Consider the following 112,628-nt stretch of genomic DNA (forward strand, 5'->3'; position numbering starts at 1 on the left):
ATGATGCATCCACGATGTCGGGTGACAGAGGCCAAAACCTTCCTGCTCCATGTTCAGAATGCTGTGCTGGAATGGTCACTCGGAAAGCCTGCGTTTTCCTGACCGGCACCATCCTCACACCGTACTCATTACGTCAGTCCGTCCTACTCTCAGGCCTGCTCCGCCAATGCCACGGCATCCGCGCCCGCCGGAAAGCGCAACTGGCCCGATGTGTCATGCACCGCTCGCCAGACCGCCTCGGCGACATCGCTTTCCTTTGTCGTTAGCGGCGGGTTGGCAAAACCTGCGAAAATGGGGGCGGCGTAGTCCGCATAGGCTTCGGGAATCAGGTCCATGACCGGGATATCGGTATTGGCGGCGAATTGTGTCGTCGGCGCATAGCCGGGTTCCACCAGTTTCGCGCTGATGCCGAAGGCGCCGAGTTCATGGGCGAGCGAGCCGGTAAATCCCTCGATCGCCTGCTTGCTGGCGGTATAGGCGGCGGCGAGCGGCATCGGCGAAAGCGTCACGCTGGAGGTGACGTTGACGATCATGCCGGTTCCGCGCGCCCGCATGCCGGGGATAACCGCCTGCGTCATCGCCATCACGCCGAAGGTGTTGGTTTCGAACACCTTGCGGATATGGGCCATCGGCGTTGCCTCGAAGGCGCCGACAACGCCGATGCCGGCATTGTTGACGAGGACGTCGATCGGACCGGCCGCTTCGATGGCAGCAGCGATGCTGTCAGCATCGGTGACATCGAGCGCCAGCACGCAGATGCGCTGTGACGCGGGAAAAAGCGCCGGGCGCGGGCGGCGCATCGTGGCGATGACGTTCCAGCCCTCGGCGTGGAAGTGGCGGGTGGTCTCAAGCCCGAAACCGGATGAACTACCGGTAATCAGAATGGTTTTCATGTCGATCTCCTGTGTTGACGGGATCGATATAACCTGCGTTAATCGGATTATCTTCGATCATTAGTCCGGTTTTAATTTGAGATAGTCCATAATGGCGGATCCGCTTTCCGATGTTGTCCGGCTTCTGAGGCCCGGCGCGGTGTTTTCGAAAGGCATTAGTGGTGCCGGCCGCTGGGCCGTGCGCTATGCGGCCTTCGGCCAGCCGGGGTTTTGCGCGGTGCTTGAGGGACGCTGCCGCCTCGCTGTTGATGGCGAAGAGCCGGTGGTACTCGAGGAGGGGGATTTCGTGTTGCTGTCCACGACGCCCGCCTTCACCATGTCCGGCATGGAACCGGCGCATCCGGTCTTCATCGATCCGCACGCCAATCCGACGTCCGACCTGCCGGTCCGTTATGGACGGCAGGACGGGCCGGCCGATCTACGGCAGTTTGGCGGCTGGTTCAGCTTTGCCTCGCCCGATGCCGGCCTTCTCGTCTCACTTCTGCCGCGCATGATCCATATCCGCGGCGTTTCGCGGCTTGCGCAGCTCGTCCGCCTCGTGGGGGAGGAGGCGGCGCAGGAAAATGCCGGCCGAGACCTCATTCTCGAACGTTATGTCGAAATCCTGCTGATCGAGGCGCTCCGGGCCGTGCCCGCCGAAAGGACACTGCCCGGTCTGCTCAGGGGGCTTGCCGATCCGCGGATTGCGGCAGCGCTTCGGGCCATGCATGGCGCGGTGGACCAGGCCTGGACCGTGCCGGACCTTGCCCGCGTCGCCGGCATGTCGCGTTCGGCCTTCTTTGATCGCTTTGCCCGCACGCTCGGCACCCGGCCGATGGAATATCTCGCTGCCTGGCGCATGAGCCTCGCTAAGGATCTGCTCAGGGGCGGCGGCCACTCGCTGGATGAGGTCGCGGAGAAAGTCGGCTACAGCTCCGCAAGCACTTTCAGCACCGCCTTCAGTCGCCATGTCGGCGGTCCGCCCGGCCGTTTTCGGACCTCATCATGACATCACGCTCGCCTCGTAAATCGGCTGCTGCTAACATCGACCCATGTTAGATTTCGACACATGTGAAGCGGCGCGGCAGGCGCGTGATCCAGCGTATGACGGCAGGTTCTTTACTGCGGTCAGGACGACGATGATCTATTGCCGGCCGGTCTGTCCGGTGAAGCAGCCGCTGACGAAGAATGTCAGCTATTTCCCGACGGCGGCCGCATGCGAGCGGGCGGGCTATCGGCCATGCCTGCGCTGCCGGCCGGAAACCGCACCGTTTTCGCCGGCGTGGAACGGTACGCGCACCACGGTCGAGCGGGCGCTGAAGCTGATCGGGGAGGGGGCGCTGGATACCGGCACGGTGGAGGACCTTGCCGAACGCCTTGGCGTCGGCGCGCGGCATCTGTCGCGGCTTTTTGCCGTTCATGTCGGCGCCTCGCCATTGCAGACGGCGCAGACGCTGCGGATCGGCCGGGCGAAACGGCTTCTTGACGAGACGGCGCTGCCGGTCGCGGAGGTGGCGGCGCGCGCCGGCTTCGGCAGCGTCCGGCGCTTCAATGCCGCGTTTGGGCGGCTTTATGGACGGCCGCCCTCGGCGATCCGGAGACCGGCGCGATGAGCGGTTTGTTCTATACCTATATCGACAGCCCGGTGGGCGCTCTGCTGGTCGCGGGCGATGACAACCGGCTGCATTTCATTTCCTTCCCCACCGGCCACAAGGCCTTCGGGCCGAAGCCGGACTGGCGGCGCTACGACGCGCCGTTTGCGGAAGCACGGCGTCAGCTCGACGCCTATTTCGCTGGCGAGTTGAAGACATTCGACCTTGCCTATCACCTGTCGGGCAGCGGCTTCCAGAATCGCGTCTGGGAATTTCTGGCGACGATCCCCTATGGCGAGACCACGACCTATGGCGCGATCGCCAGGACGCTCGGCGATGCCAATGCCAGCCGGGCGGTGGGCACCGCCAATGGCAACAATCCGCTGCCGATCCTGCTGCCCTGCCACCGGGTGATCGGTGCCAATGGCGCACTCACCGGCTTTGGCGGCGGGCTGCCGACCAAGAAATTCCTGCTGAAGCTAGAAAACGCGTGGGAGGAGCCGCCGCAAGCGGACCTGTTTGCCGGGCGTCTTTAGAGGCTTTCAGGAAGCCGGGTCGCCTTCACCCAGGCCGAAGGGCTCTTGCCGGTAACCCTCTGGAACTCCCGATTGAAGTTCGACTTGGTGTTGAAGCCGCTTTCCAGCATGGCGGTGGTGACGCTGTCGCCGGAAGCGAGCCTATCGCAGGCATGGTCGATCCGAAACCGGTTGATGTGGCGCGAGATATTCTCGCCCGTCGCACGGTTGAGCGCTGCCGAAAGTTGCTTGGCCGGCATCCGCATCCGCCGGGCAAGGCGCGCGAGGGTTAGCGAAGGCTCGAGATAGAGCTTTTCCTCTGTCAGCAACCCGTCAAGCCGGTCGACGATCGCGCGGTCGCCTTCCTCCGGAACGGGCGCAGCGGCGGGTCGTGACGGGGCCTCCGTTTCAGTCTCTCCGAATGCGTTAGGCGAAATGCTGAGAAGACCAACCGAAAGCAGCGCGCAGGAGGTGAAGATGGAGATGATCAACTGCGCCCATCCGGGGTTATCCGAGAGAAAGGCGAGTGCGATCAGGCTGTCGCTCAACGCCGAAACAAGCAGGCTGACGGCAATGCCGGTCCAGAGCCACAGCGGCTGGCGTCCCGCTTCAAGCCGCGCCAGCGGCAGCGCATCGCCGCCCGATTTCAGCACGTAGAGGATCGCTCCGCCATAGGCGAGGAAGATGATCGGCAGGATGATATCGATGGTGGCGGGCGCGAACAGGATGCAGAAGACGGTGAAGGCCGGGACAAGCAGATGGAGGCTGTCGCGGGGCTTTACGGATCTGAGGAACGCGGTCTGGAATGTCAGCCAGGCCAGAACCGGTATCAGCGTGGCCGTCGCCGGCTGGACCGGCCGGAGCTCCGAAACGCCATAATATTGCAGGGCCGCGACGATCAGGCTCTGCACCGCGCAGGCCGAGAGGAACACGATCACCACCGGCGGTCGTTTCTCGACCGTCAGCACCCGCAGGATCAGAAAACCAAGCACCAGAGCGGTGACCATCGGGACCGGCAAAACCAGCATGTCGTCTCCTTCATCTGGCGGTCTGATAGTTCATAAACCGGTTCCGGGCGACCTGAAACCGGATTGAGGACGATGAAGGGCAGGAAAAGCGAAAGAAGAGGGCGTCTCAACCCGAACGGATTACGCCCATGAAACATATTCTTCTCGCCCTCATGCTCTCCACTGGTCTTGCTGGTCATACCTTCGCAACGGAAGACCTGCCCGGCTACGAGCGGCTGACACTAACGCCCGAGCATCGCGCCCGGCCGGTTTCCGCCGCGCTCTGGTATCCGGCCGGAACGCGTAGCTATGCCGGCCGCGTTGGTGATGGCCCGGTCTTTTACGGCACACGCGTGTGGATGGGGGCGAAGATCGCCGAGGGACAGTATCCGCTGTTCGTGTTCTCCCATGGCTCCGGCGGCAATATGGATAACAGCGCCTGGCTGTTCTCGGCTTTGGTCGAAAAGGGGGCGATGGTGCTTGCCGTTAATCATCCGGGCAGCACGTCTGGTGATTCCTCGCCGCGGGCCTCGCTTTATCTCGACCGGCGCGCAGGCGATATTTCCGCCGCGCTCGATACGCTGCTTTCCGATCCCGTGCTGGGCCCGCATGTGGACCGGTCGCGGATCACCGCGCTCGGCTTTTCGCTCGGCGGCGCGACAGCGCTCAGTCTCGGTGGCCTGACATTCGACGGTGACGCCTACGGCGACTACTGCCATGCCAACCCGGATGCGACCGATTGCGAATTTCTCGCCAAGGGCAATGTCGACCTCGATCATCTGCCCGAGGGCTTTTCCGCCGCTGCTCGCGATTCGCGAATCGACCATGTCATCGCTATCGATCCCGCCTTCACCTATGTGGCGACAGAGGCAAGCGTGGCGGCGGTGACCGTGCCGGTGTCATTCATCAATCTTGGTGATCGGGACCGGTTGAAGACCGGTGATGTTTCGGAACAGGGCAGCAACCTCGCCAACCGGCTGAAGGATTCCGACTATCAGGTAATCGCGCCATCTTACCACATCACCTTTCTGGGCCTGTGCAAACCGGAGGGCGCGGCGTTTCTCGCCGAAGAACAGGACGATCCGGTCTGCACCGATCCGGACGGTGTGGACCGCGCCGATACCCACGAAAGAATCATTGAGGCCGTCGCCGCCTCGGCCGGGCTGTAAGAGCTGCGGACTGCTGCCGGACTTGGACGACCAACGCCCGCATTCCTCAAAAAAATACCCCCGGAAGCGTTGCCGCTCCGGGGGTAGTGCAGGGCCCGAAGGACCCTGCGATCTGTTTGCGTGACTTAGAAGTCGCGCTGCAGACGGAACCAACCGGCCCAGTAGTCATCAGCGTAGTACTGATCAGGCGTGTCGGTGTACTGTACGTTCAGCTTGGCGCTCAGGCCTTCGACGATCGTGTAGTCGAACAGGGCACCAGCGGACCAGAAGTCTTCGTTGTCGGCACCCGGAACGTTAGCCGAGGTCCACTGAGCAGCAGGCGTGATCGAGAACTTGTCGGTCACGTTCAGCTTGTAGCCGGCAGCAAGAGCCCACTCGGCGTAGACGCCCGGGATAACGGTCGGGGTCGGCAGCGAGTAGTTGATGAAGTCGTCGTTGCCGTAGGTGTTGGCATAGGCGTTCCAACCGGTGGAGTAGTTCGCACCGAGGTCGAGGGAGCCCGGGCCAAGCGCCAGCGAGGTCATCAGGCGGAACGAAGCTTCTTCGTTGTAGGTGTCGTAACCGACATCAAGCTTGGCGCCAACGCCGCCAGCCTGGAAACCAACGCGACCGGAAACGCCGAGATGCGGAACATTGTCGCCCGAGTTGGAAAGGCCGATCATGGACGGCTCAAGAGCGTCGAGCGAGATACCGCCTACGAAACCTTCACCGACATAGACGTAACGGATCGAGTTGAAGCGGGTGTTGCCGGACAGGTCATCGATTTCGCCGATGAGACCTTCATCCCAGTAGTTGTAGAAGAAACCGGCCTGGAAGCCACCGAGTGCGAGGTAGGTCTCGTCGAGGTAGGTGTCGGTCGAGGCGTCGTTCGAATAGTATTCGCTGTTCAGAACGATCGCGCCGGTCAGAGCGCCGAGCTCGGTGTCGGTCTTGGACGTGATAGCGATCTGGCCGCGGGTCCATACGTTCCAGCTGTCCGGGCTGTTAGCACCGGTCTGGGCGTCGATCTGGAAACGGATGTAACCGCCGACGTTGAGGCAGGTCTCGGTGCCCGGGATGTAGAAGTAGCCGGCGCCGAAAGCGTCGCAGACTTCAACATAGTTGGCCTGTACGGGTTCGATCACGACGACCGGATCAGCTGCCTGGGCAGCGGAGGCAGCGGCGAAAGCTGCTGCAGAGCCCAGGAAAAGGCTTTTGATGGTCATAGTTAAGTCCTCAATTTAATCGAGCGTGGAAAGGAGGCGCTAGCCCCGATTTAGTGAAGTCCGGTGAATTGCCCCCCGGCTTCTGACAACCATTAACAACGTCTTGTGCGTCCGTCTCAATAAACCATAGGTGGAACTATAAATCATTTGATTGAATAAAGGGGGGTGGTGCAAATTCGCAACAAAAACAGAGACCGCCCGCTAATGGCGAATCATGCCGGTCACGCGTTGCGCGTCGTCTCGTTTTTCGCGCCCTGACGAAGAATGTCTTTCAAATCATACGATTAAAAGAGAGTTGCTCCGAAGGCGCGCAGTGCTTCGCAGAGATGTATCGGGTATTCACCCGGTTCTTACGCCCTCTGAATGGCGGAGAAAATGAACAAAATCTTAATGCGCCGCAGCGCGCGCCTTCGGACGCTGAAAACAACCCATCTGAATGACAGCATGTTTGTTATCCCGACGCCGGTTGGTCGGGTTCGTTTTGAGAAAAGTCTTTTTATAACAGTGATATAAGGGGCGCTTGTTGAGGAGTTTTCGCTGCGATAGCGATCACGCCGAATGGTTTTACACCCGCCTCTGGAGGAAATACGGCATTGATTCGACCGCCAACTCCGCCACACGAAAAAAAGACGCGCTCATCGAAATGAGCGCGTCATATGCAACCTGCGATTTAACGAAGCATTAACGGATGCCGGAATCAGGTCTCCGGATCGCCGCGCCGCATCATTTCGGGGATGGGCATGGAGAGAATATTGTAGCCATTATCGACGAAATGAATCTCGCCGGTCACGCCAGAGGCGAGATCGGACAAGAGATAAAGCGCCGAACCGCCGACATCCTCGATCGTGGTCGAGCGGCGCAGTGGCGCGTTGCGCTGCTGCCATGCGTAGACGAGGCGCGCGTCGCCGACGCCGGAGCCGGCCAGTGTGCGCACCGGGCCGGCCGAAATCGCGTTGACGCGGATGCCCTGCGGCCCGAAGTCGCCGGCAAGATAGCGCATCGAAGCTTCGAGGCCGGCCTTGGCCACGCCCATTACGTTATAGTTCGGCACAACGGCGGTGGAGCCGCCATAGGTCAGCGTCAGCAGCGATCCGCCATCCGGCATCAGCGCGGCGGCGCGCTTGGCAACTTCGGTGAAAGAGAAGCAGGAGATCACCATGGTGCGGACGAAGTTTTCCCGCGAGGTGTTGGCGTACTGGCCCTTCAACTCGCTCTTGTCGGAAAAGCCGATCGCGTGAACGAGGAAATCGAGCTTGCCCCAGCGTTCCTTGATCGCGGCAAACACCGAATCGACGCTGGCGATGTCTTCGACGTCGCAGGGGATCACGAAGTCGGAGCCGACCTCTGCCGCCAGCGGATGAACCCGCCGGCCGAGCGCCTCGCCCTGATAGGTGAAGGCAAGCTCCGCGCCCTCGGCGTGAACCGCCTTGGCGATGCCCCAGGCAATCGAATGATTGTTGGCAACGCCCATAATCAGGCCGCGTTTGCCTTTCATAAGTCCGGTCATTTGCGCATTATCCATTGTAGCGCTGGAAGACCAGCGTAGCGTTCGTGCCGCCAAAGCCGAACGAGTTTGAAAGAACGGTGTCGATCTTGGCATTGTCGATGCGCTCGCGCACGATCGGAACGCCTTCGAACTCGGGATCGAGTTCTTCGATATGGGCGCTCTCGCCAATGAAGCCTTCCTGCATCATCAGCAGGCTGTAGATCGCCTCCTGCGCGCCGGCCGCGCCGAGCGAATGACCCGTCAGTGATTTCGTCGACTGGATGTGCGGAAGCTTGTCGCCGAAGACTTGCCTGATCGCGCCGATTTCGCGGGTATCGCCGACCGGGGTCGAGGTGCCGTGGGTGTTGATGTAGTCGACCTCGCCGTTAACGGTTTCGATCGCCATCTTCATGCAGCGCACCGCGCCTTCGCCGGAAGGGGCGACCATGTCGTAGCCGTCGGAGGTCGCGCCGTAGCCGACCACTTCGCCGTAGATCTTGGCGCCGCGCGCCTTGGCATGTTCCAGTTCCTCCAGAACCACGACGCCGGCGCCGCCGGCGATGACGAAACCGTCGCGGTTGGCGTCATAGGCGCGCGATGCCCGCGTCGGATCGCTTTCGTTGAAGTCGCTCGACATCGCGCCCATGGCGTCGAACAGGTTGGACATCGTCCAGTCGAGGTCCTCGTGGCCGCCGGCGAACATCATGTCCTGCTTGCCCCACTGGATCATCTCGACTGCATTGCCGATGCAGTGCGCCGAGGTCGAGCAGGCCGAGGAGATCGAGTAGTTGACGCCGTGGATCTTGAACCATGTGGCGAGCGTCGCCGAGGCCGTCGACGACATTGCCTTCGGCACGGCGAAGGGGCCGATCCGCTTGGGCGAGCCGTTCTTGCGGGTAATGTCGGCCGCATCAATCAGGGTGCGGGTCGAGGGACCGCCCGAGCCCATGATGATGCCGACGCGCGGCTTCTCGCTGTAATCGCTCTCTTCCAGGCCGGCATCGGCGATCGCCTGCTTCATGGCGATGTGGTTCCACGCGCCGCCCTGCGAGAGAAACCGCATGGCGCGGCGGTCGACCTTGTCGCTGGTATCGATATCGGGGCTGCCCCAGACCCGGCACTTGAAGCCGTGCTCCGCAAAGTCCGGCGAAAAGGTGATGCCCGATTTGGCCTCACGCAGCGAGGCGGTGACTTCGGCCGCATCGTTTCCGATCGAGGATACGATTCCCAACCCTGTGACGACAACACGTCTCATATCTGTTGACCTCTTTATTTATCTTGCAAGCGAAGCGTCACTCGGCCTTGTCCTTGGACAGGCCGACGCGCAGATCGCTCGCCTGGTAGATCGTTTCGCCATCGGCCTTCAGCCAGCCATCGGCCGTGCCCAGAACCAGGCGGCCGCGCATGACGCGCTTGAAGTCGATGCCGTATTCGAGAAGTTTCACGGACGGACGCACCATGCCCTTGAACTTCACCTCGCCGGTGGAAAGCGCCATGCCGCGGCCTTCCTCGCCCAGCCAGCCGAGGAAGAAGCCGGTCAACTGCCACATGCCGTCAAGGCCCAGGCAGCCCGGCATGATCGGGTTGCCCTTGAAGTGACAGGCAAAGTACCAATCGTCGGGGGCCACATCATATTCGGCGCGAATGAAGCCCTTGTCGTGGGCGCCGCCGGTCTCCGAAATCTCGGTGATCCTGTGGACCATCAACATCGGCGGAAGCGGCAATTGCGCATTGCCCGGGCCGAAAAGCTCGCCCTCGGCGCACTTGATGATGTCCTCGTAGTCGAACTGCGATTGTCTCGTGCTCATTAAAACTCTGCTTCCCTTCGTTCAGCGAGGGGTTTTCGTGTCTGCTTCAAGATAAGGGCGTAACCGCTTTCCAGCAATGCGCGGCGGCGCACCTTCACCAAAATCTGCAAACCCTTCATCGTTTCACTCCACCCGTGGCCATACAGGAAGCCGCCGCCTGCGACCAGAGTGAAACGCCATTCGGGCCCGTATTTGCAGTTTAATTTCAAGTGCTGCAAGCCCTGGCCCTATTGAAAGCGATTCTCAATCCCGTTATATCGGGCTATATTTGTGTTGTGACAGTTCAGGCGCCCGTAGGAATTATGGCAGCGAGACATCGTATCTCCGAAGAAAGGCTCCGCGAAAGCGGTCTGCGTCCCACGCGTCAGCGTGTCGCGCTGGCCGAACTGCTGTTTGCCAAGGGCGATCGTCATCTGACCGTGGAGGAACTGCATGACGAGGCGATCGAGGCTGGCGTGCCGGTTTCGCTGGCGACCGTCTATAACACGCTGCATCAGTTCACCAACGCCGGCATGATCCGGGTGCTCGCGGTCGAGGGCGCCAAGACCTATTTCGACACCAATACGTCGGATCATCACCATTTCTTTATCGAAGGCGAAAACCAGGTCGTGGACATGCCCGCAAGCAGCATTTCGCTCACCGGCATGCCGACTCCGCCCGAGGGTATGGAAATCGCCCATATCGATGTCGTGGTCCGTCTGCGGCCCAAACGCCGCTGATACGCTTACGGCCCACCCGCCGAGCGCAGCAGCAGCAAAAGCCCCGCCCATTCCCTGAGTGCCGTCGAGAGCATCATCGCGTTGATCATCGGCTTGTCGAAGCTGAAACCGAGCCGGATATTGCCGTCTGTGCGATAATCAGCCGGCCACGGCATGACCTTCATGCGCTCTCGGCCAAACAGCGCCATCGAACGCGGCATGTGATAGGCCGATGTGATGACGATGCAGCTTGCGTTCTTCAAACCTTGGCTTTCCATCAAGGCTGCCGTCAGGCTGGCGTTTTCCGCGGTATTGCGCGCGATCGGCTCGTAGATCAGCCGTTCCGTCGCAATGCCGTGATCGGCGAAGAACCGGGCGGCGGGCGCTGCCTCGCCATGGATATTGCCCGACAGCGAGTTATCGCCGCCGGTCACCAGAATTTTCATCTCCGGATAGATCCGCGCGAGCCGGAGCGCCTCGATATAGCGGTCGGCGGCGCTGGTGAAGACATAGGTGCCGCGCCGGGCCGAAATACCGGTGCTGATGCCGCCGCCGAGCACGATCGCAAGCGCCGGCGGCGCCTCAAGCTGCGGTCGGGGGTAGCGGTTTTCCAGTTCCGCCATCAGCATGGCCCCGGTCGTCGTGAAACAGGCGATGCCGAGCGTGATCGCTGCAAGTGCTGCAAAGACCGCCGCCGCCGCGCTCCAGGAAAAGGCAAGGCACACGAGCGCGGCCAGCGTCGTCAGAAAGGCGAAGGCGAGCGGCTGGAAGATCATCCAGAACAGTTTTGAAACGACAAACATCCCGCCGCGCTTCCGGTGCCGGGCCCTTACGCTGGGGCCTTCTTCGTCTCGCTCTTGCGGAAGACGTAATCGGTTTCCTGCCGAAGCGTCTCGCCGGGGCGCAGGACGGCGTTTGGAAAGCCCGGATGATTGACGGCATCGGGCCAAACCTGGGTTTCCAGACAGAAGCCGGCGAACGGGCCGTAGGGAAAGCCGCTCAGCCCCTCGGGCGTCTCGTCCAGCTTGAAGGCGGTATAGAACTGCACGCCGGGTTCAGTCGTCAGCACGTCCATGGTGACGCCGGAAGATGGCGCGCGCACGCTGATCACCGGCCGCTTTTCCATGCGCTCCGACGACAGGCAGAAATTGTGGTCGAACAGCGCCTGCCGTCCGTTCGGATATTCCCGTTTCATCGGCTGGGGCTTGCGGAAATCGAACGGCGTGCCCGCCACCGGCGCCATTTCGCCGGTCGGGATCTGGCGCTCGTCGGTCGGCAGGTAGTGCTCGGCGGCGATCATGATCTGGTGTTCCAGCGTATCCGTGCCGTTGCCGAGATTGAAATAGCTGTGATTGCAGATATTGGCGATCGTCGGCTTGTCGGTGGTGGTCTCGTAGACCACCGAGAAAACGCCGCGCGGCTTGAGCTGAAAATGGGCGCGGATCGTGCAATTGCCGGGAAAGCCGCCCCGGCCGTCGCGGTCGACGATCTTCAGCGTCACCCGGTCCTCGCCGATCTCCTCGAATTCCCAGAGGCTGACCCCGGTGCCATCGCTGCCGCCATGAAGATTGGTGATGCCGTTCTCGTTGCGGTCCACCTGATATTCCGTGCCGTCGATGGTGAAGCGGCCATCGGCGATCCGGTTGGAGGAGCGGCCGGGCGTTGCGCCGAAATAGGGCGAATAGTCGAGATAATGCTCGAACGTGTCGAAGCCCAGCACCAGCGCGTGCGGGTGACCTTCAAGGCGCAGGTCCTGTACCACCGCGCCCCAGTTCAGGATATTGGCGGTCAGGCCGCCGCCGGAGATCGTGACCCGTTCTACCGCCTGTCCGTCTCGGGTTTTTCCGAAGTCCTGGGGCGTGTTCATTGCTTTTCTCCGCGAAATGTCATTGCGGCGCGATACTGCGCCGGAAAGGGGAGGGCTTCAAGCGCCCTCCCGATCAATCCCGATTTCTTCCAGATGATAGGGCGTGGTCTGGTAGACTTCGTTGATCCAGTTGCCGAACAGCAGATGGGCATGTGAGCGCCAGCGGTTCTGCGGCGTGCGCTGCGGATCATCGCTGGGGAAGTAGTTATGTGGCAGGTCCACCGGCACATTGGCCTCAACATCGCGCCGGTACTCGTCGCCGAGCGAGTTCGAATCATATTCGATATGATTGAACATGTAGAGCCGATTGGCGAAGTCCTCCTGCGCGAGGCATGGCCCGACCTCGTCGGAATCGATGAGGATTTCCATCCCCGGGGCTGACGCGAGCTCCTCGCGCCGCACCTCCGTCCAGCGCGAGACCGGCACCTGGAAATCGTCGGAAAAGCCGTTGAGATAGACCGAGGCCGGCTTCAGGTTCTGGTGGCGATAGATGCCGAAGGCCTTCTTGTCGAGAAGATGTTTGGCGACGCCGTGGAAGTGATAGGCCGCCGCCATCGCGCCCCAGCAGATGTTCATCGTCGAGTGGCAATGGGTGGTGGTCCAGTCGAGGATTTCCTTCAGCTCGTCCCAGTAGGTGACCTCCTCGAAGGCGAGCGTCTCGACCGGCGCGCCGGTGATGATGAAGCCGTCGAACTTGCGGTCGGCGACCTCGTCCCAGGTATTGTAGAACGACAGCAGATGCTCGATCGGCGTGTTCTTGGCCTTGTGGCCGCCGACGCGAATGAGAGAAAGTTCGATCTGCAACGGCGAAGCGCCGAGCAGGCGGGCGAACTGCAGCTCGGTCTTGATCTTGTTCGGCATGAGATTGAGCAGCCCGAAGTGCAGCGGGCGGATATCCTGCCGCTCCGCAACCGTTTCCGTCTTGACCCGCACGCCTTCCGCAATCAGCGTTTCATAGGCGGGCAGTGTGTCTGGAATCTTGATAGGCATGTTCACATCCATACAAACAGAAAACCGGCCGCGTACAAATCGCAGGCCGGGGGCTTCCGCTCGCTCGGCCCTTTAGCGACTTGTTTAACGTGGCTGCAAGCCGGCCGGCCAAATCACCACGAGGAAGCAGTCAATAACGCCGCGCGGGGCGGGCGTCAACATTCCCGGCTTATGAGGCGGCCCGCCGCCATGTTGCCGTGGCAATGCCCATGGCCATCAGCGCGCCGCCGCCGAGGCGGGGCAGAAGGGCGGTGACGGCGGGGGAGGCGAGCTTTTGCCGGAGCCTGTCGGCGGCAAGCGCATAGGCGAGCGCGTTGAGGGCGGCAAGCGTGACGAAGGTCGCGATCAGGATGGCGAATTGCGGGACAAGCGGCGCCTGCGGCCGCACGAATTGCGGCACGAACGCGATGAAGAACACGATCGATTTCGGGTTGAGCGCGGTCACCATCAGGGCATGGGTGAAGACATGCCGGGGCGGGAGGGCGGCATCCGACGCCGAGGGCACGGCATCGCCGACGCCCTTGCTGCGAAACAGCTTGAAGCCGAGATAGACGAGATAGGCCGCGCCGATCCATTTCAGCACCATGAAGAGTTGCGCCGAGGCCAGCACCAGCGCGCCGAGACCCGCAAGCGAGGCGGTCATGGCAATGAAATCGCCAAGCGCGACGCCGGCCACCGTCGCCAGCGCCACCCGCCGGCCCTGGCTCAGGGCGTAGCTCAGCACCAGCAGCACCGTCGGCCCGGGGATCAGCAACAGCGCGATCGAGGCGGCGGCGAAGGCGAGCCAGATATGAAGGTCCATGGTCTTTTGCCTCCTGTTGTCGCAAGCAAAGACAGAGCTTCCGGCGGTTTTCAAGCGTCGTCATGAAAAAATATCCGGACCATGCTTGACCTTCCAGCTACTGGAAGCCCCATCTACGCTTCAACACGCTGAATAAGGAGAATGACGATGACCGAGACTCTCAGGATCGAAGGCATGGGCTGCGGCGGTTGTGTTTCGACCGTGACGAAGGCGCTGTCCGCCGTGCCAGGCATTTCCGACGTCGCCGTCAGCCTCGACAAGCACGAGGCCAGGTTTGAAATCGCTGCGCCCGCAACGCGCGAGCAGGCGGTGAGGGCCGTCGAGGACTCGGGTTACGACGTGAAGGGGTGAGCCGGCGAACGGCTTGCCGGCTTTCGGGTGAGATTGCATCGATCCGGAAACGCCGCAACCAACAATCTCCCCCCTTGAGGCAGGGCTATCGCATAAGACTTTTCGCATAGCCCCCCAATCTTCTCGCCCCGGAGGGGAGAGATGTCGCGAAAGCGACAGTGAGGGGGGAGAATATCAACGCGAACGCCTCGCAACTTGACAGGCTGCTTCACCCTCACTGCCCCTTTCGGGGCATCTCTCCCGCAAGCGGGAGAGAGTATTGGGAGCAAGCGGCGCGTCAGCCGCCAGAAGGAAAATGACAATGGAACAGACGCTTGCGAAAAAGCCCACCCACCTCACCCTGCCGGTGACGGGCATGACCTGCGCGTCCTGTGTGCGCAGCGTCGAGCGGGTCGTGGGCCGGGTGGAGGGCGTTTCGGCGGTCTCCGTCAATCTCGCCACCGAGACGGCCGATGTCACGCTTGCCGACCCCAAGGCCGCCGGTGACGTGGTCGCGGCGATCGAAAAGGGCGGCTATGGCGTGGCGCTTGAGACCGTCGAACTCGGCATCGAAGGCATGCATTGCGCTTCCTGCGTCGGCAATGTCGAACGCGCGCTGATGGCCGTGCCCGGCGTCGTCTCTGCGCATGTTAATCTCGCCAGCGAGCGGGCCACCATCGAGGCGGCGGCGGATACTGCCGCGCTGATGGCCGCAGTCGAGGAGGCCGGCTACACGCCGCGCCGCATCACGGATTCCGCGGCGGAAACCGAGACCCATGCGGATATCAGGGCGAAGGAGCAGGCCGCGCTGAAGCGCGATGTCCTGACAGCAGCGATCTTTACCCTGCCGCTATTCGTGCTGGAAATGGGGTCGCACCTGTTTCCGCCGCTCGGCCACGCCCTGATGAACACGGTCGGCGTCTTCCTCCTGCATATCCTCTATTTCGTGCTCGCTACCATCGTCGTGTTCGGCCCCGGCCGGCGCTTTATCCGCCATGGCGCGGCCTCGTTCAGGCGGCTGTCGCCGGATATGAACGCGCTGGTGATGATCGGCTCGCTGGCAGCCTGGGGCTATTCCACGCTGGCGACCTTCGTGCCGCAGCTTTTCCCGCAAGGCGCGGCGCAGGTCTATTTCGAAAGCGCGGCCGTCATCGTCACCCTGATCCTGCTCGGCCGCTATCTGGAGGCCAAGGCCAAGGGCCGCACCTCGGCCGCGATCACCCATCTGATGGGCCTTCAGCCGAAGACGGCGCGGGTGGAGCGCGACGGCGAAGCCGTCGATATCCCTATTGCCGACGTCAAGCAGGGCGATATCATCGTGGTGCGCCCCGGAGAACGGATCGCGGTCGATGGCGCGGTTGTCTCCGGCGCGTCGCATGTCGATGAATCGATGATCTCCGGTGAACCCGTGCCGGTGAAGAAGGCCGAGGGCGATGCCGTCACCGGCGGCACCATCAACAAGACCGGAAGCTTTACCTTCCGCGCCACCGCGATCGGCGCCGATACCGTGCTGGCGCGCATCGTGAAGATGGTGGAAACGGCGCAAGGCGCGAAGCTCCCGGTTCAGGCCATGGTCGACAAGGTCACGGCATGGTTCGTGCCGGCGGTGCTGGCGGCGGCTGCGCTGACCTTCGTCATATGGCTGGTTTTCGGGCCCGCACCGGCGCTTTCCTTCGCGCTCGTCAACGCGGTGGCGGTGCTGATCATCGCCTGCCCCTGCGCCATGGGGCTCGCCACGCCGACCTCAATCATGGTTGGCACCGGCAGGGCGGCCGAAACCGGCGTGCTGTTCCGCAATGGCGAGGCGCTGCAGACGCTGCGCGACACAAAAATCGTCGCCTTCGACAAGACCGGAACGCTGACCGAGGGCGCTCCGCAGGTGACCGATATCTTCACCGTCGGCGGCTTCGAGGATGATGCGCTGCTGGCGCTCGCCGCCGCGGTCGAGGCGGGCTCGGAACACCCGCTCGCCGAAGCCGTCGCCGCCGGCGCGCGGGAGCGGAAACTGGCTGTGGAAAAGGCGGAGGGTTTCGAGGCCGTGCCGGGCTATGGCGTAAAAGCATCGGTCGGCGGCAGAACCGTCGCCGTCGGCGCGCGCCGGTTCATGGAAAAGCTTGCGGTTGATACAGCAGACCTCGATGACGAGGCCGAACGGCTGGCGGCAAAGGCGCGCTCGCTGCTGTTCGTCGCGGTCGATGGCCGTCCCGCTGGCGTCATCGGCGTTGCCGACCCGGTAAAGCCCTCGGCCAAGGCCGCGATCGCGGCGCTGCTCGCGGCCGGCGTGAAGACGGCCATGTTCACCGGCGACAATGAAAAGACCGGCCGGGCGATTGCCGCCGAGGTCGGGATTGACACCGTGGTTGCCGATGTCCTGCCGGATGGCAAGGTGGCAGCGCTTGATAAGCTGCGGACCGCACACGGCGCGATCGCCTTTGCCGGCGATGGCATCAATGACGCCCCGGCGCTCGCCGCCGCCGATACCGGCATAGCCATCGGCACGGGCACCGATATCGCCATCGAAACGGCCGATGTCGTGCTGATGTCCGGCGACCTCGCCGGCGTGGTCAACGCCATCGCGCTGTCGCGGGCGGTGATGCGCAATATCGCGGAAAACCTGTTCTGGGCCTTCGCCTACAATGTTGTCCTGATCCCGGTTGCGGCCGGCGCCCTCTATCCCGCAACCGGCATTCTGCTGTCGCCGATGCTGGCAGCGGCGGCGATGGGGCTGTCGAGCGTGTTTGTGTTGAGCAATGCGCTGCGGCTGAAGCGGTTCCGGAAGGTGGCCTAGCGGCGCGTTTCAGCGCGCGGCGATCATCGTCACACGGAGGGGCGCTTGCCGCTTGCTCCCAATATTCTCTCCCGCTGGCGGGAGAGATGCCCCGAAAGGGGCAGTGAGGGTGGCGCGGCATTTCAAATTGTGAGAGCGCCCGAGGGGGTATTCTCCCCCCTCACTGTCGCTGTCGCGACATCTCTCCCCTCCGGGGCGAGAAGGTTGGGGGGCTATGCGGAAAAGCCACACACGATATGCCTGTCATTGTGGGGGGCAAGACTGAGCGTCTCCCCTACTTCGCCGGCCTCAGATACGAAGTCGGGTTGCCGTAAAAGGGCGCGATGCGGGTGATGGCGTGGTCGAGGTTTTCGCGGGTCACGCGCATGGTGGCGCCATTGGCGTGGATCAGCGTCTTGGGGTCTTCCATCAGCCCGACATGGCCTTTCCAGAACACCAGATCGCCGCGTTTGAGGCCGCGCCGGGTCACCGGGTCGCCGTCCATCAGTTCCTGCATGTCGGAATCGCGCGGCACGGTGCGGCCGGCCATCATCATCGCGATCTGCACCAGCGCCGAGCAGTCGAGCCCGAAACCGGAGCGCCCGCCCCACAGATAGGGCGTTTCGAGAAAGCGCAGCGCCGTCTTCACCGGGTCGCGCTCGAACGGGCGGCCGATCGGAAAGCAATGGTCGGCGAAGACGGCGGTGCCGTCCGCTGACAGGAGATAACGGCTGCCGCGCAGCTCCGCCTCGTCCACGAAGGTCATCCGGCTGCCCATGGAAAGCGCGGAGACCGGGCCGATCTTCAGGTCCGGCTCGGGATAGAGGAAGGTTCGGGGTACGGAGATCACATGGGTCGCCGCCGGATGGGCGCCCTCGGCCACCATATCCTCCGGCAGATAGCCGACATAGCAGTCAAAACGGGACTGCACCCACAGCCAGCCCTTGGCGCGCTCGAATATGTCGACCGTCTCGCCGTAGAGAAGCTGGGTGTCGACCCCGGCCGCATGGTTCGGCTCGCGCCGCACCGAGGCGACCGGGACGATTACCTGCGCCGGGATCGGATCGGCAAACCGCGCCGCGCGGACGATGCCGGAAAGCCGGACATCGGCGAGATCATCCCTGAAAGCGTGAAGCCGGCGGTCAAGTTGCATGCATCAGCCCTTGCGGATGGTTTCGAAAATGGCGCGGATCGCCTGGGCCTCGCCGCCGGCGGGACCGAAATCGCGGTCGTTCTGCGCATAGGCATAGATGTCGAAATGAGCCCACGCCCTGGCGCGGCCGACGAATTGCTTGAGAAACAGCGCGGCGGTGATCGCGCCGGCGAGCCCGCCCGAGGGCGCGTTGGTGAGGTCGGCGATGCCGGTCTTCAGTTTGCCCTCGTATCCGGCAAAAAGCGGCATCCGCCACACCGGATCGCGCAGCCGTTCGCCTTCGGATGCAAGTGTTTCCGCAAAGGCGTCGGATGTGGCGAAGAACGGTGCGATATCGGGCCCAAGCGCGACGCGCGCAGCGCCCGTCAGCGTCGCCATGTCGATCAGCAGGTCGGGCAGTTCCTCGTCGGCATAGGTCAGCGCATCGGCGAGGATCAGACGGCCTTCGGCATCGGTATTGTCGATCTGCACCGTCAGGCCCTTCCGCGAGCGGTAGATGTCGCCGGGGCGGAAGGCGTTGCCGGCCACGGCATTTTCGACGCTCGGAATGATGACGCGAAGGTCCACATCGAGCCCGGCATCCATGATCATCAGCGCCAGCGCCATCACATTGGCCGCGCCGCCCATGTCCTTCTTCATGATCAACATGCCGGCGGCGGACTTGAGATCGAGGCCGCCGGTGTCGAAGCACACGCCCTTGCCGACGAGCGTGACCGCGCGCGCGCCCTTGCGGCCCCAGCGCATTTCCATCAGCCGCGGGGCCTTCTCGCCGGCGCGGCCGACGGCGTGGACTAGCGGAAAGCCGGCGGTAAGCAAATCGTCGCCGCGGATCGCGTTGAAGCTGGCGTCATAATGGCGGGCAAGCCCGGAAAACACCTCTTCCAGATGGTCGGGCTGCATGTCGTTGGCGGGCGTGTTGACGAGGTCGCGGGCAAGACAGATCGCCGCCCATGCGCGCTCGATTTCCACTGCGTCGACGCCGTCGGGGATCGCCAGCCGCACGACCTTCGCGGCGGGCTTCACATAGCGCTCGAAGCGGTAGGAACCGGCCGCGAAGCCCGTCAGCGCGAGCGTCGCATCGCCGGCATACTGCGCCAGACGCCAGTCTCCCGCCGGCAGCAGTTTCGTCAGACGGCCGAAGACGAAGGGGTTTGCGCCATTGCCGAGGCCGAACAGCGCCGCGCCGAGGCCGCCATCGCCGCCGGGAACCAGCAGGAACTCTCCCTCGTTTCCCGCAAAGCCGGCGGCGCTCGCAAAGGCGCGGACGCTTTCCGGCAATTTGTCCGTCTCGCCCTGGGCGAGCGCGTAGAGCGGCCGGGCGGGCGCATCGGCGGGACAGAAGGGGAGCGGGCGGGTGATATACTGGAAATGCGACATGTGGCTTTGCTCGGAACTGATTTTCCCGCGTACTTTCGCGCGAAAAAACTTTCTGTAAAGTAACCAAAGGCGGTGGACGGTGATTCCATACGCCGATCGAGGCGCTGAGAACAGACGGAGATTGCATGAAAACGAACAATCCTACCGGCCATGCATCGCGCGCGGCGATCGTGCTCGCCGCCGGCCTTGTTGCCCTGTCGGGTTGTGCCAGCGTGCGCGGCGGCGGCATCAACACTTCCGGCTACCGCATGGCGGAAGACTTCGCCGGGCTTTCGCTGTCGCAGCAGGCGCAGGTCAGCTATCGGCTTGAAAGCGCCTATCTTGCCCGTCCCGGCCGGCTGAACAGCGGCATCGAATATTCGGAATATCTGAAGGCGACCGGCGATTACAAAAAGGCCAATGAGGTGATGCGGCAGGTGGCCGCTCTCAACCCGGGTTCGGGTGAGGCGCAGCTTTTCTACGCCAGGTCCCAGGCCGCGCTCGGCTATTATCCGGACGCGCTCAGAACCGTCCGCCAGGCGGCCGCGCTCAGCCCTAATGACTGGCGGGTCTATAACGAGGAGGGCACGATCCTCGACCAGATGGGCCAGCCGATGGAAGCGCGGATGCGCTATCGCAAGGCGCTCAGCCTGTCGCCGAACAATCCCGACGTGCTGTCGGCGATGGCCACCTCCTATGTGCTGACCCACGACCTGCCGACGGCGGAAAGCTACCTGCGGGAAGCGGTTCAACAGCGCGATGCCGGATCGGATGTCCGGGTCAATCTCGGCCTCGTTCTGGCGCTGCAGGGCAAGCAGGAAGAGGCCCAGCGCGTGGTCACCGCTGGCGTTTCGGCCGACGAGGCGCAGCAGAACCTCGCGGCGCTGGCCGCAGCCACCGCGCCGGGAGGGGCATGGGAGCAGTATGCTGTCGGGATGTAGACGGCGCGGGCGGCCTCAATACGCCCGCATATCCCACAATTGCTTCAGCGATTGCCGGTAGTTCGGAAACTCGAACTCGTAGCCGAGCTTGCGCAGCTTGGCGTTGCTCACCCGCTTGTTCTCGCCCCAGAAAGACCGCGCCATCGGAGTCATCTCTGCCTCCTCGAACGGCACTTCCGGCGGCGGTTCGATGCCCATCAGCCGGGCCGCTTCGGTGATCACGTCCTGCGGCGGGGCCGGCTCGTCGTCGGTGACGTTGAAGATGCCGCCGATCTCGCGCTCGGCCAGAAAGGCCACCGCATAGGCGATATCCTCCACCCGGATGCGGTTGAAGACCTGCCCCTTCTTGATCACCCGTTGCGCCGTGCCATCCATCAGCTTGCGGAACGGGTTGCGGCCGGGGCCGTAAATGCCGGAAAGCCGGAGAATGGCGACCGGAAGCCCGTGTTTCGCCCCGGTCTCCAGCCATTGCTGCTCGGCGGCCAGGCGCTGTTTCGAGCGTTCCGAGGTTGGCCGGCATTCGGAGGTCTCGTCGACCCACGCGCCGTCATGATCGCCATAGACGCCGACGGTCGAGAGATAGCAGAGCCATTGCAGGTCCGGCAGTTCGTTGTGGGCGGTGCTGCTGGCGAGGTTCAGCAGGCTATCGCCCTCGGGGCCCGGCGGGATCGACTGCACCAGATGGGTGACGCAGGAAAGCTTGTGTCCGAGCGCGGGGTCGATGGTCTCGCCGTCGAAGACGAAAGCCTCCATGCCGCAATGGCCGAGGCTTGCGGCCTTCTCCGCGCTGCGCGTGGTGCCGGCGACCTGAGTTGCGGTGGGAGCAAGCGCTGTGGCGATCGCCTTGCCAGAATAGCCGGCGCCGAAAATCATCAGATGCATAGCGTCTCCTCCTCGCGTTGCCATTCGTGGCGGACGGATTCATCACTCTCATGTAAGCGCGTTCTTGCCAATGCGGCAAATTCGTTTCTGGGCAGAAGCCGCGCCAGCGCCCAGACAGCCATGGCGCGCACTGCGGCGCTGTCGTCGTCGATCAGGCGGCGGCAGAGCGGAATGAGCGTGGCGTCGCCGCTATTGCCGGCGGCGATCAGACAGTTTCGGACGAAGCGGTCGCGGCCGATCCGCTTGATCGGCGAGCCCGAGAAAAAGGCGCGGAAGGCGGCATCATCGAAACCGAGAAACTGGGACAGGCGTGGGGCCTTCAGGTCGTCGCGCGCGATCAGCTTCATCTCCGAGGATTGTTCGGCGAACTTGTTCCACGGGCAGGCCGCGAGACAGTCGTCGCAGCCATAGATGCGGTTGCCCATCGCTTCGCGGAACTCCAGCGGAATGACGCCGTGATGCTCAATGGTGAGGTAGGAAATGCAGCGCCGCGCATCGAGCCGGTAGGGTGCCGGAAAGGCATTCGTCGGGCAGACGTCGAGACATGCCCGGCACGAGCCGCAGTGGTCGCGCTCGGCCTCATCGGGAACAAGCTCTGCCGTGGTGAAGATCGAGCCCAGGAACAGCCATGAGCCGAATTGCCGGCTCACCAGATTGGTGTGCTTGCCCTGCCAGCCGATGCCGGCCTTTTCGGCAAGCGGCTTTTCCATCACCGGCGCGGTATCGACGAACACCTTGACGTCGGCCCCCGAGCGGGCGGCGAACCGGCCGGCAATCTGCTTCAGCTTTCCCTTGATCACATCATGATAGTCGCGATTGCGGGCATAAACCGAGATATTGGCGCGGTCCTTACGCTTCAGAAGCGGTCGCGGATCGTCCTCCGGCCCGTAATTCATCGCCAGCATGATGACGGAGCGGGCTTCGGGCCAAAGCTTCAGCGGCGAGGAGCGGCGCTCGAAGGTTTCCGCCATCCAAGCCATCTCGCCGTAATGCCCCTTGGCGATCCCCTCGGCGAGCGCTTTCGCTGCTTCGGGCATGTCTTCGGCGCGCGCGATCCGGCAGGCGGAAAAGCCCTGCGAGAGGGCTTCGTCGCGCAGGAAATGTTTTAGCTTTTCGGTACGCTCATCCATGCCACCGCCATTTTCTTGATCGCCCCACAGGGCGATGCTCTCCCAAAGGTGGCGTTTTGTGGCCTAAAAATCCAGATCGGCGTAGTGAGAAACCGGCACCACGCCGCGCACCCGGTCGGCAAGCAGCGCCCGGAAGGCGGGGCGGGATTTCAGCCGCTGGTACCATTCCTTGGCGGCGGGCGTTTCGTCCCAGTTGATCTCGCCGAGATAATCGAGCGCGGAAATCGCACCGCCGGCGGCGAGGTCGGCATAGCTCATCCGCTTGCCAGCCAGCCAGCCCCGGCTGCCGGCAAGCCAGGCGACGTATTTCATGTGCTGGCGGATATTGGCGCGCGCTGCCCTCAGCACGCGCGAATCAGGCGCGCCGCCGCCATATTCGCTGCTCATCTGCAGCTTGTAGACCCGCTCGCGGCACAGCGGATGGGTGACATCCTGTTCGAGCTTCAGCAGGAACCATTCGGTCAGCCGGCGGATTTCGGCGCGCTGGAAGGGCTCTTCCGCCAGAAGCCGGCGCTCGCGCTGGAGCACGCCATGGGTCTCGTCCATGAATTCGGCGATCACGAACGGGCCACAAAGCGCGCGCATATTGTCATCGACATAGACCGGCAGCGTTCCGGCCGGATTGGCCGTCAGGAAGGCCTTGCGTTTTTCCCACGGCCGCTCCTCGATCATGTCGACCTCGAACGCATATTCGCCGATCACGAGGCGAATGAAGCGCGAGGCGGCGGACATCGGGTGGTGATAGAGCGTAGACATCTGGCTTCCGTCGCGTAGGTCATGGATCGACGCCCGGCGCAAAGCCGCGAGACGACCCGATCACATGATTGTTTTGCCGCCCATCTAACCACTGAAGGATTAATGATGGGTGACCGTCAACCGACGGGGCTGATCACGCCGAGCCCGAGCAGGACTAGCAGGACGCCGCCGAGCGCGACCCGGTAATAGACGAACGGCATGTAGCTGCGGGTCGAGACCAGCCGCAGGAAGAAGACGATCACGGCATAGCCGACGAAGAAGGCGATCGCGGTGGCAAGCGCGGTCGCCCCCCAGCCGACCGGGTTGTCCTCGCCGATGCTCTTGAAGAGCTGGTAGAAACCGGAGCCGAAGACGGCCGGAACCGCGAGCAGAAACGAATAGCGCGCCGCCGCCTCGCGGGTGTAGCCGAGCAGGAGCCCGGCGCTGATCGTGCCGCCGGAGCGCGAGACGCCCGGTATCAGCGCCATCGCCTGGGCGAAGCCGTAGAGGATACCGTCGCGCCATGTCAGGTTTTCCAGCCGGATGCGCTTGGCGCCGATCCGGTCGGCAATGCCCATGATGATGCCGAAGATGATCAGCATCGCGGCGGTGATGTAAAGATTGCGCAGCGAGGTCTCGATCTCGTCCTTGAACAGAAGGCCGAGGATGACGATCGGCAGCGAGCCGATGATGATCAGCCAGCCCATACGAATATCGGCCTTGTCATAACCGCTGCCGAGCCGCAGATTATGGCCGAGCCAGGCCTTGGCGATCCGCATGATATCGGACCAGAAATAGACCAGCACGGCGAGTTCGGTGCCGATCTGGGTGATGGCGGTGAAGGCTGCGCCCGGATCGGCCCCTGAAGGCAGGAATGCGCCGGCGATACGCAGATGCGCGCTGGAGGAGATCGGAAGAAACTCCGTCAGTCCCTGCAAAAGGCCCAGAAAGGCGGCTTCAATCCAACCGATGGTCATTGAGTGTCATCCGATCTCGAATGAATGAAAGAAACAAGCGGTGCTGAAAACAAGCCCCGGCGTCTGGCGGCGGCCAGACGTGTACTACCGCAAGACAGCGGGCTTGGAAAGAACCGAGGCAGGCAGAGCAATGGCTCCTTATTGCGCTCGATGCCTGCCGTGCGTAGTCTGATGCCGGGACAACAGGGGAAAAATCATGTCGGAATCACCATCTTCGTTCGTCGGTCGCGATCACCGCAATGTCGGTTTCGTCGAGGCGTTTCAGCTGACCTTCAAGAATTATGCCCTTTTCAGCGGACGTTCCTCGCGCGGGGCGTTCTGGTTCTGGGTGCTTTGGACGATCATCATCAGCGGCGTTCTCGGCGGGATTGATTCGGCCCTGTTCGGCAAGGTCGGCTATCTGCAGGGGCTCTGGAACCTGGCGACCCTGATACCATCGATCGCGATCGCCGCGCGCAGGCTTCATGACGTCGGCCGCAGCGGGTGGTGGCAGTTGATCGGCTTCACCGTGATCGGTCTTTTCGTTCTGCTTTACTGGTACTGCAAGCCGGGCCAGGAACAGACAAACGATTTCGGCGCCGATGTCGAGGCAGGCCGGGCCTGAGGGCCACAAACGCCATCGTAATGCCCTGAAGCGGCCATAATTGATTTATCATTCGGTAACCCCGATGCCCGAGAATCCGCGCGAAAAGGAGAAGCCGGAATGACCAGATCACGCCCGTTTATGGCCGTACGCATCATTTGCGCCCTGTTTGCGATCGCACTCGCCTTCCTTGCCGGCGCGGGTTTCTCCACCGTCGCCAATGCCTATGACAGGGGAACCGTCGATCGCCAGTTCTCGCAATGGCTGGCGACCGACATGCGCCAGGCGGCACTGCGGTCCGGGGTGTCGGCTTCGGTCTATGACCGGGTGACGCAGGGGCTTTCGATCAACTGGTCGCTGCCGGATCTGGTGCCGCCCGGCACCAAGCCGCCGGCGCAGCGCAAACAGACCCAGCCGGAATTTTCCGAGCCCGGCCCCTATTTCAGCGAGAACAATCTCAACTATCTCGCCGTGAAAGGCCGCCAGCTCTACAACCAGTACAAGCCGGTGCTGGACCGGATCGAGGCGCGCTACGGCGTGCCGGGCCGGATCGTGCTCGCCATCTGGGGCCGCGAGATGGGCTATGGCGCGGCGGAGGAGAAATACGACATTCTCCAGGTGCTCGGCACCAAGGCGTTCATGAGCGGCTCGCGCCAGCAGATGTTCCAGCGTGAATTCATAGCCGCGTTGCAGATCATCCAGAGCGGGGCGGCGCCGCTCGACAAGCGCAAGGCCTCCTGGGCCGGCGCCTTCGGCCAGCCGCAGCTCATGCCCTCCAATTTCATGAACTATGCCGTCGATTTCGATGGCGACGGCGTTATCGATGTCTGGGATTCGGTGCCCGATTCGCTCGCCACCATCGCCAAGCATCTGGCCAGCGACGGCTGGGAGCGCGGCCGCGACTGGGGCTATGAGGCGGTGATCCCGGACAATGTCTCCTGCGCCCAGGAAGGCCCCGACAATGCGCGGGCGATTTCCCAATGGACCAAGCAGGGCATCACGCGGGTCAACGGCAAGGCCTTTCCCGCCGACGAGATGCGCAAGCCCGGCATGATGCTGGTGCCGCAGGGCCGCTACGGGCCGGAATTCATCGTCACGCCGAATTTCTACGTGCTCAAGGAATACAACAATTCCGACCTCTACGCCCTGTTCGTCGGCAACCTCGCCGATCGCATCCAGTACGGCATGGGCGCCTTCGCCCAGCCCTGGCAGCGCACCGGTACGCTTCTGCGCTCCGATGTTGCCGCCATGCAGCGCAAGCTCGAGGGCATGGGCTACGACGTCGGCGGCGCGGACGGCCTCGTCGGCTTCAAGACCCGCCGCTCGATCGGCGACTGGCAGGCGAGAAACCGCGTCAACCAGACCTGCTGGCCGACGCCGGCGTTGAAGAACGAGTTGCTGCGGTAAACTGCGTTTGACTTGAGGGCGTAATCTGCAGAAAACCCCGCCTCAATCCTGACCGCATAGCCCCATCAATCTTTCCCTCAAGGGGGAGATTGTTTTCTGCATGACGCGGTGAACCAAACCGGGGCTTAAGTGGTTGGAAGGCAACGAGGCAAACCGGCACAAAGCTGAAGGCGTCACGGATGACGGAACCTGTCCCGTGAAGCCCAGCCCCGTTCAGCCTGCGTTAACCCTCATTGATATCTTTTGTGGCAAAGCGTCTGCCGCAACACGCGCGCCTTAATACCACCTTAAAGTGGTCGGGTTAGAACCGGAGACGGAAACGAAAGGCGCCGATGGCTCCGTAATGGCAAGCAAGAAGAACAAGCGCGAAAGAACCGAACCCTCGCTTTTCGGCCTTGGCGGCGGGGCGCCGGCGAAGCCTGCGAAGAAGAAACGGAAGAAGTCTAAGAAGAGATCGCGCGCCGCATCCGGCGGCGGGCTGATGCGCGTCTTCCGGTTCGTGTTCTACTGGGGCATGGTCGCCGCCGTCTGGGGCGCGATCGCCGTTGTCGGCATCGTCATCTATTACGGCTCGAAACTGCCGCCCGTCGATGAATGGGCGGTGCCGGATCGCGCGCCCAACGTCAAGATCGTCGCCACCGACGGCTCGCTGATCGCCAATCGCGGCGCGACCGGGGGCGAGGCGCTGTCGCTCGACGAAATGTCGCCCTTTATCCCGATGGCCGTGGTCGCCATCGAGGATCGGCGCTTCTACTCTCATTTCGGCGTCGACCCGATTGGCATCGCCCGCGCCATGATCACCAATCTCCAGCATGGCGGCCTGGTTCAGGGCGGCTCGACGCTGACCCAGCAATTGGCCAAGAATGTGTTGCTCTCCCACGCCCAGACGCTGGAGCGCAAGGTGCAGGAAGCGCTGATGGCGCTCTGGCTGGAGCATGAATACACCAAGGATCAGATCCTGGCGATGTATCTGAACCGGGTCTATTTCGGGTCCGGCGCCTATGGCGTGGAGGCGGCCTCGCAGCGCTATTTCGATAAATCCGCCCGCGACGTGACGCTTGGCGAAGCAGCACTTCTGGCGGGCCTCTTGAAAGCGCCATCGCGGCTTTCGCCCGCCCGCGATCCGGAGGCGGCGGAAGAGCGCGCCCAGGTGGTGCTGGCCGCCATGCACGACCAGAACATGATCGACGACAGCGATATGGCGACCGCCATGTCGCGCGAACCGACGCGCGCGCCGAGCTACTGGACCGGGCCGGAAAACTACGTCGCCGACATGGTGATGCAGCGTCTCGAGCCGATGATCGGCGAGGTTACGACCGATATCGTGGTCGCCACCACCATCGACCCCGGTCTCGAGCGTACCGCCGGAGAAAGCCTGAAAAGCGCGCTCGATGAAAACGGCGAGAAGGACCGGGTGGAGCAGGGGGCGCTCGTTTCCGTCGATGCCACCGGCGCGATCCGGGCGCTGGTCGGCGGGCGCGATTATTCCAAGAGCCAGTTCAACCGCGCCGTCACCGCCAAGCGCCAGCCGGGTTCGGCCTTCAAGCCCTTCGTCTATGCCGCAGCGCTTGAGATCGGCGACCGACCGGGCTCGGTCAGAAACGATGCGCCGATCACCATCGATGACTGGACGCCGGAGAACTACGAGAAGACCTATTCTGGGCCGATGACGCTGACCAATGCGCTGGCGCATTCCGTCAACACCATCGCCGCCCAACTGGTGATGGAGGCAAGCCCCGGCTATGTGGTCGACGTCGCCCATAGGCTCGGCATCACTTCAGATATCACCGCCAATGCCTCGCTGGCGCTCGGCACGTCCGAGGTCTCGCTGCTGGAGCTGACCGGCGCCTATACCCCCTTCATGAATGGCGGCTTTAAGGCGACGCCCTATTTGATCGAAAGCGTGAAGACAGCAGACGGCCAGTCGCTCTATCAGGCCGTGCCGCCAGCGCCGCAACGGGTGCTTTCGCCCCAGACCGCGGCGAACATGAACGGCATGCTGATGCGAGTCGTGACCGAGGGCACCGGCAAGGCCGCGCAGATCCCCGGCTGGCAGGTCGCCGGCAAGACCGGCACCACGCAATCCTCCCGCGATGCGCTGTTCGTCGGCTTCACCGCCAATCTGACCACCGGCGTCTGGGTCGGCAATGACGACAATTCCCCGATGCGCCATGTCACCGGCGGCAAGCTGCCGGCCCGGATCTGGCAGGATTATATGGCAAAGGCGCACCAGGGACTGAAGCCACAGCCGCTTTATGGCGGCGGCAGGATTATCGAGCCGAGGGCCGCGCCCCCGGCAAACAACAATGATCCGAAGACCTTGGTCGAGCTTCTCGGCCAGCTCGGAGAGGAGAAGCAGCCTGCCGCCGAAACGCCCTCCGCGCCGAAGCGGCGGACGCTGATGCAGATTCTCGGCGGGGGGTGAGCGCGGCAGAGCGCCGCCGTTTTGCTCGCGCCGACGTTATTTTCGACCTGAATCGCGTTTCAGGTCTCCTGTGTTCCCGGTTTAAGGGTTATGTCGCCCGCATGCATTCCAACCGGGAGTTCTCATGCTGAAATTTCTATCCGTAACGTGCGGGCTGTTCCTGTCGCTCGCCTCCCTTGCCTGGTCCGCTGAGGCCGTCGGCTTCCGCGACATGGAACTGGACGGAGCCCGGCCGCTTCACGTCGCCCTTTGGTATCCGGCAGAGGGCGGCGGCGATGTGACGATCGTCGGCGAGAACCCCGCATTCGTCGGGATTCCCGCGATCCGGGACGCAGCACCCAGCGCCGGCGAACATCCATTGGTGGTTCTCTCCCACGGTTACCGCGGCAGCTGGCGCAATTTGAACTGGCTGGCGGGCGCGCTTGCGGCAAAAGGTTATATCGTTGCAGCGCCGGACCATCCCGGCACCACCACGTTCGACACCGCGCCCGATCAGGCCGCCCGGCTCTGGGAGCGGCCGCATGACCTCAGCCGGGTCATCGACGCCCTGATCGCCCATCCCGGGCTGGGCGGGCGTGTCGATGATGGGCGCATTGCGGCCATCGGTCATTCCCTTGGCGGATGGACGGTTGCCGCCCTTGCCGGCGCCCGGTTCGACGCCGACAGATTCGAAGCGGATTGTCTGGCCCATCCGAATCCACGGGTCTGCGGCCTTTCGGCTGAGCTCGGGCTGCAAAGACCGGAACTCGAGGCGAATATGGGCGATCCGCGGCTCGGCGCCTTCGTTTCTCTCGATCTCGGCATGGCGCGTGGCTTCACCCCTGAGAGCCTTGCCGCCGTTGATGTTCCGGCGCTCGTCATCGGCGCCGGCACCGATATAGGCGATCTGCCGGCTGCGCTCGAAAGCGGCTATCTCGCGGAGTATCTGCCGGCCGGCTCCACGACCTATGTCGAAATTCCCGATGCCATGCATTTCAGCTTTATGCAGCTCTGCAAGCCGGGCGCTGCCGAACTGATCGAAGAAGAGGCGCCGGGCGAGGGGATTGTCTGCAAGGACGGCGGCACGCGCGGGCGCGAGGACATTCACCGTGAAGTGCTGACCCTCATCGAGAGCTTCCTCGATACGGCGATACCGGCAGGCCCGTAGCCCTCCGCAGTGTCCGCCGAATGGACGGGTGCCGCGCCTATGAAAGTTTCCGCTCGAACCGCCGGTCGCGCGCCCTGAGCAGCCGGCGGGCCTTCTGGATCAGCCGCCGCTTGCGGGTCTGGCGCGAAGTCTCCGCCCAGGGTGTTAGGTTGCGATAGTCCCAGTAAAGTTCGGTGAAGGGGTGGGTGCATTTGGTGTGCCACGGCTTTTTCACGTCGGTGAAATGCACGATCGAAGGCGAACGCGCCGCCTCATAGGCCTCCTCCTCGCTATAGGATGGCTCCAGCGGATTGGCGCGATAGATGCGCGTGCCGGCATTCCACGACAGCGGCAGGGTTTTCGTGTCGTTTTCGAACAGGATGTTCAGCAGGTCCTGATCCTGCGACACAATATAGGGGCCCTTCTTGCGAAAGGCCGAAAGCACGTCTTCCGCGATATCCATCTCCCGGAACCGGGCGATGTCGAACACCATGACGCCGGCATTGAAATAGCGGTGGTCGGCCGAAAGCTGCAGCCGCCGCGTCTGGTGGAAGCCGGCATCATCCGGCGCGCCGGCGACAGGATGGCCTTCGAGATCGATATCCCAGAGATTTTCGATCGGGTCGACGACGATCGTGTCGGCGTCGATATAGATGGCCTTGTCCACGCCCTCCGGCAGGTAGCGGTGCATCACCAGCCGGTAATAGGTGGCGATCGAGACATAGTCCCTGTTGAGCGGCAGAAACCTGAGGTCGCGATCATCGATATCGACGAATTCCAGCCGGCCGCCGGCCGCCGTGACCGTTTCGGTGAGCTTGCTCCGGTTCACCTCGGAAATATTGCCGCCATTCAGGATGAAAAAGCGCAGCCGACCGGGCGTTTCGGTCGTCTTCAGGGCGGAAAGCATCGTCACCGCGGCATGGGGAGCATAGCGGTCGTCAACGGAGAGCACGACGTTGATGTCGTCCCCCTCGGCCGCCGCGCGCGCGACGACGGCGTCGCGCTTCTTCCTAGCCGTTTCCAGCACCTCTTCTGGAGCCACGGGAGGGCGGGGCCGCATCCCCCAGGTCAGCGGCAGTTCGCGCACTCTGGCATCGTGGACCGCCTTGGCATAGTGCACATAGGCGTTGGTCAGATATTCCGACAGGAAGCCCCAGATTCTCTTCTGGTAGGGGTCGTAGTCACTGGTATCGATCCGCTGTTCGGCCGCCTCCAGCGTTTCGAACAGGAAATCGCAATATTCCTGAAACAGCGGTTTGCGCATCACCGTTATGCTGTTGAAGAATACCCTGCGACCCGCAAGAACCTGCACAAGAAACGGATAGATCGCCGGGAAACGGGTTTTGACGATCTCCTCGACGATCTCCATGTCCTTGGCGTGATGCTGATGGGCATAGAATTCGCCGGCCGACATCGGCACCTCGGGCAGGCCCGGCAGGTAGATGTCGCGCGTTTGCGGCGTCAGGATATCGGCGCCCTCACAGGCCTTCTCGATCAGCGCGTCCTTCCAGCCGTAACGCTCGATCTCGCGCTCGGTGACCTCCGAGAAAGCAAGGCGCTTCGGCGGCTTTTCGGCAAACACCAACAGCCGGCGATAATGCATCAGGCCGTAGACCTCGGCATCGACATTGTGCCGCATCCAGTAAAGCGCCGTCAGCTCATTCCAACTGACGTTCTTCTCCGAAATATTGACGCCGGTATCATCCCCGATCGCGTCGGGAAACGCATGCCGCCCCAGCGCACGGCCAGCCTGGATCGGGTTGAGATAACCGGTTTTGATCAACGGCGCCGCTTTGAAATAGACGACGGAGATGAAGATGTTTTTCAAGGCAACGCATTCCTGATGTTCACCGATATTCCCTTACAGGATTTCACATGCGTCTGCCTATGGCCAGGGAACTCAAAGGCGAGGGCTCAGCGTGGCGGACCGCGTAAGTCCACACATAATCCACACTGCGAGTCTGACATGCAAACATCATATAGCAAATTGCGAAGCCAACTTGTTCCACCTCGCCACCTCGTGTAATCGGGAGCACGTGATTTTTACGCTAGACCGGGGGCCGGCCATGGACATTCAGAAACTCGACATTCCAGGGCTGCTGCTCATCACCCCCCGCCGCTTCGGCGATGAGCGCGGGTTCTTTTCCGAGAGCTGGAACCGCAAGGCGCTGGCCGGCCACGGCGTCGATATCGATTTCGTGCAGGACAATCATTCGCTTTCGAAGACGGTGGGCACAGTGCGGGGGCTGCATTTTCAGGCGCCGCCGCATGCGCAGGCGAAGCTGGTGCGGTGCGGGCGGGGGCGGCTATTTGATGTGGCTGTCGATGCGCGCAAGGGCTCGCCGACTTTCGGCAAATGGTTCGGCGTGGAGCTTTCCTTCGACAATGGCCAGCAGCTGCTGATCCCGGAAGGGTTTCTGCATGGCTTCATGACGCTCGAGCCCGATACCGAGATCATCTACAAGTGTTCGGATTATTATGCGCCGGAATGCGACGGCAGCGTGCGTTTCGACGATCCCGAGATCGGCATCGACTGGCCGCTCAAGGATATTGACTTCACCGTTTCCGCAAAGGATCGCGATGCGCCGTCCTTTGCGGATTTCGACAATCCCTTTTCATTCTGAGGTCCGCTCATGAAACTTCTCGTCACCGGCGGGGCAGGCTTTATCGGTTCGGCCGTGGTGCGGCTCGCGGTCGCGCGCGGCTTTCACGTCGTCAACCTTGATGCGCTCACCTATGCCGCCTGCCTCGACAATGTCGCAAGCGTGGCCGACAGCCCGCTTTACGCCTTCGAGCGGGCCGATATCCGCGACCGCGCAGCGCTCGATCCCGTGTTCGCCAGACATCAGCCCGACGCGGTGATGCATCTGGCGGCCGAAAGCCATGTCGATCGCTCGATCGACGGACCGGGCGATTTCATCGAGACCAATATCAACGGCACCTACAACATGCTGGAGGCGGCACGCGCCTATTGGGTTGCTCGCGGCCGGCCTGAAGGGTTCCGCTTCCACCATATCTCGACCGACGAGGTGTTCGGCTCGCTTGGGCCCGACGGCATGTTCACCGAAGAGACGCCGTATGACCCGCGCTCGCCCTATTCGGCCTCCAAGGCGGCGTCGGACCATCTGGTGCGCGCCTGGCACGAAACCTATGGCCTGCCGACGCTGGTCACCAACTGCTCAAACAATTACGGGCCCTATCACTTTCCCGAGAAGCTGATCCCGGTGGTGATCCTCAATGCGCTCGCCGGCAAGGCGATCCCGGTTTACGGCAAGGGCGAGAACATCCGCGACTGGCTCTATGTCGAAGACCATGCCGACGCGCTTCTGACCGTCATCACCAAGGGCAAGGTAGGCCGCAGCTACAATGTCGGCGGCGAGAACGAACGCACCAATCTGGAGCTGGTGCGCACCATCTGCGCCATACTGGACGAGAAGCGGCCGCGGGAGAGCGGCAGCTATGCCGACCTCATCACCTTCGTCACCGACCGGCCGGGGCATGACCTGCGCTATGCGATCGATCCGGCGCGGATCGGCGCGGAGCTCGGCTGGCGTCCCTCCGTCAGCGTCGAGGAGGGGCTGGCGAAGACGGTCCATTGGTATCTCGACAATGAGGCATGGTGGCGGGCGCTGCAAAGCCGCAAGGGCGTCGGCGAACGGCTCGGGGTGAAGGCATGATCCTGGTTTTCGGACAGTCAGGTCAGGTCGCGACCGAGCTGAAGCGAATCCTGCCGGACGCGGTGTTTCTGTCGCGACAGGAGGCCGATCTGGCGAATCCCGCTGCCTGTGCCGTGGCAATTGCCGAGCATAGGCCTGCCGCCGTCATCAACGCGGCCGCCTACACAGCCGTGGACAAGGCCGAAAGCGACGAGGAGACGGCGCTGAACGTCAATGCCACGGCGCCCGGCGCCATGGCGCGCGCGGCAGCCGAGCTTGGTATCCCCTTCGTCCATATCTCGACCGATTACGTTTTTGCCGGCACGGGCGACAAGCCGTTTTCGCCGGACGATCCGACGGCGCCGCTCGGCGCCTATGGCCGCACCAAGCTTGCCGGCGAACAGCTCGTGGCGCGCGCCGGCGGCCCGTTCGCGATCCTGCGCACGAGCTGGGTGTTCTCCGCCCATGGCGGCAATTTCGTCAAGACCATGCTGCGGCTTGCCGAAAGCCGCGACAGCCTGACCATCGTCGCCGATCAGATCGGCGGGCCGACCTCGGCGCGCGCGATCGCGCTTGCCTGCAAGGTGATGGCCGAGCAGCTGATCAGGGACCCGGCAAAATCCGGCATCTATCATTTCTCCGGCGCGCCGGATACGAGCTGGGCCGATTTTGCCCGCGCCATCTTCGAAATGGCGGGCAGGGCGGTCACGGTCACCGATATTCCGACATCGGATTATCCGACGCCTGCCGCGCGGCCGTTGAACTCGCGGCTCGATTGTTCGACGCTGTCGGCTTTCGGCCTTGCGCGGCCGGACTGGCGGGCGGATCTCGCGCACGTCTTGACTGAACTGGGGGCAATATCATGAAGCCACGCAAGGGCATTATTCTGGCCGGCGGGTCGGGCACGCGGCTTTATCCGCTGACGATGGCGGTCTCGAAGCAGCTGATGCCGATCTATGACAAGCCGATGATCTACTATCCGCTGTCGGTGCTGATGCTGACGGGCATTCGCGAGATCGCGATCATCACCACGCCGGACGACCAGGATCAGTTCAAGCGGCTTCTGGGCGATGGCAGCCAGTGGGGCCTGAGCCTCACCTTCATCACCCAGCCCTCGCCGGACGGGCTGGCGCAGGCCTATATCCTGGCAGAGGAGTTCATAGATGGCGCGCCATCGGCGATGACGCTTGGCGACAATATCTTCTTCGGCCATGGCCTTCCCGAGCTTCTGGCCGCGGCCGATGCCAAGACATCCGGCGGCACGGTGTTCGGCTATCACGTCGCCGATCCCGAGCGCTACGGCGTGGTCGCCTTCGACAGGGAAGGCAAGGCGAGCCAGATCATCGAGAAGCCGGAAGTGCCGCCCTCGCATTATGCCGTGACGGGCCTTTATTTCCTCGACGGCGAGGCCCCGGAGCGCGCCCGCGCCGTGAAGCCATCCCCGCGCGGCGAACTCGAGATCGTCACGCTTCTGGAAAGCTATCTTCACGAGGGCAAGCTTGCGGTGGAGCGGATGGGGCGCGGCTATGCCTGGCTCGATACCGGCACGCATTCAAGCCTGCTCGATGCCGGTAATTTCGTGCGCACGCTCTCGGTGCGTCAGGGCATGCAGTCAGGCTGCCCGGAAGAGATCGCCTATCGCAACGGTTGGATCGATGCGGAAATGCTGCGCCAGCACGCAGAGACCTTCCGCAAGACTGATTACGGAAGATATCTTTTCGAATTGCTGACGGCGGAACACCAGCTCGGCTGATCCGCGCTCATCTTGAGCAAAAAAAAAGAACCCGGGCCTTGGCCCGGGTCCCTGACGTTATCGGCAATGGCCGTGATAGAAGGAACTGTCCTCAGGCCGCCTTGCGCGGGTGACGGCCCTCTTCGACTTCCTCGACGATCTTGTCGACGAAAGCCGGCAGGTCCTTGGGATTGCGCGATGTGATGATGCCGTTGTCGGTTACAACTTCGCGGTCAACCCAGTTGGCGCCGGCATTCTTCATGTCGGTGCGGATCGAGGGATAGGAGGTCGCCTCGCGGCCCTTCAGCACGTCGGCCTCGACCAGCATCCAGGGTCCGTGACAGATCGCCGCGACGATCCGGCCGGAGCTGACGAATTCCTTGACAATGGCGACGGCCTTTTCATTGGTGCGCAGCACATCCGGGTTGATCTGGCCGCCCGGAAGCACGATCGCGTCGTAATCGGCGACAGTAACGTCATCGACCGTCAGATCGGCATCGACGCTGTCGCCCCAGTCCTTCTCGTCCCAGCTCTTGATCGGGCCTTTCTCGAGGGAGGCGATCGTCACGGCTGCGCCCTTCTGCTTCAGACTATCGAGCGGCACGCGCAGCTCGGAGCGCTCATAGCCATGGGTGGCAAGAATAAGAATCTTGGATTGGGTGATACCAGGCATGGTGTCCTCCTGACTTATTTTTGTGGCAGGGCCTTTTGCGGCCGCCTTCTGCTCACAAAACGCCGCAGGTTCGAGGACGTTCCCAAATTCGCGAAGCAGTCCCTTTCGACTGTCCCAACTGCATCCGATCAAGACGAAGGTCTTGCCCGGATGCAGCGGTCCTAACCATTATTTCCGCCAAATGCGCTATCTGGGCCGAGCCCCGGCCACGGTTTTGGCATGTTTCCCTAGAAAAATGCCTGCAGGCCTGTCTGGGCGCGGCCCAGGATCAGGGCATGGACATCATGCGTGCCTTCATAGGTGTTGACGGTTTCGAGGTTGGCCATGTGGCGGAAGACCTGGAATTCCTCCGAGATGCCGTTGCCGCCATGCATGTCGCGGGCGTTGCGGGCAATCTCCAGCGCCTTGCCGCAATTGTTGCGCTTGATCAACGAAATCATCTCCGGCGCGGCGTCGCCTTCTTCCAGCAGCCGGCCGACCCGGAGAGCGGCCTGCAGGCCGAGCGCGATCTCTGTCTGCATGTCCGCCAGCTTCTTCTGGAAGAGCTGGGTCTGGGCGAGCGGCCGGCCGAACTGCTTGCGGTCAAGGCCATATCGCCGCGCGGCATGCCAGCAGAACTCGGCCGCCCCCAATACGCCCCACGCAATACCATAGCGGGCGCGATTGAGGCAGCCGAAGGGGCCCTTGAGCCCCTCGACGTTCGGCAGCAGCGCATCCTCGCCGACCTCGACGCCGTCCATGACGATTTCGCCGGTGACGGAGGCGCGCAGGCTGAGCTTGCCGCCGATCTTGGGCGCGCTGAGACCCTTCATGCCCTTCTCCAGCACGAAGCCGCGGATCTTGCCGCCATGGGCCTCCGACTTTGCCCAGACGACGAAGACATCGGCGATCGGGGCATTGGAGATCCACATCTTCGCGCCGTTCAGCACATAGCCGCCATCGGTCTTGCGCGCCGTGGTCTTCATGCCGCCGGGATCGGACCCGGCATCGGGCTCGGTCAGCCCGAAACAGCCTATCCATTCGCCGGAGGCGAGTTTGGGCAGATATCTGTTGCGCTGTTCTTCCGAGCCGTAGGCGTAGATCGGATACATGACCAGCGAGGACTGCACGCTCATCATCGAGCGATAACCGGAATCGACCCGCTCGATCTCGCGGGCAACAAGGCCATAGGCCACGTAACCGGCGCCCGCGCCGCCATATTGCTCCGGCAGCGTCACGCCGAGCAGCCCCATCTCGCCCATTTCGGTGAAAATCGACGGGTCGACCGTTTCATTCGCGTAGGCCGAGATCACCCGGCTCTGGAGCCTGTCCTGGGCGAAGGCATTGGCCCCGTCGCGCAGCATGCGCTCATCCTCCGTCAACTGGTTTTCCAGCAGAAACGGATCGTCCCAGACAAATCGGCCGAGTTCCGGCCCGTGCGCATCACCCATGTTACACCTTCTTCTTTTCCTGCGCTTTCCCGCGCACATGATCGTCCCAGTACATCGGCCCGCCAAGATCGCGGGGGAAGCCGTAGCCATGCGTCCACACAACGTCGATATCGGAACTGCGCGCCGCAATGCCCTCGTCGAGAATGCGCCGTCCCTCCGCGATCATCGGACCATGCGTGCGGTCGATGATTTCCGCGTCGCTGACCACCCGGCGCTGAATGCCGGCCTTTTCGGCGATCTCCGCGATGATGGCATCCACCTCCGGATCAGGCTGCGGCTTGCGGCTGTCGTCGTAAAGATACCAGCCCGTGCCGGTCTTCTGGCCAAAACGGCCCAACTCGCAGAGCCGGTCGGGCAGCGCGTCGGGCTTGCCCAGCGCCTTGCGGTTTCGCCAGCCGATATCGAGCCCGGCGAGATCCTGCATCTGGCAAGGGCCCATCGGCCAGCCGAAGGCCCGGAAGGCGGCGTCGATCTGTCCGGGCGTTGCACCTTCCAGCAGCAGTTGCGATAGCTCCGCGTTGCGGGCCTGCAGCATGCGGTTGCCGACAAAGCCGTGGCAGACGCCGACCACCACCGGCTGCTTGCCGAGACGCCGCGCGAGTTTGAGCGCCGTCGCCACAACCTCGGGCGCTGTCTCTGTGCCGCGCACGATCTCCAGCAACGTCATCACATTGGCCGGCGAGAAGAAATGCAGGCCCAGCACATCGGCGGGCCGGGTGGTCGAGCGCGCGATTGCATTCACATCCAGATAGGATGTGTTGGTCGCGAGGATCGCGCCCTGCCGCGCGACGGCGTCGAGCTCGGCGAAAATGGTCTTCTTGACCGCCATATCCTCGAACGCCGCCTCGATGATCAGGTCTGCGGAGGACAGATCGGCAATCGCGATCGTCCCCGTAATCCGCCCCTTGCGGCGACCGGCCTCCTCCGCGCTCAGCGACCCTCGCTTGACCGAGCGATCATATGTCTGCGCGATGCGTTCCATGCCGCGCGCCAGCGCCGCTTCGTCGGTTTCGCGGACGATCACGTCAAAGCCGCTATTGGCGAACGCCATCGCGATCCCGCTGCCCATCGTTCCCGCGCCGATAACGGCCACGGTCTGCACCGCGCGCGGCTCAGTCTCGGCAACATCGCCCGCAGGTTTCGCCGCCGTCCGCTCGGCGAAGAACAGGTGGCGCAGCGCGCCGAACCGGGCGCTTTCTGTCGCGCTTTCGAACAAACGCCGTTCCTCCGCCATCGCATCCTCGAAGGACAGCGCCAGCGCGTTGCGCACCGACTGTGCCGCAAGCTCGGGCGCGGATGAGCGCGCCTTGCGGCAAAGCTCGGCCGTCACGCTGTCCAGAGCCTTCGGATCACTGGCCGGCATTCCCTCGCCGCGGCGGCTCACCGGCGGCGGGATGTCGTCGGCATCGATTTTATCGGAGAGGAACCGGATCGCATTGGCGGTCAGATCATTATCGAAGACGGCGTCGACGAGGCCGACCGCCTGCGCCGCTTCCGCGCCCATCATATCGCCGCTGCCGGTGAGCCTCAGCGTCGCCTCCGCGCCGATCAGATAGGTCGTGCGCACGGTGCCGCCCGCGCCCGGCAACAGGCCGAGCTTCACCTCCGGCAGGCCGAGCCGCGCACCGCGGCTTGCGACACGGAAGGTGCAGCCGAGCGCCAGTTCCAGCCCGCCGCCAAGCGCCGTGCCGTGCAGCGCGGCAACGCTCGGCTTGCCAAGCGATTCGAGCTTGTCGATGACCTCGCGTAGCGTCGGCGGGCGGACCTCGCCCAGTTCCTCGATATCCGCTCCGGCAACGAATGTGCGCCCGGCGCAGGCCAGCACCACGCCCTTGACCGCGTCATCGCCCGCCGCCTCGTCCAGCCTTGCGTCTATCAGCTTGCGCAGCGCCTGCGACAGCGCGTTGACCGGCGGGCGGTCAATGGTGATTACCGCGATCCTGCCGAATTTTTCGATATCCACCTTCATCTCGCGCAGCCTCCCCTGCAAGTCCAGTTTTGTACAATGATCCCGTCAGGCAAGCGCGACGCTACGATCGCTTTCAAGCAGCCGTTTCATGCAGCTTCGGCTGTCGCCGGCACTGATCCGCAGGGCGGTCAGCCGACTGAAGATACGGCCGGTCAGGCTCTCCTCGGTCATGCCGATGCCGCCATGAAGCTGGACGGCGCTCTCTCCTATCAGCTTTGCCGCAGCGTTCATTTTCAGCTTCACGGCATCCAGCGCCGCCGACCGCTCGTCGGCAGATGCGCCAAACATCCGGCAGCCGAAATCGAGCATCGCGCGCGCGGTCTCCAGCTCGACATACATGTCGACCGCGGCATGCTGCAGCGCCTGAAAGCCTGCGAGCGGCTGGCCGAACTGACGCCGGTTGCGCAGATAGTCCACCGTCAGTTCCAGCAGCTTTTCCATGCCGCCCAGGATTTCGGCAGAGGTGATCAACTGGCCGAGCGCTTCCGCCTCGGCGATAAGCCGCGCGGCCTGTTCTCCCTCGGCCATAAGCGCCGTTGTTGGCAGAGTCACGCCGTCGAGCAAAAGATCGGCATCGGCCGCCGGGCCGGTCGGCATATACGGGGTTATCGATGCGGGCGTGGCCTGGAGATCGAGCAGGAAAAGCGCCGGGCGGCCCTCAAGCATGGCGCTGACGATAACGATGTCGGCGGCCGACCCCGCCGGCACAACCATCTTGACGCCGGAAAGAGCGAAGCCGTCAGCCGTACGCCGGGCGACAACGGGCTCAAGATCATGGAGCGCGAGCGTGGCGATGCGCGCGCCGCTCACGATCTCGCCGAGCAGGGCCGAGACCGGCGGACGATCCGCCCATCGGGCAAGCACAGGCATGGCAAGGGTTTCCGACGCAAAGAATGGCGTTGCCAGACCCGCCTGCCCGAAGGCGCGGGCAAACACCATCAGCGCCTGCGGACCGAGCTCCGCCCCGCCGGCGCTTTCCGGGAGCGTGAGGCCGAGCATGCCGAGTTCGGCGAGGCGCGGCCACAGATCCGCCGGATCGGCGATCTCCGAGAGGATGCCGGCGACGCTGTCCCACAGCATCCGTTCTTCGTCGGTCAAAGCTTCCATCTGCGCCTCACAGAGCCAGAATTGTCCTGGCGATGATGTTCTTCTGAATCTCGTTCGACCCGCCATAGATCGAGACCTTCCGGAAATTCAGATAATTGTTGAGTGCGGCTGCGGCCGCCAGATCCTCCTCCGCCGCAAGATACGGGTCGGCCACATCGCCCGGCGCGCGCAGCGCCGCCACGCCCTCGAGCTCCATCAGAAGTTCAGAGGCGCGCTGCTGAAGCTGCGACCCGCGCAGCTTGAGGATGGATGACGCCGGGTCCGGTTTTCCCTGGCTCTCTCCGGCGCGCGCCAGTATCTGCATCTGGGCGACTTCCAGCGCCTTCAGTTCGATTTCCAGCTTGATCACCTCCGAGCGAAACAGCGGGTCGTCCCAGACGCCGTTGTCTTTCGCACGGCGGCGAATGCGCTCCACACGCTCTTTCGAGAGGCCAATCCGGGCAATGCCCGAGCGTTCATTGGCCAGCAAGAACTTGGCGTAATCCCAGCCGCGATTTTCCTCCCCGACCAGGTTTTCGGCCGGCACCCGCGCATCGGTGAAGAACACCTCGTTGACTTCGTGCCGGCCATCCATGGTGATGATTGGTCGCATTTCCACGCCGGGCGTATCGAGATCGATGAGCAGGAAGGAAATGCCCTTCTGCTTCTTCGCCTCGAAATCCGTCCTGACCAGACAGAAGATCCAGTTGGCGTACTGGCCGTAGCTCGTCCATGTCTTCTGGCCGTTGACGATATAATCGTCGCCGTCGCGCACCGCCCTTGTCGTCAGCGAGGCGAGGTCGGAGCCGGCATTGGGCTCCGAAAAGCCCTGGCACCACCAGTCATCGAGATTCGCGGCGCGCGGCAGGAATTTCTCCTTCTGCGCCTGATTGCCGAAAGCGGCGATCACCGGGCCGACCATGAAACAGTTGAACTGCAACGGCAGCGGCACCGCGTTGAACTGCAACTCCTCGATGAACAGATAGCGCTGAATCGGCGTCCAGTCCCTGCCGCCCCATTCCAGCGGCCAGTTCGGCACTGCAAGGCCATGCGCGTTCAGGATGCGCTGCGAAGTCACGAAATCCTGCTTGGCCAGAGGCTGTCCCGCACTGACCTTGGCGCGGATTTCCGCGGGAATCTTTTCCTGAAAGAAGGTGCGCATTTCTTCTCGAAACTGCTGATCTTTCTGCGAAAGATAACCGCCCGTGGGTCCGGTCTCTGCCATGTCGCGCCAATCCTCCAAAAGCAACGCCTATTTAACTACCGTCCGGCCGGTAATAAAATATGCTATGCTGGATGTCAATCCGTTCAGAGGTGGGGACGCTATCGCGGCAGAGCGCCGGCCAGCAATATCTGCGCGTAGGATTCGGCGATTTCGACGGCGGTGAGCCGCCCGTCAGGGCGATACCACCTGGCCATCCAGTTCAGCATGCCGAGCACGCCTCTGGCGAAGGTGGGCACATCGGAAACCGAGATCGCGCCCGCGTCGACGCCGGCCTGCACCAGCTCCTCCAGAAGCTGGACGTAGGCCTTGCGCATGGCGCGTTCGTCCGGGGTCAGGTGCGCGCGCTCGCCGCCGCCGCCGCGACCGAAGAAACTTGCCCGATACCGTTCGCCATGCTCGGAGAAGTACCGCGCATGGGCGGTCATGAAGGCGGTCAGCTTGTCGGGGTAGCTGTCATGGGCCGCAATTGCGGCAACCGCGCCGGCATGCAAATCGCGAAGGGTATCCTTCAAGATCGCTTCGAAAAGCGCATGCTTGGTGGGGAAATAATGATAGAGGCCTGCCTTGGTGACGCCCACGGCTGTCGCGACATCCTGAAGCGATGTGTTATCGAAACCCTTTTCGGCAAACAGCGCCGCCGCGGCGTCGCAGATCACGCGATAAGGGTCTTCCATGCTGGACGGGCGGCCCGGTCCGGACCTTGGCTTTTTGTTCTTCATGCCCAACGGTAGCTATTCCGGCAATCGCGCACAAGCTCGCCCTTGACCCGTGGAAGGCTTTTCCCGCGCCCATGTCTGCCGCCGCCTACGCGAAGCCTTGCTGGGTCCGGTGAAGAGCCTCTTCGGCTTCAGCGCCAGTTGGGCTCGCCCGACCGGCGTGCGGACGTCTCGCTTGTGCCGATGACCGAGGCTTCTTCCAGAGCGTCGATCTCGTCGTCCGTCAGACCAAGCTCACCCAGCACTTCGCGCGAGTGCTCGCCGAGGCGCGGCGCTGGTGTGGTGGGAGCAATCGCGGCGCCGTTGGCCTTGAAACCTGCCGTCGGGACGTGGACGGTGGTGCCGGGCAACGCCTCTATCGGCGTCGTGAGCTTTCGGGCGTCGGCGTGTTCCTCGGCGAGCATTTCGGCGAGATTGCGCACTCTGCCGGCGGGAACGCCGACAGCGTTGAGGGCTTCCTCCCATTCGCTGGCCGACCGGGTGAGAAGGGCGGCTTCAAGGGCGGCGCGCAGTCCGTCTAGTTCGTCTCGGGCCATCGTCGAGTCGCGCTTCGTCTTTGCGGCAAGCGCGGTCAGGCCCAGCGTTTCGAGCAGCGGTATGATCTGGCGGGTATTGTTTGCCGCCAGCATCAACAGACCGTCCGATGTCTGGAAGCAGCCCGAGGTCGGGCTTCGGCTCCAGGCCTCGTTGCCTGCCGGCTCGGGCTTCCAGCCGGAGCTGAGATGACTGGTCAGCAACGAGGCCATCAGCATCATCGAGGTGTCGAGCATCGCGACGTCGAGATGCACGCCATCGCCGGTCGTCCGCCTTTGATGCAGCGCCGCCGAGATGGCGTAGGCCGCGTTGAGCCCGGTGGCGAAATCGACATAGGGCGCGCCGACCTTGGTCGGACCGCTTTTCCGGGTCCCTGTCGTGCCCATGATCCCGCACATGCCCTGGATAACATGGTCATAGGCGCCGCGCTGGCTATAGGGGCCGTCCTGGCCGAAGGCGGAGATCGAGCAATAGATCAGGTCGGGCTTCACCGCCTTCATATCCTCATAGCCGAGCCCGTTGCGGGTCATTGTGCCTGGCCGCATGTTCTCGATGAAAACATCGGCGTTTGCCGTCAGGCGCTTGAGAATGTCGCGCCCCTCCGGCGTCTTGATATCGAGCGCCAGCGAACGTTTGGAGGCGTTCTGGGTCATGTAGGACAGGCCCATGCCGGCTTCGTTCAGTTCGGTCAACTGACCGCCCTTGCGGGTCCAGTCGCCGACGCCCGGGACTTCGATCTTGATGACGTCGGCCCCCAGCAGGGCCAGTTGATAGCCGGCATAGGGGCCGGCAAGAACATGGCTGGTGTCGATGACGCGGAGGCCTTTGAGGGGCTCGAACACGGGTAGTACTCCTGAAAGTTCCGGGACGCGACCGTCGCGCCCCGGGGATGGTGGTCAGTTGGGCGCCGAAACGGCTTCCTTCAGCTTGAGCTCGGCGGCGTAGGCCGCCTTGACCTCTTCCCTGAGCTCGGCCGAGCCCTTTTCGACGGGCGGGAAGTCGAGATTGGCCATGACCTGGCGAACGCTTTCGGTGCGACCGGCCTCCAGCAGGGCCTTCTCGAGCGTGGCGACGACGTCGTCCGGCATGCCGGCGGGGCCGACGAGAACCAGTTTCGAGCCGTAGCTCGATATGTAGCCATATTCGTTCATCGTCTTGATGTCGGGGCTCGCCACCAGGCGTTCCTCGCCGGTCGAGGCGATGGTCTTGATCTTGTCGGGGTATTTCTGGTGCGCGCCGCCGCTATAGGCGATGTCGAAATCGCCGCCGAGCAGCCCGCTGATCATGCCCGCGCCGCCTTTCACCGGCACGAAGTTCAGCTCCAGTCCCTCCTGCTTGGCGACCAGCTCCATCTGCACCTTCGAGGCTGGCGTGATCGTCGCGACCTCTGCGCCGGGGTTTTCCTTGGCGAAGGCGACGAACTCATCGAACGTGTCGTAGGGGCGATCCATGGGCGCGGCGAAGGCCGGCTGATAGGCGGCGATCGAGCCGATCATGGTGAAGTCGTCGACCTGGTAATCGGCGGCCGGGTTCCAGATCTGGTTGGTGGCAACGGCGGAAGACGGCGCCAGCATCAGCGTGTAGCCGTCCGGCTTCGCCATCTTCAGCTTGAGCGCGGCGACGCTGCTGGCGGCCCCCGGCAGGTTCACCACGATGATCTGCTGGCCGAGGGTCTCCTTCATCTCCTCGAACAGGACGCGGCCGATCGTGTCGGTGCCGCCGCCGGCCTCGTAGCCGATCAGCGCGGTGATGGCTTTTTCGGGGTAGTCCGCCGCAAGCGCCGCCCCTGCGGCGAGGCTCGCCGCGGCAAAGGCCGCGGCGGCGGCGAGTTTCTTCAGTATTGTCATGAGTTCCTCCCGGTTTCATTGAATGCGACGGTCCCTTGCGACAGGGCGAGGGCCGCGCGGGTGCGGCGCCGGATTTCGGCCAGCGCCAGGATCGCGATGAGCGCGACGGTGAGGCCGATGAACACGGCCGCAATCGGATGTTGCACAAGGTTGGTGACGTCCCGATCAAGCAGCGGGATCGTCTGGCGCAGGGTCAGTTCCAGCGACGGCCCGATGACGAAGCCGATCAGGAAGGTGACAAAGGAAAAGTCGAGTTTCTTCGCCAGCACGCCGAACACCGCGAAGACCAGCATCACCCCGATGCCGAACAGTCCGCCGCCCTGCATGAACGAGCCGATCATGCAGAAGAACAGCACGGCGGGCGCAATCACCCGCATTTACGGGAGTTTCGGGGCTTTGAATAACTCAAAGATTGACCACCGGGTATAAGGTTTTTATTATACCGACGCATGAAACTCAGAAATCTGAATACCTTCATCGAGATCGCCCAGGCCGGATCGCTGTCGAAGGCGGCGGGCAGTCTCGGCATTGCGCAGCCGGCGTTGAGCCAGCTTGTCGCCAACCTCGAACATGCCTTGGGCGCGACGCTGTTTCACCGCCGCACGACGGGGATGGAGCTGACGCCGGCGGGCGAGATGTTCCTGAAATATGCCAAGAAGATCTCGGCGGATTTCGAGCAGGCCAGGCTCGATGTGAAACATGCCAGCCAGGTGCCGGCGGGCGAGGTGTCGGTTGTGATCGCCGCCGCGATCTCCAATCTTGTGGCGCCGGAGCTGATGATGCGCGCCGAGGCGCTGTTTCCCGATGTGAAGATCACGGTGCGCCGCGCGATGAGCTACCCGGCAGCCCAGCTGATCCGGGAAGGGCAGGTCGATGTCGGCATCGTGCCGGGGGCGAAATCCATGCCCAACGTCAAGGCGGAACTCGCCTATATCGACGAGATGACCTTTGCCGGCGGCATCGGCATGCCGCTCGACCAGCCGGGTCCGATCACGTTTGCCGAGGCCTGCCTCGCGCCGCTGGTGTTGCCTTCCCAGGGGCATCTTACCCACAGGACCATCGAACAGGTCGCTTTCGACCGCGGCCTGCACCTGAACTTGCGCGCCCGCCAGGACAGTTCCTCGCTGTTGCGCAAGCTGCTCGCCTGCGGTTATGCCTACACGATCATGCCCCGCGCGGGCATGCTGGAAGGCGTGCGCGAGGGCAAGCTCTTCATCCGCCAGATCCCCGACCTGCCGCTCACCCGGCAGATGTTTGTCATCACCAGCACTGATCGCCCCAAATCCGCCGCGGTGCGCGCCGTGCGCACCCTGCTGTGGCAGCAACTGGCGAGACTGAGCGCCGAGGGGTTCATTCCCGCCCTGATGGCGCGGGAGCACACGCCGGACGATTATCCGATTCCTGCCTCAACACCGATGGACTTCCCTCGGCGGGGCGAACCCGCTTGATCGCGGCGGAGCCTCTATAGATCCTTCACCAGCCTGAGAGCGTCGTAGATCGCGGCGTGGATGTTGCGGGCTGATACCGCGTCGCCGATCCGGAAGAGCTGGTAGGCTCCATCGGGGTTGGCGCTTACCGATTGCGGATTGCCGACCACCAGCGCCTCGTAATCAACGGCGCCGAGATTGGACGATCCGGGCTTCAGCTCGAAATAGATATCGTCGAGCGGGCGGGTGCCGTGGTTGACGATCACCTGATCGACAGAGCGGGTGCGGGTCACGCCGCCGTAATCGCTGTCGATCGTCGCCAGAAGCTGGTTGCCGTCGCGTGTCACGCGCTGCAGCTTCCAGGTCACGGTGAACGTCACGTCGCGCTTTTGCAGGGCGCGCATGAAGGGGGTGAGCGACATCGCCATCACCTCCGGGGCAAAGGCCCGGTCGCGCGTCATGATTTCCACCTTCGCGCCGGTTTCGGCGATTTTTTCTGCCGCCTGAAGCGCCGAATAATCGCCGGCATCGTCATAGATCAGCACGTTTTGGCCCGGCTTGACGTCGCCGGTCAGGATATCCCAGGCGGAAACGACGAGGTCGTCGCCCGCGCCCGTCACATCCGTGTGGGGCAGGCCGCCGGTGGCGATGATGACAATGTCGGGCTTTTCCGCAAGCACCGCGTCGCCATCGACGAAACTGTTGAAATGGAAGGTGACGCCGAGCCGCCGACATTCGGCAAACCGCCAGTCGATGATCGAGAGCATCTCGCGGCGTCGCTCGCTCTGGGCGGCGAGGCGAACCTGACCGCCGGGGTCGTTTGCCGCCTCGTGGACAACGACGTCGTGACCGCGCCCGGCGGCGACACGGGCTGCCTCCATGCCAGCCGGGCCCGCGCCGACAATCACGACGCGGCGTTTCTTGTCAGCCGGCGGAATGGCGTGCGGCATGGTTTCCTCGCGCCCCGTCGCCGCGTTGTGCACGCAGAAGGCAAGGCCGCCCTGATAGATCCTGTCGAGACAGTAATTCGCGCCGACGCAGGGGCGGATGCGCTCCTCCTCGCCGGCGATGATCTTGGACACGATGTGCGGGTCGGTCATATGGGCACGCGTCATGCCGACCATGTCGAGCTTGCCGCTGGCAATCGCGTGGCGGGCGGTTGCGACATCCTGGATCTTGGCGGCGTGGAAGGTCGGAAAATCCGTCGCCGCGCGGATTTCGCCGGCGAAATCGAGGTGCGGGGCGCTCGCCATGCCCTGCACCGGAATAACATCGGTCAGCCCGGCATCGGTATCGATATGGCCGCGCACGACGTTCAGAAAATCGACAAGCCCGCTTTCCTTCAGGCGGCGGGAGATTTCGAGGCCCTCTTCGCGGTCGAACCCGCCCTCCAGCCGCTCGTCGCCGGTATAGCGCACGCCGACGATGAATTCGGGGCCGACGCGCCTGCGGATTTCAGCAAGCACCTCGAAAGTGAACCGCAGCCGGTTGTCGAGCGAGCCGCCATAGGGGGCGTCCAGTTCATTGGTGAGCGGCGACCAGAATTGGTCCATCAGATGGCCATAGGCCTGGATTTCGATGCCGTCGAGACCGGCGGCCTGCATCCGCTCGGCGGCATCGGCGTAGTCCGTGATCATGCGGGCGATATCCCAATCCTCGGCCTTCTTGGGGAATGCGCGGTGCGCCGCCTCGCGCTCGTGACCGGCGGAGACGACCGGCAGCCAGTCCGCCTTGTCCCAGCGGGTGCGGCGGCCGAGATGGGTGAGCTGGATCATCACGGCCGAGCCGTGCTCGTGACATTCGTCGGTGAGCTGCCGCATCCAGCCGACAACCTCGTCCTTCCAGGCAAGGATATTGTTGAACACCGGCGGGCTGTCGCGCGCCACCGATGCCGAACCGGCTGTCATCGTCAGCGCCACGCCGGCACGGGCGCGCTCGACGTGATAGGCGCGATACCGCCCCTTCGGCATCCCGTCTTCCGGATAGGCCGGCTCGTGCGAGGAGATCATGATGCGGTTTTTCAGGGTGAGGTGCTTGAGCTGGTAGGGCTGCAGCAGCGGATCATTGTTCATGCCGGACTCCTCTGGTTGGAGGAAGTTCGTCATAAATGTACAGTACTGTCAAGTTAATCGACGTGTTCGTCTATTTTCTTGTTCCGATGGCGTCTTGTGGCTAGTCTGCGGCGCATGGATGCTGAAACGGAAAACACTGCCGGCTGGCGCGGTTCGCGCGAATTGTGGCTTGATGCGGCCCGGCAGGTCTTTGTCGAAACGGGGGTCGATGCGGTCAAGATCCAGACGTTGGCCGAAGGTCTCGCGCTGTCGCGCACCAGTTTCTATTGGTTCTTCAAGGACCGTTCAGCGCTGCTGGACGCGCTTCTCGCGCATTGGGAAGAGACCAATAGCGGCGCGCTGATCGCCGCCTGCGACGCCTATGCCGAAACCCTGACCGAGGCCATCCTCAACCTGATCAGCGTGTTCATCGCGGAAACGGAATTCGATCCGCGACTTGATTTTTCGGTCCGCGGCTGGGCGGCGCAATCCGCCGATGTCATGGCCCGGGTCGCCAGCGCGGACGAGAGACGGATCGCAGCCATCAAGGCGCTGTTCGTCCGCTTTGGATTTGCGCCGGAGGAGGCCGATGTGCGGGCCCACGCGGTCTATCTGGTACAGATCGGCTATATCTCGCTGCAGGTTGCGGAGGATACCGCCACGCGCGTCAGCCGCGCCGCGGAATACGTCAGGATCTATAGCGGCCAGACGCCAACCGAACGCGAACTCGCCCGTTTCCGCGCCCGTCATGATCGCTGAAACCGATATGCGCTCGTATTGACATCGTGCTGGCGGTAACTGTGCTGATCATCGAATTCTCGGTACTGGACGCGCCCATCGTCCAACGCTGGCCGCTCTGCAACTGACCTTCTTGAACCATCTGCTTTTCCAAAAAGCTTCCACGAAAATTGGACGCTGTTTCCGCCCGTAAATTCTGCAGGGAGCCGTGGGGCTCGTTCGTGCGATCACGGGGTCGGTGCGGTATGCGCATTATCCTCAGGGTGCATGGAGCGAGTAATAACGGAAATATATACATGTTTAAATTCCGGAAAATTACTTTTAGTTGGAAAGCAAGTTAATTATTAATGTCGTTGAATTCGAGAATAAATAAATATAAAATAGGTCATATCAAAAATACATGTAGTATAAATTCGAATTAGGGCTATGCGGATGGCGGTTACCGTTGTCGGCATGCTGCCGGAGGTATTTTGATGTCCATAGCGCAGCAGAAGGAAGGTTCGGTTCTCGTATGGAGACAACGGTTTCAATCGCTGCGGTCGCGACTCTTCCGCATGGTCGTCGCTGCGGCGGTAACGGGCTGCCTTTTCCTCCAGAGCGGCGCTCTTCCCGGGCAGTCAGGCTTGGCTCACGCGCAGAGCTGTGTGTCGAACACCGGGTCCAATGAGGGCAGCGCCATCATCCCGACCAGGCAGCCTTGGCAGCAATGCACTGTCGCCCCCGCTTCGCAGAACGATAATCCTCCAATGATCGCCGGTGCCCGCGTGCCGGTCGAGACCGATGCCGACAGTGTTGATGCAGTCGCATCCGGCCAGGGCGCGCCCGACAATGACCCGATCTACAGGGGAGCCGGGCTAGGGAAAGTGATCAGCAGCCGGGCCCGCTGGACCAACGAAAGGGGCACGCGCACCTATGACTGGAAATCGAACAGCGCCTTCGTCGGCGGCGATTTCGCGGCGTTTTCCAACATGCGCTTCGGCGCGCTTGCCGGTTACGGTCATTCGACCTACGAGGTCGACGAGGGAAATGCCAGGGGAATGTCCGACGACTTTACGCTCGGCGTCTATGGCGGCGGGACCTTGAGCGGCTTGGCGGTCGATTTCGGCGCGGCCTATACCTGGCGCGACGCGACAAGCCGGCGCGACATCGCGTTCCTGCAACTCTCAGAGAGGATCAGGGGCCGCTATGATGGCGGAACCTTCCAGCTGTTCGGCGGTATAGGCTATGCCTTCGAGATCACCGACACTCTCCAGCTCGGGCCATTCCTGGATGCTGTCTATGTCCATCAGAAAGCGGACGCGTTCACGGAAACGGGCCGGCTGGCGGAGCTGTCCTCCTTGAGGCAGACAATGGATACCGGGTTCACCACGATAGGACTTAGCGGGGCTCATGAATTCGCGCTCGGCAGCTATGAGAGCCAGGTCACCGCCTCGGTCGGATGGCGGCATGGCTATGGCGATCTCGATTCGGATACGATGGTGGCGTTTTCGGGCGGCGATCCCTTCGGCGTGACCGGCACACCGCATGCGGTTGACCATGCGGTGTTCTCCGTTGGCTGGCAGACCGCGTTGCAGGACAATGTCAGCATTGGCATCACCTATACCGGCGAATTCGGCGACAGCGCCCAAAGCCAGAATCTGACGGCGTTATTCAGTATCAAATTCTGAGGAGCCGCCTTTCGGTCGTTTGAAGCAAGCATCGGCCAAAGCTCATACCGCCAGGAAACCGCCGTCGATCGGCAGAACCGCGCCGGTGACCATCGCGCAGTCATCCGACAGCAGCATGGCGATGCTGGCGGCGACGTGGTCGGCTTCGGCAAAGCGGCCGAGCGGGTGACGGACCATCATCGGTTCGCTCTTGGCCGGATCGCTCCAGGCTTCGACGGCGAGTTCGGTGAGCGTGATTGTCGGGGCGACGGCATTGACGCGGATATTGTGCGGGCCGAGTTCCTTGGCCATCACCCGCGTCGCCCCTTCGAGGCCTGCCTTGGAGGCGGCGTAGCAGAGATGTTCGGTAAAGCCGCGATGGCCGGCGATCGAGGTAATGTTGACGATCGCGCCACCGCCGCCGGCAGCGCGGCGGGCCCGCGCGAATTCCTGGCAGGTGATCAGGGCGGAGCGTAGATTGATGCCCAGTACAGCCTCATAGCCCTCGTCGGTCATGTCGAACGTGCTTTCCAGCACGTTGATGCCAGCGCTGTTGATCAGGTAATCGGCTGTGCCTGCTTCGGCCATGGCGGCGCGGGCGGCCTTCGGGTCTTGCAGGTCGACCTTCACGATGCGACAGCCGATCTCCGACTTCAGGCTTTCGAGATCGCTCATGGTGCGGCTGAGGGCAACCACCTCGGCGCCACGCGCGGCCATGAGCTGGGCGCAGGCGCGGCCGATCCCCTTGCCCGCGCCGGTGATGATGACGGTTTTTCCGGAAAATTGCACTATGGCCTCCTTTTGGGCATCGCGCGGTCAGGTGCTTCTGACATCCGCGAAATGCCGCAACATAGTTCGATAGAGCGGGGCCGTGAAATCGGCGCTGCTCCGGGTTGATTGCGCCTATTCGAGAAGCGCCATTGTCGACTGGCGAATCTCGCGCGCGGTGCGCTGCAGGGTCAGAAACGCCTGATAGCGATTGTCATGCAGGCGGCGACTGAGGCCGTCCGCGGGGTGGCATTGCGTCGCGACCTGGGACATGGCTGGCATCGCTGCTTGCAGGTCCGGATAGCTGCCGGCCGCAACCGCCCCCAGCATGGCCGAACCGAGCAGAACCGGCTCGGGGCAGGCGGTGATCTCGACGGGGTAGCCGGTGGCATCGGCAAGTATCTGTCGGCTCAAGGGGTGCGCCCCGCCGCCGCCGCTGACGGAAATCGCGTCGATGGTCGCGCCGTTTTCCGCCTGGGTTTCGATGATCTGCCGCAAGCCGTAGCCAAGGCCGCAAATGCCGGCGACGTAAAGCGCAACCAGACTTTCCGGCCCGCTCTCCATGCCCTGACCGACGATAACCGCGCGCGCATGCGGATCGGCGAAGGGCGCGCGGTTGCCGAGGAATTCGGGCACCACATGCAGGTCGTCGGCAAGGCGAACGGCATCGCTTGCCGTTGCGACAAGGGCAAGCGCCCGATCGGCCAGCCATACGGGCAGGGCCTTGCCCTCGTCTTTCGCGCGCGCTTCGGCCTCTGTGAAGTACGGATGCAGGCGCACGAGCTGGTCGATGGCGGCACCCGCGGCCGATTGCCCGCCCTCGTTCAGCCACATGCCCGGCACCATTGCCGAATAATACGGTCCCCAGACGCCGGGAACGAAAGCCGGTTCCTTCGTCGTGGTCATGGTGCAGGACGAGGTGCCGAAGACATAGGCCATGGTTCGCGTCGGATCGCCGGCCCCGCCGCTGGCGCCGACCGTGCCGATGCCGCCGGCATGGGCGTCGATCAGGCCGGCGGCGACGGCCGTGCCTGCGCGAAGGCCCATGGTCTCGGCGGCTTCCGCCGTCAGTCCATGGCCCAGCGCCGTGCCGGGATCGACAACCGTTTTCCCGATACGGGCAAAGTCTTCGTTGGCGAGTTCCTCCAGGCCGATCCGGCGGAAATATTCGGCGTCCCACCGGCCTTCATGGGCAAGATAGGTCCATTTGCAGGTGACGGTGCAGGCGGAGCGTTCGCTGGCCCCGCTCGCTTTCCATGTCAGGAAATCGGTCAGGTCAAAGAAATGCTCCGCCGCATGAAAGGTCGCCGGGCGGTTTTCCTTCAGCCACAGAAGCTTCGGGGTTTCCATTTCCGGGGATATCCGGCCGCCGACATAGCGCAGGACGTCGTGATGACCGCGATTGATCCGTTCGGCCTGTTCAAGCGCGCGATGATCCATCCAGACGATGATGTCGCGGTCGGGGTGGTCGCCAACCGGGAGCGGCCCGACCGGTCCGCGCACCACCAGCGAGCAGGTGGCGTCGAAGCCGACGCCCTCGATCTGGCCGGCATCGACGCTCGAAGAGCCGACAGCTTCGGCGACCGACTGGCAAACAGCCTGCCAGATCTGCTCGCTGGATTGCTCGACGATGCCGCCATCAGCGCGATGGATGTCGATGGGGCGCTTGGCCGTGGCCAGCAGATTGCCCGCCGCGTCGAACACGCCGGCTCTCGCCGAGCCCGTTCCGACATCGATGCCCACAAAATAGCTGGTCACGCGTCTTCTCCCTGTCCGGTCAGACCCTGTCGAAAGCGGTCGGCAGCACAATCATGTCACGGATCGTGACGGTGCGCTTGCGGGTCAGCATGTATTCCACCGCATCGGCGACTTCTTCCGGATCGATCAGCGCGCCCGCTTCCTTCGCCTTGCGCAGGTTTTCCTCGGGCCAGTCGGCCAGAAGCGCTGAGACCACGGGGCCCGGGGACACCTGTCCCACGCGCACGCCATGCGGGATCATCTGGCGGCGCATGGTCTGCACGAAGCAGGTGATGGCCCATTTCGAGGATGTGTAGACCGGCTCCCAATAGGCCGGAAAATGCCCGGCGATCGAGCAGGTGACGATGATGTCGCCGGTCTTGCGGTTGCTCATATGCGGCACGACGGCATGGACATTCTTCATCACCGCGTTGACGTTGAGGTTCAGCATCCGGTCAATGGTGGCCGGATCGGTGTCGACAAGATCGCCGCCGATATAGGTGCCAGCATTGCAGTAGAGAATATCGATGTGATCGACCTTCTCCAGGATCTCCGGCACCATGGCGTTGCAGCTGTCGAAATCCAGAAGGTCGGTGACCTGTGCCACGGCCTTGGGACCGAGGCGCTGGACGAGTTCATCGAGCGCTTGCTTGTTGCGGTCGACCATCACCACCGTCGCGCCCGCGGCCAGAAGCTTCTCGGTCGTTGCAAGGCCGATGCCCGAGGCCGCACCGGTAATGACGGCGATCTTGCCATCCAGCGAAACAGACATTCTTTTCTCCTAGAATCTGCGTTTTGTTGTTGTTTTTGAAACCGTCTCAGCGCCACTCGCGGCCGATATAGATGGCGAGCAGGATGATGAAGCCCTTGATCACGTCCTGAAGGTATGGGTTGATGCCCATCAGGTTCAGGCCGTTGTTGAGGATGCCGAGAAGCACCGCGCCGATCAGCGTGCCAAGCACCAGCCCGCGCCCGCCGGCAATCGCGGTTCCGCCGAGCACGACGGCGGCGATCGCATCGAGCTCGAAGCCGACGCCGGCATTGGGCTGGCCGGACATCAGCCGCCCGGTCAGCACCACCGCGGCAAGTGCCGCCGTCAGACCGGAAATCACATAGACGGCGAATTTCACATATTGCGTTTTCACGCCCGATAGCCTCGCCGCCGTCTCGTTGCCGCCGATGGCATAGACATGGCGGCCGAAGGGCGTGCGCTGCAGCAGCACCCAGGCCAGGGCGTAGATAATGAACATCAAGATGACGGGGACGGGCACATTGCCGATCCGGCCGATGCCGAACCACGCGATCCAGGAGGGCAGGCCGCTGATCGGATAGCCGCCGGAATAGATAAGGCCAAGGCCGCGCGCGATGCCCATCGTGGCAAGCGTCACGATGATCGCCGGCATCTTTCCCCAGGCGACCAGTACGCCGTTGAAGACGCCGAGGCCGATGCCCACGCCAAGACCGGCCAGAAGGCCCACCCATCCGGGCATGCCCATATTGACCATCAGGCCCGCCGCGATCGTGCCGGCAAGCGCCATCACCGCGCCGACCGACAGATCAATGCCGCCTGTCAGGATCACGAAGGTCATGCCCACCGCCAGAATGCCGACGATCGAAACTTGCCTCAAGACATTGAAGATGTTCGACACGCTGAAAAAATTGTCGCTGGCGATCCCCATCAGGATCGAAACGACGATCAGCCCCGCCAGCGGCAAAAGAAGCGGTGAATGAAGCAGCGCCCCCCAGTTTCTTTCGTTGGCCTTGTCGTCCGCTTCGGCCGCATTGGCATTTGCATCATGCGACATGTTGAACCCTCCCGGTGGTTGCATGCTTCATTATTTCTTCCGAATTGATGCTCTCGCCCGTAACGGTGGCGACGATGCCGCCCTGGCGGAAGACGCAGACCCGGTCGGACATGCCGACGATTTCGGGAAGCTCCGACGAGATCATGATGATGGAATAACCCTTGGCCGAAAATTCCCGCATCAGCTGGTAGATCTCGGCCTTGGCGCCGACATCGATGCCGCGCGTCGGCTCGTCGAAGATCAGGACCTTCATGTCGTGGTTCAGCCAGCGGGCGATCACCACCTTCTGCTGGTTGCCGCCCGAAAGTGTGTCGACCCGGGCGCGCGGGCCCTGTGACTTGACGCGGACCTGATCCATCGCTGCCTGCGTGGACAGCATTTCCTTCTTCATGTCGATGAAGAAGCGGGCCGCGCGGTACTTGCGGTAATTGTTGAGCGAGATGTTCTGGACGATCGAAAAGCTGGTGATCAGCCCCTCGGTTTTGCGGCTTTCCGGCAAAAGCCCGATGCCGCGCGCCAGGCCGTCGGCGGGAGAGGAAAGACGCGTCTCCACGCCATCGATCAGCATCTTGCAGCGGCTTGCCGGATGCGCGCCGAGCATGGCGAGCGCCGTTTCCGTGCGGCCGGAGCCGACAAGCCCGGCAAAACCGAGAATCTCGCCCTCGCGCAGTTCGAACTTGGAGACCGGGCCGCCCTTGCGCAACTGAAGCTCCTTGACCTCCAGCCGCATGGCGGCGTCCGGTTTCGGCGCGGGCTTTGCCGGAAAGCTGTTTTCGATGCGCCGCCCGACCATCATTTCCACAAGCCGGTCGTGGTCGACGTCGGCCACGCGGCAGGCGGCGACGAATTCGCCGTCGCGCAGCACGGTGATGCGGTCGCAGATCTCGAAAATCTCCTCGAGATGATGTGAGATGAACACCACTGCGACGCCCCGGCCGCGCAATTCGCGCATGACCTTGAACAGGTGTTCGACCTCCGACGGCGTCAGCGTTGCCGTCGGTTCGTCCAGCACCAGTATCCGCGCGTTGAGCGACAGCGCCTTGGCGATTTCGACGAATTGCTGTTCGGCGACCGAAAGCCGGCCGACCGGAACATCAAGCGGAAGGTCGACATCGAGCTGGCGCAGGATCGCGCGAGCGCGCTCATGCATGGCCTTGCGGTCGAGTAGGCCGAAACGGTTGCTGATCTCGCGTGCGAGGAACATGTTCTCCACCGCGGTGAGATAGGGGATGAGGCTGAATTCCTGGAACACGATGCCGATGCCGGCGTCGATCGCCTCGTCGTAATCGGCGAAATGGCGCTCCTTGCCATCGACGCGGATCACGCCCTCGCTCGGCAGGAAAATGCCGGAGACGATCTTCATTAGGGTCGATTTTCCGGCGCCGTTCTCGCCCAGAAGCGCATGGATTTCACCCGCCTCGACATGGAGGTCCACGCCGTGCAGGACTTCGATCTTCCCGAAGCTTTTCTTGATGCCTTGCAGTTCCAGCATGATCTTTTCCCGAGCATGGAAGAGGAAGCCCGCCCCCGGCTCGATGTGAGCGCGGGGGCGGCCTTGAGGAGACGTTACCAGCTGAAGTCGGCTGCGTTCTCGCTGTCGACCACGCGCACGTCGATCGGAACCTCGGCCGGCACGACGCGGGCGCCCCATTTCTGGGCGAGCGCCATGGCGAGGCCGACGCGCACCTGGTCGCGCGGGAACTGAGCCGTGGTTTCGATGAACGGCGTGCCGTCGCTGATCGCCTTCACGGCTTCCGGCGCGCCATCGACCGAGGTCAGCTTGATGTCCTTGCCGGAGCCCTGGATGGCCGCCAGTGCGCCCATCGCGCCGCCGTCATTGACGGAGAAGATGCCGGCGAGGTTCGGATGCGACTGGATCATGTTCTCGACCACGCCGAGCGCCACCGAACGGTCCTGACGGCCATTCTGCGTATCGACCAGCTCGATGCCTTCGAATTCGTCGAGCGCGGCCTTGCAGCCTTCCACGCGCTGAAGGATCGGGATCACCGGAATGCCGTCGAGGATGGCAACTTCGCCCGAACCGCCGAGCGCCTCGCCGAGATATTTGCACGACTGATAGCCGGCATCGCGGTTCTTGGAGCCGACGAACGTATCGACGGGGCCAGCGGCATTGGCATCCACGGCAACCACGATCACGCCCTGCTGCTTGGCCATGTTCACGGCGGATTCGACGCCGGCGCTGTCGGTCGGGTTCAGCAGAAGAATGTCGATATTCTGCTGCAGCATGTCCTCGACATCGGAAATCTGCTTGGCGACGTCATGGCCGGCATCGGTGACGATCACTTCGGCGCCGAGGCTGGCGGCGGCTTCATCCAGCGCTTCCTTCATCGAGACGAAATAGGGGTTGTTCATCTCCTGAAAGGTCATGCCGATCTTCATGCCGCCATCCTGGGCCAGGGCCGGCAAAGCCGTCGTTGCGGCAAGGGCTGCAACGGACAGTGTCTTCGTCAGAATATTCATATCAAGTCCTCCCATTGGTGCGGGCAGGCAAAGGCTGCCCGTTTCCGGACAACACCATGTCGCCCGAATTGCTGAATTCCGGTGATTTCGTCTGGGCTCAGTCCGCCATGGCCAGAGCCCCGTTGGCCGCAAAGGTCGTCCTGAATTGCGAGGGCGACATGCCCTTGAATTTCAGGAAGTGGCGATTGAAATTTGACAGGTTCGAAAACCCGACCTCGTAACAGATCTCGGCGACCTTGATCTCCTCGGAATCGAGAAGAAGCCGGCAGGCGAGATCAATGCGTAACTGGTTCTTGTAGCGCACCAGCGTTGTGCCCGTATGGCGCTTGAAGGCCCGTGAAAATGCGCTCGTGCTCTGCCCGACAAGTTCGGCAAGTTCGCTCTCGTCAACCGGCTCCGTCAGGTGTTCGCGCAGATAGGCGATGGCGCGATTGACCCCGCGGGAATCGATATCGGAAAGGTCGAGCTCGTAGCTGAGGCTTGCGAGCACTTCCGGATCGGGCGACTCGGCGAGAATGTCGAGAATCTGCCAGAACAGCGACAGGCGTTGCATGCCGCGCGCCTCGATCAGCCGTTCAAGCAGCGGCCGCACGGCTCGGCTCGTGGCATCGTCGAAAAGCAGGCCGCGATGGCTGCGCTCCAGGAGCGGGCGGATCGCCTGCATCTCCGGCATTGCCGCGCAGGCGTCCTCGATGAATTTTTCGGGAAACTGGATGATCAGAGAGCGCAGCGGGACGGTTTCGTCGTGCTCGATATCACTGATCCAGTTCTGCGGCAGGTTGGGGCCGGTCATGATCAGCTGGCCGGGACCGAAATCGCCGATGAAGTCGCCGATATAGAATTTGCCGGAGGTATCAACGACAAGATGAATTTCGTATTCGGGGTGATAGTGCCAGCGAACCGTGCGGAACGGGTAGCCATGCTTCCATGCCGCGAAGGATTCACCCTTGCGAATATGAACAAGCTCCAGATCCGGTTGCATCCTCTGATCCTCCCTCGCCAATGACAGGCTGGCGGCGTTTGTCGTGGCTCCCTCCACGGCATCAACGGTGGAGAAACACTACGCTGCGGCCATGGTTTGCCTCAACATCACCACGGAAAATTTACTGATACTTTTTTGACCGGGAATTCGTCGAAATTGAAAGGGTAGCGTTTGTGAGCGCGCCTGAGGTTACCGCAATGCAGAAGTCTTATATCGCAACGCAGCGTAAAACCGTCGGGTTTTTGGCCTAAATTGAGGAAAATGCTGCGAAATACGTCTGACTGCCAATTGTCAATCAGGAAGGCGCGTGGTCGATAAGCACCATTTGGCGCTTATACTTTTCTTGCAGTTTTGAGGGTGTAAAACGGTTTTTCATCAGAACAGGGGCCGCTCGGCCCCAATCCGGTCCCGCCAGGCCGCGGGACCGGCAAGGGACGGATCAATCCGTCATCACGATCTGGAGTTTGACGTCGGTTTCGCGGGCCTCGGCTGCGCGATCGAAGGCGGCGATGCTCTCGGCAAAGGGCAGCGTGTCCGAAATCAGCGGCTTCAGGTCGACCTTGCCCGAGGCGATCAGGGCGATCGCGCGGTCATAGACATTGGCGTAGCGGAATACCGTCTCGACGCGAAGCTCCTTGGCCTGCAGGCCGACGATATCGACGGGGACGGGCTCAACCGGCATGCCGACCAGGACGACGGCCCCGCCGGGACGCGCCAGCTTGTCGACGCCGAGGATCGCGGGAGCAGCGCCCGAGCATTCGAACACGACATCTGCGCCCCAGCCATCGGTCGCTTCCGCCACGGCCTCTGCGGCAGGGCGGTTCCTGATATTGATCGTCTCGATGCCATCGTAAGCGCCGATAATATCCAGCTTCGGCTGGGCGAGATCGGCGACGATCACCTTGGCGCAACCGCCGGCCAGCGCCGCCAGCGCCACCATCATGCCGATCGGGCCGGCGCCGGTGACCACGGCGATATCGCCGGGCTGGATGCGGGCGCGCAGTGCGGCCTGCATGCCGATCGCGAACGGCTCGACCATCGCGCCTTCCGCGAAGCTCACCGCCTCCGGCAGCTTGTAGGTGAAGGCTGCGGGGTGGATCACTTCCGGCGTGAGGCAGCCATGGTTCGGCGGCGTTGCCCAGAACCTGACGGCGGGATCGACATTGTAGATGCCGAGCTTGGACGCGCGCGAGGTGAAATCGGGGATGCCCGGCTCCATGCAGACCCGGTCTCCCGCCTGCAGATGCGTGACCTCGGACCCGGTCTCGATCACGGTGCCGGAGGCCTCATGGCCGAGGATCATCGGTTCATGCACGACGAAATGGCCGATCTTGCCATGGGTGTAATAGTGAACATCGGAGCCGCAGATGCCGACCGTGTGGGTCTTGATGCGCACATCCTGCGGACCTAGCGCAGTGGTGACCTCGAAGTCGCGCAGCGAAAGTTCGCCCTTCTTCTCCAGAACCAGTGCCTGCATGTCATGCCTCCCGTGAGAAATTTGATAGGATCGCGGCCGTTTTGGCCCGTGATTGGTCTTTGGCTAGTCTTTTCGAAACGGCTGCGTAAACAAAAAAGCGCGTTTCAGCGTCGATAATTTTCTGTGCGGTGAAAAAAGTATCAGGGTGATTTGCTCGGCGTATCAATTGAGGTCGCGGCAGCCCGTCCCGGATTACCTGCCAACCCGCGCGGGCCCGGTTGAAGCGCGTTCCACGAGCCAGCAGGCGAGCTCCACGCGGCGCGCGGGCAGGCGGGTGACGCCGAGATCATCGAGCAGCAGGCTGAGGGCGGCGGAGCCGATATGGCGCATCGGGATATGCATCGTCGTCAGCGGCGGATCGGAAAAGCCCGACAGCGGCAGGTCGTCCATGCCGACCACGGAAAAATCCTCCGGCACGCGATAGCCCGCCTGCTGGATGGCGAGCATCGCGCCATAGGCGAGGCTGTCGCCGGCAGTCAGCACGGCCGTGAAATCGGCGCCGCGACTCTCCAGCCGTTCAGCGATCGCGCGGCTTGCAAGTTCCGGCAGCCAGTCGTCGACTGTCATCACCAGGTCGTCGATATCCTCGATCCCGTGGGCGCGCAGCGCATCGCGCCAGCCCTCGAAGCGACGCTCGATCGTCCGCCGGCCCTTGTGCATCAGAAACAGGATGCGGCGGTGGCCGAGATCGAGAAGGTGGTCGGCGGCAAGCCTTGCGGCGGAGCGGTTGCAGGGCGTCACGCTGGAGTGGCGCATCGCCGGATCATCGCCGTTGATCAGCACGATCGGCTTGGAAAATCCACCCGAGCGGGTCAGCACCTGCGCATCATCCAGCGTCAGAAACAGGCAGCCGGCAACGGAGGCGTCCGCCTCGCCCTCGGCCAGAAGCTGCGCCTCATCCTCGGGGGTCGCGACCGCGCGGGTGACCAGTTCGATGCCGAGCGCCTCGGCCCGTTCGTTGAGGCCGTCGAGAACGTGGTAGGTGAACTGGTTGCGCTGGTGGTCGATCATCGCGACGCTCGATGTCGCGAGGATAATACGGCGGCCGGCGGCTGATGTCGGGTTGACATAGCCGAGCGCGAGCGCGGTCTCGACGATCTTCGCCCGCAACTCGTCCTTCACCCCGCCGGTGCCCGCAAGCGCCCGCGAAGCGGTCGATACCGATACCCCGCAATTGCGGGCGATTTCCTCCAGCCGGACCCGTCGGTTCGGCTTGCCGCGTTTGCCGTGAATCGCGAATGCCTCCTGTTTGCACCAAAACTGCAAAAAATTTGCAAATTGCGCAACAGCTTTTTGTGTGGAACAGTTCGCCTTGAGGAACGAACGGGAGGAAACATGCCGATAACGGCCGATCAGATTTCCGACAGCTTGTCGGCGCTGGTGCGCGGGATGACGGGACTGCGTCACGACGGGCGCTTCGATGAGCCCAATCTTGATGGCACGCCCGGCGATTATGTCAGCTTCGACAGTTGGGAATGGCCGCAGGGCGTCGGGCTTTATGGCCTGCAGCGGCTGTGGCGGCACACCGGCGACGATGCGCATCTGAAGATCCTCGAAGACTGGTACGACCGCCGCATCGAGGCGGGCCTGCCGAAGATGAACGTCAACACCACCGCGCCGATGTTGGCGCTCAGCGAGATCTGGCGGCGCGAACGTCAGCCGCGCTACGAGGCGGTGCTGCGCGACTGGGCCGAGCGGGTGGTTTCCGACATGCCGCGAACGCCGGAAGGCGGCTTCCAGCACGATGTTTCCGACAAGATCAACGACAATGAATTGTGGGACGATACGCTGTTCATGGTCGCCCTGTTCCTCGCCTCCTACGGGCAGGCCTCTGGCGAGCGGCGCTTCGTCGATGAGGCGGAACGGCAGTTCCTGGTGCATGCCCGCTATCTCGCCGACCCGAAGTCCGGTCTCTGGTATCACGGCTGGACCTTTGCCGGCCGCCACAATTTCGCCGGCGCTCTCTGGGGGCGCGGCAATGCCTGGATCACGGTCGGCATTCTCGAACTGATCGAACTCTGCGATCTGTCGCCTGCGGTCGAGGCCTATCTTCTCGGCGTGCTTCAGACCCAGATCGAGGCGCTGCTGAAGTACCAGACGGCGTCGGGCGCATGGACCACGCTGGTCGATGACCCGTCATCCTATGAGGAAATCTCGGCGACGGCCGGCTTCGGCTTCGGGCTGATGAAGGCCGCCCGCATGGGGCTCGGCCCGAAAGGCTGCGAGAAGGCGGGGCTGCGGGCGCTCGATGCTGTCATGAAAAATATCAGCGATGACGGCGTGGTCTCCAACGTCTCCTATGGCACCCGCATGGGCCATGATCTGCAGTTCTACCGCGATATTCCGGTGCAGCCGACAGGCTATGGCCAGGCGCTTGCGATTCTCTGCCTTGCCGAAGGCCTGCACCACAGCAATGAAAGGATGAGCAAAGCATGCTGAAAACGCTCTATGGCGCTTCGCCTGCCGATATCGACAACATGAACACGGCGCGGCTGCGCGACGAATTCATGGTGGAAGGCCTGTTCACGCCCGGCGAAATCCGCTTCGCCTATACCCATGTCGACCGCATGATCGTCGGCGGCGCGGTGCCGACCTCTGGCGCGCTCTCCTTCGGCGACGGAGCCGAGGTTGGCACCGAGGCGTTTTTCGACGCCCGCGAAATGGGCATCGCCAATCTGGGCGGTCCGGGCGCGATCACGGTCGATGGTGCGCGCCATGAACTCGACAACCGCGATATCCTCTATATCGGCCGGGGTGCCAAAACCGTGACGCTGGAAAGTGCTGATGCCGGCAAACCGGCGCGGTTCTACATGAACTCGGTGCCCGCCGGCGCGGACATTCCGCATCGCCTGATCAAGCGGGCAGAATCCAAGCCGCTGGTGATGGGCGACGCGGCGAAATCCAACAAGCGCGAACTGCGCATGTATATCCATCCGGAAGTGGCACCCTCCTGCCTGCTTTTGATGGGGATAACCGATCCCGCGCCGGGCAGCATCTGGAACACCATGCCGCCCCATCTCCACGAGCGGCGCATGGAGGCCTATTGCTACTTTGATCTCGGCGACGAAGACCGCGTCTTCCACCTGATGGGTCGTCCGGACAATACCCGTCATCTGGTTGTCGCCAATGGCGATATCGTGATCTCGCCGGCATGGTCGATCCATATGGGCGCGGGCACCGGGCCCTATGCCTTCGTCTGGGGCATGACCGGCGAAAATCAGGCCTACACCGATGTCGATCCGGTTGCGATCAGGGAGCTCAGATGAATTCGGCATTGAACCAGACGGACAGGGCGCTCCTGCGTCAGCTTGCGGCGGGCCAACCGGTCGTCTACTGGCGGCTTTCGGCGACGGAAGAGGCGCGCTACGACGTGCCCGACCAGCCGATGCAGGGGGAAATGGACCCCTTCTTCTTCCTGACCAAGCACAAGAACTTCATCCCGCACGAATATCCCTGCCGGACGCAGTTTGCCGCCGAGCGGCGCGGAAAGCGGCCCGCGATCGGCGAGACAAGGCCGAAGCTCACGCGCACATGGCTGCCCTTCGGCTCGCCGCGCGTGGACCTGTCGGGCTTCTGGTTCCGCGCCACCGAACTCAAGACCTTCGCCGAAACCACGATCCGCGCCGCATCTGCCGGCGAAGCCCGGCTGGCGCTGCGCACCTGCGGCGGCGCGGTGCTGTTCGTCAATGGCCACGAGGTCGGCTTCATGGCGCCCTATGGCCGCAATCTCGAGACGATCGAGGAATTCACGGTTCAGCTTGAAGCCGGCGACAATGTCATTGGCATCGTCTTTGATGATCTCGCCGAGCGCGATGCGCGTTACTATTTCCAGCTCGATTATCTTTCCGGCCCGGTGGTCGAACACGCCTTGCCAATTCCAGTCGAGGCTCCGGTGGCCAACGCGATGGAGGCCATGCTCGCCTCCATGCATTTCGAAAAGCCGGTCTATGGCGAGGGTGAGGTGGCTCTGGTCGCCGATACCGGCCTGCCGGTCGATGTCACGGCGAAGGTGGTGATCGAGGGCGACTTCATGTCGATCGAGAAGCCGCTGAGCTTCGAGCAAATGCTTGCGGCCGGATCGGTCCGGCTGGCGGTTGCCGATACCGCGGACTTGCCCGCCGATTTCCGCCATTTCAAGGTGACGCTGGCGCGCGGCGATTACGCCGTCTCGCGCGTCTTCGGCGTCGAACTCTGCCATGTGGCGCGACAGGGAACGGCTCCGGAACACCTCCCCGGGCGCATCACAGAAGCGCTCGGCGAAGTCGCCAATCACGCCGAGGGTGATACGGTGCGCGCGCTCGCCCGCCTCGCGACCGGCATGAGCGGCGATGAAACCGAAGCGATGATCGAAAGCGCGCTGCCGGCGATCGAGGATTGCCATGACTGCGCCGATTTCATCCTCGTGCCGCTGCTCTGGTGCCGCGCCGCCTATGGCGATGATATCGGGGCCACGGTCCGCGACCGTGTCGATGCCGCCATCCTCAACTATCGCTACTGGATGGATGAGCCCGGCAATGACGTGCAGTGGTATTTCTCGGAAAACCACGCGCTGTTGTTTCACACGGCCGCCTATCTGGCGGGGCATATGATGCCTGAGGCTCGGTTCGTGCGCTCGCAGCGGACGGGCGCTGAACAGTCGGCAATCGGGGCCGCGCGGGTGCGCGCCTGGCTCGATCACTTCGAGAAGTGGGAAATGGCGGAGTTCAACTCCGCGCCCTATTTCCCGATCGACCTGAAGGGGCTGTGCGCGCTCTATGCGCTGGCGCCGGACCGGGACATTGCCGAGCGCGCGGGCAAGGCCATCATCCGGCTTGTCGAGATACTCGCTCGCTCCGCCCATCATGGCGTCATGACCGGCGCGCAGGGCCGATCCTACGAGCATACGCTCCGGGCCTCGCGGACGCTGGAGCTTTCCGGCATTGCGCGGATGATCTGGGGGCGCGGCAATTACGGCATGCGTTTCCATGCCCTGCCGCAACTGGCGCTCTGCCTGCGCGATCACGGTTTGCAAATACCGGAAGAGCTTGCCGCCATCGCCTCGGTTTCCGGCAGCGAAGGGCATGAATGGACCTTCGCCCAGGGGCAGGAGCGGTTCGCGCGGCTCTATCACTACAAGACGGCGTCCTACGCGCTTGGCACCGCCGCGGCCTATCGCTGGAACCAGTGGGGCTATCAGGAAACGGTGCTGCATCTGCGCCTCGGCGACAATCCGGATGCGACGATCTGGATCAACCATCCGGGCGAGGTGCTGCATTCGGGCTACGGCCGGCCATCCTATTGGGGCGGCTCGGGCACGCTGCCGCGCGTGCATCAGTATCGCGGCCTTGCGATCGCACGTTTCGAATGCGCCGAAGAGCAGCCGGATTTCACCCATTGCTGGTTCCCGCAATCCGTCTTCGACGAGGCCCGAATCGGCCGCGATACGGCGCTGGCGGTGAGCGGCGGCGGCTGCGTGCTGCTGAAGGTCGATGCCGGGCTGGCGCTCGTCGCGACCGGACCGACGGCGGGCAACGAGCTGCGCGCGCCCGGCCTCAAAGCGACATGGATCGTGCGCATGGCCGAGCGCGACAAGGCAAACGAGATTGAGGAGGATTTTGCAACCCTCAGTCTTGCCGACGAGGCCAATGGCGATATTCTGGTCGACGATCCTGAATATGGCAGGGTCCGCTTCGGAGCCGATGGCTCCGTCGAGGCGGAGGGCCGCAGGCTAGACCCGGCGGAATGGACGATCGCGGGCGCGGCGCGGACGTTCCGGGATTAAGGTTTTGCCGGAGGGCAGGGAGAGCCCTCTGGAGACGCCTGCCGTGGGGTGGGCAACAAATGCCGATGATCGGCAAGGGCGAAGGCCCGGTTAAGAGGAGGAAAATGATATGAAAAATGCTGTCAGCATTCTGTCCATCGTTGCGGCGGGGTTCATGGCCTCGACATCGGCGTTTGCGGGCGATGTGCGCATCATGTGGTATTCGGACGGCGTCGAGGGCGAGGTCATGCAGGACCTTGTCGACCGCTTTCAGAAGGACAACCCGGATATCAACGTCACGCTCGACAATGTTGCCTACAAGGTGATCCAGGAACAGCTTCCGATCCAGCTCGAAGCCGGCCAGGGCCCCGATATCGCTCGCGTCACCGATCTCAAGGCGCTGGCCAATCACTGGCTTGACCTTCGCCCCTATCTGTCCGACCCGGCCTATTGGGAGGAGAATTTCGGCGCGCAGGCCGACTGGATGCGCCCCGATGGTTCCGATGCCATTACCGGCTTCATGACCCAGCTCACGCTCACCGGCGGCTTCGCCAACAAGACGCTGTTCGAGCAGGCGGGCGTCGATCTGCCGGGCGACAAGGCCACCTGGGATGACTGGGTCAATGCCTCGGCCGAAGTCGCCAAGAGCCAGCAGACGGCGGCGGCCTTCGCCATCGACCGTTCCGGCCACCGTATTTCCGGCCCGAACGTCTCCTACGGCGCAAACTATATCGGCCCCGATGGCATGCCGGCCCCGGTCGATGAGGGCACCAAGACCTTCGGAACCAAGCTCGTCAACTGGACCAATGACGGTCTGATGCTGAAGGACACCTGGGTATCGGCCGCCGGCTCGACCTATCGCGCGGCCGCCGACGATTTCATCAACGCCCAGATCCCGTTCTACTATTCGGGAAGCTGGCAGGTCGCCAACCTCTCCACCAAGATCGGCGACGCCTTTGACTGGGTGGCGATCGGTTCGCCCTGCGGCACGGCGGGTTGCTCTGGCCTCAAGGGCGGTGCAGCGCTCGTCGGCATCAAATACACCAAGAACCCGGAAGACGTCGCCAAGGTCATGGAATATCTGGCGAGCCCCGAGATCGTGAAGGAGTTCTCCGAGCGCACCCTGTTCCTGCCCGCGCACAAGGGCGTGGTTGCCGAAGGCGGCCTGAACTGGGATACCGACGACAAGAATGTCGGCCCGGCGCTCGATGCCTTCGTGAAGTCCTCCGCGGAAACGCTGCCCGCCGCCGATGCGCTGCCGGCATGGAAGTGGGCGTCGGCCTATTACGGCGCGCTCGTCACCCGCATCAGCCAGGTCATGGCCGGTGAACTGACACTCGACGACGCCTGGACGCGCATCGACCAGGATATCGCCGACAAGGTCCAGCAGTAGGCTAGCGCGGAAAAGTGGCGAACCTGTCCGACATAAAGCGCATGACCGGCTCCGTGTTCACGGTGCCGGCCATGTGGCTGGCCGCGCTTTTGAACCCGCCGCTCAAGGTCTGGCAACGGGCCACGGGCACCGGCGGCATGGCGGCGTTCTTCCTGGCGCCGAACATGGCGATTTTCGGCGTGTTCGTGCTGATCCCTCTGGTCATGAACTTCTTCTATTCGATGACCTCCGGCTCGGCCTATTTCCTGGCCGACCGGACCTTTGTCGGCCTCGAGCAATATGGCCGGCTTCTCGATTGCGGAAACTATCTCGATCCCGGCACCTGCCGCGAGGACCTGTTCTGGAAGGCGGCGCAGAACACTGCCATCTTCGTGTTCTTCCAGGTCTCGCTGATGACGCTGACGGCGATGATCACCGCGCTGATCCTCAACCGCAAGATCGCGGGCAGAGGCTTCTGGCGGGCGGTGTTCTTCTTCCCCGTGCTGCTGTCGCCCGTGGTCGTCGGCCTGATCTGGCGCTGGATTCTGCAGCGTCAGGGCCTGCTCAACTATGTTCTCTACACATTCGGCGCCGATACCCATGACTGGCTGACCGAGCGTCTGCCGGCCTTCACGGCGGCGGTCTCGGTTTCGGTCTGGGCGCATATGGGCTTCTTCACGCTGATCCTGCTCGCCGGTCTTCAGGCAATCCCGCGCGATCTCTATGAGGCCGCCGAAATGGACGGCACCAAACCGGCGCGCGTGTTCTGGCGCATCACGCTGCCGCTGCTGATGCCCAACCTTCTGGTGGTCATCGTGCTGTCGCTGATCCGCGCCGTGCAGATCTTCGACGAGGTCTATGTGCTGACCGGCGGCGGACCGGGCACCTCCACCATGTATCTCACACAATACATCTATGAGGTCGGCTTTGCCTCGCTGCTGCGCAATCCGGGCCTTGCCGCTGCCGCCTCGATCATGATGGGGCTGGTGCTGGTGGTGCTCACGCTGGTGCAGCTCGGCCTTGGGCGGCGCAACGAACAGAAGGGAGCGCGCGAATGAGTGCCGTTTCGAAGTTCCTGTTCCGCCGTCGCGGCGGCGATGGCTGGCACTGGACCGACATCGTCACCTGGGTCTGGCTGATCGGCGGGCTGATCATCATGTTCGGCCCGGCGCTGTGGCTGGTGTTTTCCTCGTTCAAATCGCCAGCGCAGCTTGCCGAGTTTCCGCCGACCATCCTGCCCTATGTCAGCCAGCAGGTTGAGGTCGAAGGCTATGACAAGCCGCTCAACCTCTATGACGTGACCCTGCCGGACGGCTCGACCAGGGTGCTCGCCGAAGTGCGCCGGATCGGCATCGTCGCGCAGATGGTCGATCCCGCCGATCCCGGCGAGATCATCAAGGTCAATATCGCCGAGCGTACGCCGGTGCGCGAGATCGGCTTTGCCACCGAGAACTACGTCACGCCGCTGGAGAGCAATGACTTCCTGCTCTATCTGCGTAATTCCGTGTTCGTGACCCTGATGGCGACGCTGATCACGCTGATCACCAATTCGATGGCGGCCTTCGCGCTGTCGAAATACAAGTTCCGCGGGCGCGACGCGGTGCTGATGCTGATCGTCGGCACGCTGATGGTGCCGCTTTCGGTGCTCTTGGTGCCGCTCTATTCGGTCGTCAGCGCCGTCGGTCTGTACAACTCACTCTGGGGCGTGATCCTGCCGACGGTGGCGACGCCGACGGGCGTGTTCCTGCTGCGGCAGTACATGCTGACAATCCCGGACGAATTGCTGGACGCCGCGCGCATGGACAATGCGTCGGAATGGCAGATCTACTGGCGCATCGTGCTGCCCCTGGCCGCGCCCGCTCTGGCGGTGCTCGCGATCTTCTCGGTGGTCTGGCGCTGGAATGACTTCCTGTGGCCGCTGGTCGTGCTGTCCTCGAAGGAGGTCTACACCCTCCAGGTCGGGCTCAATACCTATGCCGGCGAGCTGAACGTTCAGTGGCATTACATTCTGGCGATGACGGTGGTGACCATGATCCCGGTCGTGCTGGTCTTCGTCTTCCTGCAACGCTTCATCACCTCCGGCATCGCCGGTTCCGGACTGAAATAGGGTGCCATCATGGGACAGATAACGCTGAACAAGGTTGATCGGGCTTATGGCAAACTCAAGGTCCTGCACGACATCAATCTCGATATTCCGGATGGCGAGTTCACGGTTCTGGTGGGCCCATCGGGTTGCGGCAAGTCGACGCTCTTGCGGCTGATCGCCGGTCTGGACAAGCCCACCTCCGGCGAGATCATCATCGACGGCAAGGACGTTACAAAGGCGTCGGCCGCCGATCGCGGGCTTGCCATGGTGTTCCAGTCCTATGCGCTCTATCCGCATATGACGGTGCGCCAGAACCTCGCTTTCGGGCTCGAAAATATCCATATGCCCAAGCCGGAAATCGAGAGCCGCATCCAGGAAGCGGCTCGGATGCTCGAAATTGGTCCCTATCTCGACCGGCGGCCCGGCCAGCTTTCGGGCGGCCAGAAACAGCGCGTGGCGATCGGCCGGGCGGTGGTGCGCAACCCGACGGCCTTCCTGCTCGACGAACCGCTTTCCAATCTCGACGCCGAACTGCGCATCACCATGCGCGCCGAGCTTTCGGGCCTCCACGAGCGGCTGACGACGACCATGGTCTACGTCACCCACGATCAGGTCGAGGCGATGACGCTCGCCGACCGGATCGTGGTGATGCGGGCGGGCAGGATCGAGCAGATCGGCAAACCGCTGGACCTGTTCCACAGGCCGGCAAACCTGTTTGTCGCCGGCTTCATCGGCGCGCCGCGCATGAATCTGGTTCCGGTCACCGTAACTTCGGTTGAAGCCGATGCCGTTCATGTCGAAGGCCCCGGCGGTCTCGTCGCCCGGATCGCCTGCAAGGACAGCGGGCTGAAGCCTGGCGATGACGCGACGCTCGGTATTCGCCCGCATGATTTCTCGGAGGGCGGCGAGGACGCGATTGAGGCGGAGGTCACGCTGATCGAGGCGCTCGGCCCGGAAACCGTGGTTCATGCACACACGGATGGCGGGCAGAAGCTGGTGGCCGTTTTCGGCGGCGGCGCTGTCGATCCCGAGGCGACGCATGTTTCGTTGCGCTTCGATCCCGAGCGGGTGCATCTCTTCAACAGCGACGAGCAGCGGGTGAACTGAAACGGCTAAGTTTCAGTCTGATCCGTCTTCACCGGACGAGGCGAGATGACGGTCGAAAAAGGAAAATACCGCCGCGCGCATGGCCGGCGTTTCCACATGGCCGGCCTCCGGCTCCCGCACCAGAACGAGCCGGTCCGCTGCCCCCGCCTCTTCATAAGCGCGACGCGTCTGCGCGAAAGCTGTCTCGAAGGCGGCCGGCGGCGTCAGCGGATCGAGATCGCCGATGCCGATGAGTTGCGGGCGCGGGGCGATCAGCCCGGCGATCTCGCCATTGCCGGCAAGCGTGAGAAGGCCGGGTACGGTGAGATAGATGCCGTGGAGGTCGATATTGCCGGCGTCAATCAGCGCCGCATAATCCGCATAGGCGCAGAGATGCGCGCTTGCCGCGATGCGCGGCTCGACGGCCGCCAGCCAGTAGCTGAAGGTCGCGCCCATGGAGATGCCGAAAACACCGATCCTGTCGGCTATGATGTCGGGGCGGGACGCCAGCCATTCGAAGGCGGCAGCCTGCTCGCCGAGCATCTGCCCGGCAAGGCTCTTGCCGTGCCACAGCGCCGCCTTGGCGCGGGCGCTTTCGCCGGGGCTGGAGCGGGCGCCAAAGGCCGGCAATTCGACCATCAGCACCGCATAGCCCCGGCGCGCGAATTCCGGGCCGAGCGGCGAAAGCAGCGCCTTGCGACCATCAAGAAGCTCATCCGCGCCGATCTCATAAGCATTGCCGTGGGCATGGATATAGAGGATCGCCGGAACCGGGGCGTCGCCCGGCGGGCGCAGCAGAAAGCCGCGCACATTCTCACCGTTTGCGGTGGCGAAGGTAAGCCGTTCCAACCGCATCCCTTCGTGAACGATGCCGACGCATTCGGTGAGCGTCAGCGGATGCGCACAGATCTCGAACTTTTCACGCAGGGCCTGTCTTAGTGCCATCACTTACCCGGGGAGCCGACCATGAATATCGAAACCTATCTTAAACACCAGTTCAGCCTCGAAGGCCAGCGCGCGCTGGTCACCGGCGGGGCGAGCGGCATCGGCCAGGCGATCGCGGTGGCGCTGGCAGAGGCAGGGGCGGATGTGGCGATCACCGTGCACTCCAATCCGGGTGACGAAACCGCCCGGCTTGTGGGCGAGACCGGCCGCACCTTTGCCCGGGTGCCCGCCGATCTCGGCGCGATCGATGCCGCTGGCGCGGAAACGCTGTTGGAGGCGGCCGCCGAAGGCCTCGGCGGCGATATCTCGATCCTGGTGAACAATGCCGGCATCATCCGGCGCGGCGATGCCGTCGATCATTCCGAAAGCGACTGGCGCGCCGTGCTTTCGGCCAATCTCGACGCCGTCTGGTACCTGTCGCAGGCCGCCGCGCGCGGCATGCAGGCGACGGGTGGCGGCCGCATCATCATGACCGCGTCGCTGCTGTCGTTTCAGGGCGGCATCCGCGTGCCGGGCTACACCGCCTCCAAGCACGGCGTCGCCGGCCTGACCAAGGCGCTTGCCAACGAGCTTGCGCCGCACGGGGTCACCGTCAACGCGATTGCGCCGGGCTATATCGCCACGGACAACACGAAAGCGTTGCGCGATGACCCGGAGCGCTCGCGGCAAATCCTCGAGCGCATTCCCGCCGGACGCTGGGGAAAGCCGGAGGATATCGCCGGCGCGGCCTTGTTCCTGGCTTCGCCCGCAGCGGCCTATGTCAACGGGCATATTCTCGCCGCCGACGGCGGTTGGCTGGCGCGCTGAGCGCAGTTCAACGACCGGCTCCATGTGCCCGTTTGTCGAGGGCCGCACAGTGGCGGCTCGGCAGCGACGCAATGTCTTCGTTCAAACTTGCTTTAGTAAAGAATGTGTCAATTAGGTAACACTAATATATTTTCTCTTTAGGGAAAGCGTAAGAGCTTGCAATCCTTTCATGAGCCCGTAAGCCGAGATTAACGATCTTTTTCTTGGAGGGCGAAATGAGATTCGAACGCAAGTCGACACTGCTTTTGGGTGCCAGCTTCCTCGCTTTTGCTGTGGTTTTCGGGCAGGGCGGCAGCGCCAATGCCTCGTCGGATAACAATTGGGAGGGCGGTACCGGCGACTGGTTCGTGCCAGAGAACTGGAGCGACGGAGTCCCGACAAGCAGCGAGACGGTCATCATTGGGGGCGGTCCGGACCTTCAAAGAGCCCTTATTCAGACCCCGGGCGGAGAGGCGGGCGATCTCCTGATCGAAAGCAATGCTCTCGTGACTGTCTCCGTCAATGGGGCCCTGGACGCCTCCGGCACGGTCACTGTCGGCGCCAACGCGACGGCGGACACGTTCGGCAGTACGCTCCATATTCATTCGGGCGGCACGGCGGTCGTTGACGGGCTGCTCGTCGGCGCCACCAATTCCGAGGCGCGCGAGAGCAACGCGTTCGTTGCCGGCGCTGGCTCCTCGCTCACGGTTGCGGGGACCAACGACTATCAGTTCATCATCGGCGGCGCCAATGCGGCGACGCTGGAAATCAGCGGCGGCGCAGTGGTCAATGCAGGCACAGCGGGCGACAGGCTTGTCCAGATCGGAACCGGGGTTGCAGGCCAAGGCGGAACTCTCGAGATCGGCAAAGGCGGCGAGACGAGCGGCACCCTGAATGCATCGGGCGTCTATCTGGCGTCGAGCGATTCCTCCGTGGTCTTCAATCACACAGACAATACCACTTTCACGCCGGTGATCTCCGGGTCGGGCAGCGTGACCAAGATGGGCAGCGGAACGCTGACGCTTACCGGAACTAATACTTATAGCGGCGGCACATTCTTCAATGGCGGCGTCGTCTCGGTTTCGCAGGACGCCAATCTCGGCAACGTCGCCGGCGCATTGACCTTTAATGGCGGCACGCTGCAATTCGGTGCGGCCTTCGATCCGAACTCGATGCGGGCGATTTCGCTGCAGTCGGGCGGCGGAACGATCGACACCAACGGCAACGACGTCAAGATCGTCCGCACGATTACCGGCGCGGGCAGCTTCACCAAGACCGGCGATGGCACGCTCACGCTGTCGGGCATGAACAATTTTACCGGCGAAACCATTATCTCGCAGGGAACGCTGGCGCTTGAGGGTCAGGGCCGGCTTCAGAGTTCCAGCCTCGTCAACGTCAACGGGACGCTGGATATCTCCGGCACCAGCGGCGTCGCCGTCAAGGCTCTGACGGGAAGCGGCAAGATCGCGCTTGGCAATTCCAGCCTGCGTATCGATGGCGGCACCAACGTGTTCTCCGGCGTTATCTCCGGCGATGGCGGGCTGACCATCATGGGCGGCACGCAGACATTCACCGGCGAAAACACATTTCTCGGCTCTGTCGGAACAGGCGTTGGCACGCAGCTTCGCATCGGCGATGGCGGGACCACCGGATCGATCGTCGGTAATATCACCAATTACGGCACCGTCGTTTTCAACCGGTCGAACAGCCTGACCTATGGCGGCGTCATCACCGGGCCTGGCGCGCTGGGCGTGATGGGCGGCGGCACGCTTGTCGTCACCGGCGAGAGCAGCTTCAACGGTGGGACCGCCATTCATAATTCGACGCTTCAGGTCGGCAATGGCGGCACCTCGGGTCGTATCGGCTACGGCAGCGTCAGCCTTTTCGGAGAAAGCACGCTCGCGTTCAACCGCAGCGACAATTCCTCCTTCTCCGGCGCGATCTCCGGCGGCGGCAACCTTCGCCAGACCGGCACGGGAACCATGACGCTCAGCGGCGACCTTTCCGGCTTCACCGGTCTGGCGACCGCCTCGGCCGGTATTTTGCGCATGCAGTCGGTTACCGGCGGCAATCTTGCCGTTGATGCGGGCGCGACGGCTGAGTTCCAGCTGTCCAGCGGCGATGCCAGCTATGGCGGCGCCGTCACCGGCAGCGGAACCTTCGCGAAGTCCGGCGGTTCAACGCTCGACATGACCGGCGATATCAGCGGTTTCATGGGCCTGACGAAGGTCACCTCCGGTACGCTGCGTCTTGCGACCATACCGGGCGGCAACATGGACGTCATGGGCACCGCGCTCCTGAACCCGTCCGCAGACGCCATCTTTGGCGGCGCGCTGACCGGCTTCGGCACCTTCGGCAAGGAAGGCAACGCCACCCTGACCATCACCGGCGACCACAGCGGCTTCACCGGCGTGACCCGGATCTATGGCGGCGCGCTGCGTTATGAGACGCTGCCCGGCAAGAACGGCATCGACGTCAAGTCCGGAACGGGACTGGTCTTCGCTCTGCCGGGTGATGCCACCTATACCGGGCCGATGATCGGCGGCGGCATCATCGTGAAAGACGAGGCCTCGACGCTTACCCTGAGCGGCAAGATCAGCGGTTTCAACGGCATTACCGGCGTCAAGGACGGAACGCTGCGGCTGGAGTCGCTTCCGGGCGGCCAGATCACCGCTGTAGGACCGGGCACGGTCGAATTCGCGCTCGCGGACGATACGACGGTCTCGAACCTTATCAACGGCAACGGCACGCTGCTGAAATCCGGCGCGTCCACCTTGACGCTGGATGGCTATCTTAGCGACTTCGAGGGCACCACCTCGGTTTCGGAAGGAACGCTGCGCTTCCAGTCCTTGCCGGCTGGCGTGATTGCGGTTGGCGCTTCCGGCACGGCGGAACTGGCTCTGGCGGACGGCACCGTGGTCTCCAACCAGATCACCGGCAACGGCATGCTGGTGAAATCCGGCGCGACAACGCTGACGCTTGCCGGCGATATCGGCGGCTTCACAGGAATGACCTCCGTTTCCGAGGGAACGCTGACGCTTGAAACGCTGCCGGGCGGCAATCTCGACCTCGGCGCATCCGGCACGCTGAACTTCGCGGTGACCGAGGATGCGTCATTCGGCGGCGTGGTTTCCGGCAGCGGCCTTATCGTCAAGTCGGAGAATTCCACGCTGACGCTCACCGGCGACAACAGCGGCTTTACCGGCGCGACCCGCATTGATGACGGCAAGCTCATCGTCAACGGCGCATTTGGCGGTCCGCTGACGATCGAGAACGGCGCTTTCATTGGCGGCTCGGGCACCGTGGGCACCCTGACGGTCGGCACAGGCGGTACGGTATCGCCGGGCAACTCGCCGGGGACGCTGACCGTTGCCGGCGACATCACCTTCGAGCAGAACTCCATCTACGAGATCGAGATCGATCCGCTGACCGGCGCGCATGATCTGATCGCCGTGCGCGACAATGCGATCCTGAATGGCGGAACGGCGGCCCATATCGGCCTGGAGCCGGGCTCGGGTTACGATCCGGCGGCGACCTATACGATCCTGACCGCCAGCAGCGTCAACGGCACGTTCGACAACGTCGTCTCCGACTTCGCCTTCCTGTATCCGACGCTGGAATACTATGGCGATCGCGTCGATCTCACGATCATCCGCAACGACGTCGATTTCGCGGCGATCGGCGATACGCCGAACCAGCAGGCGACCGGTGGCGCGGTCGAGGCGCTCGGCCCGGCGAACACGCTCTACCGCAATGTCGTCTCGTTGAACGCGGATGCCGCGCGCGATGCCTTCGACCAGTTGTCGGGCGCGTCCAATGCGACGATGCGCACGGCGATCCTGGCCAACACCGACCTGATCCGCGATGCGGCGACCAACCGCGTTCGCGCAGCATTCGACAGCGTTGCGGCCAAGCCGGTACCTGTCATGGCCTATGGCGAGGACCAGACCATGACCGGCGTCGAGACCCGCGGCAGCGGCATCGCCGCCTGGGGCGAGGTGCTCGGCAACTGGACCTCGATGGACGGCAACGGCAATGCTGCCGGCTTCGACAATTCGCTGGGCGGTCTGGTGGCCGGTATCGATGGCGCGATCGGCAGCGACTGGCGCATCGGCGCGATGGGCGGTTACTCCAGCACCAGCTTCAGCGGCGATGACGGCTCGGGCGGCAGCACCAACGACTATCATTTCGGCGTCTATGGCGGCGGTGAAGTCGGGGCTCTCGGCATCCGGATGGGCGCGGCCTATACATGGTACGAGGTCGACAGCGATCGCTCGGTCGCCTTCGGGGCTTTCTCCGACCAGCTTTCGGCATCCTATGACGCCAATGCCTTCCAGGCCTTTGCGGAAGCGGGATACCGCATCGATGCCGGCGAGAGCGCGTTCGAGCCTTATGCCAACCTTGCCTATGTCAACCTGCACACGGATGGCTACACCGAGCAGGGCGGCGCTGCGGCACTTTCCGCCGCGGCGTCCGACAGCGATGTCTGGTTCTCCACGATCGGCGTTCGCGCCGCGACCGACTTCATGCTCGGCGCGACGAACGGAACCGCCCGCGTCGGCCTTGGCTGGCGTCATGCCTATGGCGACACGACCCCGCTGGCGACGATGGCTTTTGCCGGCGGCGGCGCCTTCGGGATCTCCGGCCTGCCGCTTGACGAGGACGCGGCGGTGCTGGAAGCCGGTGTCGATTTCGCCTTGTCGCCGATGTCCACCCTTGGCATTTCCTACGAAGGCCAGCTGGGCAGCGAGGCGCAGTCGCACACCGCGAAGCTGAACTTCGCGATCTCGTTCTGACCGGCTAAACGCATCCGGTTATGAAAAAAAACAAACCTCCGCCGGTCGCCGGCGGAGGTTTTTTTGTCAGGGCGCTGGATAATGTGCTGCCTCAGTGGCAGTGAACCTTGCCGACCTTCTTTTCCATGTGGCAGCACTGGCCGGGCGGCGAGCTCTTGCGGCAGCCGCCGCCATGGGCGAAGGCGGCGGACGTGGTTGAAAGCGCCAGCAAGGCTGCGAGACAGAATCTGATCACTGTGTTCTTCCCTCCCCACTTGCAGTTACCGCTTCTGCCGGGTCGGCGGCCTTTGCGGTTCCATCAGCCGCGTTGAAGCATACATCACCGGAATTCACTTCCGCCCACAAGTGAAAACTGCTTTGGTGCCGCAATGTCTTCCGAACAAACGAACGCGTCCGGCCAGTTCACCGGCATTGCCCTGATCACCTTTGCGGTGCTGCTGCTGTCACTGTCCGACGCCCTGGTGAAGCTGACTGGCGCCCATTACAGCCTCGGTCAGTTGATCCTCATGCGCTCGCTCGGCGCTGGCTTTCTCCTTTGCCTGTGGGCGTGGGCGCGGGGCAGGGGCCTGCGTGCTACCCGTCCGCTATGGGTTACGCTCAGAAGCCTTTGCCTTGTGGCGATGTGGTTCTTTTACTATGCGGCGCTGCCGGAAATTCCGCTGGCGCTGGCCGCCGCCTGCTACTACACCGCGCCGCTCTGGATGGCGCTGCTCTCGCGGGTGGTGTTGGGCGAGCCGCTTGGATTGCGCAGGGCGGCGGCGGTGGTTGCCGGGGCGGTGGGCGTGTTTCTGGCCGTCAACCCGACGGCTGCCTCGCCATCGCCCTATGTCGTTCTGCCGCTGCTCGCGGCGCTGTGCTACGCCATGAGCGCCGTCGTCACCTGGAGCCGATGCCGGGCGGAGCAGCCGGTGGCGATGGCGTTCAACCTCAACGTGGCGCTGGTTGTCGCCGGCGGCGGGCTTGTCGCAGCACTTTCGGTGACCGGGGCGGGCATCGACGGCAGTTTCATTTTCGGCGTCTGGCCGGCGCTCGGCGCTGTCGACTGGTTGGTGCTCGGCCTGCTGGCGGCGTTCCTGATGATCATCACGGTGTCGGTGGCCGGGGCCTATCGCATGGCGCCCGCGCCGGTGATCGGCCTGTTCGACAATGCCTATCTGGTTTTCGCCGCCGTCTGGGGCGTCGCGTTTTTCGGGCAGATTCCGTCGCCGGTCGAAATGGCCGGAATGGCGCTTATCCTGGCGGCCGCGGTCACGGCGGCGCGCGCGCCTCGGGCCCGCGCCGGCAGACCGTCGCCCACCCGGATTGCGGCGAAGTGACGTCCGCCGGTGTTCATGGCCGGTTTTTCATGCGGGTTAAATTATCGTAACATATTGGAAATTATGCTAAAATAACAGAATATTCATTTTCCGAAAGCTGCAATCGGGCGTAGTCAGTCGCTCCGCGGCGAGACATTTGTCTCCGTCTGCCTCAACAACCGAGGAATACTGTCATGAAGAAGATCATTGCACTTTCGCTCGCAACCTTGATGATCGGTTCCGGCGCGGCGCTGGCCGCCCAGCCCTTCAATCCGACCATGTATGGCGCGAAGCAGACCACCGCCGACAAGGAGATCGCCCGCATCTCCGCGCCAGGCACCGTCTTCACCACCCAGGTCAACGGCGGGTCCGGCTGGACGGCCTCCAAGACCTACAAGGTGCAGCCGGACGGCACGGCGAAGCTGATCGATCTCGGCTATATCAACAACAACTGACCGGAAATCCTGCTGGAGTTTTCCAGGCCCTGCGGTCGATTGCCGCGGGGTCTTTCATTTGCGCGGGTGGGCCCGGTCGTAGATTTCCAGCAGGCGGCCGGTGTCGACGCCGGTATAGACCTGGGTGGTCGACAGGCTGGCATGGCCGAGCAGTTCCTGGATGGTGCGCAGATCGCCGCCGGCGGCCAGAAGATGCGTGGCGAAGGAGTGACGCAGCGCATGCGGCGTCGCCTTTTCGGAGAGGCCGAGCGCGCCGCGCATCGCCTGCATTTCGCGCTGGATGATCGCGCTTTGTAGCTTCTTGCCGCGCGCGCCGAGAAACAGCGGGCCGTCGGCGGGCTGGTGATAGGGGCAGAGCCGGAGATAGTCGCTGACGGCGGCAAGGGCCGCCGGCAAGAGCGGCACGATCCGCGTCTTGTTGCCCTTGCCGGTGATGCGCAGGCTTTCCGGCGCGCCGGCAAAATCGGCGGGCGTCAGCCCCAGCGCTTCGGAAATGCGCAGCCCGCAACCATAGAGCAGGCAGAACACGGCGGCGTTGCGCGCCGCGATCCACGGCTCTTCCGCAAGCTGGCTGTCGGCGCGCGACAGCGCCACGGCGTCTTCGGCGTTCAAGGGTTTCGGCAGCGATTTCGGCTGTTTCGGCGCCCGCATGGCCCGCACGCCGGCGGCATTGGCTAGCCCGCGTTTTTCCAGCCACCGCAGAAACGAGCGGATGCTGGCGAGATCGCGCGCGAGCGTGCGCGCCTCCGCCCCGCCCTTGCGGCGAAACGCCAGATAGGCGCGGATATCGGCGGGCCGTAGCGCATCGATATCGGAAAGGCGCACGGGCCGCGCCACATGGCGGCACAGGAACTGCAAAAACTGGCGCGTATCGCGCTCATAGGCGTTGATCGTATGGTCGGCGAGCCGCCTTTCGCTGTCCAGCGTTTCGAGCCAGTCGCGCCGAAGCGCCATCAGAGCGTCGTCTGCCGGGATGAGCACATTTTCCATCGATCGCTCGCCGTCATCCACAGGTGTTTATCCACGCCGGCCGGCCCGGGCCACGACCTCGGCGCTTGACGAAATCTTGTTCGGGGACAATCCTGCACTAGATTGCGTTAGAAAAAAGCTAATGCTTCGCGGGGGGTGTCATTGTCTTATCATATCGAGTTGGGATATAGACCTTCCACCATTGACGGGACTTTATATGGCGCGCCGTGATTCCTCATCTGCCTTGACGCATTTTGCCGAGACGCTGGCGCTTGTCTCGCAGGGACGGCCGGGCCATATCGTCGATACGCTGATCGCCGAGCGCGGCGAGAAAATCGTCCACAGCCCGTTCTGGCCGGTGATGCGGCCCTTCCTTTATTCCCTGCTCGGTTACGGTAAGGCGATCGAATTCGCGACCGAAACCCAGTCGATGGACGGTTACGGGGTCTTCAATTATCTCTCCGAAAAACTGACGCTGGACATCCACTGCCAGCGCCGCGAGCGGATTCCGGAAGCCGGCGGCTTCATCATGGTTTCCAACCATCCGACCGGCATCGCCGATGGCGTTGCGGTGTTCGATCTTCTGAAGGATCGCCGCCCGGACATGATGTTCTTCGCCAACCGCGATGCGGTGCGCGTCAATCCGCGCCTGGTCGAGATGATCGTCCCGGTCGAGTGGCGCGAGGAGTTCAAGAGCAAGCTCAAGGCGCGCGAAACCCTGCAGGTCACCAATGACGCGATCAAGCAGGAAAAGGCGATGGTGCTGTTTCCCTCCGGCCGCATTGCCTATTGGGCCGAGGGCAAGCTCAACGAGCGGCCGTGGAAGAATTCGGCGATCGGCTTCGCCCGCAAATACAATCTGCCGATCCTGCCGGTGCATCTGAAGGCGCGCAATTCCGGCCTGTTCTACTGGTTCGCCAAATGGTCGACTGAACTGCGCGACATGACCGTGTTCCACGAGCTTCTGAACAAGAAGGGCGACCGGTTCGATTTCACTATCGGCAAGATGATCATGCCGGAGGAACTCCACGGCGATGCCGCCGACGTGACCACCGCGCTCGAAAACCACACGGTGCATGCGCTGGCGAAGGATCCGGATGCGGATTTCGTGCTGCCGCCGGCCGAACCCAAGACAGAAGCCGCGACAGAGGAAGGCGCGGCCTGAGCCGCATTCTGCCTTGCCGCTTCACTTTCCAGCCATCGGCAGGCAATCTTGCCAGTCATGACCTCAGATTCGTTCGATCTTTTCGGAAAGCCGGCAACGCCCGTTGCCAGACGCAGCGTGCCCGTGATGGTGCCGCTGCCGGTGGCGGGGCCGTATTCCTATGCAGTGCCTGATGGCATGGCGGTGATGCCCGGCTCCGTCGTGCAGGTGCCGGTCGGTCCGCGCAAGGTGATCGGGATCGTCTGGGATGAGGGCGATGATGCTGGAGCCGTAGACCCGAAGAAGCTGAGGCCGATCGAGCATGTCTTCGATTGCCCGCCGATCAGCCCCGCGATGCGAAAATTCATCAACTGGGTGGCGGGCTATACGCTGACGCCGCCGGGCCTCGTCGCGCGCATGGCGGTGCGTGCGCCGACCGCGCTTGAGCCGGAGCCTATGGTGGAAGGCCTGCGGCTGACCGGCACGACCCCCGAGCGGATGACGCCGGCGCGGCAGCGCGTGCTGGAACTGGCGTCGGATGGTTTCTCCTGGACGCGGCTCGGGCTCGCGCGGGCCGCCGGCGTGAGCGCCAGCGTGGTCGAAACCATGATGAAGCAGGGCGTGTTTGAAACCGTGTTCCTGCCGCCGCCGCCCGCCGTCGGCGCGCCGGACCCGGATTACGCTCCGCCCGAATTGTCTCCCGATCAGCAGGCCGCTGCAGAAAAGCTCAAGTCCGCAGCCGGGCAGGGGTTCGGCGTCACCCTGATCGATGGCGTCACCGGTTCGGGCAAGACCGAGGTCTATTTCGAGGCGATCGCCGAAACGTTGAGGCAGGGCCGGCAGGTGCTGATCCTGTTGCCGGAAATCGCGCTGACATCAGCGTTCCTGGAGCGCTTCGAGGCCCGCTTCGGGTCGAAGCCCGGCGAGTGGCATTCCGATCTTGCGCCGCGCATGCGCGAAAAGGTCTGGCGGCAGACGGCGGAGGGGCGAATCCGCGTCGTCGCCGGCGCCCGGTCGGCGCTGTTCCTGCCGTTCGAGGATCTGGGTCTGATCGTGGTCGACGAGGAACACGACACCGCCTACAAGCAGGAAGACAGGGTGTTCTACAATGCCCGCGACATGGCCGTGGTGCGCGCCCGGATCGGCGATATTCCGGCCGTTCTCGCATCCGCCACGCCCTCGGTTGAAAGCCAGGTCAACGCGCTTGCCGGCCGCTATGACCGGCTGCACCTGCCGGGGCGGTTCGCGGAGGCCGCGCTTCCGGACCTGAAAACCATCGACATGCGGCGCGATCCGCCGGCGCGCGGCGGCTTCCTGTCGCCGGTGTTGCTGAAGGCTGTGGAGGGCGCGGTCGGGCGCGGCGAGCAGGCGCTGCTGTTCCTCAATCGCCGGGGCTATGCGCCGCTTACGCTCTGCCGGGTCTGCGGCCACCGCTTCCAGTGCCCCAATTGCTCGAGCTGGCTGGTCGAGCATCGGTTTCGCGGGCAGCTGATGTGCCACCATTGCGGCCATGCCGAGCCGGTGCCCGAGGCCTGCCCGGAATGCGGCACGCTCGACCATCTGGTCGCCTGCGGGCCGGGGATCGAGCGCATCGCCGAGGAGGTCGAGCATCATTTTCCGGAAAAGCGCACAATCGTCCTCTCCTCCGATCTTTCCGGCGGCGTCAAGCGGCTCAGGCTGGAGCTGGAGGCGGTGGCCAATGGCGAGGCCGATATCGTTATCGGCACGCAATTGGTGGCGAAGGGACATAATTTCCCGCTGATGACGGTTGTCGGCGTCGTCGACGCTGATATCGGCCTCGCAAACGGCGACCCGCGCGCGGCGGAGCGAACCTTCCAGTTGCTTGCCCAGGTGACCGGTCGGGCAGGGCGCACGGGACTTACGAGCCACGGCCTGATCCAGACCTATCAGCCCGCCCATCCGGTGATGCGCGCGATCGTTTCCGGCGAGGCGGAGGGCTTTTATGCCCGCGAGATGGGCGAGCGCGAAAAAAGCGGCCTGCCGCCTTTCGGACGGCTCGCCTCGGTGATCGTTTCGGCGGAAACGCGCGGCGAGGCCGAGGCGCATGCGCGCGCGCTGAGGACCGCGGCCCCGCAAAGCCGCTCGATCTCGGTGCTCGGCCCGGCGGAGGCGGCCCTTGCGCTGATCCGCGGCCGCTATCGGTTCCGGCTGCTGGTTCATGGAGCGCGCGGCGACGACATGCAGTCATTTCTGGCGGCGATGCTTGAAAACGGACCGAAGGCGCGCGGCTCGGTCAAGGTGCAGGTCGACATTGACCCGCAGAGCTTTCTCTAGATAATGAACGCCAGAGGGGCGCGGGCGCGCGGCCCGCAATACTGGAGGGTTTGTAATGAGTTTCTATTGGCCGGATAGCTTCGTGGGTCAGATCGCCCTGTTCATGGCGGTGGTGATCCTGATCTGGGGGCTGATCGTGGCGCTGGCGCCGCTGCGCCTGATGGTGTTGACCGGGTTTTCGGGCCACAAGGTCGAAGACGGCGAAACCATCCATGTCCGCTCGCTGATCGGCGGCACCTATGCGGCCATGTCGCTGATGGCGCTGCTGTTCGACCAGCCGATGATCTACCGCACCTTCGGCCTCGCCCTTATTTTCGGCTTCCTCACAAGGCTGTTGTGGATGGCGACGCTCAAGAGCCGGTCCATCAAGGGCGGCATCTTTCTTGCCTGCCAGGCGGTGGCCGGCGTATTCATGCTGCTCTACGGTCTTGGCTGGGCATAGCGCGAAAGGTTGAAGCGGGAGGCGAGGCGCTAATGCCTCCTGGATCTGCCGCTCCGGCGTGGTTTCCCGTTTCGGGGAATAAATGCTCTTCGTCAGTTGCCGTAAAATCTCGTCTTTTCAGGGCTTTTCGGAGATTGTGACAAGAAACGCGCGCCAATGCCTCAAAGGGGCTTTGATCGTGTTGCGAGTCGCTATTACCTGTGCTAGACGGACCCCGACTATCGGGAAAGGCGGGTTTGATCACCGCAGTTCTCCTGGGGATATTGTAAAGTTCTAAGGGGCAGCAACGACGGCCACAACCGCCGTTGCTGCCGGTTTTAAAAAGGGAATCTGTGCCTGTGGCGGACCTATCCCATTCTGTTTCGAGCGTCGCGGAGCGTTATGCCGCTTCGTTGTTCGAACTGGCCAAGGAAGAAGACAAGATTGACGCCGTGGGCGCCGATCTCGACCAGATCGACAAGATGCTCAAGGATAGCGATGACTTCCGGCGTCTGGTCATGAGCCCCGCATTCAGCGCCGACGAGCAGCTGGATGCGATGACGGCCGTTCTCGAAAAAGCGAAGATCGGCGGCTATGTCGCCAACTTCGTCAAGGTCGTGGCGAAAAATCGCCGTCTGTTCGTCCTGCCGGGCATGATCGCCGCCTATCGCGGCGCGGTCGCGGCCCATCGGGGCGAGGTGACGGCCGAAGTGACGGTGGCCCATGCCCTGTCGAAAGAACAACAACAGGAATTGAAGACTGCGCTGAAGGATGTGACGGGCAAGGATGTTGCCCTCGACATCACCGAGGATGCGTCTCTTCTTGGCGGCATGATCGTCAAGGTGGGCTCGCGTCAGATCGACACATCGCTGCGCACGAAACTCTCCAAACTTAAGCTTTCACTGAAAGAGGTTGGCTGATGGATATCCGGGCCGCGGAAATTTCCGCAATTCTGAAAGAGCAGATCAAAAATTTCGGCGACGAGGCGGAAGTCTCTGAAGTCGGCCAGGTGCTTTCTGTTGGTGACGGCATTGCCCGTGTCTACGGTCTCGACAATGTTCAGGCCGGCGAGATGGTCGAATTTGCCGGCGGCGTGCGCGGCATGGCGCTCAACCTCGAAAGCGACAATGTCGGCGTCGTTATCTTCGGCTCCGACCGCGAGATCAAGGAAGGCGACGTCGTCAAGCGCACCGGCGCCATCGTTGACGTACCGGTTGGTCCCGGCCTGCTCGGCCGCGTTGTCGACGCGCTCGGCAACCCGATCGACGGCAAGGGCCCGATCAACTCCGATACCCGTGCCGTGGTCGACGTCAAGGCGCCCGGCATCATTCCGCGCAAGTCGGTGCATGAGCCGATGTCGACCGGCCTGAAGGCCATCGACGCCCTGATCCCGGTTGGCCGCGGCCAGCGCGAGCTCGTCATTGGCGACCGCCAGACCGGCAAGACCGCGATCATTCTCGACACCTTCCTGAACCAGAAGCCGATCCACGACAACGGCCCGGACGCCGACAAGCTCTACTGCGTCTACGTTGCCGTCGGCCAGAAGCGTTCGACCGTTGCCCAGTTCGTGAAGACGCTCGAAGAGCGCGGCGCGATGGAATATTCGGTCGTGATCGCCGCGACCGCCTCCGACCCGGCGCCGATGCAGTATCTCGCCCCGTTCGCCGGCTGCGCCATGGGTGAATATTTCCGCGACAACGGCATGCATGCCCTGATCGCTTACGACGACCTTTCCAAGCAGGCCGTCGCCTACCGCCAGATGTCGCTGCTGCTGCGCCGTCCGCCGGGCCGCGAAGCCTATCCGGGCGACGTTTTCTACCTGCATTCGCGTCTGCTCGAGCGCGCCGCCAAGCTCTCCGACGAGCGCGGCGCCGGTTCGCTGACGGCTCTGCCGGTCATCGAAACCCAGGGTAACGACGTTTCGGCGTTCATTCCGACCAACGTGATCTCGATCACCGACGGCCAGATCTTCCTTGAAACCGACCTGTTCTACCAGGGCGTCCGTCCGGCTGTGAACGTCGGCCTGTCGGTGTCGCGCGTTGGTTCGTCGGCCCAGATCAAGGCGATGAAGCAGGTTGCCGGCTCGATCAAGGGCGAACTTGCCCAGTATCGCGAAATGGCTGCCTTCGCCCAGTTCGGCTCCGACCTCGATGCCGCAACCCAGCGCCTGCTGAACCGCGGCGCGCGCCTGACCGAGCTTCTGAAACAGCCGCAGTTCTCGCCGCTGAAGACGGAAGAGCAGGTTGCAGTGATCTTCGCCGGCGTCAACGGCTATCTCGACAAGCTGCCGGTTGGCAAGGTTCGTGACTTCGAGAAGGGCCTGCTGTCGCATATGCGCGGCGAAGCCAAGGACGTTCTCGAAGCGATCCGCACCGAAAAGGCGCTGAGCGACGATCTGAAGGCCAAGCTGAAGTCCGCCATCGAAGCATTCGCCAAGAATTTTTCGGCCGAGTAACACCAGACGGGGACTGAACACCCATGGCTTCATTGAAGGATCTGAAGCTTCGCATTGCCTCGGTGAAGGCGACGCAGAAGATCACCAAGGCGATGCAGATGGTCGCCGCGGCGAAGCTGCGGCGCGCCCAAGAGGCCGCGGAGAACGCGCGGCCTTACACCGAGCGCATGGCGACCGTGATGGCTGACCTGACGGCGGCCGTCGGCGAGGGCGAGGAAGTGCCCGCGCTGATGAAGGGCACCGGCAAGGACAACGTCCACCTGCTGGTTGTCTGCACGGCCGAACGCGGCCTTTGCGGCGGTTTCAACGCGCAGATCGCCCGTCATGCCCGCCTGCATGCCCGCAAGCTGATCGCCGAGGGCAAGACGGTCAAGATCTTCAGCGTCGGCCGCAAGGGCTATGACGCGCTGCGCCGCGAATTCGCCGACCTCGTTGTCGAGCGCAAGGACCTGCGTGACGTTCGCAAGATCGGTTTCGAAAATGCCGAGGATATCGGCAACCGCATCATCGAGATGTTCGGAGCCGGCGAGTTTGACGTCTGTACGCTGTTTTATTCGGAGTTCCAGTCGGTGATCTCGCAGGTCCCGACCGCGCTCCAGCTCATTCCCGCCGCTCCGCCCGCTGATGCGGAAGAGCGCGAGGGTGCGGCGCTTTACGAATACGAGCCGAGCGCCGAGGCTATCCTTGACGATATCGTGCCGCTCAACATCCGTGTGCAGGTTTTCCGGGCGCTTCTGGAAAATGTCGCCGGCGAGATGGGCGCGAAGATGACCGCGATGGATAACGCCACGCGCAATGCCGGTGAGATGATCGACAAGCTGACGCTGTCCTATAACCGTCAGCGTCAGGAAAAGATCACCACGGAACTGATCGAAATTATTTCCGGCGCGGAAGCGCTGTAAGAGCTTGAAAAGAGGGTTTTATCATGGCTGAGGCCTCTATCGGTAGAGTGACGCAGATTATCGGCGCCGTCGTTGACGTCGCTTTCGACGGCGACCTGCCCCCCATCATGAACGCGCTTGAAACCGACAACCACGGCAACCGGCTGGTTCTCGAGGTCGCGCAGCACCTCGGTCAGAACGAAGTGCGCACGATCGCCATGGACGCGACCGAAGGTCTGGTTCGCGGCCAGGAAGTCAAGAACACGGGTTCGCCCATCGAAGTGCCGGTCGGCGTCGAGACGCTTGGCCGTATCATGAACGTCATCGGCGAGCCGGTTGACGAAGTGGGTCCGATCAAGACCAAGTCCAAGCGCGCGATCCACCAGGAAGCGCCGCCCTATGTCGACCAGTCGACCGAAGCGGAAATCCTGGTTACCGGCATCAAGGTTGTGGACCTGCTCGCGCCTTACGCCAAGGGCGGCAAGATCGGCCTGTTCGGCGGCGCCGGCGTTGGCAAGACCGTTCTCATTCAGGAACTGATCAACAACATCGCGAAGGCGCACGGCGGTTACTCCGTGTTCGCCGGTGTTGGCGAGCGGACCCGCGAAGGTAACGACCTTTACCACGAAATGATCGAATCCAACGTGAACGTCGATCCGGCCGAAAACAACGGTTCGGCCGAAGGTTCGAAGTGCGCGCTGGTCTACGGCCAGATGAACGAGCCGCCCGGCGCCCGCGCCCGCGTTGCGCTTTCCGGTCTGACGATCGCTGAAAACTTCCGCGATGAAGGCCAGGACGTTCTGTTCTTCGTGGACAACATCTTCCGCTTCACCCAGGCCGGTTCGGAAATCTCGGCTCTGCTCGGCCGTATTCCCTCGGCCGTGGGCTATCAGCCGACGCTGTCGACCGACATGGGCGCGCTGCAGGAACGCATCACCACCACGACCAAGGGCTCGATCACCTCGGTTCAGGCGATCTACGTTCCCGCCGACGACCTGACCGACCCGGCGCCAGCGACCTCGTTCGCCCACCTGGACGCCACCACCACGCTGTCGCGCTCGATCGCGGAAAAGGGCATCTATCCCGCCGTTGACCCGCTCGACTCCACCTCGCGCATGCTTGATCCGATGATCGTTGGCGAGGAGCACTATCAGGTGGCCCGTGCGGTTCAGTCGACGCTGCAGCGCTACAAGTCGCTTCAGGACATCATCGCCATTCTCGGCATGGACGAGCTTTCCGAAGAGGACAAGCTCACGGTTGCCCGCGCCCGCAAGATCGAGCGCTTCCTGTCGCAGCCGTTCCACGTCGCCGAAGTGTTCACCGGCGCGCCGGGCATCCTGGTCTCGCTCGAAGACACGATCCGCTCGTTCAAGGGTCTCGTCGAAGGCGAATATGACCACCTGCCGGAAGCGGCCTTCTACATGGTCGGCACCATCGACGACGCCGTCGAGAAGGCCAAGAAGCTCGCCGAAGCGGCTTGATCTTGAAGCGGGGCGGCGCAGGCCGCCCGATTCAACCGGTAATCTTTGAAGACGGAAAGTAGACCCCTATGGCTGACACGTTGGTTTTCGAACTGGTGACCCCCGAGAAGCTTCTGGCTTCGACGGAGACGGATGCGGTCGTCATTCCGGCTTCCGAGGGCGAAATGACGGTCATGCCGAACCATGCGCCGACCATGGCGACGATCCGTCCGGGACTTGTGAAGTTCAAGAACCATGACGGCAAGGAACTCCAGTTTCTGGTGTTCCACGGCTTTGCCGATATCCAGGGCAAATCCTGTACGCTTCTGGCCGAGACCGCCGTCCCGGTCGGCGAGGCCAGCGGCGCGATCGAGGATCGTATCGCGACCCTGCGCAAGGAACTGGACGAGGCAAGCCATCACGAGCACAAGAATGCTCTGGAACAGATGCTGGGCGAACTGACCCATCTTGGCCAGACTGTTCTGCCCGCCTGATGTAGCCTTTAAAGACATTGGTATTAAAGCCGCAGTTTATGCTGCGGCTTTTTTCGTTTTTCTGCTAGTCTTGACGATCCAAGCGGCCGATAGAGCCGCAAAATTCGGGTTTGGGGGCACAGTAGCCTCCGCATGTCCGTTTTAACGGTCAGGAAATGTGGATTTGCGTCTGCCGAAATATGAAAGAAAATATCTGAGCGACGTCATCATTCTGAGCCTTTTCGGCTTGGTGGTGATGGTCGTTTTGATGGCGGTCGACTCTTTCGAGCTGCTTCACGACTTTTCAAGGGCCCATGAAGACTGGCAGCTCGACGAGATATTCACAGGCTTGATGGTGGCCAGCGTCGGTCTGGCGATATTGTTGTGGCGGCGGTCGCGAAGGTTGCGCACCGAAGTCGACCGGCGCCACAAGGCCGAGCGGCTGGCGCTGGCGCTTGCCAGGCAGGATTCGCTGACGGGCCTGCCAAACCGCCGCTCCTTCGAGGAGGAGTGTGACAGGCGGCTCACGCGCGCACGTCGAAAATCCGACAAATTTGCGCTGCTGTTCATCGATTTCGACAGGTTCAAGCAGATCAACGACAATCTCGGCCACGAGGCCGGCGACCGTCTGCTGCAGGAGGTCGGCGAGCGGCTGAAGAAAAGCCTGCGCCCGGAGGATTTTCTCGGAAGGCTCGGCGGCGATGAGTTTGCCGCGATTGTCGATGGCGATGTCTCCGATGCGGTGATCGGGCAGGTCGCCGAGCGGCTGCTTGCCGCCGTCGGGCAGCCGATGATGCTGCTGGGTCGCGCGCTGACGCCCTCGGCGAGCATCGGCATCGCCGTCTATCCGCGCGACGGGCAGACGCGCGAGATGTTGCTGAAGAAGGCCGATGCCGCCATGTACAAGGCCAAGGAGGATGGCCGCCGGCGGTTCGTGGTTTACGATCCCGATATTATTCATGCCGAGCGTGATCATCAGATGCTGGAGCTTGAGCTGAAGGATGCGATTGCCAACGGGGAGATCGTGCCATTCTACCAGTTGATCCGATGCTGCGAGAAAGGCGATATCGGCACTGTGGAGGTTCTGGCACGCTGGCGGCATCCAAAACTCGGTCTTCTGAGCGCGGGTGATTTCATTTCCCTTGCCGAGGCCTCGGGCCTCATTCAGGACCTGTTCGAATCGGTGCTCGATCAGGCCTGCCGTGATGCCAAAAACTGGCCGGGCGCGCCGGCGATCGCCGTCAATGTCGTGCCTCACCAGCTGGCCGACAAGGATTTCGCCGAAAAGCTGTTCGCGCTGCTTTCGCGGCATGGCTTTCCGCCGGCGCGACTTGAGATCGAGATCACCGAGGACGCGCTGGTGGTTGACGTCGTGGCGACGCGCCGCTGCATCCGCAAGCTGAAGGAGCGCGGCGTGCGCGTGGTGCTTGACGATTTCGGCACGGGCTATTCAAGCCTGCGGCAGTTGCGCGAACTGCCGTTCGACCGGGTCAAGATCGATCGCAGCTTTATCGCCGGCGTCGGCACGGACCGGCAGAGCGAGGAGATCGTGGTATCCACGATCAACCTGTGTCGCGCTCTGGGGCTACAGACGGTTGCCGAGGGGATCGAGGATCAGGCCCAGGCGGACTGGATCTGCGCCCATGGAGCGGACGCCGCGCAAGGCTTCTTTTACGCCCGCCCGGTTTCGGCCGAAGAGGTTCTGGACAAGCTGAAGGGGCTCAATCCGCGATCGTGATGATGCCGCAATCGCCCGCTTCCGAGGCAAATGTAAGCCGCTTGCCGTCCTCATCCCAGGAAAGCGCGGAGATCGCTCCCTTGCCCGGCCGGCGCAGCAGCGCTTCCTTACCGTCGGAAATCCTGACCGCCAGCACCATGCCGTCGATAAAGCCGATCGCGAGCATCTCCTCGCTCGGATGAAACGCGACCTGGGTGACGAGAATATCGGATCGGGTGCCGAGCTCCAGCGGGCCCTTGCCCATCGGTCCGTCCTTGCCGGAGAAAGGCCAGACGATCGCCGCCGGCGCGCCGGAGGTGGCGAGCCATTTGCCGCGCGGGCTCCACGACCATGACTTGACCTTGGCGGGATAGCCGCTCATGCGCATGTCGCGAAAGCCGTCCTTCGGCTTGCCGTCGAGCTTCCAGCCGTGCAGCGCGTTTTCCTGCATGGTGGTCACCAGAAAACGGCCGTCGGGCGAGAAGGTCACGCCAAGATGCGCGCCCTTCCACGGCAGCCAGATCGCGGGCGCGGCCCCGCCGACCCAGCGCAGGCTGACCCCATCATAGCGGGCAACGGCTATCCTCAAGCCCTTTGGCGCAAAGGCGATGCCCTCGACGCTGCGCTCCTCCGGAAAATTCACGGTCTTGCCATCGACGATTACCCGCGACTCGCGCCCCACGGCATAGGCCACCGCGCCCTGCGGGCCGCCGGCGACGACGGAAATCCACTTGCGCGGTTCGTGTGCGAGTTCCGTGATCGCGCCATCCGCGCCAATGCGCAGCACGCGACCATCCTCGCCACCGGTAATCAGCGAGCGGCTGAAGGGGTCGCGGATGCAGGTGAGAAGCCCGTCATGGGCCTCGCTCACCTTCTCGCCGTCATCCAGCCGGTGGATCGTGCCGGAGGCGGTGGCAAAGAACGGCACGCCGCCAAGAAAGGCGGCGGCGATGACATGATCATCGATGTCGTATGGCGCGACGCTCGGCATCAGGAGTTGGCCTCGCAGGCGCGGAAGCTCTTTTCCAGTTTTTCGCGATCAAGATCGCGGCCGATGAACACCAGCCGGCTATCACGGGCCTCGCCATCCTTCCAGGCGCGCTGGTGATCGCCCTCGATGATCATGTGCACGCCCTGCACGACATAGCGCTCGGGGTCGTTCTTGAAGGCGAGAATGCCCTTGAGGCGGAGGATGTTAGGGCCCTGGTTCTGGGTGACCGACTGGATCCACGGGAAGAACCGGTTGGGATCGAGCTCGCCGCCGCGCAGCGAGACCGACTGCACCGTCACGTCATGATGATCGGAGGGCCCGTGGTGATGATGGTCGTGATCATGATGGTGGTGGTCGTGGTCGCAGTCCGGGCCACATTCGTGATCATGGTCGTGATGGTCGTCATGATCGAGGAAGTGGGGATCATCGGCGAGCACATGCTGCAGGTCGAAGGCGTTCTGGCCGAGAATGTTCTTGAGGTCTATGCCCGAGCGTTCCGTGTGATGGATCTTGGCCGCCGGGTTGATGGCGCGCACCAGGCTTTCGACATCGGCGAGTTCGTCGGCGCTTACGAGGTCGGTCTTGTTCAGGAGCACGATATCGGCAAACGCGATCTGGTCCTCGGCCTCGCGGCTGTCCTTCAGGCGCAGCGGCAGGTGCTTGGCGTCGACCAGCGTGATGACGGCGTCGAGCGCGGTCTTGGCACGCACATCGTCGTCCATGAAGAAGGTCTGGGCCACGGGAACCGGGTCGGCAAGGCCGGTGGTTTCCACGATGATGCCGTCAAAGCGCGGGCGGCGCATCAGGCCTTCCACCACGCGGATCAGATCGCCGCGCACCGTGCAGCACACGCAGCCATTGTTCATCTCGTAGATTTCCTCGTCGGATTCGACGATCAGGTCGTTATCAATGCCGATCTCGCCGAACTCATTGACGATCACCGCATATTGCTTGCCGTGATTTTCGGAAAGGATGCGGTTCAGCAGCGTGGTCTTGCCGGAGCCGAGATAGCCGGTCAGCACGGTCACGGGAATGGGCTTTGCGAGCGTTTCGGTCATGGTCAATCCTTGAAGCAGGCCTTGAGAGGGCGTTTGCGCCTATATAAGGAGCGCCGCAAGGCGGAGCAAGGAGGCGGCGGGTTTGAGCCGTCCCTGTTGATAAGCCGCTTCTATTAAACCGATTGTAGATGGATAGTTGAAATAGCCAAGATTTTTGTTTAAAAAATTTAAATGAACGCGGCGCAGAGGGGTGCCGCACGTCAATTCGGAGTATGTCGTGGCCCAGAAAGTCAAACTCTCCACCATCGCGGAGTCGCTGGGCATCTCGACGGCCACGGTCTCGCTGGCATTGCGCGACAGCCCGCTGGTGGCGGCGGCCACGCGGGACAGGATCAAGGAACAGGCCCGCGCGCTCGGCTACATCTACAATCGCCGCGCCGCCAGTCTGCGCACCTCGCGCTCCGGCATTATCGGGGTGGTGGTGCATGACATCATGAACCCGTTCTACGGCGAGATCCTGAAGGCGATCGAAAGCGAGCTCGACCGCAACCAGCATACATTCATCCTCTCCAACCATTACGACTCGGTCGAAAAACAGCGCAATTTCATCGAGACGCTGCTGCAGCTTGGCGGCGACGGCGTGATCATGTCGCCGGCGATCGGCACGCCGGCCGCCGATGTGCAGCTTGCCGAGGACAACGGCATGCCCGCGATCTTCGTGGCGCGCACGCTTGAGGAACTGGACCTGCCGACCTATCGCGGCGACGACAGCTACGGCATTGCGCTTGCGACCAACCACCTGATCGGTCTCGGCCATCGCTGCATCGCGATGATCGGCGGGACCGACCAGACGTCCACGGGCCGCGACCGCTATGCCGGCTATGTCAATGCGCTGAAGAAGGCCGGGATCCCTGTCGATCCGGGCCTGCGCATACCGGGCCCACGCTCCAAGCAGGGCGGCTTCGAGGCGGCGGTGCACTTCCTGTCCCTGCCGCAGAAGCCGACGGCCGCGGTCTGCTGGAACGATCTGGTGGCGATCGGGCTGATGAACGGCATCTCCCGCGCCGGGCTGACGCCGGGCGTCGACATTTCGGTCACCGGCTATGACGACCTCGAGGAAGCCTCGATCGCCACGCCATCGCTGACGACCGTTTGGAACGGCCAGGCCGAGGTCGGCCGGCTTGCCGCGCGCGCGCTTCTGGACCGGCTGGCAGGCTCCAGTGCGCCGAACGGCATGCATCTTATCAAGCCGGAAATGCGCATCCGCCAATCCACCGGTCCCCATCGCGAGGCGGCGGAAAACCCGCTCGCGGTCTAATTTATCAATCAGAAAAGAATACCCTCGGAGGCCCTATGCCCAAACCTGCCGTGCTGCTGTCGCAGAAGCTCAACAAGTTCATCGAAGAGGCGCTGGCCGATGACTACGACCTGCTGGACATGCCCGAGGAGGGCGTGAGCGCGCTCGGCGCCCGCGCGGCCGATATCCGCGCGGTGATCGCCTTTGGCGGGTTTTCGGCGGAGCAGATGGATGGCTTGCCGAACCTTGAAATCATCACCTGCCCGGGCGTTGGCTATGACGGCATCGATACTGACCATGCCGCAGAGCGCGGCATCATCATTACCCATACGCCGAATGTGCTGAACGACGAGGTTGCCGACACCGCCATCGCGCTGCTTCTCAACACGGTGCGTCAGTTCTATTTCGCCGAAAAGTGGGTGCGCGACGGCCGCTGGGAGCGCGATGGCGCGTTCGAGCTTTCGCCGTTCACGCTGAAAGGCCGCAAGGTCGGGCTTTACGGTCTCGGCCGGATCGGCGAGGAGATCGCCGCGCGGCTGGAACCGTTCAAGGTCGAGATTTCCTACCACACCCGCAGCCCGAAAAAGGGCGTGGCCTATGCCTATCACCCGACGCTCGCCTCGCTGGCGGACGCCGTGGATACGCTGATCGCGATCGTTCCGAAAACCGACGAAACCCACAAGACCATCAATGCGGACATCCTGAAGGCGCTGGGCCCGAACGGCATCCTCGTCAATGTCGGCCGGGGATGGACGGTGGACGAGGACGATCTGATTGCGGCGCTTGAAGCCGGCACGCTCGGCGGCGCGGGTCTCGACGTGTTCTATGACGAGCCGCATGTGCCGGAAAAGCTGCTCACCTTCGAAACCGTCAGCGTGTTGCCGCATGTCGCCTCGGCCTCCGTCGCTACCCGCCGCGCCATGGCGCAACTGGTGGCCGACAATCTAAAGTCCTGGTTCGCCGAGGGCCGTCCGGTCACCCCGGTCCCGGAGACGCCGTTCACGCCGAAAGCGTGAGGTCGAAGATTACGATTGCTGCTTTCGGGCCGCGATGATTTTCTGCATGAGTGAGATGAACTGTGCGCTTTCCTCGTCCGAAAGGGCGTGGAGAGCGTCTTCGTTTTCCGCCGTGGCGGCGGCGATCGCGGGATCGCGCAGGGCCCGGGCGCGCTCCGTCAGCCGGATGCGCTGAACGCGGCCATCCCCGGGGTCCTTTTCCCGCCTGATCAACCCATCGCGCTCCATGCGCGACAGGGTGTTGGCCATGGTCGCCTGCTCGATATCGAGCCGCTCCACCAGCTGCTTTTGCGTCAGTCCGTCATTTTCCCATAATTCCAGCAGCGCCGGGAAGGTGCCGGTCGTCAACCCGAGCGGCCGGATGCGGGCGGCCAGACCGCGCTCGAGAAGCCGCGCGAGGTGGTTGGTCAGGTAGCCGGCCGATGAGTCTTTGAAAAAGGACATGTGCTTCGGTAGCAGTTGCATAGCTTGCTATGCAATGATATATAGCTTGCTATATAAATTGACAGGAGTACGACCATGCTGAAGACCATGCATCCCGTAGCCGGCGCATTCGCGCTGGCGATCATCGCCACTTTCTGGCTCTCGACGGTTCTGGCGGAGATTTTTGCCGGCCCCGAACTGGTGACGCTGGTCAAGGCCGTCATCCCGTGGGGCTTTCTGTTGCTGGTGCCGCTTCTGGCGCTGGCGGGCCTTTCGGGCTTCCGCCTTGCGGGGAAGATGCGCGGACCGATGGTTTCGGCAAAGCGCAGGCGCATGCCGCTCATCGCCGCCAACGGCATAATCGTGCTGATCCCCTGCGCGCTGTTTCTCGCGTCAAAGGCGGAGGCGGGCGCGTTTGATGCGTCGTTTTATGCCGTGCAGGCGATCGAACTCACCTTCGGCGCCGTCAATATCGCGCTGATGGCGCTGAACATGCGCGACGGACTGCGGATGAAGGGGCGGCGGCGCTGATCTTCGCCGTGCCGTCAGGTCCCGATGCCCTCAGTGACGATGCGCACGATGTCGGTGATCTCGTCTTCGGTCAGCGGATCGCCGGCAAGCGCGCTCAGCATGGCCTGGCCGAAGACCGCAAGCAGGATCAGCGCCATGAATTCCGGGGCCTCGTCACGGCGGAATATTCCCTGACCCTGCCCGAGGGCGACGACATCCCGCACCAGCCCCTGAAAGGATGGCCGGTCCGGGGGCGGCGCAAGACCGGGGCGGCGGGCGGGCCGCAGCGCCAGTTCGGCAAGCGTGGGGTTGGCGTGGCACCATGCGGCACTGTCGCGGAACATCGCGCAGAGTAGCGCCGTCGCGTTCTCATCGGCTGCCATCCTGTCGCGGTAGCGGCTGTCATCGGCTTCTGCCCGTGCGATCAACGCAAGCGCGATATCCTCCTTGGAAGAGAACAGATTATAGGCGGTCTTGCGGGTAAGTCCCGCGCCCTCGGCGATATCCTCCATTGTGGTCGCGGCAAAGCCCTTGCGCCGAAACATGTCCTCGGCGGCGGTGAGGATCAGTGAGCGCGAACGTTCGGTGCGGGATAATCTTGTCATTTTTATACAGTTGTGTATTTTTGCACATATGTAAAGATAGGTAGCACGTGATGCTGGAACAACTTGGCGCCAATCTGTGGATTGCGGACGGCCCGGTCGTCAAAGCGAATATGGGGTTCTGCTATTCCACGCGGATGGCGGTGGTCCGCCTCAGTGGCGGTCACCTGATGATCTGGTCGCCGATTGCCGCGTCTCCTGCGCTGGTCGAGGCGGTCACCGCGCTCGGCGATCCGCGCTTCCTTGTCGCGCCCAATACGCTCCATCACGTTTTTATGCGGGAATGGGCCGACGCATTTCCCTCGGCAGACGTATATGGTCCGCGGGCGCTTGCTCAAAAGCGCGGCGACATCGCCTTCGCGGGATTTCTGGAAGACGAAGCTGTGGCGGCGCAATGGTCGGACGAGATCGAGTGCGTCGTGCTTGACGGCAACCGGATCATGACCGAGGTCGTGTTCTTCCACCGTGACAGCGGAGCGGCGATCTTCACCGACCTGATCCAGCACTTCGAACGCGGCTGGTTTTCAGGATGGCGCGGCGTAGTGGCCAGGCTCGACGCCATGCAGGGTGCCGAGCCCGCCGTGCCGCGCAAATTTCGCATTGCCTTTACCGATCGCGCCGCAACGCGCGAAAAGGTGCGGCGGATACTGCAATGGCCGACAGAGCACGTGCTGTTCGCCCACGGCGCGCCGGTGCGACACGATGGGCAGGCGTTTCTGAAGCGGGCTTTCGCCTGGCTCTACTGAGCGGCGCTCGCAAATCCGTCCTTCGACCGGGCGAAGGCGCGCACCGCGTCGCCGAAGGCCTCGAACAGCTTGCGGGATGCGCTGTCGGTGCGGGCCCAGTATTCGGGGTGCCACTGGACGCCGACGGCGAAATTGGTTGCCCCGATGACCGAGACGGCCTCGACGGTGCCGTCCTCGGCGACAGCCTCCACCGCCAGATTCGGCGCGAGATCGCCGATCGCCTGCCGGTGCAGCGAATTCACCGTCACCTCGCCGGCACCGAGAATGTCCGCGAGGCAGGTGCCTTCCTTGATGAAGACGGGCTGGCGGATCACGAACTTCTCATCGCGATTGCCGGCCTCGGGTTCGCGATGGTCGATGCGGTCATCAAGCTCGTGAACCTCGCTGATCAGCGTTCCGCCGAGTGCGACGTTCAGTTCCTGAATGCCCCGGCAGATGCACAGAAGCGGGATGCCGCGCGAAATGGCGCGGCGGATCAGCGGCAGGGTGATGGCATCGCGGCCGGGATCGAAGGGTCCGTCCTTCTCCTCGGCCTGCTTGCCGTAAAGCTGGGGCGCGACATTGCTGGCGGCGCCCGTGATCATCACGCCTTCAACCCTGTCGAGCACGGCGTCGATGTCAGCGCCCTCGGCATAGGCCGGGACGATCAGGCTCATGACCCCCGCCACATCCAGCGCCGCCCCGACATATTGCTGCTGGGCCGAATGCCAGGTGATCTCGCCAATGACCTTGGTGTCTGCGGGAACGGCAATGATGGGGGTGGACATGGATTTTTCCCTGCCTGTTGCGAATGAGTGAAGTGATGTCGAGTGGCAGCAGCGCTGTCAAATGTTTCCTTTGTCGGCGCGATGCGAATTTCGATTGGCCTGATAAGCGAAATTGATCCACCGCCTATTAGACCTTCGTTTAAGGCCGGGCATATGGCGGCCTAAAAACGCGCTTGGCGGCTCGTGCAGGAGTTGAAACCACGGGAGCAAAGTGCTTTCCTCGCAAGACGTCCGCCGGAGGATTTGTGCGGGCACATCACAACTGGGAGGTATTTATGGACCGTCGTTCCTTTATGAAAAAGGTCGGTGCGGGCGGCGTTGGCGCCGCTGCCGCCACCGCGCTCGCAGCACCCGCCATCGCGCAGGAAAATCCGAAGATCACCTGGCGTCTGACGTCGTCGTTCCCGAAGTCGCTGGATACGATTTACGGCGGCGCGGAGGATATTGCCAATCACGTCGGGGCTGCCACAGGCGGCAATTTCGAGATCCAGTGCTATGCCGCCGGCGAGATCGTTCCCGGCCTGCAGGCGCTCGATGCCGTTCAGGACGGCACGGTGGAAGCGGCGCATACCTGCTCCTACTATTTCTGGGGCAAGGACCCGACATTCGCAATCGGCACGGCAATCCCCTTCGGGCTCAACGCGCGGCTTTCGAATGCCTGGTTCTATCAGGGCAACGGCAACACGCTGATGAACGAGTTTTTTGACGGCTACGGAGTCTACGGGCTCCCCGCCGGCAATACCGGCGCGCAGATGGGCGGCTGGTTCTCCAAGGAAGTGAACACGGTCGACGACCTCAAGGGCCTGAAGATGCGCATCGCCGGCATTGCCGGCAAGGTGATGGAAAAAGTCGGCGTCGTGCCTCAGCAGCTTGCCGGCGGCGATATCTATCCGGCGCTGGAAAAGGGCACGATCGACGCCGCCGAATTCGTCGGCCCCTATGACGACCAGAAGCTCGGCTTCTACAAGGTCGCCAAGTATTACTACTATCCCGGCTGGTGGGAAGGCGGTCCGGTGATCCACGGCTTCTTCAACAAGCAGAAATATCAGGAACTACCGAAGCACTACCAGGCGGCACTCGACGATGCCTGCGCCTTCGCCAACACCAACATGATGGCGAAATACGACGTCAAGAACCCGGTCGCGATCCGCGAACTGATCGCCGACGGCGCGCAGATGAAGGGCTTCAGCACCGACATCATGCAGGCCTGCTACAACGCCGCGATGGAAGTCTATGCGGAGCTTGGCGCCGAGAACGCGATGTTCAAGAAGATCTACAACGATCAGACCGTCTACAAGAACGACGCCTATGGCTGGCTGAAGACCTGCGAATTCCGCTACGACCAGTTCATGATGGCCGCCCAGAACGCCGGGCAGATCAAGCCGCTTTCGTAACGAGCTGGTTTGTTGAGAATGGAAAACCCCGGAAGCAGCCGCTTCCGGGGTTTTTTGTGGTCAGTCGGATCAGTTGAAATTCAGATCCGGCGGATCATCGAGGTTGAAGCCATCCGAGCCGCCGTTCGCGGGCTGGTCGCCGCTGCCGAAATCGGGCAGGGCGAACGGATCGTTGCTTTCGCCGCCGAAGCCGCTGTCGAAACCGAAATTGTCGCCGCCTTCGCCGAAGGACGGCATTTCGATCTGGATCGTGTCCGGATCGACCCGGACGACGTCATCCTGATAATGGGTGACCAGTTTCGGGAAGAAAATCACCGCCAGGATCGCCAGGAACTGGATGATGATGAACGGTACGATCCCCTTGTAGATCTCCAGCGTTCTGACGCCGCGCATCGTCGCGCCGGTGGCCTTGTCCCGCCACTCGCCGGCCGGCGTCACCGAGCGCAGATAAAACAGCGAGAAGCCGAAGGGCGGGGTCAGGAACGAGGTCTGCAGGTTGAGGCCGAGAATGATGCCGAACCAGATCAGGTCGATGCCGAGCGCCTGGGCCGGCGCCACCAGGAGCGGCACCATGATGAAGGCGATCTCGAAGAAATCGAGGAAGCAGCCCAGGATGAACACAATGATCGTGACCACGATCAGGAAGCCGTATTCCCCGCCCGGCAGGCTGGTCAGCAGGTCCTCGATCCAGACATTGCCGTTGATGCCGTAGAAGGTGAGGCTGAAGACGCGCGCGCCCATCAGGATCATCATCACGAAGGCTGAAAGCTTGGTGGTGGCGTCGAGCGCCGCCTTCAGCGCCGTGAAATTGAGGCGACCCTTGGCGATCGCCAGAACCAGTGCGCCGGTCGCGCCCATCGCCCCGCCTTCCGTCGGCGTTGCAATGCCGAGGAAGATCGTGCCGAGCACCAGGAAGATCAGCGCCAGCGGCGGCACCATCACGATGATGACCTGCTGGGAAAGCCGCGACAGGATGTTGAGCTTGAACCGGTCGTTGGCAAGTGCCGCGAGATAGATCACGACCACGCCGAAGAACAGCGCCGCCACGAACCGCCAGGCCTCGTCAAGCGCCGTGAACAGCACGTGATAACCGAGGAAGTAGAGCGCGACTGCGATCGCGATCATCACGAACAGCGAGGTGACGCCGTTGCCGAGTGTACGGGCTTCCACCGGCATGGCCGGCGCGGCCTTCGGGCGGATCAGCGTCGTGATGAACACGTAGAGGCAGTAGGCCGCGATCACCATCAGCGAGGGATAGAGCGCGCCGATATACATGTCGCCAACGGAACGGCCGAGCTGGTCGGCCATGACAATCAGCACCAGCGAGGGCGGCACGATCTGCGCCAGCGTCCCGGAGGCGGCGATCGTGCCGGTGGCGAACGAGCGGTCATAGCTGTAGCGCAGCATCACCGGCAGCGAGATCAGCCCCATCGCCATGACGGAGGCCGCGACCACGCCGGTAGTGGCGCCCAGAAGCGCGCCGACCAGAACCACGGCATAGGCGACGCCACCGCGGACCGGCCCGAAGAGCTGCCCGATCGTATCCAGCAGGTCCTCGGCCATGCGCGATCGCTCGAGGATGATGCCCATGAAGGTGAAGAACGGAACCGCGAGCAGCGTCTCGTTCGACATGATCCCGCCGAAAAACCGGTCTGGATGGGATTGCAGCAGCGGCCAGAACAGATTGATTTCCGGCGAGATCGAGGAGAACTCGACGCCCAGCACGAAGAAGATCAGCCCGCCGGCGGCCAGCGTGAAGGCGACCGGGTAGCCGAGAAGCAGCATCGCCATCACGGAAACGAACATGATGGGCGCGAGATTGTGCGCGACGAGATCAATCATGCGGCTGGTCCTCGGTCATCATATGGGCGGCATTGCCGGCGTCGGCATAGAGTTCTTCGTCTTCTTTCAGGTGACCGGAAAGCGCGGCCGCCCGTTTGATGATCTCGGAAAAGGCCTGCAGCAAAAGCAGGGTAAAGCCGATGAGGATGAAGGATTTCGCCGGCCACAGGATCAGCCCGCCGGCATTGGTGGAGTGCTCGCCGGAAAGGAAGGAGCGCAGGAACCACGGCCAGGCAAGGTAGACCATCATGGATGCGAACGGCACCAGGAAGATGATGTGGAGCACGAGATCGATCCAGTCGCGGGTCCGCCGGGACCACGACCCCGAAAGGATGTCGATGCGGATATGCTCGTTCTTCAAGAGCGCGTAGGCGGTCGCCAGCATGAACACGGCGCCGTAAAGGTACCATTGCAGCTCCAGCATTGCGTTCGAGGACAGCGAAAACAGCTTGCGGCTGACCGCATTGCCTGCGCTGACCAGGATCGCGACCAGAAGGAGCCAGGACACCGAATGTCCGATGAATTCGTTCAGCCTGTCGATCGCACGGCTTATTATTATTAGTGGTCTCATTGGGGCCTCCAAACCGTCCGTCTTCCTTAATGGAAGTTGTCAAGGCCACGCAACATGCCTTTGGTACAATACGGACCGAAAAACGAGCGGTTTTGGAATTTTGCGACGGATTTCACCGTCCCGAACGATGGAAAGTTGCGGGTAGGCCTAATTGCGGCTTAGGAAAGCCAACAGGTCGGCGACCACGTCCTCGGCATCACCGTTCCATTTTCCGCCGCGTGCCAAATGGCCGTTGATAACCTGCGTGGCCGCGCCATTTGCGGTCGCCAGAATAAGCCGGGCAAGACGTTCGGGTTCGCCCGGCGGCAGCTCGCCGCGGGCCTGTGCCGCGACGACGGCTGACAGAAAGGTCTGCTGAGCCTCATTCCCGCTCGTCAGGGCGTGTCTTACCGCCGCGGGCCAAGGGCCGTATGTCAGGCTGAACCGTTGCGGCCATGCGATCGCCCGGCGCACGTGCTCACGCAAGGCATCAATGAGCGTCATGTTTCCATCGGCAACCGCCTGCCAGTTCTTGCGGGAAACATCAAGCTCGCGTTCCGCAATTCCGGCGAGCAGCATGTCCTTGTCCTTGAAATGGCGGTAGGGCGCATTGTGGGAGAGGCCGACGCGACCGGCAACCTCACGAAGCGTCACCGCGGCGGGGCCGCCCTCGTCTAGCAGGGCGGCGGCGGCCTCGACAAGCCTGGTACGCGTGTCCGTCATAAAAACCTCATTCCAGCGCTTCGAATGCATGTTGACAACGTCAACGTCCGTTACCATGTTGACATCGTCAACATCGGAGACTTCCATCAATGACTTATAACCATCCTCCCAAACTGGAAACCACCTTTAACCGGCTTCAGGACAAGGCGGTGCTCGTTACAGGCGCCACGAGCGGGATCGGCGAGGCCGCCGTGCGGCTTTTCGCTGAAGAGGGCGCGCGTGTCGTCGCCGCCGCCCGGCGAACAGACAGGCTGAACAGCCTTGCCGAGGAGCTTCGCGGCAAAGGGTTTGCTGTTGAGGCCGTTACCTGTGATGTGGTTGATGAAGCGTCGGTCAGGAACGCCGTCGATGCCGTGCGGCGAGCTTATGGTCGCATCGATCTTGCCTTCAACAATGCCGGCGCCGGCGGCGCGGGTCGCCTGCACGAGACCACTGCAGAGGACTTCGACCGCATCATGGCAGTCAACCTGCGCGGCGTGTTCCTGTCGATGAAATACGAGATTGCGGCCATGCTGGAGCAGGGCGATGGCGGCTCGATCGTCAACACCTCCTCCATCGGCGGGTTGATCGGCGTGTCGTCGCTTGCCGCCTATAGCGCCAGCAAATGGGGCGTCGGCGGGCTGACGAAATCGGCGGCTGTCGCTTATGGCCGCCAGGGCATTCGCATCAATGCCATTGCGCCGGGTTCAACCCGTTCGGAGATGTTCGATAGCTGGATGCCGACTGAGGAAGCGCGGGAGCAGATTGCGGCAGCCGCGCCGATGAACTACATCGCCGATCCCGACGACATGGCTCGGGTGGCGCTCTATCTCCTTTCCGATGAGGCCCGGTGGACTACCGGCGCCATCCTGCCCGCAGAGGGCGGCAGCAGCGCTGGCGTTTGATCTGGCCTCAGGCAGGCTGCGGCGCGGCTGTGCCGCGGCTCGCGCGGGAGCGGAAGGTGAGTGCCATCAGCGTGGCGCCGATGCCCATGCCCCAGGCGCCGACATACATCCACGTGTAGGTCGCGAAGGCATCGTAGATCAGCCCGCCGGCGAGCGGGCCAAGCGCCATGCCGAGGCCGCCGGCAAGCCCGGTGCCGCCGATGACGGTGCCCATCATCCGCTGCGGGAAGTTTTCACGCGCCAGCACCGCATAGAGCGGCATCACGCCGGCATAGATGAATCCGAAGAGCGCGGCAACGGCGTAGAAGCCGGCAAGTTCGCGGACGAAGGCATAGGCGAGCGCGCCGAAGGCCTGGGCGAAAAGGCCGGCGACCAGAACCCGCTTGGCCCCCAGCCGGTCGCCGAGAATGCCGAAGGCGACGCGGCCGCCGAGCCCGGCCAGGCCCTCGATCGAATAGATCGAAACCGCCGCCATCAGCGGAATGCCGCAGGTCACGGCATAGCTGACGGTGTGGAAGATCGGGCCCGCATGGGTGGCGCAGCAGAAGAAATTGGTGAGGCAAAGCACGATGAACTGCGGCGAGCGGATCGCTTCCGCCACCGTGATCTCCGGCTCCGCCCCGGCTATGCCGGGCATGCTCGCCTCGACCTGCGGAGGCCGGCGGATCAGCATCGCGGCGGGCAGCATTAGCACGGCCACCACGACTGCGATGATCTGCATCGCGGTGCGCCAGTCATACCCCTCGACCAGAAAAGCGGCGAGCGGCGACATCGTCATCGGCGCGACGCCGAAGCCGACCGAAACCAGCGACACGGCGAGCGAGCGGTGGGTATCGAACCAGCCGACGATGGACGACATCATCGGCGCCATCAGTGCCGCGATCGCAAGGCCTGAGACCAGGCCGAAGCTCATTTGAAACGCCAGCAGGCTTGGGCTGACGCTGCCGAGGAGGAGGGCCGCGACCATCGCCACGCTGCCGGCGAGAACCACGGGGCGCGGGCCGATCCGGTCCGACAGCGAACCCATGATCATGCTCGCGAGGGCGGACGTGATGAAGCCGATGGTCATGGCCGTTGAGATGCCGGTGGTCGACCAGCCCGTGGCGTCCGCCATCGGCCGCAGGAAGACGGGCAGCGAGAAGATCGCGCCGATGGCGAGGCAGCCGATCACCGCGCCCGCGGCAACCATGATCCAGCGATAGGGAATAGTGCGCATCAAAATCCGGCCTCCCGTGCCATCACGACCGCGCAAGCGGGTCATCGAATGATATAAGTTGATATCAACCTAAATAAATGCTGTCAATTGTCCTCATCAATAATCGATTGAATGGGCGGAGTTTTCCGATGGCGTTGTTGAAAGCGTGAAACAAGGTATGATAATCGGGAGCCCCGAGGGAGTTTGGCCGGCCGGAGATGGCGGCGAGTGCGGTGACGCCGCAAAGGAGGGAAGTCTATGCAGAATGTCGAAATGTCCCAGCCCGCAGACGAGGCGGATTTTTCGGAACACGCCAAAACCTACAAGATGTTCGTCAATGGCACGAAATATGGCACGATCCATCTGGTTGCGCTGATGGTTGCGATGGCGGCGGGCCTGCTTGGGCCTTTCGGTTTCATCGGCAGTCTGATCATCTTCATCGTCATCAGCGTGCTTGGCTACGTTATCCTGCGCTGAAAGCCTTGGAAGAAAATCGATTTTCTGCGGAATTGGGCGTGCCGGCAAGCCGGCGCGCTGCTGACGGCTGCCGTCCGTTCCGACTTCAATCTGGGAGCATGTCTTGAGCAAGACACTATTCGTACCGAAGGAGACGACGGACGCGGAAACGCGCGTCGCCGCTTCTCCTGACACGGTCAAGAAACTGAAGGGCCTCGGCTTCGACGTGATCGTCGAAAGCGGCGCCGGCCTTAATTCACGCATGGATGACGAGGCGTTCCGCGCTGCGGGCGCCGAGATCGCCGGCCCCGAGGCCGCTGCCAATGCCGATGTCATCTTCCGCGTCCGCCGCCCCGGAGAGCAGGAATTTTCCGGCTACAAGAGCGGCGCGATTGTGATCGCAACCATGGACCCCTACGGCCATGAGGACGCGCTGTCGGCGATGGCCGGGAAGGGGATTTCCGCTTTCGCCATGGAGCTGATGCCGCGCATCACCCGCGCGCAGTCGATGGACGTCTTGTCCTCGCAGGCGAACCTTGCCGGCTATCAGGCCGTGATCGAGGCGGCGGCGGTGTTCGACCGCGCCATGCCGATGATGATGACGGCGGCGGGCACCGTTCCGGCCGCGCGCGTGTTCGTCATGGGCGCGGGCGTTGCCGGCCTCCAGGCGATCGCGACTGCGCGCCGTCTCGGCGCCGTGGTTTCGGCCACCGATGTGCGCCCCGCAGCCAAGGAGCAGGTCGCCTCGCTCGGCGCGAAATTCATCGCGGTCGAGGATGACGAGTTCAAGGCGGCCGAAACCGCCGGCGGCTATGCCAAGGAAATGTCGGCCGAATATCAGGCCAAGCAGGCTGAGCTTGTTGCTTCCCACATCGCCAAGCAGGACATCGTCATCACCACCGCGCTGATCCCCGGCCGCCCCGCGCCCCGGCTTGTCAGCCGCCAGATGCTTTCGGCGATGAAGCTCGGCTCGGTCGCAGTCGACCTTGCGGTCGAGCGCGGCGGCAATATCGAAGGCGCGGTCGCCGGCGCGGTGACCGAGGTCGAGGGCGTCAACGTCATCGGTTACGAAAACCTGCCGGGCCGGATCGCCGCCAGCGCTTCCGCGCTTTACGCCAAGAACCTGCTGACCTTCTTCGAAACGCTGGTCGATAAGGAAACCGGCGATCTGAAAATCAACCGGGAAGACGAGCTTGTCGCCGCCACTCTGCTGACGCATGAGGGCGCGCTCATTCATCCGAAATTCGGCGGCCCGGCCGCCGGGGGAGAAGCCTGATGCCGTTAGATGATGTTCATAGCTCGATCGACCAGGCGATGATGTCGCTGGAGCACGCCAAAAGCGCGCTCGGCAATCTCGAGGATGGATCACTTGCAGCCCTTGCTCATGGCGCGACCGGCGGGGTCATCGACCCCTTCGTGTTCCAGCTCGCGATCTTCGTGCTTGCCGTATTCGTCGGCTACTACGTGGTGTGGTCGGTAACGCCAGCGCTGCATACCCCGCTGATGGCGGTCACCAACGCGATCTCCTCGGTGATCGTGGTCGGCGCGCTTCTCGCGGTTGCCCTTTCCGCAAGCGGCATTGCCACCGGCATGGGCTTCATTGCTCTCATCCTGGTCGCGATCAACATTTTCGGCGGCTTTCTCGTTACCCAGCGCATGCTGGCGATGTACAAGAAAAAAGAGAAGTGAGGCCATAGACGATGTCTGTCAATCTTGCAGCCTTGCTGTTTCTCGTCTCCGCCGTGCTGTTCATTCTGGCGCTGCGGGGCCTGTCGCACCCCTCCACCAGCCGCAAGGGCAACCTTTACGGCATGGTCGGCATGGGGATCGCGATCGTCACCACGCTGTTGCTGGCCAAGCCGGATTTCCCGGCGCTGATCCTGATCGTGCTCGCGCTTGCCATCGGCGGCGGCATCGGAGCCTATATCGCCCGCACGATTCCGATGACCGCGATGCCGCAGCTTGTGGCCGGCTTCCACTCGCTCGTCGGTCTTGCCGCCGTGCTGGTGGCAGGCGCCGCACTTTATTCGCCGGAAAGCTTCGGCATCGGCACGCCGGATGATATTCATCTGCGCGCCCTGATCGAGCTCTCGATTGGCGCCGCGATCGGCGCGATCACCTTTACCGGCTCGATCATCGCCTTCCTGAAGCTTGACGGGCGCATGTCCGGCAAGCCGATCCTGCTGCCGGCGCGCCATCTCATCAATATCGCGCTTCTGGCCGGTCTTGTGCTGTTCATCGTGTCGCTGTCGGCAACGGCCAATCCGGTTCACTTCTGGCTTATCGTCATTCTGGCGCTGGTGCTTGGCGTGCTGCTGATCGTGCCGATCGGCGGGGCCGACATGCCAGTTGTGGTCTCGATGCTGAACTCGTATTCGGGTTGGGCGGCCGCCGGCATCGGCTTCACGCTCGGCAATATGGCGCTGATCGTCACCGGCGCGCTGGTCGGCTCGTCGGGCGCGATCCTGTCCTACATCATGTGCAAGGGCATGAACCGCTCGTTCATCTCCGTCATTCTCGGCGGCTTTGGCGGCGATAGCGCATCGGCAGCCGGGGCTTCCGATATCGACCGCACGGTCAAGACCGGCTCTGCCGACGATGCGGCCTTCCTGATGGAAAACGCCTCCCGGGTCATCATCGTGCCGGGCTACGGCATGGCGGTCGCCCAGGCCCAGCACGCGCTGCGAGAGCTTGCCGACAAGCTCAAGGAAAAGGGCGTCGAGGTGAAATATGCCATTCACCCGGTCGCGGGGCGCATGCCGGGGCACATGAACGTGCTGCTCGCCGAGGCCAACGTGCCCTATGACGAGGTGTTCGAGCTGGAGGATATCAACTCCGAATTCGCACAGGCCGACGTCGCCTATGTCATCGGCGCCAACGACGTCACCAACCCGGCGGCGCGCGACGACAAGGCATCGCCGATCTACGGCATGCCGATCCTCGATGTCGACAAGGCCAAGACCTGCCTGTTCGTCAAGCGCTCGCTCGGCTCCGGCTATGCCGGCATCGATAACGAGCTGTTCTACAAGGACGGCACGATGATGCTGCTCGGTGACGCCAAGAAGATGACCGAGGACATCGTCAAGGCGATCGAATAGCCAAAGCTTTGAAATAACTGGAAACCCGGCGGCTCGTCCCGCCGGGTTTTCGTTTGTGGCGGACGCTTGAGCGGAACCGTCCATCACCACTGCACGTTGTCCCATGGCAACATCAACCGAGGACAGCCCGTGGCCAGTTCCAGGAAACCCCTGACCGTCGCTCTCATTCCGGCGATGGCGTTATGCCTGATGGCGCTCGACCTTCCCGAAAATCCGCCGGTGCCGGAACAGCGTCCGGATGGCGATGCCGCCGTGGAGGCGGAGGCTTCGCCAACGCCGCCAGCGGAAGAAACGACGGTGACGGCGCAGCCCGCTCCCGCGGAAGGCGAGGCCGCCGAGGACGTTGAGGAGGATCTCCCGGACGATCCGCCTGTGCCCGAGGAACGCGCGGAAAACCCGCCGCCACCGGACCCGAAGCCGCCGGAGGAAGACGATGGTGAATTTCTGCGCTGCACAGCGGCGCTGACTGCGCTAGGGACGGACTATGAAGTGCTGGAGCCAATCGACGGGGAAGGGGCCTGCGGCATGGCGCGGCCGCTGAAGGTCACCGCGGTGATGGAGGGTGTCGCGCTTTCCCCTGAGGGCACGATGCGCTGCAAGACCGCGCTTGCGCTCGCGACATGGGCGAAGTCCTATGTCGAGCCGACGGCGAAGATCGCTCTGTCTCCGGATGCGCGGCTGACCGAGGTGGAACAGGCGTCAACCTATGTCTGCCGCAGCCGCAACAATGTGGACGGCGCCAGGATTTCCGAACATGCCAAGGGCAATGCAATCGATATCCGTTCTCTGACGTTTTCGAGCGGCGAGACGGTGGAAATGCTGCCGCGCGTAAAGGACGGCAGCGCCGTCGGCGCCTTTCAGCGCACCGTCAGCGCGGCGGCCTGCCTCTATTTCACGACGGTGCTGTCACCCGGCAGCGATGCGACCCATCAGGACCACATGCATCTCGATGTGATCGAGCGCAAGAGCGGCTATCGCTACTGTCGGTAGGGACGGGGATTATTTCTCAAGCCATGAAATGGCTTCGCCCTGGCTGTCGGGGCCGAACACCTTCACATCGGCGTGGAACAGCATGCCGAACATCTGCACCGCCTGGGTGAAGCCCTTGTTGGCGCTGACGATGGCAATGCTCTTGAACTCCAGCGGTTCGGAGCGGCGGAAGGGCTGACCGCCCATGGCGGTGCCGACATCCGAGCCGGCGAAATCCGAGGCTGTCACCAGCAGCAGGCGCAGTCCGCCGCCCTTCGCGCTCTGGGTTTCAAGCGCCGGCAGCAGGACGTTCTGGTAATCATTCGCGCTCAGCGCCTTGTGGATCGTGAAGCCGATCAGATTGTCCGGCAGGCTTTCGATTTTCTCGAGCATGGAAGTCCCTCCGATTTCGCCATGTGTTGTAGCGCGCCCGCCGCGACATGGAAAGCGCCGCCGGAGAGGATTGCCGATTTGTAATGCCCGACGGCGAGCAACGCAAAAACATGACTATAATTCTCATATTTAAACTTTACCTTTTTAATCATGTTTTATAAGCTCGCCGCAACCAAGTGAAACCGCCCTTGATGAGGAGGCTGTCATGGCGAAGAAAAACCGGCGGAAAGCGGCCAGGGCCGAACAGAAATCCGGTGAGGTGACGCGAGTCGCAGAGGCACCGGATGGACTTGCCGGCCGGAGTTTTCTCTATGTCGGCGGGCGCGACTGTCAGGTCGCTCATCTGCGTGCGGTGGCCGACGGCTTCGGGGCCGAACTGATCCACCACGATGGCGGCCTGCGCGAGGCGGTGTCGCGGATCGACCGGGTGCTGCCCTCCGTCGACTGCGTGTTCTGCCCGATCGACTGCATCAGCCATGACGCCTGCGTCAGGGTCAAATCCGGCTGCAAGAAGTTCAACAAGGCGTTCATCCCGCTCCGCAACGGTTCGAAATCCTCGCTGGAGCGGGCGCTTCACAGCATGAATGAGCGCGGAAACTGATGATCTGTGATATCGATGGCATTCGCCTGATCGGCCTGCACCGGGCCGATGCGGCCGGCATGCCGGTCAGATGCTTCGCGGCAATGCGCTCCGGCGCCGTCGTCATCCCTTTACCGGCGCCTGGGCGTGGTGGCGGCACGGTGCGCGGGATCTGTGAGGTGGTTCACCTCGCCGATATCCGCCGTCAGGGCAACAAAATGATAGAGGTAAGACAATGTATATCGCAATGAACCGCTTCAAGGTCGCGTCCGGCTCGGAGGAAGCTTTCGAGGCCATCTGGAAGGGGCGTGATTCGCGCCTTGCCGAACTCGCCGGCTTCATCTCCTTCCATCTGCTGAAGGGCAAGCATTTTGCGGACGAAGGCTACACGCTTTATGCCTCGCACACGATGTGGGAGAGCGAGGAAGCCTTCACCGCCTGGACAAAATCCGAGCAGTTTCGCGATGCCCATAAGAATGCCAGCGAGCGCAAGGCGGAATATCTGGGACCGCCGGTCTTCGAAGGCTTCAACACGATCGAGGGCGAGTGATGAGCGACCCGGCGGAAATCGAAGTCCTGCCCGTTCTGCCCTCGGTCAATCTTGCCGAGACCAAGGTGTTCTACACTGAAAAGCTCGGGCTCTCTGAAGTGGTGCACGAGGATGAGAGCTATCTCATCCTCCGCCGCCCCGGTCTTGAGCTGCACTTCTGGCTGACCGACGACAAAACGCTTTGCGAGCGGACCTCGGTCTACATCCGCGGCGGCGGCATTGACGCGCTTTATGCCGAATACGAGATGCGCGGCATCCTTCACCCGATGGGCTTTACCGAGCGCGAATGGGGCATGAAGGAGTTCTACGTCTCCGATCCGCACGGCAATCTGCTGCGCTTCGGTCGCATACCCGACGGCGAGGCGGAGTAGTCAGTCGCGGCTTGCCGGCAGCAGCGCGGCAAGCGCCGTCAGCAGCCAGCCGGCGATGATCGCGGTGCCGCCCACCGGGGCCGCCATGCGGAACAGCCCGGACCCCATATAAGAAAGCGCCGCGATATCGCCCGCGAACAGCAGCGTGCCAAGCGCGATCGCGATCCCCGCCGCCGTGGCGACCGCGGTGCGCATCGCGAGCAGCGCCAGCGCCAGCAGCGCCGGGCCATTGGCGAGGCATACGAGTGCCGCCGATTGCAGCACCGCGCTGTCGCCGTGATAGGCGGCTGCGGCGAGCATGACGCCGGCGGCACCGGCAAGGCCGCCGCAGAACAGCAAGATGCGTGATGAAAGCGTAAGGCCTGCCATGCTCAGTTCCTGTTTTGCATATGATAAGCGAGTTTTTCGATCGGCGGCATGATCACGCCGCGCAGCCGGATATCGGGCACGGTCTCTTCCAGCGCGCGGCGGAAGCACAGCAGCCATTCGTCGCGCTCCTGCGGTCCGATCGGCGCCGGCATATGACGCATCCTGAGACGCGGGTGACCGTGTTTTTCGACATAGATTGGCGGGCCGCCGAGATAGCCGGTCAGATAGTCGCGAAATTTCGCTTCCGAGCCGGAAAGGTCGGCGGGATGGACCGCGCGACACCGCGCCGCCTCCGGCAGGGTGTCCATCAGCTCATAGAACCGGCGCGTCAGCCTTTCCACGGCATCGGCTCCGCCTATGGCTTCGTAGAGCGTAATCGTTTCGCGCGTATCCATCGGCATTCCACAACTGAAGTTCTTTGTGTGATCTGATGAATACCGGATTCAGGCGTCAACGCAATGCAGCGCGACGCCTTTTTCCTGCAAGACGGTGCGCTGCTCCGGCGCCAGTTCGGAGCCGGTGAACACGGCGGTGAAGGTTTCGAGCCCGGTCAGGAAATGCAGGCCCGGTCGGCCGAATTTGGTGTGGTCGGCGAGAAGCACGCGGCGTTCGGCGCCCTTGACGATCAGCCGCTTGGTCTGCACCACCTCCGGATCCTGGTGGAAGGCCGCGCCCTCGTAAATCGCCGAGGCGGAGATGAAGCCGATATCGGCGCGCAGCCCCCTCAGCGCATCCTCCGTCAGCAGGCCGAAAAAGCCGTTGAACTTTCGGCTGTACTGGCCGCCAAGCGCCATCAATTCGATCCCGGCAATGCCGGCCAGTTGTGATATAACACTCAGATTGTTGGAAATCACAGTCAGCGGCAGGCGGTGGGTGAGGTGTTCGGTCAGGTTCGCCGCGGTCGACGAATCATCGATCATCAGCGTCATGCCGGGTTCCACGAGGGCGGCAGCGCTGGCGGCGATCCGCGCCTTTTCATTAGCCGCCATTTTCTGGCGATAGCGGAAATCGGCCTGAAACATCGCAGACGACTGAACGGAAGCCCCGCCGCGCACTTTGCGCAACTGTCCCGACGCTTCCAGCTCGTCGAGATCGCGGTGCACCGTCATCTTCGAAACATGGAATCGAAGGCTCAGTTCATCGACGCTCGCCGTGCCCTTTTCCATCAGCAGCGCCATCATCGCCGCCCGTCTTTCATCGGCTTTCACCGGCCTCTCCATGTCCAATGTTGTGGCGTCTTTGATGTAACACCGCTGTTTATGATAAATATCACATTTTATAACGATTAAAATAACAATTAAAGTGTTGTTTGTAAAATGGTATTGTTATTTTCGACGCAACTCCTATCATCAAAATACAAAGCTGCCATACTCGGGCGGCTAAGGAACATTTGATGAGCCGCCGGCCAAGGCGGCGTGCAATCACAGGAGACTTGGCGATGCCCATGATTACCTTGCGGCAGTTGCTCGACCACGCGGCCGAATACGGCTACGGCGTGCCGGCCTTCAATATCAACAATATGGAACAGGGTCTCGCGATCATGGCCGCGGCGAAGAAGACGTCGTCGCCGCTGATCATCCAAGCCAGCCGCGGCGCGCGTTCCTATGCCAACGACCTGGTGCTTGCCAAGCTGATCGAGGGCCTGTCGGAGCTCTACCCCGACATTCCGCTGGTGATGCATCAGGACCACGGCAACAACGAAGCCACCTGCATGACCGCCATCAA

The 112,628-nt window shown here is 62.9% G+C and carries 108 protein-coding genes and 1 riboswitch (2 of these 109 cut by a window edge); of the genes, 56 read left to right on the plus strand and 52 right to left on the minus strand.

From position 1 onward, the window contains the following. Positions 1-102: the end of an ornithine carbamoyltransferase gene (locus V6765_RS05185; RefSeq protein WP_448427044.1), read on the plus strand. 765 nt of this gene lie to the left of the window's left edge; only the last 102 of its 867 coding nucleotides appear in the window; the start codon falls outside the window, past its left edge; its stop codon occupies positions 100-102. A gap of 47 nt (positions 103-149) precedes the next feature. Here the strand turns inward: V6765_RS05185 and V6765_RS05190 are convergent, their stop codons facing one another. Further along, positions 150-893: an SDR family oxidoreductase gene (locus tag V6765_RS05190; protein ID WP_448427045.1), complete on the minus strand. Its 744-nt coding sequence runs from the start codon at positions 891-893 to the stop codon at positions 150-152. Between the two features lie 91 nt (positions 894-984). Between V6765_RS05190 and V6765_RS05195 the strand changes: the two genes are divergently transcribed. From V6765_RS05195 to V6765_RS05205, 3 genes are read left to right on the plus strand one after another with little or no spacing between them, the layout of a single operon-like run. Beyond that, positions 985-1,881: an AraC family transcriptional regulator gene (locus V6765_RS05195; RefSeq protein ID WP_448427047.1), complete on the plus strand. Its 897-nt coding sequence runs from the start codon at positions 985-987 to the stop codon at positions 1,879-1,881. 43 nt (positions 1,882-1,924) lie between these two features. After that, complete coding sequence (locus tag V6765_RS05200) at positions 1,925-2,485, plus strand: bifunctional transcriptional activator/DNA repair enzyme AdaA (RefSeq protein WP_448427049.1); 561 nt, start codon at positions 1,925-1,927, stop codon at positions 2,483-2,485. Beyond that, the gene (locus V6765_RS05205) at positions 2,482-3,000 is read left to right on the plus strand and encodes a methylated-DNA--[protein]-cysteine S-methyltransferase (RefSeq protein WP_448427050.1); all 519 of its coding nucleotides are present in this window, start codon (positions 2,482-2,484) and stop codon (positions 2,998-3,000) included. Before V6765_RS05200 ends, V6765_RS05205 begins: the two co-directional genes overlap by 4 nt. Here the strand turns inward: V6765_RS05205 and V6765_RS05210 are convergent. Beyond that, the gene (locus tag V6765_RS05210; RefSeq protein ID WP_448427052.1) at positions 2,997-4,007 is read right to left on the minus strand and encodes a helix-turn-helix domain-containing protein; all 1,011 of its coding nucleotides are present in this window, start codon (positions 4,005-4,007) and stop codon (positions 2,997-2,999) included. The two genes, V6765_RS05205 and V6765_RS05210, sit on opposite strands and share 4 nt — an antisense overlap. 128 nt (positions 4,008-4,135) lie before the next feature. Between V6765_RS05210 and V6765_RS05215 the strand changes: the two genes are divergently transcribed. Beyond that, positions 4,136-5,155 (plus strand): alpha/beta hydrolase family protein, encoded by a 1,020-nt coding sequence (locus V6765_RS05215; protein WP_448427053.1) that lies wholly within the window; start codon positions 4,136-4,138, stop codon positions 5,153-5,155. Between the two features lie 125 nt (positions 5,156-5,280). On the opposite strand, the gene V6765_RS05220 is transcribed toward V6765_RS05215, so the two are convergent. The 4 genes from V6765_RS05220 to fabA form a co-directional block, all read right to left on the minus strand. Then, positions 5,281-6,360: a porin gene (locus V6765_RS05220; RefSeq protein ID WP_448427055.1), complete on the minus strand. Its 1,080-nt coding sequence runs from the start codon at positions 6,358-6,360 to the stop codon at positions 5,281-5,283. A 697-nt stretch (positions 6,361-7,057) separates the two neighbouring features. Beyond that, positions 7,058-7,867, minus strand: coding sequence for an enoyl-ACP reductase FabI (gene fabI, locus V6765_RS05225; RefSeq protein ID WP_448427057.1), 810 nt, complete (start codon positions 7,865-7,867; stop codon positions 7,058-7,060). 7 nt (positions 7,868-7,874) lie between these two features. After that, the gene (gene fabB / locus V6765_RS05230; RefSeq protein ID WP_448427058.1) at positions 7,875-9,101 is read right to left on the minus strand and encodes a beta-ketoacyl-ACP synthase I; all 1,227 of its coding nucleotides are present in this window, start codon (positions 9,099-9,101) and stop codon (positions 7,875-7,877) included. 37 nt (positions 9,102-9,138) lie between these two features. Further along, positions 9,139-9,654, minus strand: a complete 516-nt coding sequence (gene fabA, locus V6765_RS05235; RefSeq protein WP_292055248.1) for a 3-hydroxyacyl-[acyl-carrier-protein] dehydratase FabA — start codon at positions 9,652-9,654, stop codon at positions 9,139-9,141. 302 nt (positions 9,655-9,956) lie between these two features. On the opposite strand from fabA, the gene irrA reads away from it, so the two are divergent. Beyond that, positions 9,957-10,373 (plus strand): iron response transcriptional regulator IrrA, encoded by a 417-nt coding sequence (irrA, locus tag V6765_RS05240; protein ID WP_448427059.1) that lies wholly within the window; start codon positions 9,957-9,959, stop codon positions 10,371-10,373. Between the two features lie 5 nt (positions 10,374-10,378). Here the strand turns inward: irrA and V6765_RS05245 are convergent, their stop codons facing one another. From V6765_RS05245 to V6765_RS05260, 4 genes are all read right to left on the minus strand, one after another. After that, positions 10,379-11,155, minus strand: coding sequence for a YdcF family protein (locus V6765_RS05245; RefSeq protein ID WP_448427060.1), 777 nt, complete (start codon positions 11,153-11,155; stop codon positions 10,379-10,381). Positions 11,156-11,181: 26 nt separating this feature from the next. After that, a complete protein-coding gene (locus tag V6765_RS05250) occupies positions 11,182-12,219 on the minus strand; it encodes an aldose epimerase family protein (protein ID WP_448427061.1) in 1,038 nt (345 codons plus the stop codon). A 57-nt stretch (positions 12,220-12,276) separates the two neighbouring features. Beyond that, on the minus strand, positions 12,277-13,209 hold the full coding sequence (locus V6765_RS05255; protein WP_448427063.1) for a homoserine O-succinyltransferase: 933 nt from the start codon (positions 13,207-13,209) through the stop codon (positions 12,277-12,279). A gap of 52 nt (positions 13,210-13,261) precedes the next feature. After that, positions 13,262-13,339: riboswitch (SAM riboswitch) on the minus strand. Positions 13,340-13,378: 39 nt separating this feature from the next. Continuing rightward, positions 13,379-14,011: a LysE family translocator gene (locus V6765_RS05260; protein ID WP_448427064.1), complete on the minus strand. Its 633-nt coding sequence runs from the start codon at positions 14,009-14,011 to the stop codon at positions 13,379-13,381. Between the two features lie 147 nt (positions 14,012-14,158). Here V6765_RS05260 and V6765_RS05265 point away from each other — a divergent pair, with 147 nt between their 5' ends. Together V6765_RS05265 and V6765_RS05270 are read left to right on the plus strand one after the other, a co-directional pair. Further along, positions 14,159-14,362: a heavy-metal-associated domain-containing protein gene (locus V6765_RS05265; protein ID WP_448427066.1), complete on the plus strand. Its 204-nt coding sequence runs from the start codon at positions 14,159-14,161 to the stop codon at positions 14,360-14,362. Positions 14,363-14,663: 301 nt separating this feature from the next. Next, complete coding sequence (locus V6765_RS05270; RefSeq protein WP_448427067.1) at positions 14,664-17,129, plus strand: heavy metal translocating P-type ATPase; 2,466 nt, start codon at positions 14,664-14,666, stop codon at positions 17,127-17,129. A 274-nt stretch (positions 17,130-17,403) separates the two neighbouring features. Here the strand turns inward: V6765_RS05270 and V6765_RS05275 are convergent, their stop codons facing one another. Both V6765_RS05275 and V6765_RS05280 read right to left on the minus strand, forming a co-directional pair. Then, entirely contained in the window at positions 17,404-18,261 is an 858-nt protein-coding gene (locus V6765_RS05275; protein ID WP_448427069.1) for a C40 family peptidase, read from the minus strand. A gap of 3 nt (positions 18,262-18,264) precedes the next feature. Continuing rightward, a complete protein-coding gene (locus tag V6765_RS05280; protein ID WP_448427072.1) occupies positions 18,265-19,638 on the minus strand; it encodes a leucyl aminopeptidase family protein in 1,374 nt (457 codons plus the stop codon). A 125-nt stretch (positions 19,639-19,763) separates the two neighbouring features. Between V6765_RS05280 and V6765_RS05285 the strand changes: the two genes are divergently transcribed. After that, positions 19,764-20,558 carry a tetratricopeptide repeat protein gene (locus V6765_RS05285; protein WP_448427074.1) on the plus strand — a complete coding sequence of 265 codons (795 nt, stop codon included), beginning with the start codon at positions 19,764-19,766 and terminating at the stop codon, positions 20,556-20,558. 15 nt (positions 20,559-20,573) lie between these two features. Here V6765_RS05285 and V6765_RS05290 read toward each other — a convergent pair whose 3' ends face one another. The 4 genes from V6765_RS05290 to V6765_RS05305 all read right to left on the minus strand — a co-directional run bounded on the left by V6765_RS05290 (position 20,574) and on the right by V6765_RS05305 (position 24,282). Next, a complete protein-coding gene (locus tag V6765_RS05290; RefSeq protein WP_448427076.1) occupies positions 20,574-21,440 on the minus strand; it encodes an SDR family oxidoreductase in 867 nt (288 codons plus the stop codon). Further along, entirely contained in the window at positions 21,431-22,570 is a 1,140-nt protein-coding gene (gene queG, locus V6765_RS05295; protein WP_448427078.1) for a tRNA epoxyqueuosine(34) reductase QueG, read from the minus strand. The genes V6765_RS05290 and queG overlap by 10 nt, the downstream gene beginning before the upstream one ends. Before the next feature lie 63 nt (positions 22,571-22,633). Continuing rightward, complete coding sequence (locus tag V6765_RS05300; RefSeq protein WP_448427080.1) at positions 22,634-23,326, minus strand: glutathione S-transferase family protein; 693 nt, start codon at positions 23,324-23,326, stop codon at positions 22,634-22,636. Between the two features lie 116 nt (positions 23,327-23,442). After that, positions 23,443-24,282 (minus strand): undecaprenyl-diphosphate phosphatase, encoded by an 840-nt coding sequence (locus V6765_RS05305; RefSeq protein ID WP_448427082.1) that lies wholly within the window; start codon positions 24,280-24,282, stop codon positions 23,443-23,445. Between the two features lie 196 nt (positions 24,283-24,478). Between V6765_RS05305 and V6765_RS05310 the strand changes: the two genes are divergently transcribed. From V6765_RS05310 to V6765_RS05325, 4 genes are all read left to right on the plus strand, one after another. After that, positions 24,479-24,886 carry a DUF805 domain-containing protein gene (locus V6765_RS05310; protein WP_448427084.1) on the plus strand — a complete coding sequence of 136 codons (408 nt, stop codon included), beginning with the start codon at positions 24,479-24,481 and terminating at the stop codon, positions 24,884-24,886. A gap of 99 nt (positions 24,887-24,985) precedes the next feature. Continuing rightward, a complete protein-coding gene (locus V6765_RS05315) occupies positions 24,986-26,272 on the plus strand; it encodes a lytic murein transglycosylase (RefSeq protein ID WP_448427086.1) in 1,287 nt (428 codons plus the stop codon). A gap of 343 nt (positions 26,273-26,615) precedes the next feature. Then, positions 26,616-28,697: a transglycosylase domain-containing protein gene (locus V6765_RS05320; protein ID WP_448427088.1), complete on the plus strand. Its 2,082-nt coding sequence runs from the start codon at positions 26,616-26,618 to the stop codon at positions 28,695-28,697. A gap of 124 nt (positions 28,698-28,821) precedes the next feature. Further along, positions 28,822-29,844: an alpha/beta hydrolase family protein gene (locus V6765_RS05325; protein WP_448427090.1), complete on the plus strand. Its 1,023-nt coding sequence runs from the start codon at positions 28,822-28,824 to the stop codon at positions 29,842-29,844. Between the two features lie 37 nt (positions 29,845-29,881). On the opposite strand, the gene V6765_RS05330 is transcribed toward V6765_RS05325, so the two are convergent. Further along, on the minus strand, positions 29,882-31,651 hold the full coding sequence (locus V6765_RS05330) for a DUF4422 domain-containing protein (protein ID WP_448427092.1): 1,770 nt from the start codon (positions 31,649-31,651) through the stop codon (positions 29,882-29,884). A 238-nt stretch (positions 31,652-31,889) separates the two neighbouring features. On the opposite strand from V6765_RS05330, the gene rfbC reads away from it, so the two are divergent. Genes rfbC through rfbA form a run of 4 tightly spaced genes read left to right on the plus strand, consistent with a single transcriptional unit; the run spans position 31,890 to position 35,232 of the window. Continuing rightward, positions 31,890-32,447: a dTDP-4-dehydrorhamnose 3,5-epimerase gene (gene rfbC / locus V6765_RS05335; RefSeq protein ID WP_448427094.1), complete on the plus strand. Its 558-nt coding sequence runs from the start codon at positions 31,890-31,892 to the stop codon at positions 32,445-32,447. A 9-nt stretch (positions 32,448-32,456) separates the two neighbouring features. Beyond that, positions 32,457-33,500, plus strand: coding sequence for a dTDP-glucose 4,6-dehydratase (rfbB, locus tag V6765_RS05340; protein ID WP_448427096.1), 1,044 nt, complete (start codon positions 32,457-32,459; stop codon positions 33,498-33,500). Then, complete coding sequence (rfbD, locus tag V6765_RS05345) at positions 33,497-34,345, plus strand: dTDP-4-dehydrorhamnose reductase (RefSeq protein ID WP_448427097.1); 849 nt, start codon at positions 33,497-33,499, stop codon at positions 34,343-34,345. Before rfbB ends, rfbD begins: the two co-directional genes overlap by 4 nt. Next, complete coding sequence (rfbA, locus tag V6765_RS05350; protein ID WP_448427099.1) at positions 34,342-35,232, plus strand: glucose-1-phosphate thymidylyltransferase RfbA; 891 nt, start codon at positions 34,342-34,344, stop codon at positions 35,230-35,232. Before rfbD ends, rfbA begins: the two co-directional genes overlap by 4 nt. Positions 35,233-35,323: 91 nt before the next feature. Here the strand turns inward: rfbA and V6765_RS05355 are convergent, their stop codons facing one another. The 9 genes from V6765_RS05355 to V6765_RS05395 all read right to left on the minus strand — a co-directional run bounded on the left by V6765_RS05355 (position 35,324) and on the right by V6765_RS05395 (position 45,068). Further along, complete coding sequence (locus tag V6765_RS05355) at positions 35,324-35,884, minus strand: type 1 glutamine amidotransferase domain-containing protein (protein WP_448427101.1); 561 nt, start codon at positions 35,882-35,884, stop codon at positions 35,324-35,326. A gap of 227 nt (positions 35,885-36,111) precedes the next feature. Further along, on the minus strand, positions 36,112-37,314 hold the full coding sequence (locus V6765_RS05360; RefSeq protein ID WP_448427103.1) for an acyl-CoA dehydrogenase: 1,203 nt from the start codon (positions 37,312-37,314) through the stop codon (positions 36,112-36,114). A 1-nt stretch (position 37,315) separates the two neighbouring features. Then, positions 37,316-39,283 carry a 3-hydroxyacyl-CoA dehydrogenase NAD-binding domain-containing protein gene (locus V6765_RS05365; protein ID WP_448427105.1) on the minus strand — a complete coding sequence of 656 codons (1,968 nt, stop codon included), beginning with the start codon at positions 39,281-39,283 and terminating at the stop codon, positions 37,316-37,318. 45 nt (positions 39,284-39,328) lie between these two features. Further along, entirely contained in the window at positions 39,329-40,390 is a 1,062-nt protein-coding gene (locus V6765_RS05370) for an acyl-CoA dehydrogenase family protein (RefSeq protein WP_448427107.1), read from the minus strand. A 7-nt stretch (positions 40,391-40,397) separates the two neighbouring features. Continuing rightward, positions 40,398-41,594, minus strand: a complete 1,197-nt coding sequence (locus V6765_RS05375; RefSeq protein WP_448427109.1) for an acyl-CoA dehydrogenase family protein — start codon at positions 41,592-41,594, stop codon at positions 40,398-40,400. Between the two features lie 98 nt (positions 41,595-41,692). Next, a complete protein-coding gene (locus V6765_RS05380) occupies positions 41,693-42,313 on the minus strand; it encodes a TetR/AcrR family transcriptional regulator (protein WP_448427111.1) in 621 nt (206 codons plus the stop codon). A gap of 128 nt (positions 42,314-42,441) precedes the next feature. Next, entirely contained in the window at positions 42,442-43,686 is a 1,245-nt protein-coding gene (locus V6765_RS05385; RefSeq protein ID WP_448427113.1) for a CaiB/BaiF CoA transferase family protein, read from the minus strand. Between the two features lie 54 nt (positions 43,687-43,740). Beyond that, positions 43,741-44,691 carry a tripartite tricarboxylate transporter substrate binding protein gene (locus tag V6765_RS05390; protein WP_448427115.1) on the minus strand — a complete coding sequence of 317 codons (951 nt, stop codon included), beginning with the start codon at positions 44,689-44,691 and terminating at the stop codon, positions 43,741-43,743. Continuing rightward, positions 44,688-45,068 carry a hypothetical protein gene (locus V6765_RS05395; protein WP_448427117.1) on the minus strand — a complete coding sequence of 127 codons (381 nt, stop codon included), beginning with the start codon at positions 45,066-45,068 and terminating at the stop codon, positions 44,688-44,690. The genes V6765_RS05390 and V6765_RS05395 overlap by 4 nt, the downstream gene beginning before the upstream one ends. 72 nt (positions 45,069-45,140) lie before the next feature. Between V6765_RS05395 and V6765_RS05400 the strand changes: the two genes are divergently transcribed. Continuing rightward, the gene (locus V6765_RS05400; RefSeq protein ID WP_448427119.1) at positions 45,141-46,139 is read left to right on the plus strand and encodes a LysR family transcriptional regulator; all 999 of its coding nucleotides are present in this window, start codon (positions 45,141-45,143) and stop codon (positions 46,137-46,139) included. Positions 46,140-46,153: 14 nt separating this feature from the next. Here the strand turns inward: V6765_RS05400 and V6765_RS05405 are convergent, their stop codons facing one another. Next, positions 46,154-48,190, minus strand: a complete 2,037-nt coding sequence (locus tag V6765_RS05405) for an oxidoreductase (protein ID WP_448427121.1) — start codon at positions 48,188-48,190, stop codon at positions 46,154-46,156. A 114-nt stretch (positions 48,191-48,304) separates the two neighbouring features. Between V6765_RS05405 and V6765_RS05410 the strand changes: the two genes are divergently transcribed. Then, positions 48,305-48,928, plus strand: a complete 624-nt coding sequence (locus tag V6765_RS05410) for a TetR/AcrR family transcriptional regulator (protein WP_448427122.1) — start codon at positions 48,305-48,307, stop codon at positions 48,926-48,928. A 725-nt stretch (positions 48,929-49,653) separates the two neighbouring features. Then, positions 49,654-50,574, plus strand: a complete 921-nt coding sequence (locus V6765_RS05415) for an autotransporter outer membrane beta-barrel domain-containing protein (RefSeq protein WP_448427123.1) — start codon at positions 49,654-49,656, stop codon at positions 50,572-50,574. Positions 50,575-50,616: 42 nt separating this feature from the next. Here V6765_RS05415 and V6765_RS05420 read toward each other — a convergent pair whose 3' ends face one another. The 9 genes from V6765_RS05420 to V6765_RS05460 all read right to left on the minus strand — a co-directional run bounded on the left by V6765_RS05420 (position 50,617) and on the right by V6765_RS05460 (position 61,069). After that, complete coding sequence (locus tag V6765_RS05420) at positions 50,617-51,342, minus strand: SDR family oxidoreductase (RefSeq protein WP_448427124.1); 726 nt, start codon at positions 51,340-51,342, stop codon at positions 50,617-50,619. A gap of 114 nt (positions 51,343-51,456) precedes the next feature. Continuing rightward, the gene (locus tag V6765_RS05425; protein WP_448427125.1) at positions 51,457-53,079 is read right to left on the minus strand and encodes an FGGY-family carbohydrate kinase; all 1,623 of its coding nucleotides are present in this window, start codon (positions 53,077-53,079) and stop codon (positions 51,457-51,459) included. A 19-nt stretch (positions 53,080-53,098) separates the two neighbouring features. After that, positions 53,099-53,830: an SDR family oxidoreductase gene (locus V6765_RS05430; RefSeq protein WP_448427126.1), complete on the minus strand. Its 732-nt coding sequence runs from the start codon at positions 53,828-53,830 to the stop codon at positions 53,099-53,101. 46 nt (positions 53,831-53,876) lie between these two features. Continuing rightward, positions 53,877-54,863, minus strand: a complete 987-nt coding sequence (locus V6765_RS05435) for an ABC transporter permease (protein ID WP_448427127.1) — start codon at positions 54,861-54,863, stop codon at positions 53,877-53,879. Further along, on the minus strand, positions 54,853-56,355 hold the full coding sequence (locus V6765_RS05440; RefSeq protein WP_448427128.1) for a sugar ABC transporter ATP-binding protein: 1,503 nt from the start codon (positions 56,353-56,355) through the stop codon (positions 54,853-54,855). Before V6765_RS05440 ends, V6765_RS05435 begins: the two co-directional genes overlap by 11 nt. A gap of 74 nt (positions 56,356-56,429) precedes the next feature. After that, positions 56,430-57,344 carry an ABC transporter substrate-binding protein gene (locus V6765_RS05445; protein ID WP_448427129.1) on the minus strand — a complete coding sequence of 305 codons (915 nt, stop codon included), beginning with the start codon at positions 57,342-57,344 and terminating at the stop codon, positions 56,430-56,432. 97 nt (positions 57,345-57,441) lie between these two features. Beyond that, the gene (locus tag V6765_RS05450; RefSeq protein WP_448427130.1) at positions 57,442-58,326 is read right to left on the minus strand and encodes a helix-turn-helix domain-containing protein; all 885 of its coding nucleotides are present in this window, start codon (positions 58,324-58,326) and stop codon (positions 57,442-57,444) included. Between the two features lie 439 nt (positions 58,327-58,765). After that, positions 58,766-59,803 carry an NAD(P)-dependent alcohol dehydrogenase gene (locus tag V6765_RS05455; protein WP_448427131.1) on the minus strand — a complete coding sequence of 346 codons (1,038 nt, stop codon included), beginning with the start codon at positions 59,801-59,803 and terminating at the stop codon, positions 58,766-58,768. Positions 59,804-59,995: 192 nt separating this feature from the next. Further along, the gene (locus V6765_RS05460; protein WP_448427132.1) at positions 59,996-61,069 is read right to left on the minus strand and encodes a LacI family DNA-binding transcriptional regulator; all 1,074 of its coding nucleotides are present in this window, start codon (positions 61,067-61,069) and stop codon (positions 59,996-59,998) included. A 69-nt stretch (positions 61,070-61,138) separates the two neighbouring features. Between V6765_RS05460 and bglB the strand changes: the two genes are divergently transcribed. From bglB to V6765_RS05495, 7 genes are all read left to right on the plus strand, one after another. Next, positions 61,139-62,242, plus strand: a complete 1,104-nt coding sequence (gene bglB / locus V6765_RS05465) for a beta-galactosidase BglB (RefSeq protein WP_448427133.1) — start codon at positions 61,139-61,141, stop codon at positions 62,240-62,242. Then, a complete protein-coding gene (gene kduI / locus V6765_RS05470) occupies positions 62,236-63,069 on the plus strand; it encodes a 5-dehydro-4-deoxy-D-glucuronate isomerase (RefSeq protein WP_448427134.1) in 834 nt (277 codons plus the stop codon). Before bglB ends, kduI begins: the two co-directional genes overlap by 7 nt. Then, a complete protein-coding gene (locus tag V6765_RS05475) occupies positions 63,066-65,564 on the plus strand; it encodes a hypothetical protein (protein ID WP_448427135.1) in 2,499 nt (832 codons plus the stop codon). The genes kduI and V6765_RS05475 overlap by 4 nt, the downstream gene beginning before the upstream one ends. Before the next feature lie 109 nt (positions 65,565-65,673). Next, on the plus strand, positions 65,674-66,936 hold the full coding sequence (locus tag V6765_RS05480) for an ABC transporter substrate-binding protein (protein ID WP_448427136.1): 1,263 nt from the start codon (positions 65,674-65,676) through the stop codon (positions 66,934-66,936). A gap of 71 nt (positions 66,937-67,007) precedes the next feature. Then, positions 67,008-67,973, plus strand: a complete 966-nt coding sequence (locus V6765_RS05485; RefSeq protein ID WP_419197446.1) for a carbohydrate ABC transporter permease — start codon at positions 67,008-67,010, stop codon at positions 67,971-67,973. After that, entirely contained in the window at positions 67,970-69,022 is a 1,053-nt protein-coding gene (locus V6765_RS05490) for a carbohydrate ABC transporter permease (RefSeq protein WP_448427137.1), read from the plus strand. The genes V6765_RS05485 and V6765_RS05490 overlap by 4 nt, the downstream gene beginning before the upstream one ends. A 9-nt stretch (positions 69,023-69,031) precedes the next feature. Next, on the plus strand, positions 69,032-70,108 hold the full coding sequence (locus V6765_RS05495; RefSeq protein ID WP_448427138.1) for an ABC transporter ATP-binding protein: 1,077 nt from the start codon (positions 69,032-69,034) through the stop codon (positions 70,106-70,108). Positions 70,109-70,120: 12 nt separating this feature from the next. Here the strand turns inward: V6765_RS05495 and V6765_RS05500 are convergent, their stop codons facing one another. Then, positions 70,121-71,032 (minus strand): alpha/beta hydrolase family protein, encoded by a 912-nt coding sequence (locus tag V6765_RS05500; RefSeq protein WP_448427139.1) that lies wholly within the window; start codon positions 71,030-71,032, stop codon positions 70,121-70,123. Between the two features lie 21 nt (positions 71,033-71,053). On the opposite strand from V6765_RS05500, the gene V6765_RS05505 reads away from it, so the two are divergent. Beyond that, positions 71,054-71,839, plus strand: a complete 786-nt coding sequence (locus tag V6765_RS05505; RefSeq protein WP_448427140.1) for an SDR family oxidoreductase — start codon at positions 71,054-71,056, stop codon at positions 71,837-71,839. 215 nt (positions 71,840-72,054) lie between these two features. Further along, positions 72,055-76,614, plus strand: a complete 4,560-nt coding sequence (locus tag V6765_RS05510) for an autotransporter domain-containing protein (protein ID WP_448427141.1) — start codon at positions 72,055-72,057, stop codon at positions 76,612-76,614. Between the two features lie 91 nt (positions 76,615-76,705). Here V6765_RS05510 and V6765_RS05515 read toward each other — a convergent pair whose 3' ends face one another. After that, positions 76,706-76,849 carry a hypothetical protein gene (locus V6765_RS05515; RefSeq protein ID WP_448427142.1) on the minus strand — a complete coding sequence of 48 codons (144 nt, stop codon included), beginning with the start codon at positions 76,847-76,849 and terminating at the stop codon, positions 76,706-76,708. Positions 76,850-76,982: 133 nt separating this feature from the next. Here V6765_RS05515 and V6765_RS05520 point away from each other — a divergent pair, with 133 nt between their 5' ends. Together V6765_RS05520 and V6765_RS05525 are read left to right on the plus strand one after the other, a co-directional pair. Continuing rightward, entirely contained in the window at positions 76,983-77,930 is a 948-nt protein-coding gene (locus V6765_RS05520) for a DMT family transporter (RefSeq protein WP_448427143.1), read from the plus strand. A gap of 173 nt (positions 77,931-78,103) precedes the next feature. Then, the gene (locus V6765_RS05525; protein ID WP_448427144.1) at positions 78,104-78,364 is read left to right on the plus strand and encodes a hypothetical protein; all 261 of its coding nucleotides are present in this window, start codon (positions 78,104-78,106) and stop codon (positions 78,362-78,364) included. 54 nt (positions 78,365-78,418) lie between these two features. Here V6765_RS05525 and V6765_RS05530 read toward each other — a convergent pair whose 3' ends face one another. After that, complete coding sequence (locus V6765_RS05530) at positions 78,419-79,354, minus strand: tyrosine recombinase XerC (RefSeq protein ID WP_448427145.1); 936 nt, start codon at positions 79,352-79,354, stop codon at positions 78,419-78,421. Positions 79,355-79,550: 196 nt separating this feature from the next. On the opposite strand from V6765_RS05530, the gene V6765_RS05535 reads away from it, so the two are divergent. The 9 genes from V6765_RS05535 (at position 79,551) to V6765_RS05575 (ending at position 90,200) form a co-directional block, all read left to right on the plus strand. After that, positions 79,551-80,498 carry a GNAT family N-acetyltransferase gene (locus tag V6765_RS05535; protein ID WP_448427146.1) on the plus strand — a complete coding sequence of 316 codons (948 nt, stop codon included), beginning with the start codon at positions 79,551-79,553 and terminating at the stop codon, positions 80,496-80,498. Between the two features lie 57 nt (positions 80,499-80,555). Beyond that, on the plus strand, positions 80,556-82,772 hold the full coding sequence (locus tag V6765_RS05540; protein ID WP_448427147.1) for a primosomal protein N': 2,217 nt from the start codon (positions 80,556-80,558) through the stop codon (positions 82,770-82,772). A 55-nt stretch (positions 82,773-82,827) separates the two neighbouring features. Next, entirely contained in the window at positions 82,828-83,214 is a 387-nt protein-coding gene (locus V6765_RS05545; RefSeq protein WP_448427148.1) for a hypothetical protein, read from the plus strand. 332 nt (positions 83,215-83,546) lie between these two features. Continuing rightward, on the plus strand, positions 83,547-84,113 hold the full coding sequence (locus V6765_RS05550) for a F0F1 ATP synthase subunit delta (RefSeq protein ID WP_448427582.1): 567 nt from the start codon (positions 83,547-83,549) through the stop codon (positions 84,111-84,113). Continuing rightward, entirely contained in the window at positions 84,113-85,648 is a 1,536-nt protein-coding gene (gene atpA / locus V6765_RS05555; RefSeq protein WP_448427149.1) for a F0F1 ATP synthase subunit alpha, read from the plus strand. The genes V6765_RS05550 and atpA overlap by 1 nt, the downstream gene beginning before the upstream one ends. A gap of 23 nt (positions 85,649-85,671) precedes the next feature. Beyond that, positions 85,672-86,550, plus strand: coding sequence for a F0F1 ATP synthase subunit gamma (locus V6765_RS05560; protein WP_230719079.1), 879 nt, complete (start codon positions 85,672-85,674; stop codon positions 86,548-86,550). A gap of 23 nt (positions 86,551-86,573) precedes the next feature. Further along, the gene (gene atpD / locus V6765_RS05565; protein WP_448427150.1) at positions 86,574-88,010 is read left to right on the plus strand and encodes a F0F1 ATP synthase subunit beta; all 1,437 of its coding nucleotides are present in this window, start codon (positions 86,574-86,576) and stop codon (positions 88,008-88,010) included. 68 nt (positions 88,011-88,078) lie between these two features. Continuing rightward, complete coding sequence (locus tag V6765_RS05570; protein ID WP_448427151.1) at positions 88,079-88,483, plus strand: F0F1 ATP synthase subunit epsilon; 405 nt, start codon at positions 88,079-88,081, stop codon at positions 88,481-88,483. Between the two features lie 163 nt (positions 88,484-88,646). Next, complete coding sequence (locus tag V6765_RS05575; protein WP_448427152.1) at positions 88,647-90,200, plus strand: putative bifunctional diguanylate cyclase/phosphodiesterase; 1,554 nt, start codon at positions 88,647-88,649, stop codon at positions 90,198-90,200. On the opposite strand, the gene V6765_RS05580 is transcribed toward V6765_RS05575, so the two are convergent. Together V6765_RS05580 and V6765_RS05585 are read right to left on the minus strand one after the other, a co-directional pair. After that, positions 90,184-91,170 (minus strand): WD40 repeat domain-containing protein, encoded by a 987-nt coding sequence (locus V6765_RS05580; RefSeq protein WP_448427153.1) that lies wholly within the window; start codon positions 91,168-91,170, stop codon positions 90,184-90,186. The two genes, V6765_RS05575 and V6765_RS05580, sit on opposite strands and share 17 nt — an antisense overlap. Continuing rightward, positions 91,170-92,228 (minus strand): CobW family GTP-binding protein, encoded by a 1,059-nt coding sequence (locus V6765_RS05585; RefSeq protein ID WP_448427154.1) that lies wholly within the window; start codon positions 92,226-92,228, stop codon positions 91,170-91,172. The genes V6765_RS05580 and V6765_RS05585 overlap by 1 nt, the downstream gene beginning before the upstream one ends. 217 nt (positions 92,229-92,445) lie before the next feature. On the opposite strand from V6765_RS05585, the gene V6765_RS05590 reads away from it, so the two are divergent. Then, a complete protein-coding gene (locus V6765_RS05590) occupies positions 92,446-93,486 on the plus strand; it encodes a LacI family DNA-binding transcriptional regulator (RefSeq protein WP_448427155.1) in 1,041 nt (346 codons plus the stop codon). A 35-nt stretch (positions 93,487-93,521) separates the two neighbouring features. Continuing rightward, entirely contained in the window at positions 93,522-94,481 is a 960-nt protein-coding gene (locus tag V6765_RS05595) for a 2-hydroxyacid dehydrogenase (RefSeq protein WP_448427156.1), read from the plus strand. Between the two features lie 9 nt (positions 94,482-94,490). Here V6765_RS05595 and V6765_RS05600 read toward each other — a convergent pair whose 3' ends face one another. Then, the gene (locus tag V6765_RS05600) at positions 94,491-94,925 is read right to left on the minus strand and encodes a MarR family winged helix-turn-helix transcriptional regulator (protein WP_448427157.1); all 435 of its coding nucleotides are present in this window, start codon (positions 94,923-94,925) and stop codon (positions 94,491-94,493) included. Between the two features lie 75 nt (positions 94,926-95,000). Between V6765_RS05600 and V6765_RS05605 the strand changes: the two genes are divergently transcribed. Next, the gene (locus V6765_RS05605) at positions 95,001-95,435 is read left to right on the plus strand and encodes a hypothetical protein (protein ID WP_448427158.1); all 435 of its coding nucleotides are present in this window, start codon (positions 95,001-95,003) and stop codon (positions 95,433-95,435) included. Between the two features lie 14 nt (positions 95,436-95,449). Here V6765_RS05605 and V6765_RS05610 read toward each other — a convergent pair whose 3' ends face one another. After that, a complete protein-coding gene (locus V6765_RS05610) occupies positions 95,450-96,019 on the minus strand; it encodes a TetR/AcrR family transcriptional regulator (RefSeq protein ID WP_448427159.1) in 570 nt (189 codons plus the stop codon). Between the two features lie 50 nt (positions 96,020-96,069). Here V6765_RS05610 and V6765_RS05615 point away from each other — a divergent pair, with 50 nt between their 5' ends. After that, positions 96,070-96,762 carry a DUF4336 domain-containing protein gene (locus tag V6765_RS05615; RefSeq protein WP_448427160.1) on the plus strand — a complete coding sequence of 231 codons (693 nt, stop codon included), beginning with the start codon at positions 96,070-96,072 and terminating at the stop codon, positions 96,760-96,762. Here V6765_RS05615 and V6765_RS05620 read toward each other — a convergent pair. Continuing rightward, the gene (locus V6765_RS05620) at positions 96,756-97,529 is read right to left on the minus strand and encodes a gamma-glutamyl-gamma-aminobutyrate hydrolase family protein (RefSeq protein WP_448427161.1); all 774 of its coding nucleotides are present in this window, start codon (positions 97,527-97,529) and stop codon (positions 96,756-96,758) included. The two genes, V6765_RS05615 and V6765_RS05620, sit on opposite strands and share 7 nt — an antisense overlap. 275 nt (positions 97,530-97,804) lie before the next feature. Here V6765_RS05620 and V6765_RS05625 point away from each other — a divergent pair, with 275 nt between their 5' ends. Beyond that, positions 97,805-98,923, plus strand: coding sequence for a TRAP transporter substrate-binding protein (locus tag V6765_RS05625; RefSeq protein ID WP_448427162.1), 1,119 nt, complete (start codon positions 97,805-97,807; stop codon positions 98,921-98,923). Positions 98,924-98,992: 69 nt separating this feature from the next. Here V6765_RS05625 and V6765_RS05630 read toward each other — a convergent pair whose 3' ends face one another. The 3 genes from V6765_RS05630 to V6765_RS05640 all read right to left on the minus strand — a co-directional run bounded on the left by V6765_RS05630 (position 98,993) and on the right by V6765_RS05640 (position 102,125). Then, entirely contained in the window at positions 98,993-100,765 is a 1,773-nt protein-coding gene (locus tag V6765_RS05630) for a TRAP transporter large permease (RefSeq protein ID WP_448427163.1), read from the minus strand. Continuing rightward, a complete protein-coding gene (locus tag V6765_RS05635) occupies positions 100,758-101,336 on the minus strand; it encodes a TRAP transporter small permease subunit (RefSeq protein WP_448427164.1) in 579 nt (192 codons plus the stop codon). Before V6765_RS05635 ends, V6765_RS05630 begins: the two co-directional genes overlap by 8 nt. Before the next feature lie 147 nt (positions 101,337-101,483). Further along, complete coding sequence (locus tag V6765_RS05640; protein ID WP_448427165.1) at positions 101,484-102,125, minus strand: TetR/AcrR family transcriptional regulator; 642 nt, start codon at positions 102,123-102,125, stop codon at positions 101,484-101,486. A gap of 2 nt (positions 102,126-102,127) precedes the next feature. Here V6765_RS05640 and V6765_RS05645 point away from each other — a divergent pair, with 2 nt between their 5' ends. Further along, positions 102,128-102,922 (plus strand): SDR family NAD(P)-dependent oxidoreductase, encoded by a 795-nt coding sequence (locus V6765_RS05645; RefSeq protein WP_448427166.1) that lies wholly within the window; start codon positions 102,128-102,130, stop codon positions 102,920-102,922. A 7-nt stretch (positions 102,923-102,929) separates the two neighbouring features. Here V6765_RS05645 and V6765_RS05650 read toward each other — a convergent pair whose 3' ends face one another. Beyond that, positions 102,930-104,138: an MFS transporter gene (locus V6765_RS05650; protein ID WP_448427167.1), complete on the minus strand. Its 1,209-nt coding sequence runs from the start codon at positions 104,136-104,138 to the stop codon at positions 102,930-102,932. Between the two features lie 237 nt (positions 104,139-104,375). Between V6765_RS05650 and V6765_RS05655 the strand changes: the two genes are divergently transcribed. From V6765_RS05655 to V6765_RS05675, 5 genes are all read left to right on the plus strand, one after another. Next, a complete protein-coding gene (locus V6765_RS05655; protein WP_018062845.1) occupies positions 104,376-104,594 on the plus strand; it encodes an aa3-type cytochrome c oxidase subunit IV in 219 nt (72 codons plus the stop codon). 103 nt (positions 104,595-104,697) lie between these two features. Next, positions 104,698-105,849 carry a Re/Si-specific NAD(P)(+) transhydrogenase subunit alpha gene (locus tag V6765_RS05660; RefSeq protein WP_448427168.1) on the plus strand — a complete coding sequence of 384 codons (1,152 nt, stop codon included), beginning with the start codon at positions 104,698-104,700 and terminating at the stop codon, positions 105,847-105,849. Next, positions 105,849-106,262 (plus strand): proton-translocating transhydrogenase family protein, encoded by a 414-nt coding sequence (locus tag V6765_RS05665; protein ID WP_448427169.1) that lies wholly within the window; start codon positions 105,849-105,851, stop codon positions 106,260-106,262. Before V6765_RS05660 ends, V6765_RS05665 begins: the two co-directional genes overlap by 1 nt. A gap of 11 nt (positions 106,263-106,273) precedes the next feature. Continuing rightward, complete coding sequence (locus tag V6765_RS05670; RefSeq protein WP_448427170.1) at positions 106,274-107,671, plus strand: NAD(P)(+) transhydrogenase (Re/Si-specific) subunit beta; 1,398 nt, start codon at positions 106,274-106,276, stop codon at positions 107,669-107,671. 129 nt (positions 107,672-107,800) lie between these two features. Next, complete coding sequence (locus V6765_RS05675) at positions 107,801-108,661, plus strand: extensin family protein (protein ID WP_448427171.1); 861 nt, start codon at positions 107,801-107,803, stop codon at positions 108,659-108,661. A 9-nt stretch (positions 108,662-108,670) separates the two neighbouring features. On the opposite strand, the gene V6765_RS05680 is transcribed toward V6765_RS05675, so the two are convergent. After that, entirely contained in the window at positions 108,671-109,033 is a 363-nt protein-coding gene (locus V6765_RS05680; protein WP_448427172.1) for an STAS/SEC14 domain-containing protein, read from the minus strand. 205 nt (positions 109,034-109,238) lie between these two features. Between V6765_RS05680 and V6765_RS05685 the strand changes: the two genes are divergently transcribed. Genes V6765_RS05685 through V6765_RS05700 form a run of 4 tightly spaced genes read left to right on the plus strand, consistent with a single transcriptional unit; the run spans position 109,239 to position 110,534 of the window. After that, positions 109,239-109,634, plus strand: a complete 396-nt coding sequence (locus V6765_RS05685; protein WP_448427173.1) for a DUF2325 domain-containing protein — start codon at positions 109,239-109,241, stop codon at positions 109,632-109,634. Further along, positions 109,634-109,864 (plus strand): hypothetical protein, encoded by a 231-nt coding sequence (locus V6765_RS05690; protein ID WP_448427174.1) that lies wholly within the window; start codon positions 109,634-109,636, stop codon positions 109,862-109,864. The genes V6765_RS05685 and V6765_RS05690 overlap by 1 nt, the downstream gene beginning before the upstream one ends. After that, positions 109,849-110,163, plus strand: coding sequence for an antibiotic biosynthesis monooxygenase family protein (locus V6765_RS05695; RefSeq protein WP_448427175.1), 315 nt, complete (start codon positions 109,849-109,851; stop codon positions 110,161-110,163). The genes V6765_RS05690 and V6765_RS05695 overlap by 16 nt, the downstream gene beginning before the upstream one ends. After that, on the plus strand, positions 110,163-110,534 hold the full coding sequence (locus V6765_RS05700) for a bleomycin resistance protein (protein ID WP_448427176.1): 372 nt from the start codon (positions 110,163-110,165) through the stop codon (positions 110,532-110,534). The genes V6765_RS05695 and V6765_RS05700 overlap by 1 nt, the downstream gene beginning before the upstream one ends. On the opposite strand, the gene V6765_RS05705 is transcribed toward V6765_RS05700, so the two are convergent. The 3 genes from V6765_RS05705 to V6765_RS05715 are packed head-to-tail and all read right to left on the minus strand — an operon-like array spanning position 110,535 to position 112,111. Then, positions 110,535-110,903, minus strand: coding sequence for a DUF423 domain-containing protein (locus tag V6765_RS05705; RefSeq protein WP_448427177.1), 369 nt, complete (start codon positions 110,901-110,903; stop codon positions 110,535-110,537). Positions 110,904-110,905: 2 nt separating this feature from the next. Further along, positions 110,906-111,298 carry a group II truncated hemoglobin gene (locus V6765_RS05710; protein ID WP_448427178.1) on the minus strand — a complete coding sequence of 131 codons (393 nt, stop codon included), beginning with the start codon at positions 111,296-111,298 and terminating at the stop codon, positions 110,906-110,908. A gap of 48 nt (positions 111,299-111,346) precedes the next feature. Beyond that, positions 111,347-112,111 carry a DeoR/GlpR family DNA-binding transcription regulator gene (locus V6765_RS05715; protein ID WP_448427179.1) on the minus strand — a complete coding sequence of 255 codons (765 nt, stop codon included), beginning with the start codon at positions 112,109-112,111 and terminating at the stop codon, positions 111,347-111,349. 230 nt (positions 112,112-112,341) lie between these two features. Here V6765_RS05715 and fba point away from each other — a divergent pair, with 230 nt between their 5' ends. Further along, a protein-coding gene (gene fba / locus V6765_RS05720; protein WP_448427180.1) for a class II fructose-bisphosphate aldolase crosses the window boundary here: on the plus strand, positions 112,342-112,628 show its beginning. It continues 778 nt past the right edge of the window; the window shows 287 of its 1,065 coding nt (coding positions 1-287); it begins with the start codon at positions 112,342-112,344; its stop codon lies beyond the right edge, outside the window.

Source organism: Martelella sp. FOR1707 (assembly GCF_053484265.1).

Bases quoted from the DNA above. Each gene is read 5' to 3' on its own strand.
- V6765_RS05260 (WP_448427064.1), bottom strand. From the start codon at position 14,011: ATGGACCTTCATATCTGGCTCGCCTTCGCCGCCGCCTCGATCGCGCTG.
- V6765_RS05695 (WP_448427175.1), top strand. From the start codon at position 109,849: ATGTATATCGCAATGAACCGCTTCAAGGTCGCGTCCGGCTCGGAGGAA.
- V6765_RS05220 (WP_448427055.1), bottom strand. From the start codon at position 6,360: ATGACCATCAAAAGCCTTTTCCTGGGCTCTGCAGCAGCTTTCGCCGCT.
- V6765_RS05370 (WP_448427107.1), bottom strand. From the start codon at position 40,390: ATGGAAGCTTTGACCGACGAAGAACGGATGCTGTGGGACAGCGTCGCC.
- rfbD (WP_448427097.1), top strand. From the start codon at position 33,497: ATGATCCTGGTTTTCGGACAGTCAGGTCAGGTCGCGACCGAGCTGAAG.
- V6765_RS05500 (WP_448427139.1), bottom strand. From the start codon at position 71,032: ATGGCACTAAGACAGGCCCTGCGTGAAAAGTTCGAGATCTGTGCGCAT.
- V6765_RS05195 (WP_448427047.1), top strand. From the start codon at position 985: ATGGCGGATCCGCTTTCCGATGTTGTCCGGCTTCTGAGGCCCGGCGCG.
- V6765_RS05310 (WP_448427084.1), top strand. From the start codon at position 24,479: ATGTCGGAATCACCATCTTCGTTCGTCGGTCGCGATCACCGCAATGTC.
- V6765_RS05490 (WP_448427137.1), top strand. From the start codon at position 67,970: ATGAGTGCCGTTTCGAAGTTCCTGTTCCGCCGTCGCGGCGGCGATGGC.
- V6765_RS05495 (WP_448427138.1), top strand. From the start codon at position 69,032: ATGGGACAGATAACGCTGAACAAGGTTGATCGGGCTTATGGCAAACTC.
- V6765_RS05245 (WP_448427060.1), bottom strand. From the start codon at position 11,155: ATGTTTGTCGTTTCAAAACTGTTCTGGATGATCTTCCAGCCGCTCGCC.
- bglB (WP_448427133.1), top strand. From the start codon at position 61,139: ATGCCGATAACGGCCGATCAGATTTCCGACAGCTTGTCGGCGCTGGTG.
- V6765_RS05595 (WP_448427156.1), top strand. From the start codon at position 93,522: ATGCCCAAACCTGCCGTGCTGCTGTCGCAGAAGCTCAACAAGTTCATC.
- V6765_RS05510 (WP_448427141.1), top strand. From the start codon at position 72,055: ATGAGATTCGAACGCAAGTCGACACTGCTTTTGGGTGCCAGCTTCCTC.
- V6765_RS05520 (WP_448427143.1), top strand. From the start codon at position 76,983: ATGTCTTCCGAACAAACGAACGCGTCCGGCCAGTTCACCGGCATTGCC.
- rfbC (WP_448427094.1), top strand. From the start codon at position 31,890: ATGGACATTCAGAAACTCGACATTCCAGGGCTGCTGCTCATCACCCCC.
- V6765_RS05390 (WP_448427115.1), bottom strand. From the start codon at position 44,691: ATGACAATACTGAAGAAACTCGCCGCCGCCGCGGCCTTTGCCGCGGCG.
- V6765_RS05205 (WP_448427050.1), top strand. From the start codon at position 2,482: ATGAGCGGTTTGTTCTATACCTATATCGACAGCCCGGTGGGCGCTCTG.
- V6765_RS05670 (WP_448427170.1), top strand. From the start codon at position 106,274: ATGTCTGTCAATCTTGCAGCCTTGCTGTTTCTCGTCTCCGCCGTGCTG.
- rfbA (WP_448427099.1), top strand. From the start codon at position 34,342: ATGAAGCCACGCAAGGGCATTATTCTGGCCGGCGGGTCGGGCACGCGG.
- queG (WP_448427078.1), bottom strand. From the start codon at position 22,570: ATGGATGAGCGTACCGAAAAGCTAAAACATTTCCTGCGCGACGAAGCC.
- V6765_RS05435 (WP_448427127.1), bottom strand. From the start codon at position 54,863: ATGTCGCATGATGCAAATGCCAATGCGGCCGAAGCGGACGACAAGGCC.
- V6765_RS05545 (WP_448427148.1), top strand. From the start codon at position 82,828: ATGAGTTTCTATTGGCCGGATAGCTTCGTGGGTCAGATCGCCCTGTTC.
- V6765_RS05250 (WP_448427061.1), bottom strand. From the start codon at position 12,219: ATGAACACGCCCCAGGACTTCGGAAAAACCCGAGACGGACAGGCGGTA.
- V6765_RS05620 (WP_448427161.1), bottom strand. From the start codon at position 97,529: ATGTCCACCCCCATCATTGCCGTTCCCGCAGACACCAAGGTCATTGGC.
- fabA (WP_292055248.1), bottom strand. From the start codon at position 9,654: ATGAGCACGAGACAATCGCAGTTCGACTACGAGGACATCATCAAGTGC.
- V6765_RS05690 (WP_448427174.1), top strand. From the start codon at position 109,634: ATGATCTGTGATATCGATGGCATTCGCCTGATCGGCCTGCACCGGGCC.
- V6765_RS05485 (WP_419197446.1), top strand. From the start codon at position 67,008: ATGTGGCTGGCCGCGCTTTTGAACCCGCCGCTCAAGGTCTGGCAACGG.
- V6765_RS05705 (WP_448427177.1), bottom strand. From the start codon at position 110,903: ATGGCAGGCCTTACGCTTTCATCACGCATCTTGCTGTTCTGCGGCGGC.
- V6765_RS05415 (WP_448427123.1), top strand. From the start codon at position 49,654: ATGATCGCCGGTGCCCGCGTGCCGGTCGAGACCGATGCCGACAGTGTT.
- atpD (WP_448427150.1), top strand. From the start codon at position 86,574: ATGGCTGAGGCCTCTATCGGTAGAGTGACGCAGATTATCGGCGCCGTC.
- V6765_RS05625 (WP_448427162.1), top strand. From the start codon at position 97,805: ATGGACCGTCGTTCCTTTATGAAAAAGGTCGGTGCGGGCGGCGTTGGC.
- V6765_RS05440 (WP_448427128.1), bottom strand. From the start codon at position 56,355: ATGCTGGAACTGCAAGGCATCAAGAAAAGCTTCGGGAAGATCGAAGTC.
- V6765_RS05655 (WP_018062845.1), top strand. From the start codon at position 104,376: ATGCAGAATGTCGAAATGTCCCAGCCCGCAGACGAGGCGGATTTTTCG.
- atpA (WP_448427149.1), top strand. From the start codon at position 84,113: ATGGATATCCGGGCCGCGGAAATTTCCGCAATTCTGAAAGAGCAGATC.
- V6765_RS05270 (WP_448427067.1), top strand. From the start codon at position 14,664: ATGGAACAGACGCTTGCGAAAAAGCCCACCCACCTCACCCTGCCGGTG.
- V6765_RS05275 (WP_448427069.1), bottom strand. From the start codon at position 18,261: ATGCAACTTGACCGCCGGCTTCACGCTTTCAGGGATGATCTCGCCGAT.
- V6765_RS05505 (WP_448427140.1), top strand. From the start codon at position 71,054: ATGAATATCGAAACCTATCTTAAACACCAGTTCAGCCTCGAAGGCCAG.
- V6765_RS05580 (WP_448427153.1), bottom strand. From the start codon at position 91,170: ATGCCGAGCGTCGCGCCATACGACATCGATGATCATGTCATCGCCGCC.
- rfbB (WP_448427096.1), top strand. From the start codon at position 32,457: ATGAAACTTCTCGTCACCGGCGGGGCAGGCTTTATCGGTTCGGCCGTG.
- V6765_RS05430 (WP_448427126.1), bottom strand. From the start codon at position 53,830: ATGTCTGTTTCGCTGGATGGCAAGATCGCCGTCATTACCGGTGCGGCC.
- V6765_RS05560 (WP_230719079.1), top strand. From the start codon at position 85,672: ATGGCTTCATTGAAGGATCTGAAGCTTCGCATTGCCTCGGTGAAGGCG.
- V6765_RS05360 (WP_448427103.1), bottom strand. From the start codon at position 37,314: ATGGGTGATGCGCACGGGCCGGAACTCGGCCGATTTGTCTGGGACGAT.
- V6765_RS05320 (WP_448427088.1), top strand. From the start codon at position 26,616: ATGGCAAGCAAGAAGAACAAGCGCGAAAGAACCGAACCCTCGCTTTTC.
- V6765_RS05540 (WP_448427147.1), top strand. From the start codon at position 80,556: ATGACCTCAGATTCGTTCGATCTTTTCGGAAAGCCGGCAACGCCCGTT.
- V6765_RS05535 (WP_448427146.1), top strand. From the start codon at position 79,551: ATGGCGCGCCGTGATTCCTCATCTGCCTTGACGCATTTTGCCGAGACG.
- V6765_RS05300 (WP_448427080.1), bottom strand. From the start codon at position 23,326: ATGTCTACGCTCTATCACCACCCGATGTCCGCCGCCTCGCGCTTCATT.
- V6765_RS05630 (WP_448427163.1), bottom strand. From the start codon at position 100,765: ATGATTGATCTCGTCGCGCACAATCTCGCGCCCATCATGTTCGTTTCC.
- V6765_RS05600 (WP_448427157.1), bottom strand. From the start codon at position 94,925: ATGTCCTTTTTCAAAGACTCATCGGCCGGCTACCTGACCAACCACCTC.
- V6765_RS05410 (WP_448427122.1), top strand. From the start codon at position 48,305: ATGGATGCTGAAACGGAAAACACTGCCGGCTGGCGCGGTTCGCGCGAA.
- V6765_RS05290 (WP_448427076.1), bottom strand. From the start codon at position 21,440: ATGCATCTGATGATTTTCGGCGCCGGCTATTCTGGCAAGGCGATCGCC.
- V6765_RS05200 (WP_448427049.1), top strand. From the start codon at position 1,925: ATGTTAGATTTCGACACATGTGAAGCGGCGCGGCAGGCGCGTGATCCA.
- V6765_RS05190 (WP_448427045.1), bottom strand. From the start codon at position 893: ATGAAAACCATTCTGATTACCGGTAGTTCATCCGGTTTCGGGCTTGAG.
- V6765_RS05315 (WP_448427086.1), top strand. From the start codon at position 24,986: ATGACCAGATCACGCCCGTTTATGGCCGTACGCATCATTTGCGCCCTG.
- V6765_RS05685 (WP_448427173.1), top strand. From the start codon at position 109,239: ATGGCGAAGAAAAACCGGCGGAAAGCGGCCAGGGCCGAACAGAAATCC.
- V6765_RS05380 (WP_448427111.1), bottom strand. From the start codon at position 42,313: ATGAAGAACAAAAAGCCAAGGTCCGGACCGGGCCGCCCGTCCAGCATG.
- V6765_RS05210 (WP_448427052.1), bottom strand. From the start codon at position 4,007: ATGCTGGTTTTGCCGGTCCCGATGGTCACCGCTCTGGTGCTTGGTTTT.
- V6765_RS05375 (WP_448427109.1), bottom strand. From the start codon at position 41,594: ATGGCAGAGACCGGACCCACGGGCGGTTATCTTTCGCAGAAAGATCAG.
- V6765_RS05280 (WP_448427072.1), bottom strand. From the start codon at position 19,638: ATGTCGCATTTCCAGTATATCACCCGCCCGCTCCCCTTCTGTCCCGCC.
- V6765_RS05665 (WP_448427169.1), top strand. From the start codon at position 105,849: ATGCCGTTAGATGATGTTCATAGCTCGATCGACCAGGCGATGATGTCG.
- V6765_RS05365 (WP_448427105.1), bottom strand. From the start codon at position 39,283: ATGAAGGTGGATATCGAAAAATTCGGCAGGATCGCGGTAATCACCATT.
- V6765_RS05635 (WP_448427164.1), bottom strand. From the start codon at position 101,336: ATGAGACCACTAATAATAATAAGCCGTGCGATCGACAGGCTGAACGAA.
- V6765_RS05400 (WP_448427119.1), top strand. From the start codon at position 45,141: ATGAAACTCAGAAATCTGAATACCTTCATCGAGATCGCCCAGGCCGGA.
- V6765_RS05265 (WP_448427066.1), top strand. From the start codon at position 14,159: ATGACCGAGACTCTCAGGATCGAAGGCATGGGCTGCGGCGGTTGTGTT.
- V6765_RS05605 (WP_448427158.1), top strand. From the start codon at position 95,001: ATGCTGAAGACCATGCATCCCGTAGCCGGCGCATTCGCGCTGGCGATC.
- V6765_RS05305 (WP_448427082.1), bottom strand. From the start codon at position 24,282: ATGACCATCGGTTGGATTGAAGCCGCCTTTCTGGGCCTTTTGCAGGGA.
- V6765_RS05530 (WP_448427145.1), bottom strand. From the start codon at position 79,354: ATGGAAAATGTGCTCATCCCGGCAGACGACGCTCTGATGGCGCTTCGG.
- V6765_RS05645 (WP_448427166.1), top strand. From the start codon at position 102,128: ATGACTTATAACCATCCTCCCAAACTGGAAACCACCTTTAACCGGCTT.
- fabB (WP_448427058.1), bottom strand. From the start codon at position 9,101: ATGAGACGTGTTGTCGTCACAGGGTTGGGAATCGTATCCTCGATCGGA.
- V6765_RS05480 (WP_448427136.1), top strand. From the start codon at position 65,674: ATGAAAAATGCTGTCAGCATTCTGTCCATCGTTGCGGCGGGGTTCATG.
- V6765_RS05650 (WP_448427167.1), bottom strand. From the start codon at position 104,138: ATGCGCACTATTCCCTATCGCTGGATCATGGTTGCCGCGGGCGCGGTG.
- V6765_RS05325 (WP_448427090.1), top strand. From the start codon at position 28,822: ATGCTGAAATTTCTATCCGTAACGTGCGGGCTGTTCCTGTCGCTCGCC.
- V6765_RS05215 (WP_448427053.1), top strand. From the start codon at position 4,136: ATGAAACATATTCTTCTCGCCCTCATGCTCTCCACTGGTCTTGCTGGT.
- irrA (WP_448427059.1), top strand. From the start codon at position 9,957: ATGGCAGCGAGACATCGTATCTCCGAAGAAAGGCTCCGCGAAAGCGGT.
- V6765_RS05615 (WP_448427160.1), top strand. From the start codon at position 96,070: ATGCTGGAACAACTTGGCGCCAATCTGTGGATTGCGGACGGCCCGGTC.
- fabI (WP_448427057.1), bottom strand. From the start codon at position 7,867: ATGACCGGACTTATGAAAGGCAAACGCGGCCTGATTATGGGCGTTGCC.
- V6765_RS05700 (WP_448427176.1), top strand. From the start codon at position 110,163: ATGAGCGACCCGGCGGAAATCGAAGTCCTGCCCGTTCTGCCCTCGGTC.
- V6765_RS05455 (WP_448427131.1), bottom strand. From the start codon at position 59,803: ATGCAGGCACTGGTTCTGGAGAAGAAGGGCGAACTTTCGCTGCGCGAC.
- V6765_RS05445 (WP_448427129.1), bottom strand. From the start codon at position 57,344: ATGAATATTCTGACGAAGACACTGTCCGTTGCAGCCCTTGCCGCAACG.
- V6765_RS05610 (WP_448427159.1), bottom strand. From the start codon at position 96,019: ATGACAAGATTATCCCGCACCGAACGTTCGCGCTCACTGATCCTCACC.
- V6765_RS05355 (WP_448427101.1), bottom strand. From the start codon at position 35,884: ATGCCTGGTATCACCCAATCCAAGATTCTTATTCTTGCCACCCATGGC.
- V6765_RS05395 (WP_448427117.1), bottom strand. From the start codon at position 45,068: ATGCGGGTGATTGCGCCCGCCGTGCTGTTCTTCTGCATGATCGGCTCG.
- V6765_RS05475 (WP_448427135.1), top strand. From the start codon at position 63,066: ATGAATTCGGCATTGAACCAGACGGACAGGGCGCTCCTGCGTCAGCTT.
- V6765_RS05585 (WP_448427154.1), bottom strand. From the start codon at position 92,228: ATGACCGAAACGCTCGCAAAGCCCATTCCCGTGACCGTGCTGACCGGC.
- V6765_RS05255 (WP_448427063.1), bottom strand. From the start codon at position 13,209: ATGCCTATCAAGATTCCAGACACACTGCCCGCCTATGAAACGCTGATT.
- V6765_RS05710 (WP_448427178.1), bottom strand. From the start codon at position 111,298: ATGGATACGCGCGAAACGATTACGCTCTACGAAGCCATAGGCGGAGCC.
- V6765_RS05405 (WP_448427121.1), bottom strand. From the start codon at position 48,190: ATGAACAATGATCCGCTGCTGCAGCCCTACCAGCTCAAGCACCTCACC.
- V6765_RS05680 (WP_448427172.1), bottom strand. From the start codon at position 109,033: ATGCTCGAGAAAATCGAAAGCCTGCCGGACAATCTGATCGGCTTCACG.
- V6765_RS05285 (WP_448427074.1), top strand. From the start codon at position 19,764: ATGAAAACGAACAATCCTACCGGCCATGCATCGCGCGCGGCGATCGTG.
- V6765_RS05525 (WP_448427144.1), top strand. From the start codon at position 78,104: ATGAAGAAGATCATTGCACTTTCGCTCGCAACCTTGATGATCGGTTCC.
- V6765_RS05640 (WP_448427165.1), bottom strand. From the start codon at position 102,125: ATGGAAGTCTCCGATGTTGACGATGTCAACATGGTAACGGACGTTGAC.
- kduI (WP_448427134.1), top strand. From the start codon at position 62,236: ATGCTGAAAACGCTCTATGGCGCTTCGCCTGCCGATATCGACAACATG.
- V6765_RS05570 (WP_448427151.1), top strand. From the start codon at position 88,079: ATGGCTGACACGTTGGTTTTCGAACTGGTGACCCCCGAGAAGCTTCTG.
- V6765_RS05450 (WP_448427130.1), bottom strand. From the start codon at position 58,326: ATGCAACCGGATCTGGAGCTTGTTCATATTCGCAAGGGTGAATCCTTC.